Consider the following 115,343-nt stretch of genomic DNA (forward strand, 5'->3'; position numbering starts at 1 on the left):
TGAGCGGATATTCCCGCTGCCCCGGCGCGCGACGCCGCTCACGGATTTCGGCCGCTTCGTCGAGGCGATGGAATCCGTGCTCGACGAAGCGGGGGGCCTGCCCGAAAGGGTGGCGATCTCGATCACCGGGGTGATCGATCCGGAGACGCGCCGGATCAAGTGCGCCAACATTCCCTGCATCGACGGGCGTGAGCTCGTCGCCGAACTCGAAGCGGCACTGCACCTGCCGGTGGTGATCGCCAACGACGCCGATTGTTTCGCGCTTGCCGAAGCCGGTGTCGGCGCCGGGCGCGGCCATCGCATCGTCTTCGGTGCCATCCTCGGCACCGGCGTCGGCGGAGGGCTCGTGATCGACGGCCGGCTGATCAATGCCGATGGCGGCTTTGCCGGCGAATGGGGCCACGGCCCCGCCGTTGCGGCCGCGGCCGGACACCCGCCCATTGCCATACCGGCCTTTCCCTGCGGCTGCGGCCAGAGCCGCTGCGTCGATACGGTCGGCGGTGCCCGCGGGCTGGAACGGCTTCATGAGACGGTCCACGGCAAGGCGCTCTCCAGTCACGACATAATCGAAGGCTGGCAGAACGGAAACGCCGAGGCGGCGCGGACGATCGACGTCTTCGTCGATCTGGTGAGTTCGCCGCTGGCGCTCGTGATCAACATCACCGGGGCGACGATCGTGCCGGTGGGCGGCGGCCTTTCCAATGCCGAAGCGCTGCTCGCCGAGATCGACCGGGCGGTGCGGGCGCGCATCCTCAGGCGTTTCGACCGGCCGCTCGTCGTGCGTGGCGAGTGCCGGGTGGAGCCCGGCCTGATCGGCGCCGCCCTGCTCGGCTTCGGAGGGAGATCGGCATGAGCCGCATATCACTGGAGGTCTGCGTCGACGATCCGGATGGTCTGGAGGCAGCCGTTGCCGGCGGCGCCGATCGCATCGAACTCTGTTCGGCACTTGGCGCCGGAGGGCTGACCCCAAGTCCCGGCCTGATGGCCGTCGCCGCTCCGCCGCCGGTGCCGGTCTATGCGATGATCCGGCCGCGGGCGGGCGATTTCATCTATCACAGGGCAGACCTCGAGGTCATGCGACGCGACATCGATGCGGCGCGGCATGCCGGGCTCGCAGGCGTGGTGCTCGGCGCATCGCTCGCCGACGGCCGCCTGGACGCGCGCATGCTGACGAAACTCGCCGGCCACGCGGCAGGGATGGGGCTCACGCTACACCGCGCCTTCGATCTGGTGCCGGATTTCGCCGAAGCGATGGAGATCGCCGTCGATCTCGGCTTCGAACGCATCCTGACCTCGGGCGGCGCGAAAACGGCACCGGAAGCGGTCGATACGCTGGAACGGCTCATCGAACTGTCGGCGGGACGGATCTCGATCATGCCCGGCTCGGGCATCACCAGCGACACGATCGAAGCGCTCGTGCCTCGGCTCGCCATCACCGAGGTCCATTCGTCCTGCTCAAGTGCTGAGCCGGCTAATGACATGCGCCTCGTCGAGATGGGATTCGCCGCGCCGGAGCGCCGCCGCACGGACGCGGCAAAGATCAGGGCGATGCGGGCGCGGCTCGATGCGCCGGCGGCAAAGGCTTGAGAACAAAGGCTTCCGCCGGCGTCCGCCCCTCATCCCGCTGCCGCGACCTTCTCCCCGCAGGCGGGGAGAAGGGACAAGCGGCGCCGACTGAACCCCGCATTCACCGCCCGCCCGAGGGAGCGAGTGGGCGCGGCATATCCCTTCTCCCCGCCTGCGGGGAGAAGGTGGCGGCAGCCGGTTGAGGGGCAACCCCGACCGAGCGGGGTTGAGGCGGTTGGGTTCCCGAGGGATCCCGCCAGCGTTCCAGGGGCACGTCCTCTCGCCTGCGAGGAGCCAAAACAGCTCAAGCCGCAAAAACCGTCTCCCCGCCGATCCAGGTCGATTTCATTGCGAGTTCCGGCGTGAGCAGCACGAAATCCGCATCCGTACCCGGCAGGAGCCGGCCCTTGTGCGAGGCGATCCCCATGGCGTCGGCGGGATAGGCGGAGGCCATGCGGACCGCCTCCTCGATCGGCAGGCCAAGCTTTTGGTGGACGAAGCGGACAGACGAAAGCATGTCGATATCGGCGCCGGCAAGCGTGCCGTCGGCAAGCGTCAGGCGCCCGCCCTGGCGCAGGATTTCCCGTCCGTTCAGGAAGAAGCTCGTCTGATCGGTGCCGATCGGCGACATGGCGTCGGTGACCAGAAAGATCTGTCCCGGGCCTTTCTTGCCGCGCAGCGCGATGCCCATCGAGGCCGGGTGAACGTGAAAACCGTCGGCGATCATGCCGGCGTGGAGCGTGCCGGTCGAAAGCGCCGCGCCGACCACGCCAGGCTCGCGATGGCCGAGTCCGCTCATGGCGTTGAAGAGATGCGTGACGGTCCGGGCACCCGCTTTGGCATAGGCGCAGGCGGTGTCGTAATCCACGTCGGTATGGCCGAGGCTCACCACGACGCCGGCATCGGCCAGCGCCCGCACCTGCTCCTTGGTGGCGTTTTCCGGGGCCACGGTGAGCATCAGACGGCTGAGCGCCTTTGCGCAGGCGAGTATCTCGGCAAGATCGTCATCGCCCATCGGACGGATCAGCGCCGGATCGTGAGCCCCCTTGCGCGCGACGGAAAGATGCGGGCCTTCGAGATGCAGGCCTAGGAAGCCGGGAACCGCCGCGGCTTTCGCCTCGATGCCTGCGGCGATGGCCGCGGTCCTGACCGCGCGCGTGTCGGTGATCAGCGTCGGCAGCAGCGCCGTCGTGCCGAATTGCGCATGCGCCGCGCAGATCTGCCGGATACTTTCGAGGGACGGCTTTTCGTTCAGAAGCGCGCCGCCGCCGCCGTTCACCTGCAGATCGATGAAGCCGGGCACGAGAAGCAGGCCACGCGCGTCGATGATCTCGCCACCGGCGGGGACGCTTCCCGCCGGCGCAATCGCCTTGACGTGTCCTGCCTCGATCACGAGGGCTGCCCCGTCGTGCCAGTCGATGCCGTCGAAAATCCGCGCTCCGCTGATCGTCTTCTTCGCAGTCATCGTGTCTCCGTCACCTTCTTGAGGTTCTCCGGTGCGTCGGGGTTCAGACCGCGAGAGCGGGACCAGGCCTCGACGAAGCCATAGAACGGCAGGATCAGCGCCAAGGCGTCGGTGAGCGGGTGCCCGGTCTCGACGAAGGGCAGGCGCTTTGCCTTGCCCGCGCGTGCCGAGGTCACGTGCACCACCGCGCCCTTGGCGCTCATGCCGTCCGCGATATCGGCGACCGAGGCCTCGGCAGCATCGCGGGCGGCCAGCACGAGCACCGGGAACCGGTGCCCGACCAGCGCCACCGGTCCGTGCAGCACCTCTGCCGCGGAATAGGCCTCGGCATGCATGCCGGACGTCTCCTTGAACTTCAGCGCCGCTTCGCTGGCGATCGCCAGCGCCGGACCGCGGCCCAGCACATAGAGCGATTCGGCTTCTGCGAGATCGCCGGCGAAATCCTGCCAATCGAGCTTCACGGCCTTGGCAAGCTGGTTCGGCAGATCGGCGACCGCGTGCTTGAGCGTCGCGTCGCCGGTCCACTCGCCGAGCACGGCAAGACCCGCGACGATCGAGTTAACATAGGACTTGGTCGCCGCCACGGCAATTTCGGGTCCGGCGAGAATGTCGAGCGGGTGGGTGCAGGCCTCGGCAATCGGCGACGGCAGCGTGTTCGTCAGCGCGATCGAAACGGCGCCGGCGCGCGTCGCGGCTTCGGCCATGGCCACGATGTCCGGGCTCTTGCCGGACTGCGAGATTGCAATCGCCGCCGCACCGCCGAGTTTCAGATCGGCACCGTATATCGACGCCAGCGAGGGTCCGAGCGAGGCGACCGGACGGCCGGTCGTGAGCTCGATCGCGTATTTCAGGAACAGCGCGGCATGGTCGGAAGAGCCCCTGGCGATCGTTACCAGAAAGGCCGGATCCTTGGCGCGCAGCGCCGCGCCGGCTTGCGCCAGCCTCGTGGCCGAGCGCTCCAGCAACCGGGCTGCGGCCTCGGGAATCTCGTCGATTTCTCGCCGCATGTTGGTCTGCATCGTCATATCCTTTCATCAAATAGGCGAGATGCGGGCGGAGAACCGCTTTACACTATTCCTCATCCCACCCTTCCCTCGACCGGCCACGCCGGCTCAGTTTTCCGGGATCGTCAGCTCCGCAACGAAATCATAGGCATCGCCGCGGTAGAGCGACCGGGTGAATTCGACCACGCGCCCGGAGGCAAGATAGGAGACGCGCTCGATCGAAAGACCGGCGGCGCCGACGGCGACGCCGAGCATGGCCGCGTCCGGTTCCTTGATATTGCAGGCGGAGATCCGCTGCACCGCGCGCACCGGCCGAGCCTGCTTCTTCTCGAGCTCTGAATAGAGCGAGGAGGTGACGGCGAGCGGGTCGGGGACGAATTCCGCCGAAACGCAGGCGCGCTCGATCGCAAGCGGCATGTCGTCGGCAATGCGGAGCCGCCCGAGTCGCGCCACAAGCGCGTCGGCCGCAAGCCCGAGGGTCATCATCTCGTCGGGCGAGGGATGGAAGAGACCGCGCTCCAGCCATTCCGCACGCGTGTTGAGTCCGCGCCGGGCCATGTCCTCGGTGAAGGAGGTCAGGCGCGAGAGCGACTGCTCGACGCGCGAAACCGGGCGGACGACGAAGGTGCCGGAACCGTGGCGGCGCACGAGGAGCCCGTCACGCACGAGATCGTAGACGGCTTTGCGGACGGTGACGCGGCTGACATTGGCGTAATCCGCGAGATCCCGCTCCGGCGGCAGCGCATCTCCGTGATTGAGCTTGCCCGACAGGATCGCCTCCTCGAGCGATTGCCTGAGCTTCAGATAGAGCGGACCGGCGCCCCCGGACTGCAGGGTTTCGAGCGGCAGAATGGCGGCGAGCTGCTGGTTCATGCCGATACCCCGGAATGGGAGCCGAAACGGGCCGCCGCGAGCGCGACGGCGCCGGTCAAAGCATCGGCCCGCGCCTCGACGAAGCGCGGCTGATGCCGGTCGGCGAGCCAGCGGCGATAAAGCGGCGCCAATCCTCCGAGCAGGCACAGCTTCTCGCTCCCCCTCGAAACCACCACGTCGAGCGCCTCGTCCACCGTCGCGGCGGCAGCCTTCAACAGGCTGATCGCCACAGGGTCGCCGCGCTCGGCAAATTCGAAGACGCGCGGCGCATAGCGGCCGAACTCGCCGGGCTTGGCGAGCCGTGCGAAATCGACGATGTCGCGCGGGTCGTCGTTGAACTCGGCAAGAACGGCATCCGTCACGCCCGAGCCTTGATGTATGCCGTCATAGGCAAGCAAGCTCTCCTGCAGCAGCGCGTGACCGATGCGTGCGCCGCTGCCGTGATCTCCGATCGTGAACCCCCAGCCGCCGACATAGCTGACCTCATCGCCCCGGCGCGCGATATAGATCGTGCCCGTCCCGAGTATCGCGACGGCCCCGTCCCCGTCGCCGAGAGCGCCCTGCAGCGCGATCAGCCCATCGGACTCGATATCGGCCTGAGCAAAGGGAAGCCGCCTCTTCACGTAATGAACGGCATCGCCCACATTGTGGCCGGCGACGCCGACGATCGCGCGCGATGCCCCGATTCCGGCCGGGTCGAGGCCCGCATCCCCGAAGGCGTCGCGCGCCGCATCCGTTATGTTCTGCAGCGCCGTTTCCGGATCGGTAAGAATATTCGCGGCGCCCGCTTTGCCGCGGCCGAGAATACGGCCGTCGAGGGCTGCTACAGCCGCACGGCAGCTCGTTCCGCCGCCATCAATTCCGATCAGGTAAAACGTCATGGGCACCTCCGTCGTCACAAGATACCAAAAAAATACCATTAACCAAGCGAGATTTCCGACTACAGATCATTCCCCAGTCTATTTCCTTGAAAAGGCTGAACTTATTTCTGTACGCAGCGGTTTCTTGCGGTAAAAGTTAAATTTCTCCTAGACAAGTGGTATTTTTTTGGCATTAATTTCCAGAAGAGGAGAACGACGCCATGCCGCCAGCCAAGACCGAAGAGCGCCGCGACAATGCCAAGGGCCTGGACGTCATGCGTCCGGAGCTCGCCCTTCGCTTGCTCGCAGCCGGTCAGCAGGAGGCGGCAAAGTCGGTGGAACAGGCGATCGAGCCGATTTCAGCGGCAGCCCGCCTTGCCGCGGACAGCCTCGCCTCGGGCGGCCGGCTTGCCTATGCCGGCGCCGGAAGCTCCGGGTTGATGGCGATGGCGGACGCACTCGAACTGCCTGGCACCTACGGCATAGCTCGGGAGCAGGTCGTCATTCTCATTGCCGGCGGCGCCGCAAGCCTCACCGATCTTGCCGGCGGCTATGAGGACGACATGGAACTTGCGCGCGCCGATGTGCGAAGTGCCGGCATCGGGGCGGGCGACTGCCTGATCTCGGTTTCCGCCAGCGGCTCCACGCCCTATGCCATCGCCGCTGCCGACGAGGCGGGGAAACGCGGCGCCCGCGTCATCGGAATGGCCAACAATGCCGGCGCACCGCTCCTTCTGAACGCCGACGTCTCCATCCTCCTGGAGACGCCTCCGGAAGTCGTGTCCGGGTCGACGCGAATGGGTGCCGGGACGGCTCAGAAGATCGCCTTCAACATGTTCTCGACCATGGTCGGCATCCATCTCGGCCACGTGCTCGATGGTCACATGGTCAATCTGCGTGCCGACAACATCAAACTGCGCGGCCGGGCGATCCGGATCGTCTCGGACATAGCCGGTATCGGCGCCGCCGACGCGGACAGGCTGCTCGGCCTTGCCGGCGGGTCGGTCAAGCTGGCGATCCTGCTCGCATCCGGAGCGAGGGACATCGCCTATGCCGAAGACGCGCTCGAGCGCGCCGATCAAAATTTGCGCCGGGCGATCGCCATCGTCGGGACGTGAGGGATAAACTGGGAATTCAAAACCGCGCGACACGCGCCTAAAGGGGAGAAACTGCATGACCCGCACTACAATGAAAGGCTTGCTGCTCGCATCGAGCATTCTCGGCTCGGCCGGGCTTGCGCAAGCCCAGGACGCAACGCTGACGATCGAAAGCTGGCGCAATGACGACCTGGCGATCTGGCAGGAAAAGCTGATCCCGGCCTTCGAGGCGAAGAACCCGGGCATCAAGGTGGTATTCGCTCCCTCGGCCCCCACCGAGTATAACGCCGCCCTCAACGCCAAGCTCGACGCCGGCTCCGCGGGTGACCTCATCACCTGCCGCCCCTTCGACGCCTCGCTCGAACTCTACAACAAGAAGCATCTTGCCGACCTGACCGGTCTTTCCGGCATGGAGAATTTCTCCGACGTCGCCAAATCCGCCTGGACGACCGACGACGGCAAGGCGACCTTCTGCGTGCCGATGGCTTCCGTCATTCACGGCTTCATCTACAACAAGGATGCCTTCGACCAGCTCGGCCTTTCCGTTCCGGCGACCGAGGAGGAGTTCTTCGCGGTCCTCGAAAAGATCAAGGCGGACGGCAACTACATCCCGATGGCGATGGGCACCAAGGATCTCTGGGAAGCCGCGACGATGGGCTACCAGAACATCGGCCCGAACTACTGGAAGGGCGAGGAAGGCCGTCTGGCTCTTCTGAAAGGCGAGCAGAAACTGACCGACGAGCCGTGGGTCGAGCCTTTCCGCGTACTGGCGAAGTGGAAGGATTATCTCGGCGACGGCTTCGAGGCACAGACCTATCCGGACAGCCAGAACCTCTTCACGCTCGGCCGGGCGGCGATCTATCCGGCCGGCTCCTGGGAAATCTCCGGCTTCAACACGCAGGCCGAATTCAAGATGGGCGCCTTTCCGCCGCCGGTGAAGAAGGCGGGCGATACCTGCTATATCTCCGACCACAACGACATCGGTATCGGACTGAACGCCAAGAGCAAGAATGCGGATGCCGCCAAGACCTTCCTCACCTGGGTGGCCTCGCCGGAGTTCGCGGAAATCTATGCGAACGCCCTGCCCGGCTTCTTCAGCCTGAACTCGACGGCGGTGAAGATGTCCGATCCGCTCGCCCAGGAATTCGTCTCCTGGCGGGAGAAATGCAAGCCGACCATCCGCTCGACCTATCAGATCCTGTCGCGCGGAACCCCTAACCTCGAAAACGAGACCTGGGTCATGTCGGCCAACGTCATCAACGGCACGGACACGCCGGAGGCGGCCGCCAAGAAGCTCCAGGACGGGCTCGACAGCTGGTTCAAGCCGGTAAAATAAGACCGAACCGGGGTGTGTGGACGCTGTCCGCGCACCCTCCCCGACATGTGCAAACGTATCGCATGCGGGACGGCGTCATGGATTGCTCGGGCACCGGCGCTACGGCGCCGCGCGCCCGTAACGGGCGGATCGAAGCGGCTTGCCGGCTCTCCGCTCCCGCGGGACGCCTGACGGAAGCACGGTGCACGGCAGGAAGCCGCGCCGCATTTCGAGCGAAATCGAGGCTGCGCCCTGAAGGCCAGCCGGTTTGAGAACGGGCCAGAGGCCGATGAACCCACGTGAAATCACGACCTACGTCACCGAGATCAAGCGCCCGCGGCGCTGGCACATCCTCGTCTTCCTGCTGCCGGCGCTCGTCGTCTACACGGCGGTGATGATCCTTCCGCTTTTCGAGACGCTGCGCCAGTCCTTCTACAACACGGTCGACGGTCAGTTGACCTTCGTGGGCCTGGGCAATTTCAAGGTTCTGTTCGGCGACCCTCGCTGGGCGGCGGATTTCTGGAACGCGCTCAAGAACAATTTCGTCTTCTTCCTGATCCACATGGCCGTGCAGAACCCGATCGGCATCGCGCTCGCCGCCATGCTGTCCGTCCCGAAGCTGCGCTTCGGCGCCTTCTACCGCACGGCTATCTTTCTGCCGACGCTGCTCTCCTTCGTCATCGTCGGTTTCATCTGGAAGCTGATCCTGTCGCCGATCTGGGGCGTCGCACCCTATCTTCTCGACACGGTCGGCCTGCGATCGCTGTTCGGGCCCTGGCTCGGCAAGCCGGACACCGCGCTCATCGCAGTCTCGCTGATTTCCGTCTGGCAATATATCGGCATCCCGATGATGCTGATCTATGCGGCGCTCCTCAACATTCCCGACGAGGTGACCGAGGCGGCGGAGCTCGACGGCGTCACCGGCTGGAGCCAGTTCTGGAAGATCAAGCTTCCGCTGATCCTGCCTGCCATCGGCATCGTGTCGATCCTCACCTTCGTCGGCAATTTCAACGCCTTCGACCTGATCTATACGGTGCAGGGGGCGCTGGCCGGCCCGGACAAGTCGACCGACATCCTGGGCACCCTGCTCTATCGCACCTTCTTCGGTTTCCAGCTTCAGCTCGGCGACCGTTCGATGGGCGCGACGATCGCCGCGATCATGTTCCTGATCATTCTCGCCGGCGTCGCGCTCTATCTCTTCGGCATACAGCGCCGCATGCGCCGCTATCAGTTCTAAGGAGGATAAAAGATGTCGAAAGCACGCGCCTCCTTCATGCGCACGGGCGCCGTTCACGCGGCTCTGATCGCCTACACGCTTATCGCACTCTTTCCGGTGTTCCTGACGATCGTCAATTCGTTCAAGAGCCGCAACGCGATCTTCCGGGAACCTCTGGCGGTCCCGACACCCGAGACCTTCAGCCTGATCGGCTACGAAACGGTGCTGAAGCAGGGCGACTTCATCGGCTATTTCCAAAACAGCATCATCGTCACCGTCGTCTCGATCGCGCTCGTCCTGCTGTTCGGCGCCATGGCCGCCTTCGCGCTTTCCGAATACCGCTTCCGCGGCAACACGCTGATGGGGCTCTATCTGGCGCTTGGCATCATGATCCCGATCCGGCTCGGAACGGTGGCGATCCTGCAGGGCATGGTGGCGACCGGTCTCGTCAATACGCTGACCGCGCTGATCCTCGTCTATACGGCGCAAGGCCTGCCGCTGGCGGTATTCATCCTGTCCGAGTTCATGCGCACCGTATCCGACGACCTGAAGAATGCCGGACGCATCGACGGCCTGTCGGAATATGCGATCTTCCTGCGGCTGGTGCTGCCGCTCATCCGCCCGGCCATGGCGACGGTCGCCGTCTTCACCATGATCCCCATCTGGAACGATCTCTGGTTCCCGCTGATCCTCGCACCCGCCGAGGCGACCAAGACCGTCACCCTCGGCTCGCAGATCTTCATCGGCCAGTTCGTCACCAACTGGAACGCGGTCCTCTCGGCGCTGTCGCTGGCGATCTTCCCGGTCCTCGTCCTCTACGTCATCTTCTCGCGGCAGCTGATCCGCGGCATCACGGCAGGAGCAGTCAAGTGAATTCATCCGCACCCCCGATCCGCGTGCTCAGCGCCGGGCTCGGCAATATGGGCCGCAGCCACGCGCTCGCCTATCATCAGAACCCCGGTTTCGAAATCGCCGGGCTGGTCAACCGCTCGAAGGTGGCGCTGCCCGAGGCTCTTGCAGGATACGAGATTCTGCCGTCCTTTCCGGAGGCGCTCGCCGAACTGGAGCCGGAGCTCTGCTCGATCAACACCTATTCGGACACGCATGCGGACTACGCCGTGATGGCGATAGAGGCGGGAGCCCATGTCTTCGTGGAGAAGCCGCTGGCAACGACGGTCGCCGATGCCGAGCGCGTCGTCGCCTGTGCGCGGGCCAATGGCCGCAAGCTGGTCGTCGGCTATATCCTGCGCCACCACCCGTCCTGGATGCGGCTGATCGCGGAAGCCCGCAAGCTCGGAGGGCCTTACGTCTTCCGCATGAACCTGAACCAGCAATCGAGCGGCCCGGCCTGGGCGACGCACAAGTCGCTGATGCAGACGACACCGCCGATCGTCGATTGCGGCGTCCACTATGTCGACGTCATGTGCCAGATCACCGATGCCAACCCCGTCGAGGTGCGCGGCATGGGCTTGAGGCTCTCGAACGAGATAGCCGCGGATATGTACAATTACGGGCATCTGCAGGTGATCTTCGAGGACGGCTCGGTGGGCTGGTACGAGGCGGGCTGGGGGCCGATGATCTCCGAGACGGCCTTCTTCGTGAAGGACGTGATGTCTCCGAACGGCTCCGTGTCGATCGTCATGGACCAGAACGCCAAGTCCGACGACATCGACGTGCACACGAAAACCTCCGTCATCCGCGTGCACAGCGCCGCTACGGGACCGGACGGCCGGTTCCTGAAATCCGACGAGGACCTGGTGATGGAGGGCGAGCCCGGCCACCAGGAGCTTTGCGACCGCGAGCAGGCCTTCGTGCTCAAGGCCATCCGAGAAGACATCGATCTTGGCCGGCACATGGACGATGCGGTGCAGTCGCTGAAGATCTGTCTCGCCGCCGACGACAGTGTGCGCACCGGCAAGCCGGTCAAGCTTTAACCCAAGAGGGCGACACGTGGGATCACTTCAACTCAAAACCATCCGCAAGGCCTTCGGCAGTCATGAGGTGCTGAAGGGCATCGACCTGGACGTGAAGGACGGCGAGTTCGTCATCTTCGTCGGTCCGTCCGGTTGCGGAAAGTCGACGCTTCTGCGCACCATCGCCGGCCTCGAGGACGCGACCTCGGGCAGCGTACAGATCGACGGTGTCGAGGTCGGCCATGTGGCGCCGGCCAAGCGCGGCATCGCCATGGTGTTCCAGTCCTATGCGCTCTATCCGCACCTGACCGTCAAGGACAATATGGGCCTCGGGCTGAAGCAGGCGGGTGTGCCGAAGGCCGAGATCGAAGAAAAGGTCGCCAAGGCGGCCGGCATGCTGTCGCTCGAACCCTATCTCGCCCGCCGTCCGGCCGAGCTATCCGGCGGCCAGCGCCAGCGCGTGGCGATCGGCCGCGCGATCGTGCGCGAGCCGAAGCTCTTCCTCTTCGACGAGCCGCTGTCGAACCTCGACGCGGCGCTGCGCGTCAACACACGGCTCGAGATCGCCCGTCTTCACCGCAGCCTCAAGGCGACGATGATCTACGTCACCCACGATCAGGTCGAGGCGATGACGCTTGCCGACAAGATCGTCGTGCTGAATGCCGGCCGGATCGAACAGGTCGGCTCGCCGATGGAGCTCTACAATCGCCCGGCCAACCTTTTCGTCGCCGGCTTCATCGGCTCGCCGCAGATGAATTTCATCGAAGCCGCAAAGCTCGGCGACGGAGAGGCAAAGACGATCGGTATCCGTCCGGAGCATATCGGCCTCTCCCGTGAAAGCGGCGACTGGAAGGGCAAGGTGATCCATGTCGAGCATCTTGGCGCCGACACGATCATCTACATCGAATCGGAGACCGTCGGCCTGCTGACGGTGCGCCTCTTCGGCGAACACCGCTACGCTACCGACGACATCGTCCACGCGACGCCGGTAATCGGCAGCATGCACCGCTTCGATGCGGACGGGCGGGTGATCAAGTCGGGACAATAGCGGACGGAGCGCCTATGATTTGGCCCTCCTCGGGTTTAACCCCGAGGACCAGCCACCTGCCGGCGCGGGGAATTGCCCCTCACCCTGACCCTCTCCCCGCGCGCGGGGAGAGGGGACTTACGACGTGGAACGCCGAGGCATCGGGCCGCGGGCGGGTCCCACCTGCCCCTTCTCCCCGCCTGCGGTAGGGCTTTCGCATATGGCCGATTTCGAGGAATCGAATGGCGAACAGAACGGAATCGCATCGAGAACAAACCCTTCGATGTTCCATGCCTGTTCCGCATATGCGATTCCCCTGCCGCCTGCGGGGAGAAGGTCGCGGCAGCGGGATGAGGGGCCGCTCGCCGAGCGTCCTAATCCAAATCAAATCTGCGTGACCCTGCCAAGCCGCGAGGCCGAACGCCTTGGTGATCTTCACTTTTTTGCCTCCCCTGCCGGCGCGTCGAAACTCTGTTGCACTGCGGCAGAAATTAACATACATTGGCGTCTGTATATTAGCTTTCCGGTATTTTCCACGCCGATACCGGCTCCGCTTCACCTCACTTTGGGACCGCGCAGCGCTTGCGAAACGCCGCGACTGCGGCCGGTCCTTTGACAATATGGACATTGCGATGCGCATGAACCGACCGATATTGGCCGCCGCGCTGGCATCCGTGATTTTTCTCGCGGGCTGCCAGAAGAATGAAGAACAGCAGGCAGCGGCTGCCGCCCCTCCGCCGTCGCCGGTCGCCGTCTTCACGACGAAGGCGGAACCGCTGCCGATCACCAACGAACTGCCGGGCCGCATCACCGCCACCCGCATCGCCGAAGTCCGCCCGCGCATCTCCGGCATCGTCGTCGAGCGGGTGTTCGAGCAGGGCACCATGGTCAAGGAAGGCGACGTGCTCTACCGCATCGACCCGGCACCGTTTCAGGTCAAGGTCGACAGCGCCGAGGCGACGCTGAAGCGCGCTCAGGCGGTGGTCGATCAGGCCAAGCGGACGGCCGACCGCCAGTCGCGGCTGAAGGAGGCGCAGGTCACCGCGGTGCAGCAGTACGACGATGCCATCGCGGCCCTCGCCCAGGCCGAGGCCGATGTCGGCATCGCCGAGGCAGGGCTCGCGGAGGCCAAGCTCAATCTGCAGTATACGAACGTCACGGCTCCGATCAGCGGCCGGATCGGCCGGGCGCTGATCACCGAAGGCGCGCTCGTCAACACCAACGATCCGCAGAACCTTGCGACGATCCAGCAGCTCGACCCGATCTATGCCGACTTCACCCAGTCGGCGACCGACCTGATCCGCCTGCGCAAGGCGCTGAAGGACGGCCAGTGGATGAGTGCCAAGAACGAGGCCGAGGTTCAGTTGATCCTCGACGACGGAACGCCCTACGCGCTCAAGGGCAGGCTGCTCTTCTCCGAAGCCGCCGTCGACGCGACGACGGGCCAGGTGACGCTGCGCGGCGAATTCCCCAACCCGAACAACGATCTGCTGCCGGGCATGTATGTCCGCGTCCAGATCCAGCAGGGTTTGGAAAAGGACGCGATCACCGTGCCGCAGCAGGCCGTGCAGCGCAACAATGCCGGCCAGTCGCAGGTCTATGTGGTGAATGCCGACAACAAGGTTGAATTCCGCAACGTCACGCTCGGACGCACCGTCGGCGAGCGCTGGCAGGTGACCTCCGGCCTCAAGCCCGGCGAAAAGGTCATTGTCGAGGGTTTCCAGAAGGTCGGCCCGGGCGCGCCCGTGCAGCCATCCGACTGGGACCCGAATGCAAAGCCCGCGCCCGAACAGGCCAGCGCTTCGGCAGATGCCGGCGAAAAGCCTGCCACCGAAGTGAAGTGAGACCCATATCATGCCCAGTTTTTTCATAGACAGGCCGATCTTTGCCTGGGTGGTGGCGATCTTCATCATGATCGCCGGCATCATCGCTATCCCGCTCCTGCCGGTTTCGCAGTATCCGGATGTCGCACCGCCGCAGATATCGATCAATACCAACTATCCCGGCGCCTCGTCGCAGGACACCTATCAGAGCGTCACGCGGCTGATCGAGGATGAGTTGAACGGCGTCGAGGGGCTGCTTTACTTCGAATCGTCGACCAGCTCCTCCGGCTCGGTCTCGATCGACGCCACCTTCCAGCCGGGCACCGATCCGAGCCAGGCCTCGGTCGACATCCAGAACCGGGTGCAGCGCGTCGAACCGCGCCTGCCCGATCCCGTCAGGCAGCAAGGCGTACAGGTGGACGAGGCCGGCGCCGGCTTCCTGCTGATCATCTCGCTGACCTCGACCGACGGTTCGATGGACGCGATCGGGCTTGGCGATTATCTCAGCCGCAACGTGCTCAGCGAAATCCAGCGCGTGCCCGGCGTCGGACGCGCCCAGCTCTTCGCGACCGAGCGCTCGATGCGCGTCTGGCTCGATCCCGACAAGATGCTCGGCCTCAACCTGACGGCGGCCGACGTCACGGCGGCGATCCAGGCTCAGAACGCGCAGATCGCCTCCGGCTCGATCGGCGCCCAGCCGAATCCGATCACGCAGCAAGTCACCGCTCCGGTCGTCATCAAGGGTCAGCTTTCGAGCCCGGAGGAATTCGGTGCCATCGTGCTCAGGGCGAATGCCGACGGCTCTGCCGTGCGGCTGCGCGACGTCGCGCGCCTCGAGATCGGCGGCGAAAGCTACACCTTCTCCACCCGCCTCAACGGCAGCCCCTCGGCGGCCATCGCCGTGCAGCTCTCTCCGAGCGGCAACGCGATGTCGACCTCGGCAGCGATCAAGGCCCGCATGGACGAGCTCGCGGAGTTCTTCCCGGAGGGGCTCGAATATTCGATCCCCTACGACACCTCGCCCTTCGTCGCGGTGTCGATCGAGAAGGTGCTGCACACCCTCGTCGAGGCCGTCGGCCTCGTCTTCCTGGTGATGTTCCTGTTCCTGCAGAACGTCCGCTATACGATCATTCCCACCATCGTCGTGCCGGTCGCCCTGCTCGGCACCTGCGCGGTCATGCTGGCGATGGGCTTCTCGATCAACGTGCTCACGATGTTCGGCATGGTGCTGGCGATCGGCATCCTCGTCGACGATGCGATCATCGTCGTCGAGAACGTCGAGCGCATCATGTCGGAAGAGGGCCTGACGCCGAAGGATGCCACCCGCAAGGCGATGAAGCAGATCACCGGTGCGGTGATCGGCATCACGCTGGTGCTGGCTTCTGTGTTCATCCCGATGGCCTTCTTCCCGGGCGCCGTCGGCGTGATCTATCGCCAGTTCAGCCTGACCATGGTCGTTTCGATCCTGTTCTCGGCGCTGCTTGCGCTCTCGCTGACGCCGGCACTCTGCGCGAGCTTCCTCAAACAGGTTCCGAAGGGTCACCATCACGCCAAGCGCGGCTTCTTCGGCTGGTTCAATCGCGGTTTCGACCGGACGTCGCACGGCTACACGCGCGCCGTCGGAGGCATCGTCAGGCGGACCGGCCGCTTCATGGTCATCTATCTGGCGCTGCTTGCCGGTCTCGGCTGGGCCTTTCTCCAGCTTCCTTCGTCCTTTCTGCCGGACGAGGACCAGGGCTTCGTCATCGTCATGATGCAATTGCCTTCGGAAGCGACTGCAAACCGCACCACGGAGGTGATCGAGCAGACCGAGACCATCTTCGGCCAAGAAAAGGCGGTCGACACGATCGTCGCGATCAATGGCTTCTCCTTCTTCGGAAGCGGGCAGAATGCGGGGCTCGCCTTCGTGACGCTCAAGGACTGGAGCGAGCGCGATGCAGACAACTCCGCCCAGTCGATCGCCGGTCGCGCCACCATGGCCATGAGCCAGATCAAGGACGCGATCAGCTTCGCGCTGTCGCCTCCGGCGATCCAGGGCCTCGGAACGACGGGCGGATTCTCCTTCCGCCTCCAGGACCGTGCGGGTCTCGGCCAGGCGGCACTCGCCGAAGCGCGCGACCAGCTTCTCGACCTCGCTTCCCAGAGCAAGGTCCTGACCGGGGTCCGCTTCGAGGGCATGCCCGACGCGGCGCAGGTCAGCGTCAATATCGACCGCGAGAAGGCCAATACCTTCGGCGTGACCTTTGCCGACATCAACTCGACCATCTCGACCAATCTCGGTTCGTCCTATGTCAACGACTTCCCGAATGCCGGCCGCATGCAGCGCGTGACGGTGCAGGCGGACGAGACGAAGCGCATGCAGACCGCTGACCTCCTGAACCTGAACGTCCGCAACTCCAACGGCGGCATGGTTCCGCTCTCGGCCTTCGCGGACGTGGAATGGGTCAAGGCGCCGACGCAGACAGTGGGCTACAACGGTTACCCGGCGGTCCGCATCAGCGGCGAGGCCGCTCCCGGCTACTCCTCCGGCGATGCGATCGCCGAGATGGAGCGTCTGGTGGCTGAGCTTCCCGCGGGCTTCGGCTATGAGTGGACGGGACAGTCGCTGCAGGAAATCCAGTCGGGCTCGCAGGCGCCGCTCCTGATAGCACTCTCCTGCCTGCTCGTCTTCCTCTGCCTGGCGGCACTCTATGAGAGCTGGTCCATTCCGGTCTCGGTCATCATGGTCGTGCCGCTCGGCGTCATCGGCGCCGTGCTCGCCGTGACGATGCGCGACATGCCGAACGACGTCTACTTCAAGGTCGGCCTGATCGCGATCATCGGGCTTTCGGCGAAGAACGCGATCCTCATCATCGAGTTCGCCAAGGAACTCCGCGAACAGGGCAAATCGCTCATCGACTCGACGCTGGAGGCTGCGCATCTGCGCTTCCGGCCGATCCTGATGACCTCGCTCGCCTTCACCCTCGGCGTTCTGCCGCTGGCGATCGCGACGGGCGCAAGTTCCGGCAGCCAGCGCGCCATCGGCACGGGCGTCATGGGCGGCATGATCTCGGCGACGGTGCTGGCGATCTTCTTCGTCCCGGTCTTCTTCGTGTTCGTGATGAAGATCTTCGAACGCGGAAGAGCGGCGCCGGAGGCGGCTAAGCCCGCATCCGAAACCACCAGCCCGGCCGAGTAATATCGAAGACGGCCCGCCCACCTACGGCGGGCGGGCCGTCGCTCAAGGAGAATTTGAATAAATGCGCCGAACCAAGGCCGACGCCGAGGCTACAAGACAGAAGATCCTGTGCGCCGCCGAGCGGATGTTCTACAAGAAGGGCGTTCCCAACACGACGCTCGAGGAAGTGGCGAAGGAGGCTGGCGTCACCCGCGGCGCCATCTACTGGCATTTCGCCAACAAGACGGATCTTTTCCTCGCCCTTTACGAGGCCGTGCCGCTGCCCCACGAAGACATGATCGCACGCGAGATCGAAACGGAAGCCTTCGACACGCTCGCCATCGTCGAGAGCGCGACCAGCGACTGGCTGACGACCCTGGCCGCGGACGAGCAGCGGCAGCGCATTCTCGCGATCATGCTGCGCTGCGACTACGACAATGACATGTCCGCCGTTCTCGTGCGCCAGCGCGAAATCGAGGAGCGCCACGATGCCCTTCTCGAGCTTGCCTTCGCCCGCGCACTGGAAAGGGGTCAGTTGCAGGAGCACTGGGCGCCGCCGACTGCGGCGCGGGCCCTGCGCTGGATGATGATGGGGCTCTGTACCGAATGGCTGCTCTTCGGCCGCCGCTTCGACCTCGTGGCCCAGGGGAGCGAAGCACTCCAGTCTCTCTTTGCGGGCTTCCGGCGGGTGCCGGCTCGCGGCGATACCTCCTCCCGCCTCGGCCCTAACTGAGCACTTTGCGCATCTCGACCGAGGTCGGGCGGGTGAAGCCGGGATGGGCGGTTCGCGCCGTCTCCACGAAGCCCCAGGCCGCGAAAGTGGCTTGGTTTCCGGCGAGCTCGATGCGTGTCTGGAGCCTCAGCGCAGGCAGGCCCAGATCGCGCGCCGTTTCCTCGGCGGCGGCGATGAGCATCCTCCCTACTCCCTTTCCCTGGCGGCCGGGAGCGACGGCGAGTTTGCCGATATAGAGACAATCCGCTTCCGGCTTGCAGAAGATGCAGCCCAGGAGCTCGCGCCCGGCGACGGCCGCGAAGGCGATCTCGTCTCTTGCTTTCCGGTTGAGGGACGCCGCCGTCAGCGCATGGGCCGACGAGGGCGGATCGATACGGCCGTCCATATAGGCGAAGGACGCACGGATCAGCGACAGCAACTCCTCGTAACGGTCGAAGCCCTCGTCGATGCGGACGGTCTCCATGCCGTCCTCAGCGCGTGCCGCGCCGATAGCGGATCGTGTTGAATTGGGCGGCGAGCGCATCGTAGAGCAGCAGACGGCCGATCAGCGGCTCGCCGATGCCGGTGACGAGCTTGATTGCTTCCATCGCCTGCAGCGTGCCGATGACGCCGGTGAGCGCGCCTAAGACGCCCGCTTCGGCGCAGGTCGGTACGGTGCCCGGCGGCGGCGGCTCCGGGAAGAGGTCGCGGTAGGAGGGGTTCGGGTGCCCCTCCGCATCGGTCCCGTAGGGCTTCAGCACGGTGACGGAGCCGTCGAAGCGTCCAACGGCACCGGTGACGAGCGCCACGCCTGCCGCCTCGGCCGTATCGGCGGCGAGATAACGCGTATCGAAATTATCCGACCCGTCGACGACGAGATCGTATTGCCGGAAGAGCGCATCGGCATTTGCGGGGCCGAGCCTGACCGGGTGCGCCACGACCTTCACATGCGGGTTGAGGGCGTCGATCGCCGCTGCGGCGCTCTCGACCTTCGGCCGCCCGATATCGGCGGTGGCATGGATCACCTGACGCTGCAGGTTCGACAACGAGACGACGTCGTCGTCGACGATCCCGAGCGTGCCGACCCCGGCGGCCGCCAGATATTGCAGAGCCGGCGCGCCGAGCCCGCCCGCGCCGATGACGAGCACGCGCGCGGCCTTGAGTTTCTGCTGCCCCGGGCCGCCGATCTCCGGCAGCACGATGTGGCGTGCGTAGCGCGCAATCTCCGAAGGAGCGAGCGTCGCATCGGTCGTCATGTCCGTCTCCATGTAATTTTCGCGCAGGGCGCTGCATGTCACCCCGAAACGCGGCCGTTTGCAACGGCCAGATATTGAGCGCGCTCGCCAAGGGCGTCGAACATCGCCCGGTCGGTGCCCGTCATGAAGGACTGGCCGCCGAGCCCATCGACCAGATCGAAGAGGGCGGCGCGGCGTCCCTGATCGAGATGGGCGGCGATTTCGTCGAGCAGCAGCACCGGGGCGTGGCCGGTCATATCCCCGACGAGCCGTGCATGCGCGAGCACCAGGCCGACGAGCAGCGCCTTCTGCTCGCCGGTCGAGCAACGCTCGGCCTCGATGTCCTTTTCCCGGTGGCGGATCAGGAGATCGCTGCGGTGCGGCCCGTCCAGCGTGCGGCCCGCGGCCGCATCGCGGGCACGGCCCTCGGCGAGCATTGCCAGATATCGCTCTTCGAGTTCAAAGGCGGGAATGCCGGCACAGTCATCGAGAAAGCCGGCGAGCGACAGGCTTGCGGACGGAAAGGTCCCATCGCTCCGGCTCCGCTCGACGAGGGCCGAGAGCAGGCCGAGCATCTCCTGACGGGCAAGCGCCATGGAGATGCCGAGCCCGGCCATTTCGCGCTCGATGGCCGACAGCCAGGCGGGATCGGGCCGGAATTCCGAGAGAAGCCGGTTGCGGCTGCGCATGGCGCGGTCGAACTCGCTGGCGCGGCGGCCGTGTTCGGGATCGAGCGACAGGACCAGCCGGTCGAGAAAGCGCCTGCGGTCGGCGGAAGGGCCGGTGAAGAGGCCATCCATCGCCGGAGTGAGCCACAGCACCCTGAGGTGATCGGTGAGTTCGTCGACCGTGCGGGCCGCAGTGCCGTTGATCCTGAGGCGCCGTGATTGCCCCTCCTCGGTCCCTTGAGTGCCCGTGCCGATCTCCACCGACCCTTCCATGCCGTCGACGGCGGCGAAGACCGAGAAACCATCGGGGGCGCCGACGCGGGCGACATCCGCATAGGCAGCGCGCCTCAAACCGCGCCCGGGCGAAAGAAAGGAGACCCCCTCCATCAGATTGGTCTTGCCCGCACCGTTCTCGCCGGTCAGCACCACATGGCGCTGGTCGAGGTCGAGCGCCAGCGTTGCATAGTTGCGGAAGTCGCTCAGTTTCAGGCGTGTGAGAAAGACCTTGTGGGGCATTGCAAGTCCGATATCGACGTTGCTGTCAGGTAGGATGAAAGCCCGGCCAAGGCAAGGCGGAAAGGGTGTTCTGTCCGCCTCTCCCCCGCCTGCGGCGATTCCGTATCCGGGCTGCGCATTTCCGCCCCAATCGCCTGTGGGAAAGCCGTTTTTTTCGGCCGCATCGGAACTTTCCCCGAGCGCGCAAGTACAATATGACAACTGCGTGACAATCGACAGTTGGATGGATCGCTGATGCTCGGCCTGTTTCGCAAGCTCCTCCCCCGGGAAGACCGTTTCTTCGACCTCTTCGCCGATCATTCGCGCACCGTCATGGGTGCGGCGGAGGCACTGAACGCGTTGCTTGCCGGCGGCCCGGACATCGAAAGCCATTGCGACCGCATCGTCGCGCTCGAGAATGAGGCCGACGAAATCACCCGCGAGGTTCTGCTGGCCGTCCGCCGCAGCTTCATCACCCCCTTCGACCGCGGCGACATCAAGGATCTCATCCAGTCGATGGACGATGCGATCGACATGATGCACAAGACGGTGAAGACCATCCGTCTCTACGAGCAGAAGAGCTTCGATCCCGGCATGCAGGCCATGGGTGCGGCGGTCGTCGAGGCCGCCCATCTCGTCGCCGAGGCCATTCCGCTCCTCAGCCGGATCGGTGCCAATGCTCATCGCCTCAGCGCCATCGCCGAGGAGGTGACGCATGTCGAGGATAGATCCGACCAGCTGCACGAGCAGGGCCTGAAGGATCTCTTCCAGCGCCATGGCGCTTCCAACCCCATGGCCTATATCATCGGCAGCGAGATCTACGGCGAACTGGAAAAGGTCGTCGACCGCTTCGAGGATGTGGCAAACGAAATCAGCGGCATCGTGATCGAGAACGTCTGATGGATGCGACGCTCGCCTTCCCGCTGCTCGTGGGGCTCATCGCCGTCGCGCTTTTCTTCGACTTCCTCAACGGGTTGCACGACGCGGCCAATTCCATCGCAACCATCGTATCGACCCGCGTGCTCCGGCCGCAATATGCGGTCTTCTGGGCGGCGTTCTTCAACTTCATCGCCTTCCTCTTCTTCGGGCTGCACGTCGCCGAAACGCTCGGAACCGGCATCATCGATCCGGGTATCGTCACGCCGCAGGTGATCTTCGCGGCGCTGATGGGCGCCATCACCTGGAACATCGTTACCTGGGTCTTCGGCATCCCGTCGAGTTCCTCGCACGCGCTCATCGGCGGTCTCGTCGGCGCCGGCCTGGCCAAGACCGGTTTCAGTTCCATCGTCTGGCAAGGCCTGCTGAAGACGGCCGGCGCCATCGTCATGTCGCCGGGCATCGGCTTCGTTCTGGCGCTGCTGTTGGTGCTGATCGTCTCCTGGCTGTTCGTTCGCCAGACACCCTTTGCCGTCGACAGCACCTTCCGGGTGCTGCAATTCGTTTCGGCTTCCCTCTATTCGCTCGGCCATGGCGGCAACGATGCGCAGAAGACCATGGGCATCATTGCCGTGCTTCTCTTCTCGCAGGGCTATCTCGGCTCGGAATTCTACGTGCCCTTCTGGGTGGTCATCACCTGCCAGGCGGCGATCGCGCTCGGCACGCTCTTCGGCGGCTGGAGAATCGTCCACACGATGGGCTCGAAGATCACCAAGCTCAACCCGATGCAGGGATTCTGCGCCGAGACGGGCGGCGCCATCACGCTGTTCGCCGCGACCTGGCTCGGCATTCCGGTTTCGACCACCCACACAATCACCGGCGCGATCATCGGCGTCGGCGCGGCGCGGCGCGTATCGGCGGTGCGGTGGGGGCTTGCCGGCAACATCGTCGTTGCCTGGGTGATCACCATGCCGGCGGCAGCGTTGATCTCGGCGCTCTGCTATTTCGCCGCGGACCTCGTCGCCTGACGCTTTCGCCGGGCACCCCGTTGGCATTGCCGGCGGCGGGGAGTATATTTCCGCGATCTAATGGAATTGCATCCGGAGAAGAGTGAACTTCCATCGTATCTGGGGAGGAAACGATGACGGACGTCGAGTGGACGATCAAGGGCCGCGAATTCATCCATTGCAATTGCGCCTATGGCTGCCCGTGGCTGCCCGTGCCAGTTCAACGCACTGCCCACCGAGGGGCATTGCCGCGCGATCGGGATCGTCGACATCGACGAGGGGCACCATGGCGATACCCGGCTCGACGGCCTGAGGTGCGGCATGATCGTATCCTGGCCCGGTGCCATTCACGAGGGCAGGGGCGCGGTGGTTCCGATCATCGACGAGCGTGCCTCCGACGAGCAGCGGGAGGCGCTGCTGCGGATCATGAGCGGCCAGGACACCGAGCCCGGCGCCACCTTCTTCCAGGTGTTCGCGACGACTTTCGAGACCTTCCACGATCCGGTTTTCGCGCCGATCGATTTCGAGATCGACGTCGAAAGACGCTCGGCGCGGGTCAATATTCCGGGATGGATGGAGGCTCGCGGCGAGCCCATCGTCAATCCGGTGACCGGTGAGGAGCATCACGCGCGCATCAACCTTCCGCACGGGTTCGAATATGACCGCTGCGAGGTGGGGCGCGGCTGGGCCGAGACGAGCGGGCCGCTGGCAGTTTCGCTCGCCGATTCGCACGCCCACTTCGCCAGACTGCACATGACCGGAAGCGGCGTGGTTCACTGACGCCATGCCGCCCGACACCGCGCTTGAAAGCTTGCTGCGACGGGATCGGGCAATCGTGGCAGCGTCGCTCGTCGCATTGACGGTGGTCGCCTGGACATACACGCTCTGGCTGGCGGCAGCCATGAACATCGACGGCATGAGCATGTCTGCCCCCGGCATGGAAGCGGACATGAAGATGGACCCTGCCATGGATATGGATGGCATGGAGATGGGATCCCGTGGCGCCCTGTCGCTCGGCACCGTCCTCGGCATCTCGCCGCGTCCCTGGAGTTCCGTGGAAGCCGGCGTCACCCTGACCATGTGGATCGTGATGATGGTCGGCATGATGCTGCCTTCGGCAACGCCGATGATCCTGCTCTACGCCCGGGTCGGCCGGCAAAGCCGGATAGCGGGCAAGCCCTTCGCCGCGACCGGTTTCTTCGCCGGCGGCTATCTCCTTGCCTGGGCGGGATTCGCGCTCGTCGCGACGCTTGGACAATGGCTCATGGAGGGAACCCTGCTGACGCCGGCGCTGGCAAGCGCCAGTCGCATCTTCAGCGGTGTCGTGCTGGTGATCGCGGGTCTCTACCAATGGACGTCGCTCAAGGATGCCTGCCTCAGCCAATGTCAGACGCCGATCGTCTTCCTGCAGCGGCACGGCGGTTTTCGCCGCGATCCCGCGGGAGCCGTCGGACTGGGCCTGCGCCACGGGGTCTATTGCATCGGCTGCTGCTGGGCGCTGATGACGCTTCTTTTCGTCGGCGGCATCATGAATGTGCTCTGGATTGCGGCAATCGCCATCTTCGTGCTCGCGGAGAAGGTGATACCGACCGGCCGCGTTCTCTCACGCGTCGCCGGATCTCTGCTCGCGGCGTTCGGCCTTTGGCAGCTCATTTCGGCTTCGATTTAAGTGATGGCGCCGCGGCTTGGCCCCTCATCCGCCTGCCGGCACCTTCTCCCCGCAAGCGGGGCGAAGGGGACTGGTAGCGCCGCCGCTTGTCCCTTCTCCACGTCAGAACGGGGAGAAGTTCGCGGCAGCGGGATGAGGGGCTGCGCGCGGCGTAATCGCCCAGAGCATTGGCTCACTCGCTCAACGTGTCGAAGAAATCCTTCATCCGGGAGAAGAAGCCCGTCGATTCGGGATTGTTCTCCTTGGACGAGATCTGCTCAAATTCCTGCAGCAACTCGCGTTGGCGCTTGGTGAGCTTCTGCGGCGTCTCGATTTGAATCTGGATATAGAGATCGCCGGTCTGGCTGGAGCGCAGCACCGGCATGCCCTTGCCCTTGAGGCGGAACTGCTTGCCGGCCTGCGTGCCTTCCGGCACGGTGACGCGCGATTTGGTGCCGTCGAGGGTGGTGACGTCGAACTTGCCGCCGAGCGCCGCCGTCGTCATAGAGATCGGCACGGCGCAATAGAGATCAGCGCCGTCGCGCTGATAGAATTCGTGCGGCTTCACTGAGAGGAAGATGTAGAGGTCGCCCGCCGGGCCGCCGCGAAGGCCGGCCTCACCCTCGCCGGAAAGCCGGATGCGCGTGCCGTCCTCGATACCGGCCGGAATGTTGACCGAGAGCGTCCGCTCCTCCACGACGCGGCCCTGGCCGTGGCATTTGGTGCAGGGGTCGGCGATCGTCTGGCCGCGGCCGCCGCAGGTCGGGCAGGTCCGCTCGATCGAGAAGAAGCCCTGGGCCGCGCGGACGCGGCCGGTGCCCTGACAGGTGCCGCAGGTCTTCGGGCTGGTACCGGGCTTGGCGCCCGTGCCGGTGCAGACGTCGCAGGTGATGGACGTCGGCACGCGGATCTGCGCCGTCTTGCCGGAATAGGCCTCCTCGAGCGAAATCTCCATGTTATAGCGCAGGTCCGCGCCGCGCTCGCGTCCGCCTGACGAGCGGCGCTGACGGCCACCCATCATCTCGCCGAAGATGTCCTCGAAAATATCGGAGAAGCCGTGCGCTCCGCCGCCGGCGAAGCCGTTGCCGAAGCCTGCGCCCATGCCGCCCTGCTCGAAGGCCGCATGGCCGTAGCGGTCATAGGCCGCGCGTTTCTGCGGATCCTTCAGCGTCTCATAGGCTTCGTTGATTTCCTTGAAGGACTTTTCCGACTCCTGGTCGCCGGGATTCCTGTCCGGGTGATATTTCATCGCGAGTTTGCGAAAGGCGCTCTTCAGCTCCTTTTCGTCCGCGTTTTTTTGAACGCCAAGCGTTTCGTAAAGATCACGTTTCATGCTTCAAAGATCGTCCTGTTATCAGCGACAGGGCTTGCCAGCGCGAAGGATCCGACGGCTGCCTGATTATCTTGCCACAGGATTTAGTAAACCTTTAAGCGCGATACCATAGCCAAGTCGGGGCGGAAGCGGTTTTTTGTCGGAAAACGGCGGTTTCGCAGCCACTTTCCTCCGCAGGGTCGGTTCGCTTCCACGCCTTGGGACTGCAGCCGGTGAACCATCCATGAAAAAGCCCGGGATTGCTCCCGGGCCCGTTCATCGAAAGGCGAAGCCGTCAGGCCGACCGCTTACGGTCGTCTTCGTCCTTGACTTCCTCGTAGTCGGCGTCGACCACGTCATCGCCGGAGCGCTTGGCGTCGGCGGCGGCATCCGCATGGGCGGCGTCCGTCTGCTGAGCCTCATAGATCGCCTGACCGAGCTTCATGGAGACTTCCATGAGGGTATTGGTCTTGGCCTTGATGTCCTCGGCGTCCGGCTCGGAAACTTCGACGGCGCTCTTGAGCGCTGCGATTGCATCCTCGATCGCCTTACGGTCCGTCTCGGAAACCTTGTCGCCATGTTCCTGGAGCGACTTCTCCGAAGAATGGACCAGGCTTTCGGCCTGGTTCTTGGCCTCTACGCCTTCGCGGCGCTTCTTGTCGGCTTCCGCATTGGCTTCGGCATCCTTGACCATCTTCTCGATCTCGGCGTCGGAAAGACCACCGGAGGCCTGGATGCGGATCTGGTGCTCCTTGCCTGTGCCCTTGTCCTTGGCGGACACCTGCACGATGCCGTTCGCATCGATGTCGAACGTGACCTCGATCTGCGGCACGCCGCGCGGTGCCGGCGGAATGCCGACGAGATCGAACTGGCCGAGCAGCTTGTTGTCGGCCGCCATTTCACGCTCGCCCTGCGAGACGCGGATCGTCACGGCGGACTGGTTGTCGTCGGCCGTCGAGAAGACCTGGCTCTTCTTCGTCGGGATCGTGGTGTTGCGCTCGATCAGGCGGGTGAAGACGCCGCCAAGCGTTTCGATGCCGAGCGATAGCGGGGTGACGTCCAGCAGCAACACGTCCTTGACGTCGCCCTGCAGAACGCCGGCCTGGATCGCGGCGCCCATGGCAACCACTTCATCCGGGTTGACACCCTTGTGCGGCTCCTTGCCGAAGAGCTGCTTCACCGTCTCCTGAACCTTCGGCATGCGGGTCATGCCGCCGACGAGAACGACTTCGTCGATCTCGGCAGCCGAAACGCCGGCATCCTTGAGCGCGGCTTTGCAGGGCGCGATGGTCTTCTGGATCAGGTCTTCGACCAGGCTCTCGAATTTGGCGCGGGACAGCTTCATCGTCAGGTGCTTCGGACCGGAAGCGTCCGCCGTGATGAACGGCAGGTTGATTTCGGTCTGCTGCGAGGACGAGAGCTCGATCTTCGCCTTTTCGGCAGCTTCCTTCAGGCGCTGCAGCGCGAGCTTGTCGTTCTTGAGGTCGATGCCCTGCTCCTTCTTGAACTCGGAGGCAAGATATTCGACGAGGCGCATGTCGAAGTCTTCACCGCCAAGGAAGGTGTCGCCGTTGGTCGACTTCACTTCGAAGACGCCGTCGCCGATTTCCAGAACCGAGATGTCGAACGTGCCGCCGCCAAGATCGTAGACGGCGATCGTCTTGCCTTCCTTCTTGTCGAGGCCGTAGGCAAGTGCCGCTGCGGTCGGCTCGTTGATGATGCGCAGCACGTCGAGACCGGCGATCTTGCCGGCATCCTTCGTGGCCTGGCGCTGTGCGTCGTTGAAGTAGGCCGGAACGGTGATGACGGCCTTTTCGACCTTTTCACCGAGATAGGACTCGGCCGTTTCCTTCATCTTCTGAAGGATCATCGCGGAGATCTGCGACGGAGAGTAGCTGGTGCCGTGGGCTTCGACCCAGGCGTCGCCATTGTCGGCCTTGACGATCTTGTAGGGGACCATCCCCTTGTCCTTCTGGGTCGTGGGATCCTCGAAGGTGCGGCCGATCAGGCGCTTGATCGCAAAAAGCGTGTTTTCTGGATTGGTCACCGCCTGGCGCTTGGCCGGCTGGCCGACGAGACGTTCGCCGTCTTCGGTGAATGCCACCATGGAGGGGGTCGTGCGCGCGCCCTCCGCGTTCTCGATCACCTTCGCGTCCTTGCCGTCCATGACGGAGACGCAGGAGTTGGTCGTTCCCAGGTCAATACCAATAACTTTAGCCATGTCGTTCTCTCCTTGCAGCGGACTGTCGGAACCCGGTCAGGCATTCGTGGGACAGCCCCTAACGGGATGGTCTTTGTGTCTCATCGCAGCCGCGGCTGCATCGATGCGGCGTATATAAGGACCGGCGTTTCGGACTGCAAGGCATTCTGCGGGGGGATCGACGGCAAATGCAAGCCGTCTTCCACAAACACCCGGCGGCGGCCCGCTGCCGCTGGTTCAGCCGCCGGTCAGCAGGTCGAACAGCGTCGTTCGGCGGGTTCCACCGGTGGTCTCTCCGACGCCGGCCGGCGGGATTGGCCCTCCGGCCTGTTCTGCAGGCCGGACCTGATCGACGGCGGCCATGCCGTCCATGCTTTCGACGCCGTCCATGCCTGCCGGACGCTCGGGGAAGACATCGGGACTACCCGCGTCGAAGCCATCGGCCGGCATTTCGCCGGCAGCAGCGATGCCGCCCTCGTCAAAGACCGGCTGCACGCCCGTCGTGCCGAAGAGCGGCGAGGGCGAAAGGCCCTCATGCGCCGCAACCATGAAATCGTGCCAGGCCCTGGCGGGAAGGCCGCCGCCGGTGACCTTTTTCATAAATTTTCCGTCGTCGTTGCCGAACCAGATGCCGGTCGCGAGGTTGGAGGTGTAGCCGACGAACAGCGCGTCGCGGAAGGACTGCGTCGTTCCGGTCTTCCCTGCCGCCTCCCAGCCCGGCAGGCGCGCATTTTTGCCGGTGCCGTCCGTCAGCACGCGCACCATCATACGGTTCATCTCGCTGACGATCGCCGGATCGAGCACCCGCGGCGGGTTGTCGTAGGTGTTTTCGTAAAGCACGGTGCCATCGGCGGTGGAGATGCGCCGGATGACGTGCGGCGTCGCCTTGAAGCCGCCATTCATGAAGGGCGCATAGGAGGACGTCAGCTCCACCAGCGTCACTTCCGACGTGCCGAGCGCGATCGATGCATTGGCCTGCATGTCGGAATCTATGCCCAGCCGGTGCGCGAGCTTGACCACGTTCTGCGGCCCGACCTCCATCACGAGCTGGGCGGCGATGGTGTTCAGCGAATTGGCGAGCGCATCGGCGAGCGTCACCTCGCCGCGGTACTTCTGATCGTAGTTCTCAGGTGTCCAGTTGCCGATCCGGACCGGCGCGTCGTTGCGCACGGACATCGGCGTGCGGCCGATCTCGAGCGCCGCCGCATACACGAAGGGCTTGAAGGCCGAGCCCGGCTGGCGCTTCGCCTTGGAGGCGCGGTCGAACTGGCTTTCGGCATAGTCCCTGCCGCCGACGAGCGCCCGGATGGCGCCTGTGCCGTCGATCGAGACGAGCGCCGCCTGGGAGGCGTTGAGCTTGCCGCCTTCGGTCTCGAGCCTCTCGGCGAGCACCTCCTCCGCCTTCTTCTCGAGCGTAAGGTCGATGGTCGTATCGATGACGAGATCTTGCGTGACTTCGCCGATCATGCCGGGGACCTGGTCCATCACCATGTCGGCGACATAGTGCTCGGCGCCGGACCAGAAGCTCTTTGCCCGTGTCGGTGCCTGCGACATGGCCGTCTTGATCTCGGAATCGCTGATGAAGCCTTCCTCGCGCATTGCGCCGAGCACGAGCTGTGCGCGCTCCTCCGCCGCTTCGGGGTCTCGGGCCGGCGACAGCCGTGAAGGAGCCTTCAGAAGGCCCGCGAGCAGCGCCGCTTCGCCGAGATTGACGTCGCGCGCCGACTTGTTGAAGTAGCGCCGCGAGGCCGCCTCGACGCCATAGGCGTTCGACCCGAAGAAGACGCGGTTGAGATACATCGCCAGGATCTGGTCCTTGGTGTATTTCTGCTCCAGCCAAAAGGCGAGCAGCACCTCCTGCACCTTGCGCTCCAGCGTCCGCTCCGGCGAGAGAAACAGGTTCTTGGCAAGCTGCTGGGTGAGCGTGGAGCCGCCCTGGACCATGCGGCCGCTCATGACGTTCGTGAGCATGGCGCGCGCCAGCCCCAGCGGATCGACTCCGAAGTGCGAATAGAAGCGGCGATCCTCGATGGCGATCACCGCCTGCGGGATATAGGGCGACATGTCTTCGAGAGCGACCGCCTCGCCGCCGGTCGCGCCCCTGTTGGCGATTATGTCGCCATTCGCCGCGAGAATCTTGACGTTGGGCGGCCGTTCGGGGATCGACCAGCTCGTCGCGCTCGGCATGCGCGCGCCGTAATAGAGCACGAGCCCGCCGACGCCGATCGCACCCCATATGCCGAGCACGACGCACCAATAGGCGAGCCGCCGGACGAGGCCGAAGAACCCGCCGCCGGAACCACTTCTCCCGGAGCCGCGGCCGCCGGCGCGCCTGCCGCGCTTTTCTCGCTTGGCGCCGCGTTCGGGCGACTTGGCGCGCCTCGGCTTGCTGCCGCCGCCCGCGACGCGATCGCTCGCATCGACGCGCAGGTCGCCGCCGTCGCCGTCGTTACCGCCGAAGGAAGGCTCGATCCGCTGTCCTGATTTGCCGCTCGCCATGCCGGAAGGAAATATCCCTTTGGGGCCGGACCGGGTGCCCATCGCCCGCAAGCGATCCCGGCCGTGCCGTTGTCGTGCGGGAGGCTCCACCCCCTCCGCTGGTGCCGATCCGTTGTACTTTAAATGCGGCAATTTAAGGGGGAGTTAAGAGCTCTCTTGCGAAAAAGGCAGATTGTTCAAAACCTTGCATCGGCGCTGGCTTCCCGGGTCCGGACCTTTGGAAGGCTGAACGCCGTCTTGCATCTGGTGCAATGCTGCAATGCAACATTCGCACTATTACCTCAGCGAGAATGATCTATCCTCCTCCTTGTCGAAGCGCTGTACCTCCTCCCACGGCGCCCGGCATTCGGTCGGTTCACTCCTCCTCCCAGAACCGATCAAGTTTAAGACCCCGAGCCACCTCCTCCCGGCTCGGGGTCTTTCTGTATCTGGCGATGCCTAAAACGCGTGGCGTTCGCGCGACGCGCTTCGGGTCAGGCGAGATGCATAGGGCGAAAAACTCGTGGCTGCGGCCGCAAAGCGCGTGTATCACCACCCCATGAGATCCAAGACAAACGGTTACGTCTTCGCGCTTCTGGCGATCGTCATCTTCTCGATCCAGGACGGCATCTCGAAGCATCTGGGCGCCATCTACCCGCCGGTCTTCGTGGCAATGATCCGCTACTGGGCCTTTGCCGGGTTCGCTGCGGCCATCGCGGCGCGGGCGCCAGGCGGTTTTGCCGCGACCGCGGTGACGAGAAAGCCGCTCATTCAGCTCCTGCGGGGCGTCCTGTTGCCCGTGCAGATCGTCGTGGTGATCACGTCCTTCACCATCGTCGGGCTGGCGCATTCGCAGGCGATCCTCGCCGCCACCCCGCTCTTCGTGGCGCTCCTGTCGATGCCGCTGCTCGGCGAACGGGTCGGATGGCGGCGCTGGTCGGCGATTGCCGTCGGACTCCTCGGCGTTCTTCTGATCCTGAGGCCGGAAGACGGCTCGTTCGACCTGAACTTTCTGCTGCCGCTGGCCGCAGCCGTGATGTTCGCCTTCTATGTCATCACCACCAGGCTTGCCAGCCGTGAGGACTCGGCGATGACCAGCTTCTTCTACACCGGCATCGTCGGTGCCTTCGCGATCAGTCTCGTCGGGCCCTTCTTCTGGGCGACGCTTTCGGGGGCGGACTGGGTCTGGATGGTGCTGCTCTGCATCACCGGCACGTCGAGCCATTATTTTCTGATCCGCGCCTACGACATGCTCGATGCCGCCGCGGTTCAGCCGCTTACCTACCTGCAGCTCGTCTTCGCCTCCATCATGGGGGTGACCATCTTCGGCGAGACGCTGACGACTGGCATGATCATCGGCTCGGTGCTGGTGGTCGCCGCCGGCATCTTCACCCTCTGGCGCGAGCATGTCGTCGGCCGGCAGAAATCCCGCCTGCCGCCGCGGTAAGGTCTTCTCCTTCGACTCAAAATCGTCGGGTTCGTGCCGGACACTCGCGATCGCGCCGGCTTCTCGGCCGGCGGGCTCGTCGTTCGAAAGGAGAGAGTATGAGGATTCGCTGCACCGCGCTGATTGCCCTTGCCGCCCTTGCCGCGCAGGGTATCGAGGCCAGGGCACAGGAAGAATTCCCCTATGTCGACGACCGCTCCGACGGCGCGGCGCTCGTCCGCTCGCTCTACAACGCGATCAATCGGAAGGAATATGCCAGAGCCTACGGCTACTTCGGCGCGTCGAGGCCCGTCGGCGAATTCAAAGCCTTCGCGGACGGTTACGCGAAGACGGTGTCAGTGGAAGCGAAGTTCGGCAAGGTCCTCACGGAGGGCGCTGCCGGCAGCATCTATTCTGCCGTTCCGGTCGCGATCAAATCCATCGAAGAAGGCGGAAAGGCCCGCTTCTTCTCCGGCTGTTACGTGACGAGGATCATCAATCCGTCGCTGCAGGTGCCGCCCTTCACGCCCTATCAGATCGAGACGGCGCGGCTCGACGAAGCCGAAGGCCCCATCGAGGAGGCGATCCCCGCCACCTGCAACGTCCCCTGATGCCTCGAGCAATTCCGGGAAAAGTGCGTAGCGGTTTGCTGGAGGCGCTCTAGCACAATCGAAACCCTACGGCTCCTTCGCGCCACGCTCGGCCAGAAAGCGGGAATGCTCGAAGACGAGGATGACGACGAGCGCCATCACGAAAGGCACGAGGAGGTAGAGCAGCCGGAAAATGGCAAGCGCGGCCAGAACGTCGGCCGGATCCATTTCCGGCAGCGCCGCGATGAAGACGAACTCAAGCACACCGATTCCGCCCGGCGCATGGGAGAGCAGCGCAGCGGAGAAGGATGCGAGGAAGATGCCCAGAATGACCACATAGCCGGGATTGCCGGCTTCCGGCAGCGCGAAATAGATGATGCCGGCAGCGCCCAGGAGCTCGACGGGGGCTATGATCAATTGCCTAAGCACGATGGAGGGCCGCGGGTAATGTAGCTGAAACCAGCGCGTGCGCAGCGGCCGCATGCCGACCAGGCTGCCGAGGACGTAGAGCGCGATGAGCGCGAGAATGAGGCAGCCCGTCGTCAACGACATTTCGATCGGCAGGAACTCCGAAAATCTCTCGATGATATTCGGCCTCAGGAGCAGCACGATGGCCGAGAGCATCAGCGTGCCGAGCGTGAAGGTGAAGGAGCAGAAGGCGACGAGCACGCCCACCTCTCCGGGCGTCAGGCCCTTCGACCGATAGGCGCGGTAGCGCACCACCGCGCCGGAAAAAACGGAGGCGCCGAGATTGTGCGAAAGCGCATAGGTGGTGAACGAGCAGAGGGTGATGAACCACAGCGAGATGCGGTGGCCGAGATGATCGAGCGCCAGCCGGTCATAGGCGGCAAGCGCCGCATAGGCGACAAGCGTCGAACCGATCGCGAGCAGCCAGCTTTCGAGCGATATGGCCTGGAAGCTCGCCAGGAATTCGTTGAGAGACAGGCCGCGCAGTTCATCGACGAGCGCGCGCACCGAAATCAAAATCGCCGCCAGCCCGACGACGGGCCAGAAATATGCCTTGAGCCGTTTCATACCGGGGCTTCTGCGCGATTCCCCGGCGGAAATCGATTTACAAGCGAAGTGTCGCGGCGATGCGCGTGTCCATCAGCAGCGGCCGGTTGGAGGCACGCCAAGCGCATCGCGGTTCTGCCGAGGTGGCGATGCCCATTCTGCGTATTGAAAGAAACATGCTCGGGACGACGCGTCCCGATCCTTGCACTTGCCAACAGCCCATTTCCCACTTTGATTTGTTTTCAAAAAGGGAAGCATCCCAAGGCAGGCAGGTCAAGCAAAGTCGACTTGATATCCGTCGAGCGGGTGCGATTTGTCATTCAGGGCTGACGGCGGTGGACAATGGCCGAACGGTGTTCACCATAGCCCCCCGCCTGCAATGCCTTACCGCGTGCCGAGTGCGTCGAGAATGCGGACCCACGAGCGGATGCCCTTGTGGAAGGACGTGAGCTCGTATTTCTCATTGGGCGAGTGGATGCGGTCGTCGGAAAGACCGAACCCGACGAGCAGCGATTCCATGCCGAGCATCCGCTGGAAATCGCCGACGATCGGTATGGAGCCGCCCATGCCGATCACGACGGCGGGCTTCGGCCATTCATCCGAAAGTGCCGCCTTCGCCGTGGTCAGCAGCGCCGAATCATAGGGCAGATGAATAGCCGGCGAACCGCCATGCGCATGAAATTCGATGGAGCAGTCCGCCGGGATTTTCGAGCGCACATAGGCGCGGAAGCTTTCGCGGATCCTGGCCGGGTCCTGCTTGCCGACGAGGCGGAACGAAACCTTGGCGGAGGCTTCCGCGGCGATCACCGTCTTGAATCCTTCGCCGGTATACCCGCCGGTGATGCCGTTGATCTCCGCGGTCGGCCGCGCCCAGGTGAGTTCGAGCACGGAGCGGCCCCTTTCGCCGGAAGGGATCGAGAGGCCGATCTCGCCGAGGAATTTCTCGGCGGTCTGGCCGAGCGTTTCCCACGTAGCCTTGATCTCCGCCGGCGTCTCCTCGACGCCTTCGTAGAAATCGTCGAGCGTCACGCGGCCGGTCTCGTCGTGAAGGCCGGCGAGAATCTCGGCCAGGATGTGGATCGGGTTCGCCGCCGCGCCACCGAAATAACCGGAGTGCAGGTCGCGGTCCGCCGCCTTGACGACGACCTCCTCGCCGACGAGGCCCCGCAAGCCTGCCGAAATCGCGGGCGTCTCCCGGTCCCACATGCTGGTGTCGCAGACAAGCGCGTAGTCGGCCTTGAGTTCCCCGGCATTGGCTTCGAGGAAGGGCTTGAGCGACGGAGAGCCGGATTCCTCTTCACCCTCGAAGAGAATGGTGATGCGGCAGGGCAAGACACCACGGGCTTCCTTATAGGCGCGCACTGCCTCGACGAAGGTCATCAACTGGCCCTTGTCGTCGGCCGTACCCCGGCCGGTAATGATCTTGCGGCCGGGCTCGACCTCCCTGAGGGAGGGCTCGAAAGGCGGCGTCTCCCAGAGGTTCAGGGGATCGACCGGCTGCACATCGTAATGGCCGTAGAAGAGCAGGTGCGGAGCGTCCGCCTTCCCGGCAGCGTGATGGGCGACGACCATCGGATGGCCGGGCGTGTCGCGCACCGAGGCTTCGAATCCAAGCGTTCCGAGTTCCGCCACCAGCCACTCCGCAGCCTTGCGGCACTCCGCCTTGAAGGCGGGGTCGGTGGAAATGGACTTGATGCGGACGAGGTCGAAGAGCCGCTCGAGGCTCTGCGGGAGATTTGCGTCGGCGCGCTCGAGAACCGGGGTGATATCTGCCATCATGCGAATCCTTTTTGGTTTTCGCGGCAAAACTAGAATCGAAACCCGGCGGCTTTAAGCGAAAACTTTTGATGCAACGATAAATTGTCAGATGAAGAGAATCAGGAGGCGTCGCCGTGGCGCGCCGTATTCGCGAGCGCCATGCGCATATATTGGAGCATGAGTTCTTTCTCGAAGCGGCGAAAGCCGGAAAGCAGCGACTGCTCCGCTGCTGCGGCAGCCTCCTTCGCGGCCGCCTCCATCTTACGGGCTCGTTCCGTCAGGAATATCTGCTGCGAACGCTTGTCGTTCGGATGCTTGCGGCGGACGATAAGGCCGTCGCGCTCCATTCGGGCGAGCGTATTGGCCATGGTTGCCTGCTCGATGTCGAGCCGGTCGAGAAGTTGTCTCTGCGTCAGCCCTTCCTCGGACCATAATTCCAGGAGGACCGGGAACTGCCCGGGGGCAAAGCCGAGTTTCTGACCGCGCTCCTGTAGGGCGCGCGAGAAACCCCTCGCCAACAAGCTGGCCAGGTAAGTCGCAGATTCCATACGATTGAAGGCCATGCCTATGCCTACGCGGGAAGGAGCGCGAAGACAAGTTACAATGCCTGCAATGAAGCCGAACTGCGCCGACTTCACGGGGATTTGAGACTGCGTGGCGAAACGCTTTCGACCGTCGGGCAAAGGCAACAAAAAACCGCCACGGCGCGGAGGCTGCGCCGTGGCGGCTCTTTGAAAGCGGGACAAAGGCCCGGAGAGGGGGATGAGGCCTTTGTCCTCATCTGGTGCGGGCGGGGGACAGGCCAATCACCAGACTCACGGCATTGTATGAGTGCCGCTCGACATGATTTGTGGATTGAAATGTGGCATTTCAAGGATAGGCCGACCGAATCGCGCATTACAAATGCGTAACGTTTGCGTGAGTGTTCGGCGCCGAACTTCAGGGCTCCGGCAATGCCTTTGCCGCTCGACTTAATAGGGTAGTGCGGGAAAAGCGCAATGGACCTTTCCCCTGCCTCGCGCTATCCATGGCCGCATGAAAAACGGTGATCATCTCTTCCTCGTCGACGGCTCGGGCTTCATCTTCCGGGCGTTCCACGCCATCCCGCCGCTCAACCGCAAGTCGGACGGACTTCCCGTCAATGCGGTCGCGGGATTCTGCAACATGCTCTGGAAGCTTTTGACCGACGCGCGCGACACCTCCGTGGGCGTGACGCCGACACATCTGGCCGTGATCTTCGACTATTCCTCGAAGACCTTCCGCAACGGGCTCTACGATCAGTACAAGGCCAACCGGACAGCGCCGCCGGAGGATCTGATCCCGCAGTTCGGGCTCATCCGCCACGCCACCCGCGCCTTCAACCTGCCCTGCATCGAGAAGGAAGGCTACGAGGCCGACGACCTCATCGCGACCTATGCACGGCTTGCCGAGGAGGCGGGCGCCGACGTGACCATCGTTTCCTCCGACAAGGACCTCATGCAGCTCGTCACGCCGAAGGTGTCGATGTACGACAGCATGAAGGACAAGCAGATCACCGTTCCGGACGTGATCGAAAAGTGGGGCGTGCCGCCGGAAAAGATGATCGATCTCCAGGCCATGACCGGCGATTCGACCGACAACGTGCCGGGCATCCCCGGGATAGGGCCGAAGACGGCAGCCCAGCTCCTCGAAGAGTATGGCGATCTGGACACGCTGCTTGCGCGGGCCGGCGAGATCAAACAGCAGAAGCGGCGCGAGTCCATCATCGCCAATGCCGATCTGGCGCGCCTTTCGCGTGAGCTCGTGACGCTGAAGAAAGACACGCCGCTCGACGTTCCGCCCGAGGACTTCAGGCTCGATTCGCAGGACGGCCCGAAGCTCATCGCATTCCTGAAGGCGATGGAATTCACCACGCTCACGCGCCGCGTCGCAGCGGCGACGGATACGGATGCAGAAGCGATCGAACCGGCTCATGTGCCGGTCGAATGGGGCGCGCAAGCGCATGGGCCGGATCTAGACGTCGGAGAGGCCGGCGGCCCGCCGCCGTCGCCGCAATCATCGAGCGCGACGCCGCCTAGGGGAAATGCGGCCAGGGCGGCTGTCTCGTTCCTCTCCTCCGGCCAGGATGCCGATACGACCGGCGCGACGCCCACCGGCCTCGCCGAGGCGCGTGCGGCCTATTTCGGCAAAGCCCCGTTCGACCATCCCGGATATCGCACCATCCGCGATATCGATACGCTCGAGCGTTGGATCGCAGACGCCCGCGAGGCGGGGCTCGTCGGCTTCGATACCCAGGCGACGTCGCCCGACGCCATGCGCGCCGACCTCGTCGGCTTTTCGCTCGCGGTCGCCGATTACGCGAACGACCCGTCGGGCTCGAGGATCAGGGCGGCCTACGTGCCGCTCGCCCATAAGAGCGGCGTCAGCGACCTCCTGGGGGGTGGACCTGTCGACAGCCAGGTTCCGGTCCGGGAGACCTTAAGCCGGCTAAAGGAGCTGTTGGAGGACCCGTCCGTCCTGAAGGTGGGGCAGAACCTGAAATACGGCTACCTCGTGATGAAGCGGCATGGCATCGCCATGCGAAGCTTCGACGACACGATGCTGATGTCCTATGTGCTCGATGCCGGCAACGGCGCCCACGGCATGGATTCGCTTGCCGAGCGGTGGCTTGGCCACACGCCGATCGCCTATAAGGACGTCACCGGCACCGGCCGGTCTTCGCTCACCTTCGACTTCGTCGACATCGACAAGGCGACGGCCTATGCGGCGGAGGATGCGGATATCGCGCTGAGGCTTTGGCATGTGCTGAAGCCCCGGCTCGCCGCCAAGGGGTTGACGCGCGTCTACGAGCGGCTGGAGCGGCCGCTGATCTCCGTCCTTGCCGGGATGGAGGAACGCGGCATAACCGTCGACCGGCAGATTCTGTCACGCCTCTCCGGCGAGCTGGCGCAGGGGGCGGCGGCGCTCGAAGACGAGATCTATCGCCTCGCCGGCGAGACATTCACCATCGGCTCGCCGAAGCAGCTCGGCGACATTCTCTTCGGCAAGATGGGTCTTCCGGGCGGCTCCAAGACCAAGACCGGGCAATGGTCGACCTCCGCGCAGGTGCTCGAGGACCTCGCGGCCGCCGGACACGACTTGCCCCGCAAGATCGTCGACTGGCGGCAGCTGACCAAGTTGAAATCGACCTATACCGACGCCCTGCCCGGCTTCGTGCACCCGGAGACGAAGCGCGTCCACACCTGCTTTGCAATGGCTGCGACGACGACGGGGCGGCTTTCCTCCTCCGATCCGAACCTGCAGAACATTCCGATCAGGACCGGCGAAGGCCGCAAGATCCGCACGGCCTTCGTGGCGACGCCGGGACACAAGCTTGTCTCGGCGGACTATAGCCAGATCGAGCTGAGAGTGCTCGCCCATGTGGCCGACATCCCGCAGCTGCGCCAGGCTTTCGCCGATGGCGTCGACATCCATGCGATGACAGCTTCCGAAATGTTCGGCGTGCCGGTGGACGGCATGCCGAGCGAAATTCGCCGCCGCGCCAAGGCGATCAATTTCGGCATCATCTACGGCATCTCCGCCTTTGGGCTCGCCAACCAGCTTTCGATCGAGCGTTCGGAGGCGGGGGATTACATCAAACGCTATTTCGAGCGCTTCCCCGGCATCCGGGACTATATGGAGAACACCAAGGCCTTTGCCCGCGAGAACGGCTATGTCGAGACGATTTTCGGCCGCCGGGCCCACTACCCGGACATCCGCTCGTCCAATCCGTCGATGCGCGCCTTCAACGAGCGCGCTTCGATCAACGCCCCCATCCAGGGCTCGGCCGCCGACATCATCCGCCGTGCCATGGTCAAGATGGAACCGGCACTCGAAGCGGCGAAGCTCTCCGCGCGAATGCTGCTTCAGGTCCATGACGAGCTGATCTTCGAGGTGGAGGATGGCGAGATCGAGCGGACCATTCCGGTGATCATCTCGGTGATGGAGAACGCCGCGATGCCCGCGCTCGACATGAGGGTGCCGCTCAAGGTCGATGCGCGCGCGGCACACAACTGGGACGAGGCGCATTAAGGCCTGTCGAGATTCGGGGTACCCGCAGCGGCTTGTTCGATTACCTCATCCTGTGCTCGTCACAGGGATGAGGTAAGAGGAGACTGCAGTTCTCCGATGCGTTTCCTACAGCGCCGCGCGTCCTATCGGACGCGCAAAGGTTCAGTCCCGCCCCGGCAGGACCCTGTCCGGCGGGCGATGGCCGTCGAAGAAGGTGCGGATGTTGATCACCACCTTCTCGCCCATGTCGATACGGCCTTCGAGCGTCGCGGAACTCATATGCGGCAGGAGCACGACCTTTCCCTCGCCGGCAAGTTTGATGAGCTTCGGATTGACGGACGGCTCGTTCTCGAAGACGTCGAGCCCGGCGCCGGCGATCTTGCCCTCGCGGAGGCTCTTGATCAGCGCCGCCTCATCGATGATGCCGCCGCGCGCGGTGTTGACGATGTAGCTGTCGGGCCGCATCAGCGCCAGCCGCCGGGCCGAGAGCAGATGATAGGTCGCCGGAGTCGACGGGCAGTTGACGGAGACGATGTCGACGCGGGCAAGCATCTGGTCGAGGCTGTCCCAATAGGTCGCTTCCAGCATCTCCTCGGTTTCCGGTTTGACGCGGTGGCGATTGTGATAGTGGATCGAAAGCCCGAAGGCCTTGGCACGGCGGGCGACGGCGGTGCCGATTCTCCCCATGCCGACGATGCCTATGCGTTTGCCGGCAATGCGCCGGCCCAGCATCCAGGTGGGAGACCAGCCTGCCCACTCCCCCTTGCGGTCGGTCAGCACCTGCGCACCTTCGGCGAGCCGGCGCGGCACCGCGAGGATCAGCGCCATGGTCATGTCGGCCGTGTCCTCGGTCAGGACGTTCGGCGTGTTGGTGACGGTTATGCCCTTGCGTGCGGCCGCATCCACATCGATGTTGTCGACGCCGTTCGAGAAGGCGGCAATCAGCTTCAGCTGCGGCCCGGCCTGCTCGATCAGCGCCGCATCGATCCGGTCCGTCACCGTCGGCACGAGCACGTCGGCCCGCTTGACCGCGGCGACCAGCTCCGGCTGGCTGCGCGGCGTGTCATCGATGTTCAGCTCCGCGTCGAAGAGCTCACGCATCCTGGTTTCGACGACATCCGGCAGTTTGCGGGTGATGTAGACCGTTGGCTTTTTCTTGCTTGTCATTGCTGTGAGCGGCGCCCTCGTTGACGGGTCCTTAACCAAGTCGGGTGATAGTTCTCCCCATAGCCGCAATTTCTACCAGACCCGGTGGGGAACACAATTGAAAGTCGCCGCCCCGTGCGGGGATTTGAAAAGTGCGGGGATTTGCGAGCGCCTGGCCGGTCAGCACCGCAAGGGCTTTCGCCAAGCCCTGCTTACGTTCGGAAGATGAGCTTCGTCATGCGTCACTTCATTTCACGAGTTTCCACCCTCACGATGGCAGCCTTGCTCGGAGTGGTCTTGACGGCCGGCACCGCCCAGGCGCAGGCGGCGAAGGGGCCGAGCGGCCTTCCCCTCCCCCGCTTCGTCAGCCTGAAGGCGAAAAGCGTGAACTTGAGAATCGGTCCGAGCGTCGACTATGCCGTCGCCTTCCGCTATCTCAAATCCGGCGTGCCTGTCGAGATCATCCAGGAATATGACAATTGGCGCCGTATCCGCGACGCCGACGGAACCGAGGGCTGGGTCAACCAGGCGCTTCTGTCCGGCGACCGCACGGCGCTGGCGGCCCCGTGGATGCGCAGCAAGGGAGAGGGTGTGTTCGTCAACATGCGGCGCGATCCGCAGGGGACGGCGTCGATCGTCGCGCGCGTCGAACCAGGCGTCATGCTGCACATCGGCGAATGCAACGGCGACTGGTGCCACGCCGAAACTCAAGGGGTCGAAGGCTGGATTGCCCAGAGCGAGATCTGGGGAGCCTATCCCGGCGAGGCCTTCAAGTAAGCGTTTCGGGCGGGACGGCGTCAGCTCCCTGGTTTTTGGCGTTCGAGCTTGGAAATAAGATCGGCGACGAGCTCGTCGGGGTTCTTCTTCGCGGTGTCGATGACGAGGGGTCGCGATCCCCAATCTTCGTAAACGCGATCGGTGATCTCTTCCCAGGTCGGTTTCGTCAGACCCGGTACGTCGGAAAGCCGGGTTTCCGCGCGGCGGCGATGTTCCGCCTTGTCCGAGCAGACGACCTCCAACTCGACGGCCGGCGCCGCCGACCGGTCTGCTACCGCGAGCCAGGCGGCTCGCGTCACACCCAGGCCATTGACGGAATCCGCGATGACGGTGTGGCCGAGCGTGAGGTTGTCTTCAGCCACCCCGTAGGCCGTTACATATCCTGCGGCGCCGACGACGGAACCCGGTACGCCCGAAGCCCGAATGCATTGCTCGATCGTATCGACGCGCACATGCACCGCGCGTAATCGCTTCGCCAAAGCGCGAGCAATCGTCGTCTTCCCGGATCCGGGCAAGCCTCCCAAGATGATGAGCATCAACGCGTGCTTTCCATTCGTCGCTCGGACGAGAGCCTCAGACGAGAGCTGCCTGGCGGGCGGCGGTTGCAAGCGAGACCAGCGGCCGCGGGCCGATCTGGCCAATGACGATACCGGCGGCCAGATTGCCGAGCTTGCTGCACTCCTCGAGCGAGCGGCCGCTGGTATACCCGAAGAGGAAACCGGCGGCATAGAGATCGCCGGCGCCGGTGGTGTCGACCACCTGCTCCAGAACGCTCGCACCGACGCGTACGCGCTCAGCGCCGCGCACGACGACGGAGCCTTCCTCGCTCAGCGTGACCGCCGCAAGCTTGCAGTCCCTGGCCAGCAGCTCGAGCGCGCGATCGAAGTCCTCGGTCTCGTAAAGCGCGAGCGCCTCCTGACGGTTGGCGAAGACGATATCGACCGTGCCCGAGCGCATGAGCTCGAGAAACTCGCTCCGGTAGCGATGCACGCAGAAACTGTCGGACAGCGTCATCGCCGTTTCCCGCCCATGGGCATGGGCGATGCGCGCCGCTTCGCGGATCGCATCCTTGGCGCGTGGCGGGTCCCAAAGATAGCCTTCGAAATAGGTAACCTTCGACTGGGCGACGACGTCGTCCTCGACATCCTCCGGGCCGAGCTCGACGCAGGCGCCGAGATAGGTGTTCATCGAGCGCTCGCCGTCCTCGGTCACGAAGATCATCGAGCGGGCCGTCGGGGGATGGCCGTCGAGCGGCTTCGTCTGGAAATGGACGCCCTGTGCGCGGATGTCATGGGTGAAGATTTCGCCGAGCTGGTCGTCGGCGACCTTGCCGAAATAGGCGGCGCGGCCGCCGAGGCTCGCGACGCCTGCCGCCGTATTGCCGGCGCTGCCGCCGGAGGCTTCGACTGCCGGTCCCATTCTCGAATAGAGCAACTCGGCGCGATCGGCATTGATGAGGTTCATCGCGCCCTTGATGATGCCGTTTTCTTCGAGAAAGCTGTCATCGCAGCGCGCAATGATATCGACGATCGCGTTGCCGATCGTCAGAACGTCGTATTTTGCCATGAACTCCGTCCGGGTTTCCTTAGTGACCGGTGTTCGTTAATAGCGGTTTTCCGGCCATTTGGAAGACGCAACAGCGTTATGCGTCTTTTCAAATGCAGTAAGGCTCCCGCATGCAGCGGAAATTCCGGGGATGCCGACGATCACGTCGGCAACGCCTTTGCGTCATAGGCGGCGGCGAACTCGGCGCTCGGCGGGATCGGCTTGATGATGTCGATCATCACGCCGTTCGGATCGGCCGTGATGAAATGACGCTGGCCGAAGTCTTCGTCGCAGATCGGCTTGAGGATGGGCAGGCCCGCTTCACGCATCTGGGTATAGAGCCGATCGGGATCTTCCACCTCGAAATTCAGGAGCAGGCCCTGCACCGGCGCCCGGTGCCGTTCGGGCACCGTCTCATGACGGTAATCGAGGACCGCGAGCGTCACATGTTCGTTCTCGGTCGACTGGAGGTGCATGTACCAATCGCTTACGAAAAGCGCCTCGAAGCTTAGATGCCTGACGTAGAAGTCCGCCGTCTGCCGAACGTCCTGCGTCATGATCACCGGATAATAGCTTGTGGATTTCATCCTTTCCCTCCGTTGTTCGATCACATACAATCTGCATGTATCCTTCAATAACATACAGGCTGCATGTATGCAACAGAGAGAAACAAGACGCTCCAACCGGGAGCGCTCCGATGCAACCCGCACGGCGATCCTCGATGCCGCACGCACGCTCTTCGTCTCCAGGGGCTACGCCGAAACCGCGACGCCGGACATCGTTGCCGCAGCCGGGCTCACGCGCGGCGCGCTCTATCATCACTTCGAGGACAAGAAGGCGCTGTTTCGGGCGATCGTAGAAAGGGAAGCACGCGAGGTCGCGGCGATGATCGAGCAATTGGCCGGTGCTCCCCTCCCACCCCGCGAGGCACTGCTTGCAGGAGCGGCGGCCTATTTCGACGCCATGGCCGTTCCGGGCAGGGTACGCCTGCTGTTGCTCGACGGGCCGGCCGTGCTGGGCGTCACCGAAATGGCGGCTCTCGACGCCGCCCATGGCGGCAGAACGCTGGAGGAAGGCCTCGCCGCCGCCATGGCTCCGCACCGCCTGGAGGAGAAGACGGTCAAGGCGATGGCATTCCTGTTGTCCGCCGCCTTCGACCGCGCTGCGCTCGAGATCGATGCGGGCGCTGCACGGGCCGACTATGCTTACGCCATCGACAGGCTGATCGACCGCCTGATCGCTCAATGAGGAAAGTGATTGCGAGCGGATGAGGAAAAGTGTGTGCGGTTTTCCGCCCGTGATTTTAGGTCGACCCGACCTGAAATCATCGTGATCTGGCGGCGACGGAGATCGCCTGCGGCGGCAATTCCACGAGCGGGGCCGGGATATCGCAGGTCTTTTCCGGCGATTTGCAGAGGTCCGCTATCACGCAGCGCTCGCATTCCGGCCGGCGCGCCTTGCAGACATAGCGGCCGTGCAGGATCAGCCAGTGATGGGCATGGAACAGATAGTGCTCGGGGATCACCCGCAGGAGGTGCGCCTCCACCTCGTCCGGCGTCTTGCCCGGCGCAAGACGGATACGGTTGGCGATGCGGAAGATATGGGTGTCGACGGCCATTGTCGGCTGGCCGAAGGCCATCGAGAGCACGACGTTCGCGGTCTTTCGCCCGACGCCGGGCAGCGTCACGAGCTCCTCGCGCGTGCGCGGCACCTCGCCGCCGAAGTCGGCGATCAGCTTCTCGGAGAGGGCGATCACGTTTTTCGCCTTGTTGCGGTAGAGGCCGATCGTCTTGATATAGTCGCGGACCCGTTCCTCGCCGAGCGCGAGCATCTTCTCCGGCGTATCGGCGACAGCGAAGAGCTGCCGGGTCGCCTTGTTGACGCCGGCATCCGTCGCCTGCGCCGAGAGGGCCACCGCCACGACGAGCGTGAACGGATTGACGTGCTCGAGCTCGCCCTTCGGCTCCGGACGCTGCACCGAAAAGCGGCGGAAGATTTCCTCGACTTCCGCCGTGCGGTAGGCACTGCGTGGCCCCGTGCGGCCTCCCGTGCGGCGCGTTGTCGCTTTCGCAGGCTTTGGCTCTTGTGGTGGCGATTTGAGCTTCACGTTTTTCATGCTGCATCTATAGTCAAGGGTCATGATCAAAGGCAACGCCGCGCCAAACATCGATGACGAGCCGATCTTTGCGGCCGAACTCACCCCCTACCGCTCGCTGGGATACAGGGGCTTCAAGATTTTACTGATGATCGCCGGCATCATGAGCCTGATGCACATCGTCGTGTTTCTGGTCATCGGCGCCTGGCCGATCGTCTTTTTCTTCGGCCTCGATTTGATCCTGCTCTTCGGTGCCTTCTGGCTCAACTACCACGCTGCGCGGGCCCGCGAGGAGATCAGCGTTTCGCGCACCGACGTTTCGGTCAGGAAGTTCGCGCCGTCGGGGAGGATGATCGAACACCGCTTCAACACCTTCTGGGCGCGCTTCAGCATCAAGCGCCATCAGGAGATCGGCATCGTGTCGATGAAGATCAGTGGCGGCGGCCGGCAGACCGATATCGGCTCCTTCCTCAACCGCGACGACCGCGAAACCTTCGCCGCCGCCTTCGCACGGGCGCTGGCGACCGCCAGGTCGCGCTGAGCCGGCCGGCCGACCGACAAGAATCGGGTGGTTATAGGATCGCCCGCATGATTATCTGTGGCACAAGGAGATGATCATGAACGTCGTTACATCCATTCCCACCGACATCACCCCGGAAGGCACCGACTACGACACGGTCCGGCGTGTGATCGCGATGCTGACCGAAGATTATCGCGAGCAGCCGTCGCTCGAGTCGCTCGCCCGGCGCCTCGGCCAGTCGCCGACGCAGCTCCAGAAGGTCTTCACCCGTTGGGCCGGGCTTTCGCCGAAGGCCTTCCTGCAGGCGGTCACCCTCGATCACGCCAAGCGCCTCCTGCGCCAGGAGGACATGCCGTTGCTCGAGACCAGCATCGAGGTCGGTCTTTCAGGTCCGAGCCGGCTGCACGATCTCTTCGTCACCCATGAGGCCATGTCGCCCGGCGAGTGGAAGGCGCGCGGCGCCGGCCTCACCATCCGCTACGGCTTTCACCCCTCGCCCTTCGGTACGGCCCTGGTGATGGTGACCGATCGCGGCCTCGCCGGCCTTGCCTTCGCCGATTCGGGCGAGGAGCGCGCGAGCTTCGAAGACATGGCCGCCCGTTGGCCGAACGCCACCTATGTCGAGGACAGCGCGGCGACGGCGCGCTATGCGGCACGCATTTTCGACCCCGACCGCTGGTGCGCGGAAGAGCCGCTCCGGATTTTCCTGATCGGTTCGGATTTTCAGATCCGCGTATGGCAGACCCTGCTGCAGATTCCGCTCGGCAAGGCCACGACCTATTCCAGGATCGCCGAAAACCTCGGCCAGCCGACGGCCTCGCGTGCGGTCGGCGCCGCGGTCGGGCGCAACCCGATCTCCTTCGTCGTGCCCTGCCATCGTGCACTCGGCAAGACCGGCGATCTCACCGGCTATCACTGGGGATTGACGCGCAAGCGCGCGATCCTCGGCTGGGAGGCGGGGAAGGCTTGAGGGGTTGCCCTACAGCGCCGCGCGTCTTATCAGACGCGCAAGGGTCGCTGTAGCACTTTGATCTGCTGCATGTTTCCTTTAATCGTATACGATTAAAGGAAACATGCAGTAGATTGCCCCTCATCCGCCTGCCGGCACCTTCTCCCCGCAAGCGGGGCGAAGGGACAAGCGGCGCCGACTGAACCTCGCATTCACCGCCGGCTCAAGGGAGCGAGCGGGCGCGGCATATCCCTTCTCCCCGCCTGCGGGGAGAAGGTGGCGGCAGCCGGTTGAGGGGCAATCCCTTCCCTCGAACCCACCAGGTCTGCAAACGGCAAATCTCGAGGATGACGACCGAGGGAGGTTGAGGCGGTTGGGTTCCCGAGGGATCCCGGGATCCATTCATCAGCAGTATCCGCCGCACCAGCCCGCAAGAGGTGTGTGCCTCAATGCGCCCCGGACATATCCCCTAGCACTTCCTTCGAAGCGACGGTCGAATCCGCGTTCAGCTTGTAGACCATCGGCACTCCGGTCGCGAGGTTGAGCTTGAGGATCTGCTCCTTGGTCAGCTTGTCCAGCACCATGACGAGGGAGCGCAGCGAGTTGCCATGGGCGGCGGCGAGCACCTTCTCGCCCGAAAGCACGCGCGGCAGGATGTCGGTCAGGTAATAGGGCCAGACGCGCGCGCCGGTGTCGCGCAGGCTCTCGCCGCCGGGCGGCGGCACGTCGTAGGAGCGGCGCCAGATATGGACCTGCTCTTCGCCCCATTTCGCCCGCGCATCGTCCTTGTTGAGACCGGAGAGGTCGCCGTAGTCGCGCTCGTTCAGGGCCTGATCGCGGATCGTTTCGAGCGACGACTGGCCGACGGCGTCGAGGACGAGCTGGCAGGTACGCTGGGCCCGGATGAGGACGGAGGTGAAGGCGATGTCGAATTTGATGCCGTAATCGGCAAGCGCCTTGCCGCCGGCCTTTGCCTCCTCGATGCCGAGTTCGGTGAGGTCGGGATCGCGCCAGCCGGTGAAGAGGTTCTTCAGGTTCCAGTCGCTCTGGCCGTGCCGGACAAGGACGAGGGTGCCGCTCATTTCGATTTCCTCTTTGTGAATTATCGGATGTCAGTCGAGCCCGAGAACGTCGAGCATGGAGTAGAAGCCTGGCTTCCGGCTCCGCCCCCAGAGGGCGGCAGCGACGGCGCCGCGGGCGAAGATGGAGCGGTCGGTCGCACTGTGCGAAAGGGTGACCATTTCACCCTCTCCGGCAATCACAACCGAGTGCTCGCCGATGACGGAGCCGCCGCGGAGCGTCGCAAAGCCGATTGACCCTTCGGGCCGCGCACCGGTGTGGCCGTCGCGGACCCGCACGGAGTGATCCGCAAGATCGATGCCGCGCCCCCTGGCCGCCGCTTCGCCGAGAAGCAGCGCCGTGCCCGAGGGCGCATCGACCTTGTGTTTGTGGTGCATTTCGAGGATCTCTATGTCCCACCCCCCGGCCGGAAGCGCACGCGCCGCCTTTTCCGTGAGCACGCCGAGCAGGTTGACGCCAAGGCTCATATTGCCCGACTTGATGACGCGGGCGTGACGGGCGGCGGCGCGGATCCTCGCCTCGTCATCCGCCGAGCAGCCGGTCGTGCCGACGACGTGCACGATGCGCGCCTGCGCCGCAAGGCCGGCGAATTCCACCGTGGCGGCGGGCGCCGTGAAATCGAGGACGCCTTCGGCCTCGACGAAGGCTTCGAGCGGCTTGTCGGTAACGGCGACCCCCATCGGGCCGGCACCGGCAAGCTCGCCGGCATCGCGGCCGATAAACGGCGAGCCGGTCCGCTCGATCGCGGCATGAAGGCGCACGCCGGCGGTCTCGTGAATGATCCGGATCAATGTCTGGCCCATACGGCCGGCCGCGCCGACCACAACGAGCTTCATGTCCGTTTCGTTCATCGTGCAATTCCCTTGTGCTACAGGATCTGTGCCTCGGCGACCGTATCCGCTCCGCTGCCCTGGAGATTGTGGAGGCGAGCGTAAAGACCGTCCGGACGCCGCGCAAGCTCCTCATGGGAGCCTTCCTCGACGACGATGCCTTCCTTCATGACGACGATCTTGTCGGCATTCACGACGGTGGAGAGCCTGTGCGCGATGACGATCACGGTGCGGCCGCTCATCGCCTCTTCGAGTGCCTTCTGAACGGCGGCTTCCGACTCGGTGTCGAGCGCCGAAGTCGCCTCGTCCAGAAGCAGGACGGGCGCGTTGCGGACGAGTGCGCGGGCAATCGACAGGCGCTGACGCTGGCCGCCGGAAAGCGTCACGCCATGCTCGCCGACGGGCGTGTCATAGCCCTGCGGCTGCGCCAGGATGAAATCATGCGCGTAGGCCAGCCGCGCCGCTTCCTCGATCTCGGCATCGGTCGCATCGGGCCGGCCGTAGCGGATGTTGTCGCGGATCGAGCCTTCGAAGAGATAGGGCTGCTGCGAGACATAGGCGAGGCCGGCACGAAGCGATTGCTTGGTGACGCCGGCGATATTCTGGCCGTCGATCAGTATCTCGCCGGACAGCGGATCGTAGAAGCGCGGGATCAGGCTGATGATCGTCGACTTGCCGGCGCCCGAGGGGCCGACGAGCGCGGTGGTCTTGCCGCCCTCCGCGCGGAAGCTGACGCCTTTGAGGATCTCCTCGCCGGTGCCATAGGCGAAGCGCACGTCGCGCAATTCGACGGTCGCCTCGCCGAGCCTCAGCTCGGTGGCGTCCGGACGGTCGCGCTGGTGCGGCACCGTGTCGAGAATCTCGTAGATCATGCGGGCATTGACGGCCGCGCGCTCCATCGAAACCTGCAGGCGCGCGAGACGCCGAGCCGGATCATAGGCCATGAGCAGGGCGGTAACGAAGGCGAAGAACGCCCCGGGCGGCACGTTGTGATAGATCGTGCGGAAGGCCGCATAGGCAAGCACGCTCGAGATCGCCAGTCCCGCGAAGGTCTCGGTCATCGGCGCCGTGCGCTCGCTGAGGCGCGCGATGCGGTTTGCCCGGTTCTCGGCACGATCGATGATAGACTCAACCTTGCGCCGCAATTCGTTCTCCATCGTGAAGGCCTTGACGATGGTGATGCCCTGGATCGTCTCCTGCATGGCGCCGAGAACCCGGCTGTTGACCTCGACGGCCTCGCGCGTCGCCAGGCGCAGGCGCCTCGAAATGTAGCGGAGCCCGAGGAGCAATGGCGGTGCGACGAAGAAGACGATCAACGACAGGAGCCAGTCCTTGCTGAACATGACCACGACCAGGCCGATCAGTGTCAGGAGGTCGCGGGCGATAGACGTGACCGTCATGTTGAGCACGTCGCGGATGCCGCTGACGTTCTGGCTGACTTTGGCGGCGAGCTGGGCCGAGCGGTGCTCGTGGAAATAGCCGACGCTGAGCGCCATCAGATGCGCATAAAGCCGGCGCTGATAGCGCGCCACGATGTTGTTGCCGATCTTGGAAAGGGCGACCGCCTGCCCGTAGGTCGCAAGCCCCCTGAGGACGAAGGCGGCGAAGATCGCACCGCAGATCAGGAGCACGATGTCGGCGCGCCTGTTGGCGAAAGCCTCGTTGACGACCGCCTCCATGATCCAGGCGGTGAAGCCGGTCGTCGCCGCCACCACGACAAGGCATGCGATTGCGAAAGCATAGCCGCGGATGTGGTCGCGGCCGTTTTCGGCGATGACGCGCTTGAGGATTCCCGTGATCGTCTCGGAATCGACTGCGCGCTTGTTTCTATCCTTGGCGTTCAATAAGCCCGTCTTCCCTGAGCCCGCTCGCGTACCGCACCCCGGCATCGCTTTCGGGGGCTCTATAGTGCTTTGCTGCCGTTTTGGCGAGTCTCTGCGCCGGCCGCAGCGTCACCTTCTCCAACGGCGTCCCTCCATTGCAACACCGAAGTCCCTCGGCGTGCGGGCAAAGGCCGCGAGGCCGGAGAGCGCCGCCATGGGGTGAATGACGGCGAAGGTCGGAATCGTCCGCATCAATGCCGAATGAGGCGCCTTGTCCTCGAAGGCCGCGCGAAATTCGGGCTTCGTCAGTGCCGGCAGTATCTTCTGCGAAATGCCGCCGGCAAGGAATACGCCGCCGCGCGCCATGAAGATCAGCGCCATGTCGCCGGCAACGCGCCCGAGATAGGTCGCAAAGAGCGACACGGTTTCGACCGCCGCCGCATCGGCGCCGGAGAGCGCGCTCGTCGTCACTGCCGCCTGATCCGCAAGAACCGCTTCCTCGCCATTGGCGGCGCAGACAGCGCGATAGAGATTCATGATGCCGCGGCCGCACAGGATCTGCTCGCCGGCCATGCGTCCCTCGATCGGTTCGAGGAAGGGCCAGATCCGGAAGTCGCGCTCCGTCCGGGGACCTATATCGACATGACCGCCCTCGCCGGGCACGGGTATCCAGGTATGCTGCGCATAGACCAGTCCGGCGACGCCCAGACCGGTTCCCGGGCCGAGCACGACGCGCGAATGGAAGGGCCGGACGGCTCCGCCGCCGATCTGAACGACATCCTGATCGGCCGGCGCGGCGATGGCGAGCGCCTGGGCCTCGAAGTCGTTGATGACCAGCACATCCTCCAGCCCGAGGCTCGCCAGCATGTCCTTCGGACGAATCACCCAGCCGGCATTCGTCAGCGGTATCTCGTCGCCCTTGATCGGCCCGGCCACGGCGAGGATCGCCGAGCGCGGCTGGACGGAGGTCTTGTCGAGGATGCCTTTCTGCATCGCCTCCTCGATCGTGGCGAAATCGCCCGTTCTGATCGGGGCCAACTGCTTCGGTTCGCCGTAGGCGTCGGTGAGCAGTGCGAAGCGGGCATTGGTGCCGCCGATGTCGCCGATCAGGATCGGAAAGGGAAAGCTGTGTTCACTCGCATTGGGCATGGAAGAAGTCCGTCCTGGTCGCGGTGTGAGTGTCGCGGCGTGAAGGTCCCGGGATTATGTATCAGTTGCGCCTGAAGTCGATCAACTGCTCGGCAGTCGCGCGGTTGAGCGCCATCGGGATGTCATAGACGATCGCCAGGCGCATCAGTGCCTTGACATCGACGTCGTGCGGCATGGCCGTCAACGGATCGACGAAGAAGATCAGGCAGTCCACGTCGCCCGTGGCGATCAGCGCGCCTATCTGCTGGTCGCCGCCGAGCGGACCGCTCTTCAACCGGACGATGTCGAGCGCCGGACACACGTCGAGAACACGGCCGCCGGTGGTCCCCGTGGCGACGATCTTCCACTTGGACAGGACCGCCTCGTTCGCCTTTGCAAAAGCCGCGAGGTCATCCTTCTTCTGATCATGGGCGATCAGGGCGAGACATTTCCGATCTGCCATGCGAGAGCCCCCTCGGCGAAAGTACATGGAGCGGTTGGGCGGCTCGATTGGCGCGCGCAAACGAACCGTTTAAATCGATTTGAAGGGCCTATACATGAGCACCGTGAATTTGCAAAGGCGCTATTGCAGCCCGGGCCGCGGCGAGGGTACCGGAATGTTTGCGAGCGGCGCTTCGCCGGCCGCCTCGATCACGGCCTCTATGCTGGTCGCGGCAGCGGGAATTGCGGCAGGGGCGCGATAGGCGGTGCCGTAGGTAGCCTCCTGTTCGGAAGCGGGTGCGGGGCCGTTCAGCACCAGCGCGCAGGCCTTCGGCAGATCGGCAAGCTTCGCGAATTTCGGCTTCGGCGGCTTCGCTCCGGGTTTCTGCTTCGGCTTTGCCCAGGGCTCGTCCGTGAACCACCAGGCGAGCGACTTGTCGCAGCCGTCACCCGCCGGAACCACGGCCTGGTCCTTGCAGCCCTTGGAACCTGGAGGGCATTTGATCCGGATGTGGAAATGATAGTCGTGGCCGTAGATCGGCCGGACCTTGCCGAGTGCGGCGCGGTCGCCGCGCCAGGTGTCGCAGAGCTTCTTCTTGATGGCGGGATTGACGAAGACCCGTTCGACCTGCGGATAGCTCGCCGCCATCATGATCAGCCGGGCGTGAGAGGGTGTCCAGATGGAGGGATCGACCGTCAGGAACTTGCTCTTGTCGAGCATGGACGTCGCGGAAATCGTCTCGCGTTCCTGGTAGCTCAGCGTTCTTTGCGGCATCGGCGTCAGCCAGATATCGGCATCGAGCCCGATCTGATGCGAAGCGTGACCCGAAAGCATCGGACCGCCGCGCGGCTGCGAGATATCGCCGAGCAGAAGGCCGGGCCAGCCGATCTTCTCGACGGCATCGTGGGAGAAGCGCTCGATCAGCGCGATCATCGCGGGATGCCCCCAGCGGCGGTTTCGCGAGAGGCGCATCGCCTGCCATGTCGGGCCGTCGGTGGGGATGGCGACCCCACCGGCAAGGCAGCCCTTGGAGTAGAACCCGAACGAAGCCGGCGCCGCCTGCATCGGCAAGTCCTTGGCGCCGAAGAGCTCCTTGGCCGGGGGAGCGTCGTTCGCAGCCGCCTCGGCGGAGACGAGGCTCACCCCCATGATCAGAGCCAGGACGGTCGAACCGCAGCGCCGAAGCGCAGCACGCGCATCAAATTTCATTCCATTCCCCATGACCTTGCTTGCTGCATGTTTTCTTGCTCGTCCCGATCAAAGGACAAAACATGCAGCAACCTGAAGCGTTGCAGCGACCTCTGCGCGTCTGACGGGACGCGCGGCGCCCTCAGTCCGCTGCCCTCTCCTATCCTGATTCGCCGCGGTTGCAGCAGCCTTGCGACTCACCGGGATGTGACCGAAGAATTTCGCCTGATTTTGGGCAAGTCCTGTCAATTGCCCTGATTTCGCCTATGTTCGTTAAAAAGAACATTGAGACAAAAAAGGGGTACCGGCCGGATGCCAAACTTCTGCAGGACCGTGAAGCCTGGCCTCGCGGCCTCGCTTCTGACAGCAGCGCTTCTCCTCCTTCCTCCTGCGTCCAATGCCGAGGAACAACCCGTCTGGCACCACGCTACGTCGTCGATCGGAGAACCCAAATACAAGGACGGCTTCGCGCGCTTCGATTACGTCAACCCGGATGCTCCAAAGGGCGGAGAACTGCGGCTCTCGGAGAGCGGGACGTTCGACTCGTTCAACCCGATCCTCGCCAAGGGCGAGGTGGCGACGGGCGTTTCTTCGCTGGTCTTCGAAACACTCCTGAAATCCGCCGAGGACGAGATCACCACCTCCTACGGCCTGCTCGCAGAGGGCATCTCATATCCGGACGATATTTCCTCCGCCACTTTTCGCCTGCGGGCAGAGGCCAAGTGGGCAGACGGCAAACCGGTGACGCCGGAGGATGTCGTCTTCTCCTTCGATATGGTGAAAGAGCACAATCCGCTTTTTTCCAACTACTACCGCCACGTGATTTCGGCGGAAAAGACAGGCGAGCGCGACGTCACCTTCCGTTTCGACGAGAAGAATAACCACGAACTGCCGAACATTCTCGGCCAGTTTCCGATCCTGCCGAAGCACTGGTGGGAAGGGCAGGACGCCAAGGGCAGCAAGCGCGATATCAGCCGCACGACGCTGGAGCCGGTCATGGGCTCCGGCCCCTATAAGATCGCCTCGTTCCAAGCGGGCGGCTCGATCCGCTTCGAATTGCGGGACGACTATTGGGGCAAGGATCTCAACGTGAATGTCGGCCGATATAATTTCCGCACCATCAATTACGCCTTCTTCAGCGACAGGAGCGTGCAGTTCGAGGCCTTCCGTGCCGGCAATGTCGATTTCTATCAGGACAACAGCGCAAGCCATTGGGCCACGGCCTACGACTTTCCGGCAATGAAGGACGGCCGGGTTATCCGAGAGGAAATCGAAAACCCGCTGCGTGCTACCGGCATAATGCAGGCCTTCGTGCCCAATATGCGCCGCGAAAAATTCAAGGACCAGCGGGTGCGCCAGGCGTTGAACTATGCCTTCGACTTCGAGGATCTGAATCGCAGCCTCGCACACAATGCGTTTCAGCGCGTCGACAGTTATTTCTGGGGCACGGAGCTTGCCTCCTCCGGCTTGCCCGAAGGGCGCGAGAAAGAAATCCTTGAAGAACTGAAAGACAAGGTTCCTGCCGCCGTTTTCACCACGCCCTACAAGAACCCTGTCAACGGCGATCCGCAAAAGGTGCGCGACAACTTGCGCAAGGCGCTCGCACTCTTCAAGGAGGCGGGTTACGAACTGAAGGGCAGCCGATTGGTGAACGCGAAGACCGGCGAGCCGTTCAGCTTCGAGATCCTTCTGTCCAATCCTACCTTCGAGCGTACGGTCACACCGTTCGTGAACAGCGTGAGGAAGATCGGGATAGATGCTCGCATCCGCACCGTCGACGACTCGCAATACACCAACCGCGTCAGAAGTTATGACTATGACATGATCTACGGCATCTGGGCGCAAACGCTCGTGCCCGGCAACGAACAGAGCGACTATTGGGGTTCGGCCTCAGTCAACCAGCCGGGATCAAGGAACTATGCCGGCATCGCTGATCCGGCGATCGACGAACTTATCCGGAGAATTGTCTTCGCGCCGAACCGCGAAGAGCTGGTCGCGACGACACGGGCTCTCGACCGCGTCCTTCTCGCGCATCACTACGTCGTGCCGCTCTTCTACTCGAAGGCCTTGCGCGTTGCCTACTGGAACCACCTGGCCCGCCCGAAGGAGCTTCCCTATTACGGGATGGATTTCCCGGATGCGTGGTGGTCGAAAAACACGGCTGCAAAATGAAGCTCTTGCGCTCAGGCGCTCTCTCGATTCCAAATGCGGGAAACGAATCACGAAACACGAACGGCTCCGCAGAGGCCGCAGCCGCTGGGAGATGCAGGATTTGAGGCACATTAGAGCAATTCCAGTCGACGCTGCGCCGGTCTGCTTCGCCAGCAATTCGTCGATCCAGAGGTTCGCCTGATGGGTGCCTATATCCTGCGCCGGCTCCTGCTGATGATCCCGACGATCGTCGGCATCATGGCGATCTCCTTCGCCGTCGTGCAGTTTGCGCCGGGCGGGCCGGTGGAACAGGTGATCTCCGACCTCACCAACGCGGCAGGCTCTGACAGGCTTTCCGGCAATGCCGGCGACCTCATGCCTGTCGGCGGTGGCGACGGCGGGCAGTATCGCGGGGCGCAAGGGCTCGATCCCGATTTCATCGCCAAGCTCGAGAAACAGTTCGGCTTCGACAAGCCGCCGCTCGAGCGCTTCGTCACCATGATGTGGGACTATATGCGCTTCGACTTCGGCGAGAGCTTCTTCCGCAATACGCCGGTCATCGACCTCATCATCCAGAAAATGCCGGTTTCGATCTCGCTCGGGGTCTGGATCCTCATATTTTCCTATGCCATCTCGATCCCGCTCGGCATCAAGAAAGCGGTCTCCGACGGTTCGACCTTCGACGTCTGGACCTCGGGCGTCATCATCGTCGGCTATGCGGTGCCGAGTTTCCTCTTCGGCATTCTCCTGATCGTGCTTTTTGCCGGCGGATCCTTCTTCGACTGGTTCCCCTTGCGCGGCCTGGTCTCGGACAATTTCGACCAGCTTTCCTGGTACGAGAAGATAATCGATTATTTCTGGCACATGACGCTGCCGCTGATCACGCTTCTGCTCTCCGCCTTCGCGACCACCACGCTGCTCACGAAGAATTCCTTCATCGACGAGATCAAGAAGCAATATGTGACGACGGCGCGGGCCAAGGGTCTGACCGAGCGGCGCGTTCTCTACGGACACGTGTTCCGCAACGCGATGCTGATCATCATTGCGGGCTTTCCCGGCGCCTTCATCTCCGCCTTCTTCACCGGGTCGCTGCTCATCGAATACATCTTCTCGCTCGATGGGCTGGGGCGGCTCGGCTACGACGCGGTCGTCAAGCGCGACTATCCGATCGTCTTCGCGACCCTCTTCATCTACTCGCTGATGGGGCTTGTCGTGAGCCTCGTCTCCGACCTCATCTATACCTGGGTCGACCCGCGCATCGATTTCGAGCGGAGGGACGTCTGATGAGCACCGCTACCGCCTATGCCGGCGCGCCGGAAAAGGGCTGGCTCACGCCGATCGGGCGCCGCCGCTGGCAGAACTTCAAGGCCAACCGCCGCGGCTACTGGTCCCTCTGGCTCTTCCTCCTCCTCTTCGGCCTCAGCCTGTTTGCCGAGTTCATCGCCAACGACAAGCCGATCCTCGCCTCCTATAAGGGCGAGATCCTGGTCCCGGTGCTGTTCGATTATCCGGAAGAGAAATTCGGCGGCTTCCTCGCCGAAACCGACTATCGCTCCGACTTCATCCGCGACGAGATCGGGGCGAACGGCTGGATGATCTGGCCGCCGATCCGCTATTCCTACCAGACGGTCAACTCCAGCATCCCCCATTCGGCGCCCACGCCTCCCTTCTGGCTGATGAGCGAGGAGGAGCGCTGCTCCGCCTACCCGCAAGGGGCCGACGACCCCGGATGCATAGCCGGCAACCTGAACTGGCTCGGTACCGACGACCAGGCGCGCGACGTGATGGCGCGGATGATCTACGGGTTTCGCATCTCGGTCCTTTTCGGTCTCGCGCTGACAATCGCCTCGGCGGTCATCGGCGTTTCGGCCGGTGCCGTGCAGGGCTATTTCGGCGGCTGGACGGATCTGCTCATGCAGCGTTTCATCGAGATCTGGTCGTCGATGCCGGTGCTCTACATCCTGCTCATCATCGCCGCCATCCTGCCGCCGGGCTTCTTCATCCTGCTCGGCATCATGCTGCTCTTTTCCTGGGTCGGCTTCGTCGGCGTCGTCAGGGCCGAATTCCTGCGCGCCCGCAATTTCGAATATGTCAACGCGGCGCGCGCGCTCGGCGTCGGCAACGGCACCATCATGTACCGGCACCTGCTGCCGAACGCGATGGTGGCGACGCTCACCTTCCTGCCCTTCATTCTTTCGGGCTCGATCACCACGCTGACCTCGCTCGACTTTCTCGGCTTCGGCATGCCTCCTGGTTCCCCGTCGCTCGGCGAGATGATCGCGCAGGGCAAGTCCAACCTGCAGGCGCCCTGGCTGGGGCTGACCGCCTTCTTCGCCATGTCGATCATGCTGTCGCTTTTGATCTTCGTCGGCGAAGCGACGCGCGACGCCTTCGACCCGAGAAAGACGTTCCGGTGAGCGCGACGATGACAGATACCCTCCTCTCCGTGCGCGACCTCTCCGTCGCCTTTCACCAGGGCGGCGAAACGTCGCTTGCGGTCGACCGCATCTCCTTCGACATCAAGCGCGGCGAGACCGTGGCGCTAGTCGGGGAGTCCGGTTCGGGCAAATCGGTCTCCGCCAACTCGATCCTGAAGCTCCTGCCCTACCCCGCCGCAAGCCATCCGAGCGGCGAAATCCTCTTCAACGGGAAGGACCTCCTGAAGGCGAGCGACGACGAGCTCAGGCATGTTCGCGGCAACGACGTCACGATGATTTTCCAGGAGCCGATGACGTCGCTCAATCCGTTGCACACGATCGAGCAGCAGATCGGCGAAATCCTGGAGATCCATCAGGACCTCAAGGGTGCGGCCGCCCGCGCGAGAACGCTGGAGCTCCTGGAACAGGTCGGCATCCGCGAGGCGGAAAAGCGCCTCGGGGCCTACCCGCATCAGCTCTCGGGCGGCCAGCGCCAGCGCGTAATGATAGCCATGGCGCTTGCCAACCGTCCGGAGCTCCTGATCGCCGACGAGCCGACCACGGCGCTCGACGTCACGGTGCAGGCGCAGATCCTCGAGCTTTTGAAGTCGCTCAAGGACGAGCACGGCATGTCCATGCTGTTCATCACCCACGACCTCGGCATCGTCCGCAAGATCGCCGATCGGGTCTGCGTGATGACAAAGGGCAAGATCGTCGAGACCGGGCCGACCGCCGAGATCTTCGCCAATCCGCAGCACGCCTATACCCGCCACCTGCTTGCCTCCGAGCCGCGGGGCGAACCGCCGCCCTCGGATGCCTCGAGGCCGATCGTGATCGAAGCCAAGGACATGAAGGTCTGGTTTCCCATCAAGGCGGGCTTCCTGCGCCGGGTGGTCGACCACGTCAAGGCGGTGGACGGCATCGACCTGACGCTCCGCGCCGGTCAGACGCTGGGCGTGGTCGGCGAGTCCGGTTCCGGCAAGACGACGCTTGGCCTTGCGCTGACGCGGCTGATCTCGTCCAAGGGCCGCATCGCCTTCGTCGGGGAAGACATCGACGCCTACAGTTTCCGCGAGATGCGGCCGCTCAGAAACCGGATGCAGGTGGTCTTCCAGGATCCTTACGGATCGCTGAGCCCGCGCATGTCGATCGCCGACATTATCGGCGAGGGTTTGAAGATCCACGAGAAGGCGCTGACGGACGGCGAGCGCGACCAGCGCGTCGCCGCAGCACTGGAAGAGGTCGGCCTCGATCCCGCCACGCGCTGGCGCTATCCGCACGAATTTTCCGGCGGTCAGCGCCAGCGCATCGCGATCGCCCGGGCGATGGTGCTGAAGCCCCAGTTCGTCATGCTCGACGAGCCGACCTCCGCCCTCGACATGAGCGTGCAGGCCCAGGTGGTCGATCTCCTGCGCGATCTCCAGCGCAAGCACAATCTCGCCTATCTCTTTATCAGCCATGATCTCAGGGTCGTGCGCGCGCTCGCCAACGAGGTGATCGTCATGCGGCTCGGCAAGGTCGTGGAACAGGGACCCGCCGAGCGCATCTTCGAGGCACCGACGGAAGACTATACCAAGGCGCTGATGGCCGCCGCTTTCAACCTCGAAGCGGTCAATCTCGCCGCCGTTCATCAGTAGAGTTTCTCCCATGCCCGCCAAGAGCCCCGTGATCGTCGACCTGAAATTCATTCCCGAGGAGGTCGAAGCCGCGCTTGCGGGCGCCTTTCCCGGCCGCGAGGTGATCGATCTCGCCGACCCGGCGCATCAGGAGCGTGACCTATCCGGCATCGACTATGCGGTGGTCTGGAAATCCGCGCCCGACCTCTTCTCCCGCGCACCCGACCTCAAGGTGGTCTTTTCCGGCGGCGCCGGCGTCGACCACGTGCTGACGCTGCCGGGCCTGCCCGACGTGCCGCTGGTGCGCTTCGTCGACCGGACCCTGACGACAAGGATGAGCGAGTGGGTGATGATGCAGTGCCTCCTGCATCTTCGCCAGCACCGCGCCTACGAGGCGCTGGCAAAGAAGCACGAATGGCGCGACCTCAGCCAGCCGGAAGCAGCCGACGTGACCGTCGGCATCATGGGCATGGGCGTGCTTGGCCAGGACGCCGCCCGTAAGCTCGCCGCGATGGGCTTCAAGGTGATCGGCTGGTCGCGAAGCAAGCGGGTGATCGAGGGTGTTGAGACCTACGACGCCGCCGGACTGGATGCATTTCTCGGCAGGACGGATTTTCTCGTCGGCCTGCTGCCGCTGACGCCGGATACCAGGGGTATCTTCAACGCCGCTCTCTTCGCCAAGCTCAGCCGGAACGGGCCGTTCGGCGCGCCCGTTTTCATCAATGCCGGTCGAGGCGGCAGCCAGGTCGAGGCCGACATCCTGGAGTGCCTCGATTCGGGTGTCCTGGGAGGCGCCTCGCTCGATGTCTTCGAACGGGAGCCGCTCTCCCCGGAAAGCCGCTTCTGGGACATGCCGAACGTCTATGTGACGCCGCATGTCGCCGCCTCGTCCGACGTCAGGGCGCTCTTCGTGCATGTGGAGCACCAGATCGCGCGCTTCGAGAGCGGGCTGCCCCTGGAGCATGTAGTGGATAAGGTAGCCGGCTATTGATTAGGCGCGCAGCGATCGCCGCTCACCCTAACCTTCTCCCCGCGCGCGGGGACGACCGCCCCTCACCCTAACCCTCTCCCCGCATGCGGGGAGAGGGGACGTACGCCACGGCGCGCCTGCGTGTGGAGATGGTGCGAAGGCGAACCCGCGATTCCCTTCTCCCCGCATGCGGGGAGAAGGTGCCGGCAGGCGGATGAGGGGCGGCTGCGGCTCAAGAAAGCCGCAAAATCCGGGGATCAAGGCCGCCGGTACCCCGTCGGCTGCGCATACAGCCAGCCGATGCGCCGGATGGCGTCTTCTAGGCCTTCGCGCGCCACCGTCATCGTGTGTCCGTTGGCATGCAGCAGGGTCTTCTCGTCCTCCATGATCGCCACATGGCCCTTCCAGAAGACGAGGTCGCCGCGCGTGAGTTCCTCGCGCTCGATGGCGCGGCCGAGGCCGCTTGCCTGCATGTCGGAATCGCGCGGCGCGTTGCGTCCGGCCATCTGCATCGCGAGCTGCACGAGGCCGGAACAGTCTATGCCGAAGCCGGAGCGGCCGCCCCAGAGATAAGGCGTTTCAAGAAAGCGGGCCGCGATTGCGACATAGTCTTCCGTGAGCGCGCCGGCTGCGGGAATGCAATGATCGGCGACGATCGCCAGCCCGCCATCCAGCAGAAAATAGCGCGTGCCGCGCGTCTCGGCCTCGCCGACGACGGCAATCCGGCTTCCCATGGAAAGGGCAAAGGCCTGGGGAAAGCGCAGATCCGCGCCGCGATAGACGAATGTCCGCGGCACCGCCACGAGGTGCGTCGCCGGCGCTTGCGGGGGCTGCACGACATTCTCCGGTACGTAGCCGACATAGCCGTCGAGGTCGGACCTGACCCACGCCCATCCGTCGGCGACGTCGAGCACGCGCACCGTCTCGCCATAGAGAAGCTCCGTATCCGTGCCGCAGCCGGCCTCCGGCCTCGCCCGCAGCGGCGTCACCGGAACGGATACGGCCGCCGGCGTTCCTTCAACGAAGCGCTTTGCCTCGACGAGACCGCGCAGACGTGCCTCGGCGATATCCTCGCGATAGGCATTGAGTCGGCGGTCGAGGACTTCTGGCATGGATAAGCTCACATTTTCCGGCCCTGATTGATGATCAAATCGCCGAATTTTTCAAGATAAAGCGCGCCTTCGACGGTGCGCTTTATGATGACGTTGCGCCTGTCGCGCTCGTCGCGGATCCGGTCGACCAGGCCGAGCGCACCCATGGTGTCGAGCGCGCGCGTGATCACCGGCTTCGTCACGCCGAGCGACGCTGCGAGGCCGCGCACCGTATGGGGCGGCGGCACGAGGTAGATCTGTAACAGGATCGCCATCTGGCGCAAGGTCAGATCGCGGCTGTCGACGCGCACCTGTTCGAGCGACACGGCATGCCAGAGCCCCAGCGCCTGAGAAGGGGTAAGTTCGACCGGCAAAGGAAACTCCTGCGTGGATCACTGGTCCGGGAGCATAGCCGGCGACCGTTACGCAAGCGTTTCTTTGCAGCTCGATTGCGCGAATAGCTACCCCGCGATCCTCCCGATGTGATGATAAAGCGCCCGGATCGCCTGAGCTTCACCGCCGATCGGCGAATGCGGGCGCTCGGACTGCGCCCAGCCGAAGATGTCGAAATGGACCCAGCTTTTCGCGTTCGTGACGAAACGCTTGAGGAACAGCGCCGCCGTGATCGAACCGGCCATGCCGCCGGACGGGGCGTTGGTGAGATCGGCGATGCGGGCGGAAACATCCTTGTCGTAGCCCCTGTAGAGCGGCATCCGCCAGACCGGATCGTCCACCGTCAGGCTCGCCTCGGCGAGATCGCGGGCGAGGTCATCGTCATCGGTGAAGAAGGGCGGCAGGTCCGGGCCCAGCGCCACACGGGCGGCGCCCGTCAGGGTCGCCATGTCGACGACGAGGTCCGTCTTCTCCTCGTCCGCATAGGCGAGCGCATCGGCGAGGATCAGCCGTCCCTCCGCGTCGGTGTTGTCGATCTGAACCGTCAGGCCCTTGCGGCTCTTGTAGATGTCGCCGGGACGGAAGGCATTCGCCGAGATCGAGTTCTCGACCACAGGAACGATGACGCGCAGGTCCACCTTGAGCTTCGCATCCATGATCATCAGCGCGAGCCCCATGACGTTGGCAGCGCCGCCCATGTCCTTCTTCATGAGCAGCATCGACGCGGCCGGCTTGATGTCCAGCCCTCCGGTATCGAAGCAGACGCCCTTGCCGACGAGCGTCACCTTGCGGTGACCCTTCCTGCCCCAGCGCATTTCAAGAAGCCGCGGCGCTTCGGCGCTGGCGCGGCCGACCGTGTGAACGAGCGGGAAGTTCTCGGTCAGCAGCGCTTCGCCGGAGATGACCGATACGTCGGCCTTGTAATGGGCGGCCAGCGCCCGGAATGCGGCCTCCAGCGCTTCCGGTCCCATATCGTTGGTCGGCGTGTTGATGAGGTCGCGCGCCAGGAACACGCCGGCGAGCTGCCGCTTGATATCGGTCGCATCCGAATCGGCCGGAATGAGCAGCGTCGGCGCGTCCGTCTTCGCCGATTTGTAGCGCTCGAAACGGTAGGAACCGAGGCCGTAGCCGAGAGCCAGCCGATTGGCGGTGAGCGGCGCCGTCTCGATATGCCATTTGCCGGCCGGAAGCGCCCGGGCGAGCTTGCCGGTCAGGAAAGGCGCGTCGGACGGATTGGCACCGAGCCCGAAAAGCGCGCCGCCGAGATGACCATCGGCCGAGGGGATGAGCAGCACCGCGCCGGATTCCGCCTTGAAGCCGGCTTTCTTCGCCCAATCGAGCGCGATCGGATCGATGCTCCCCGTTTCGATATGCGCCGGCGTCACCGCAAAGATAGGCAGCGTCTTGCCGTTGCTGGTGTTGAACGGCGATTGCCGCTCGATGAATTGAAAGGGGGCCATGGGAATCCTCGACTGGCGGATACGAACAGGTGCGATTAACGCTCCGTTAGGGTTAACAGATTATTGCTGGAGTGAAAGTTGCGCCGCTTTTGTCTGGAGTTCCGGTGCAGGACTGGATGCTGGGGCTTCGATGACGATGCAAGACAATTTCTCCTTCTCTTTGCGCCGGCTCGCAACGGGGGTTGCCGTTGCGATGGTGGCGCTGTCGCTCTCCGCCTGCGCCGGACAACAGGGCAGGAAGGAACTGACGACCGGATCCATCCCGAAGCTCACGAGGCCGGTGCAGTCGATGAACGCGACTGAACTGGCGGCCGCCGCCGAACGCATCGGCCAGGCCTATGAGCGCAATCCGAAGGATCGGGAAGCCGGCCTCAACTACGCCAATCTCCTGCGCATGACGGGCCGCAACGAACAGGCGCTTGCCGTCATGCAGCAGGTGGCGATCTACCATCCGGCGGACCGCGAGGTGCTCGGAGCCTACGGCAAGGCCCAGGCCGCAGCCGGTCAGCTGGAACAGGCGCTCGCAACGATCAGCCGCGCACAGACGCCGGACCGGCCCGACTGGAAGCTGAAATCCGCGGAAGGCGCCATTCTCGACCAGCTCGGCCGTTCCGCCGAGGCACGGCTGCGCTATCGCGAGGCTCTGGACCTCAAGCCCAACGAGCCTTCGGTCCTCTCCAATCTCGGCATGTCCTATCTGCTGACGAAGGATTTGCGGACCGCCGAGACCTACCTCAAATCCGCGGCGAGCCAACCGGATGCCGGCAGCAGCGTGCGCCAGAACCTCGCGCTTGCCGTCGGCCTGCAGGGCCGCTTCCAGGAAGCGGAAACCATCGCCGGCCAGGAACTGACATCCGAGCAGGCCGAGGCCAATGTCGCCTATCTGCGCTCCGTGCTGTCGCAGCAGGGCGCGTGGAAGCAGCTGGCGAAGGCGGATTGAAGGTTGATCGCCCGGCACTGCCACCCCGCGCCGGGCGGCGGCACCCGCCCCTCATCCCGCTGCCGCGACCTTCTCCCTGCAGGCGGGGAGAAGGGATATGCCGCCCTCTCTACAGCGCCGCGCGTCTTATCAGACGCGCAAAGGTCGCTGTAGCACTTTGATCTGCTGCATGTTTTTGTCCTTTAATCGGATAGGATTAAAGGAAACATGCGGTAGGTCCCCTCTCCCCGCCTGCGCAGGGCTGTCCGGGGAAAATTCATGCATAGCGGAAGACCATTTGGTTTGGGATGGTCCGGGGTTTTGGTCGGCTTGGATTGACCTGCGGCGGCTTGTGGATTTCGGCGATGCTTTTGCGCTGGAACAGGCACTGGGTGACGAGGTCGGTGAAGCGCAGGATCGGTAGAGGGACGCGGGCGAGGCGGGCGGCGATGCGCAACAGTGCATAGGCGATCATCGCCGCGAAGATCTGCAGGCGGATGGCGTTGTCGTTGTTGCCGAGGAACTTGCGGATCTTGAGGTGCTGTTTGATCCAGCGGAACAGAAGCTCGATCTGCCAGCGATCCTTATAGAGCTGGCCGATCTCGACGGCGGAGCGCTCGAGGTCGTTGGTCAGAAGCGTGATCGTATCGCCGTCCTGGCGCTTGACGATTACCCGGCGCAAGCCGATCGGCAGCTTGGAATCGCCCTTGCTGGCGAGGCTGACCTGGCTGTCTTCGAGGACCAGGAAGCCATCGCCTTGAGGTTGCTCAACGGGGCGTTCAGCGACCAAAGCCAGTCCCATGTTGGTCTTCGGCCGGGTGACGAAACTGGCGCCGGCTTCGGCGATCGCCGTCCACCAGCCGTAATGGCAGTAGCCCTTGTCGAAGACATAGGTTGCGCCCTTTTCGATGGTGATCGTGCGGCCGATCTGGGCGTCGTTGACGTTGGCGTCGGTGATGTCGAGGATGCCTGGACAATCGGCCTTGGGATCATAGACGACATGCAGCTTCATGCCGCGGATGCGGCCGTTCGACTTGGCCCAATCGTACAGCTTACCCAGCGGGATCGGGGTCGAATCGATCAGCCGCAGCATCTTGGTGCCCTCCCGGCGCGTCTGCCGGTCGAGCTGACCGGCCAGAAGCGCGAAGGTCTCGGCGAAGACGGCGACCGGGCGGCGGCGGTTGGCGTCCGACAGCGTCGAGCGCATCAGCCGGCCACTGCCGAGATGGTAATGATGCTGACTGTTGGCGTTGAAGCTCGCCTCCAACCCGCGCAGGCTGGTCGTGGCGCTCAACTGGGCATAGATCAGTGCCACCAGATGATCCCAGCTGGTAAAGCACTTGTCGTAGGCATCCCCGGCATGACGATCCACAATCGCCTGAAAGCTGCGGCGATCAATCGCTTTCAGCAGCTGGGCGAAAATGCTAGGGGTGAACCGCATGCTCCGTCTCCTTTTCTGAGTCTCGACAACCAGAAAATAGACGGAAAAACGCCGTCTGACGGGGCATGCGCCTGCGACATTTCGATTCACCCGGAACTTTCCCCGGACAGCCCTGCCGCTCGCGGGGAGAGGGCTAGTCCTCGGGTTAAACCCGAGGAGAGGGGCCAGCACAGCCGGCAAGAGGCGGCAATACCTTCAAGGGCGGGTAAACCACCCTCGCCTTTCACCCTAAAACTTGTCCGCCACCTGTATCCCCGCGGGGCCGAGGATGACGGCGACGAGGACCGGCAGGAAGAACAGGATCATCGGTACCGTCAGCTTCGGCGGCAGTGCGGCCGCCTTTTTCTCTGCGGCGGTCATCCGCTGGTCGCGGCTTTCCTGCGCCAGCACGCGCAGCGCCTGGGCGACGGGCGTGCCGTAGCGGTCGGCCTGGATCAGCGCCTGCGTCACCGATTTCACCTCGTCGAGGCCGGTGCGCAGGCCGAGATTTTCGAGCGCGATGCGCCTTTCGGGCAGGAAGGAGAGTTCCGCGGTCGTCAGCACCAGTTCCTCCGCCAGCGGCGGCGACTGCACGGCTATCTCGTCGGCGACGCGGCGCATGGCGAGCTCCATCGAGACGCCCGATTCGACGCAGATGAGCAGGAGATCGAGCGCATCCGGCCAGGCGCGGCGAATGGACTGCTGGCGCTTGGAGATCGCATTGGCGATGAAGATGTTCGGCGCGTAGAAGCCGACATAGGCAAATCCGATGGCGAAGGACACCCTGACCATGATCGGCTTGTCGGCGAAATTCCCGAGCACGAAAATATAGAGAACCGCAACGGTCAGAAACAGGAACGGCAGACAGAAGCGGGCGAAGAGGAAGGTGTTGAGCGCGTTTTGCGAGCGGTAGCCGGCCGTCTTCAGGCGGTTGACGGTGTTGTCGTCCACCAGAGCCTTTCTGAGGTTCAGCCGCTCGACGATCTCCCGGACGGAGGTGTTGTGCTGTGCCCTGAGGCTCGCCCTGCCGGTCGTCGCCTCGGCATTGAGCCGGGCGCGCTCGCGGGCGCGAATCTGCTCCCGTTCGGTGGCGACCGATTTCATCCGCTTCGCGAGATCTCCCCGCTCGAGCAAGGGCGCCACGAGCGAATAGAACGTGGCGAGCACGGCCATCGAGACGAGCGCCGCGACGAGGATGTTCGGATCGGTAAGCGTCTCTATCCAGCCGGCCACGGGATCCTCAGATGTCGAAGTTGATCATGTTGCGCATCACCCAGATGCCGATGCTCATCCAGACGGCGGAAGCGCCCATGATGATGTGGCCGCGCGGGTCGGTGAAGAGAACCATCATGTAATCGGGCGAAGTCAGATAGACGAGGGTTGCGACGATGAACGGCAGCGCGCCGATGATACAGGCGGACGCCTTGGCCTCCATCGACAGCGCGCTGACCTTCGCCTTCATCTTCCTGCGTTCGCGCAGCACCTTGGAGAGATTGCCGAGCGCTTCGGACAGATTGCCGCCCGCCTGCGCCTGAATGGCGATGACGATCGCGAAGAAGTTCACTTCCGGCAGCGGGATGCTGTGAATCATGCGGGCGCAGGCTTCGGGAACGTTGAGGCCCACCTGCTGGGACTCGACGACACGGCGGAATTCCGTCCTGACCGGCTCCTGCCCGTCGCTGGCGATCAGCCGCAAGGCGTCGTTCAGCGGCAGCCCCGACTTGATCGAACGGACCATGACATCGAGCGAATTCGGAAACTCGTCGAGAAACTTTCTGCAACGGCGTTTGACCATGGAGCCGACGATCCATCGCGGCAGGCCGGCCGCGCCTATCAGGGCAACGCCCGCGGCAATGAGCAGCCCCGCCCCTGCCAGGAGGACGACAAGGAAGGCGAACAGTCCGAAAAGCGCGCTGAACAGGTAGAACTGCGCGAGCGATATCGAAAGACCGGCCTGCAGCAGGCGCTTCTTCATCGAAGGCGCCGTATTGGCGGATTTTTCCTGCTGCTTTTTCTCGAGTTCCTTCAGCGAATCCTGAACGGATTTGCGTCGCTTCGACATCTCGTTGACGCGGTCGCGCGCCGCCTTGATCTTGGTGCGGTCCGTCTCGGAGGCGCTGACCCGGCGCAGGCGGCCCTCCGCCTTCTTCTCGGTCTCGATCTGGGGGTAGAGCACACCATAGGCGAGTGCTGCCGCCGCCAGGGCGACGAGGCCGGCCAATCCCAGGACGGTGATGTCTATGCCGAACATCGCTCGGTCTGTCCCTTCGCGTCGAAGGCATGCGGAACCGCAGCCTGCCTGTACCGCTCTATTGTTGCTTTTCCATCGCGTCGAGGGTCGCAGCGAGCCGCTTGTCCTCGTTGAAATAACGGGCCCGGTCCCAGAAATGCGGCCGGCCGATGCCGGTCGAGACGTGGCGGCCGACGATCCGGCCATTGGCGTCCTCGCCGTCGATCTCGTAGCGCATCAGGTCCTGGGTGATGATCACGTCGCCTTCCATGCCGGTGACCTCGGTGATGTGGGTGATCCGGCGCGATCCGTCACGCAGGCGCGAGGCCTGGATGATCACGTCCACCGAGCCGGAGATGATCTCGCGAACGGTCCTGGCCGGCAGGGTATAGCCGCCCATGGCGATCATCGATTCCATGCGGCTCAGGCATTCGCGCGGGGTGTTTGCGTGGATCGTTCCCATTGAGCCGTCATGGCCGGTGTTCATCGCCTGCAGCAGGTCGAAGACTTCCGGGCCGCGCACTTCGCCGACGATGATTCGCTCCGGGCGCATGCGCAGGCAGTTCTTCACGAGGTCGCGCATGGTGATCTCGCCCTCGCCCTCGATGTTCGGCGGGCGCGTCTCGAGCCGGACGACATGCGGCTGCTGCAGTTGCAATTCGGCCGAGTCCTCGCAGGTAATGATCCGCTCGGTGCTGTCGATATAGCGCGTCAGGCAGTTGAGCAGCGTCGTCTTGCCGGAGCCGGTGCCGCCGGAAATCACGATGTTGCAGCGGACGCGGCCGATGATCTGCAGCAGGACGGCGGCCTCGGGCGTGATCGAGCCGAAGCGCACCAGCTGCTCCAGCGTCAGCTTGTCCTTCTTGAACTTGCGGATGGTGAGCGCCGTACCGTCGATCGCGAGCGGCGGCGCGATGACGTTGACGCGTGACCCGTCCGGCAGACGCGCATCGCAGATCGGGCTCGATTCGTCGACGCGCCGGCCTACCTGGCTGACGATGCGCTGGCAGATCGACAGCAGTTGCCCGTTGTCGCGGAACCGGATCTCCGATTCCTCGACCTTGCCGCCCACTTCGATGAAGATTTGCCCGGCGCCGTTGACCATGATGTCGGCGATGTCGTCGCGCGCGAGCAATGGCTCCAGCGGTCCGTAACCGAGCACGTCGTTGCAGATGTCGTCGAGCAGTTCCTCCTGCTCGGAGATCGACATCGCGAAGTTCTTGATGGTGATGATATCGTTGACGATATCGCGGATTTCCTCGCGCGCGCTCTCGATATCGAGCTTGGAGAGCTGCGACAGGTCGATCGTGTCGATCAGCGCGGAGAAGACCTGCGATTTCGTGTCGTAATAATCTTCCGCCCTCGGCGCGCGGCGCCGCTGGGGCGGCGCTGCCGCCTGCGGGCGGGATGGCGCAGCGACCGTCTCGCCGAGGACGGGCGCGGCGGAACGCTCCACCGGTACCGGCTGGACGGCGGGCATCGGGGGCGCAGGCGAGAAGCCGCGCGCACCACCCTTGCCAGGACCTTCATTTCCGCGTTTGCCAAACATCACTTCATTCCAGTTGCTTCATCGATCCCCGCCCTGCGGGTGCAGGATCGGAAATATTCCGCTACCGCCTGCCGAGCTTCGCCAGAACCTTTCCGAGCCCCCCCCGGCGCGCCTTCTTTATGGCGGTGCGCCCGGTCAAGAGGTGGGACAGCTGCGCGAAGGTCTCGGCGGCCGGCGACTTCCGGTCGATCTCCGCGATCATGCGGCCGCTGTTGGAGGCATTGCCGAAGAGGACCGCATCGAACGGAATGATCGCGGCGGCCTCGATCTCCAGCGACGCGCAGAACTCGTCGGGAGCGATCTCCGGACGCTTGGGCACGCCCACCTGGTTGAGCACGAGATGCGGCACCTTGTCGTTCGGCCTCAGTTTCTTCAAGGCATCGAGCAGGTTCTTCGCGTTCCTGAGGCTTGCCAGATCCGGGGCGGCGGTGATGACCACCTCGTCGGCCGCCGAAAGCACCGAGCGGGTCCAGTCGGTCCAGCCATGCGGCAGGTCCAGGACGGATACCGGCGCACTGCGCTGGAGGATTTCCAGGATCGGCTGAAAGGCACCCGTCTCGAAATCATAGGCGCGGTCGAGCATGGAGGGCGCCGCCAGCAGCGACAGATGCTCCGAGCACCTGGTCAGGAGCCGGTCGAGAAAGACCTCGTCCAGCCGCTCCGGCGCGAATACGGCCTCGGCGATCCCCTGTGGCGGGTCCTGGTCGAAGTCGATATTGGCTGTTCCGTAAGGCAGATCGAGATCGGCAAGGATCGTCTCGGTCGAGAAAAGATTGGAAATGCCCCAGGCGCAATTATGGGCGATGACCGACGAGCCACAGCCGCCCTTTGCGCCGATGAAGGCAAGGCTGCGTCCGAGCGGCTCCGCCTCCGGATCCACGAAGATCGCCGAGACGGCGCTCAGCATATCGGCCATTCCGACCGGCGCGACCATATATTCGGAAATGCCGTTGCGGATCAGCTCGCGATAGAGCGCGATGTCGTTGTGACGCCCGATGACGATGACCCTGGTGCTCGGATCGCAGACCTCGGCGAGCGGCGCCAGCTCCGAAAGCAGCGCGCCGGGCTCGGTGGCGGTTTCGAGGATGATCAGATTGGGCGTCGAGGCGCCGGCGAAGGTATTCGCGGCGGCTGCGATGCCGCCGCCGGTAACCCGCAGGCTCACCTTCGCCATGCGGCGATCCTGGCCGCAGCGCTCCATGAGCCGCTGCACGGCTTCGCTTTCGCAGAAGGCATGGATCGAGATGCGCGGCAGAGGCCGGAGCTGCTCGAGGTCGCCGGGGCGCGTTCCGTCCGCGGGCCAATCGCCGGTTCCGCCGCTGTCGATCGTGTATTCAATGGCGTTCATCGTTTTTCCTCGAAGGCCCGTATCAGTTGAAGACGATCGTCGTTCCGCCGTCGCCCTTATCCGTGCCGCGCCAGCTGTCGATCACCTGGCCCCGCTGCTCGGCATCGATCGGCGACATCTGGCGCGGGCCGACGAGATCCGTCGGGTTGGCGATCTGTGCCGCGAGATTGGACTGGGTGGCGCAGCCGAAATTGTAGTAGTTGCGGTTTTCCAGCGTGTTCAGCGCCAGATCTTCCGGCCACGCGCCGCAGGGCGCGGTCTGCGCAGTTATCGCGACATAGCTCAGGCGGATCGGTGCGGCGTCGCCCGTCACGGAGGCGTCATAGGTGGTTTCGATCATCTTCTTCGGCGATACGCCGCTGGCCGCCAGCAAGCGGCGGATGTCCTTGCGGACGATCTGCGCGGCATGGCCGTTCACCGATCCGCGCGGCAGCATGATCTGAATGACGCTGCTGGACGCATTGCGATATTCGGCGGCAAAGCCGCGAATGACGTCGCGCGTCCCCTGGGTGAGCCGCGTATCGCCGGAGGCAATGGGAATGTCGATCGTCCGCTCGCCCTCCGTCAGCACGATCGGATGCCGGGTGCGGTAATCGTCCGGAAGAGCACCGGTCGCGAGCTTGTCCTTGCTGGCGCAGCCTGCCAGGAGGGCGGCGACGATCGCATACAGGACCACACGATGCGGCAAGCGGTTCAGGGCCATCGGGGGCTGCCTTTCAAGACTGGTTCGAGCTGCGCTTCGCTTCTGCATGGCCCGGCCTATTTGTAGATGAAGCCGACATTGCCGTGGTAGCGGCCGGCGGGCGGCTGCGCCTCGGGGCGTCCATAGATCCGGTTGACCCGGCCGAGGAAAAAGCTTTCGAGATCGTTCGCCGGGTTGAAGTTGTCGTCCGGACGCGAGATCGCGCTGCGGGCAACCGGCCTTACGAGATAGGGCGTTGCGATGATGACGAGTTCCGTTTCGCTGCGCTGGAAATCCTTGCTGCGGAAGAGCGTGCCGAGGATCGGGATCTTCGAGGCGCCGGGCAGGCCCGACATCGCCTGGCGGATATTGTCCTGGACGAGGCCGGCGATCACGATCGAGCCGCCGGACGGCAGTTCGACGCTGGTCGAGGCTTCGCGCCGGCGGATGCCGAGGAAGGTGTTGCCGGGAATGGCGGTCATGCTGTTGCCCGTGACCACCGAGCCCTCATAGGTCGGCTCCGAGACATCGGTTTCGATCTGCAGGCTGATGCGGCCGGGGCCGAGAACGACCGGCTTGAAATTCAGCCGGATGCCGTATTCCACGTCGTTGACCTCACGCTCTACCGTGGTTTGGCCGGTCTCGTCGTCCGTCGAGACCTCCTGCACGCCGGCAAGCCGGAACTCGCCGCCGACGTAGAACTTCGCCTCCTGGCCGGAAATCGCCGTCAGGCTCGGCTCGGCGAGCGTGCGCATGACGCCGGCCTGTTCCATTGCGTTGATATAGCTCGAAATGGTTGTGGGGCCGATCGAACCCTTGATGAGGGCATTCGTGCCGACGGCGATCGCGTCGCCGAGATTGGCCGGGTTACGGAAGCTGATGCCGCTTTCGCCATCGGAGACGCGGCCGTTGAAGCCGAGCTGCTTCAGTACCTGGCGGCTGACCTCGGCCACGGTGACTTTCAGCGTCACCTGATCGTCGCCCTCGATCGTCAGCAGATTGACGATCTGCGAGTTCTGCCGGTCCTCGGCGAAAATATCGGCATCGCCGTTATTGCCCTGGGCGGTGATGTTGCGCGTGGTCGCCTCGCCGCCCTTCAGGAAGGCGCGTGCGAGATCGACGGCCCTGGTCGAGTCGAGGGGCGTGCGGACCGTGCCTGTCAGCACCACGTTGTCCGAGATGATTTCGACATTGATATCCGCATCGGGAATGAAGCGACGGAGGTTCGCCTCCAGACCGGCAACGTCGCGCTCGACGGCGACCTCCAGGCTGACGATCTCCTCGCCGCCAGGTCCGAAGACGAAGATGTTCGTTTGGCCGACGGACTTGCCGAAGAGATAGATGCGGCGCGAGGTGCGGGTGATCGCGTCGGCGAGCGAGGGATCGGCGACGAGAATGTCGTGAGCGTCGCTCGGCAGATCCACGACGACCGCCTTGTTGAGACCGAGATTGATGGTCTTCCGGGCGCCCGGGCCGCTATCGACGATCCTCACGACAGAGGAGGATGCGGCCTCTGCGGCCGGGAGGGTCGGCAGCGCCATGCCCGAAAAGGTCAGACAGAAGGAGAGGCCGGCTGCGAGAGACGCCCGAAACTTTTTTGCGATCGGTTTCACCTTGCGCCCGTCCTACTTCTGGTTCTGGAGGGCCACACCGTCGCCCTTGACGATGGAGCCCGACTTGATGACCTGAATGCTCGGCCGGCCGTCGCCGTTGAGAAGGTAGTCGGCAGCCGTGGTGTCCGGCTCCTGCGCATCGGCGACGCTGCGCAGCGCCAGCGAGATGCGGTCCGCCATCTGCTGCGCCACGGTCATGACCTTCGATTGATCCGGCGTCAGCTCCAGCGTCGCGGTCGTACCGACGACCGCTTTCGAGCCGTCTTCCTTCTCCTCGATCTGCTGATCGATCGCGAGCACGCGGACATTGCTCAGGACGGTTTCGGTCAGATAGAGATCGCCGTCGGACTTGCGCACCATGATCACGTCGACGCGATCGTTCGGCAGGATGAAGCCGCCGGCGCCGGTCGCGACCGTGATCTCCGTGGCGACGGCGCGCTTTCCGGCCGGCAGCAGCGACGACATGATCCGGTTCGATGCGTCGGCGATCTTTTCCTGGCGGACCGGCTCCCCGGTGAAGATCGGCAGACGGACCACTGCGCCGGCAAGATCTTCGACGGCTGCGGGACGGTTTTCCTCGGTGATCATGCCTTCGGCGACACCGTCCTTCGGCCAGGCCTTCCAATGGATGGAATCGGCGCCGAGACGGGAGCCGACCGGCAGGCTCTTGCCGGCGACGAGCACATTGATGGTCGGCGCCTGCTCGATGACGGGTTCCGCCGTCTGCGGGGCGGGCGCCCGGGTGAGCTTCATCGCCAGCAGCCCGGCCATGGCAGCCGAGCCGATGGCCACCGCCAGAATGATAATGCGCACCGGTCTCATGATCGCCCCAAATCCCCGAGAATTGCCCAGGATCAGGTTGATCAGGAATTGGTGTAATTATGGTTAACGGTTTGCTTATGGAGAAGGTTAGCGGGGGCTGCGCCGGGGCCGCTGAGCGAAATCCGCATCAGGAGAGCTGCGCGAAGGCTAGCTGCATCAGCGGGGAAGAGGGATAGGCTGCGAACCCGCCGAGAGCGATGGCGATGCCGTAGGGGATTTTCTTGGCGGTCAGCAAGAGACGCGGAACTGGGATGCGAGCGGCAAGAATTAGGTTCTCCTTGCTGCGCAAGAGCAGAACGATCAGAGTCAGGAATCCGCCGAAGAACGAAACGTATACGAGGAATGTCACGAGTGACTCGTTGAAACCGAACCAAGCGGCGCTTGCCGTTAACAGCTTTGCATCTCCGCCACCCATCACGTTTGCCGCGAATAGGGCGAAGGAGACCGCAAAGATGAGCCCCGCGGCTACGGTGTGCAAGCCAAGCTGCGCGAGATCAAGACCAGCAAGCGGCGCGACGAAGAAAAACGACACGAGCAAAACCAGGGAAACGCGGTTCGGAATTGTCATTGTGAGCAGATCGGACAACGCGGCTAGTGCAAGGGAAAAGGGAAAGACAACCAGAATAGTCGCATTGATCATCTCGAGCTCCATCCGGCTGTCCCCGGCGAAAAGACAAGATTAGAAAAAGTAAGCCGCCCCTAAGGGCGGCCCCCTGTTAGGTAATCAGTCGGCCGTTACGGGGCGTTCGGTTCAACGTTCAGATATCCGCCCAAATTGGTGAACTGAGTGCTAAGTGCCCCGCCGAGCGTCTGCGCGCCGCCAATCAGCGCCACAGAGATCAGAGCTGCGATCAGCCCGTATTCGATTGCGGTTGCGCCGGACTCGTCCTTCATCAGGCGTGCAAAAATGGTCTTCATGACTATTCTCCTCAAACTTCACTTGTTGTTCAGCACGTCCGTCAAACTGTTGCCGTTGATCGGATACCCTGAATTTAGCGGGGGCTAATTGCTTTCCGCTTAAGGAAACCGGTTACCGTCACGTTAAGGGAAACTCGCTTTTTCCTGGGTAAATGTCCGGAAAATGGATGCCTTAAATTGCGCCGCATCGACGTAACCATTCGTTCACCAAAAGGCGCCAAGATGCGGCAGATAGACCGTCAGGACGCGCCATGAACATGCCCTCAGCGGCCCCGCGGGCCGCACTGCTTGCAACCACTGCACTTCTGGCGATCGCCGCACCGGGCGGAGCCCGCGCGGCCGAAGAAATGATGCGCGTCTATATGGACCACGCCCGCGTGCTGAAGCTCGACCGGCCGGTCAGCAAGGTGATCATCGGCAATGCGGAGGTTGCCGACGCGACCGTGGCGGATGCGAAGACCATCGTGCTGACCGGGCGCAATTTCGGCACCACCAATCTCGTCATCCTCGACCAGGACGGCAACGCCATGGTCGACGAGCGCATCCTGGTATCGATCGACGAGGGCAACACCGTACGCGTGTACAAGCAGACCGTCCGCACCGTTCTCTCCTGCACGCCCAATTGCGAGCGTGCGGAACGACAGGCTTCCGCCTCAAGCGGCAATTAAGACCGGGAAATTCGCCCTGCCCCTCACCCTAACCCTCTCCCCGCAAGCGGGGAGAGGGGACTTAAGCCGCAAAGCGAGCCGCTTATCCCTTCTCCCCGCTTGCGGGGAGAAGGTCGCGGCAGCGGGATGAGGGGCCCTTCCGGCCTCTGCTTCAGAACCACTAAAATTCTCCGGGTCCTCGAAAACGAATCTTCAACAGTCGCCGTGTATTTTTGCGCCAACCAGTTGACATGATGGAACGGCGCGATGTCGATCGACGAGAAAGCATCCACTCCCCGGGCGCCCTTGCCGCGCGGCCTGTTTCGGCGCCTCATCGGCGACCGGAAAGGTGCGACGGCGATCGAATTCGCGATCCTTGCGCTGCCCTTCTTCATCGTCGTCTTCGCCTCGATCGAGACATTCATCGCTTTTGCCGGCGAGCAATTGCTGGCCAATGCGACGGATACGCTGGCGCGGAAAATCCGCACGGGTGAAATCACCACCGATATCGGCAAGCCCGGCTTCACGACAGAAACCCAGTTCCGTCAGGCTTTCTGCGACGAAATCGCGATCATGATGACCTGTTCGGCGACCGAGGCGGAGCAAGCCTCGAAACTCCATCTCGATGTCCGCAAGCTTCCCGCCGATCTCAGCGCGTTTCCGAAAGCGGTGCCGCGGAACGGCTCCGATCTCGACACCAGCGGCTTCACTTTCGCGCCCGGCGGGCCAAACGACTACACCATGGTACGGGCCTATTACCGCTGGACCGTGATCACCGATCTCGTTCGTCCCCTGGTGACCAAGCTCAGACCCGCCGGCGACAGCATGCCGCGCGACTATCTGATGGTCTCCACCGCCACCTTCCGCAACGAAAACTATTGAGGCTGCCATGGACCGCCTTCACACGCGCAAACAGCACCTGTGGGGAGCCTTCCACGGCCTGTTACGGGACCGCCGCGGCGCCGGTGCCGTCGAATTCGCCATTGTCGCGCCGCTTCTGATCGCGGCCTATGTCGGCGCTTTCGAGCTTTCTCTGGGGTTCACGGTCGCGCGCAAGGTCGGGCGGGCGTCGAGTGCGGTGAGCGATATCGTCACCCAGGAGCAGCAGGTGAGCAAGGCCTTCCTGGACGGCATGCGCAACGTCGCGAGAAACATGCTCGTCCCCTATGACGGCTCCGACTACGACCTCAAGATCACCGGTATCCAGGTGAACGGCACGACGGAAGGCAAGGTCGCCTGGTCCCGGGGCTGGTCGGACGCGAGCGACGGCGCCACGGTTCCCTACGCGGTCAATTCCGTCGTCAGCGTTCCGGCCGATCTAGACGCGGTGAATGCCTTCGTCGTGCGCACCGAACTCGTCGTCAACCACCAGCTTTCCCTGTTCGGCTCGGACGCCGGCGGCACGATCCCGCTCTCCAGGACCTCCTATTACCGCCAGCGCTTCGGCACGACCATCAACTGCACGGATTGCTGACCGGTCTGGAGCGGGATGAGGAAAGTGTGCGCGGTCTTCCGCCCGCCTACCCCCTCTGGCCGGCAGGCCAGAGGGGGTGCGCCTCCGACGACATGCATCAATTGCAATGGACAAGGCGGCGCGCTATTTCTGCCGGATTGTGCGGCGACGGCCGCGAAAGTCTTAATGGCACCGGCTCGCCGCTTATCGCGCTCGCGCCCGGGATCAGTCAGGGTGTTTCATGGCGCGTGCGTTCCTTTTCGTCCTCGATTCCTTCGGCATCGGCAATGCGCCGGACGCAGAGGCTTTCGGCGATCTCGGCGCCGATACGCTCGGACACATCGCGGAGTTCTGCGCGGCGGGAGCCGCCGACCGGGCGGGCCTCCGGGAAGGGCCGCTCCATCTGCCCAACATGTCGGCGCTCGGTCTCATGCATGCGGCGCGGCTTGCAACCGGGCGGCTTCCCGCCGGCATGGCGCTGCCGGAACGCGTCTATGGGATCTACGGCGCGGCAAGCGAAGTCTCGCGCGGCAAGGACACGCCGTCCGGCCATTGGGAAATCGCCGGCACGCCGGTGACCTTCGACTGGGGCTATTTTCCGGCCGAAGGCGACGCCTTCCCTCCCGAACTCGTCGAAGCGATCTGTCGCGAGGGCGACGTGCCCGGCATTCTCGGCAATTGCCATGCTTCGGGTACCGACATCATCGCCCGCCACGGCGAAGAGCATATGCGGAGCGGCAAGCCGATCTGCTACACCTCGTCCGATTCCGTCTTTCAGATCGCCGCGCATGAACAGACCTTCGGGCTGGAGCGCCTGCTGAACCTCTGCGAGGTCGTCCGCCGGCTCGTCGACGACTACAATATCGGCCGCGTGATCGCACGGCCCTTCGTCGGCAGCGACCCGGGCAGCTTCACGCGCACCGGCAACCGTCGTGACTATTCGGTGCTGCCGCCGGAGCCGACCGTTCTCGACCGGCTGCAGGAGGCCGGGCGCACGGTGCACGCGATCGGGAAGATCGGCGATATCTTCGCGCATCAGGGTGTGACCAGGCTCACCAAGGCCAACGGCAACATGGCGCTGTTCGACGCCAGTCTGGAAGCCATCGAAGAGGCCGAAGACGGGGCGCTCGTCTTCACCAATTTCGTGGATTTCGACATGCTTTACGGCCATCGCCGCGACGTGTCCGGCTATGCCGCCGCGCTCGAAGCCTTCGACGCACGCCTGCCCGATCTCGACCGCCGGCTGAAACCGGGCGACATGGTGATCCTGACCGCCGACCATGGCTGCGATCCGACCTGGCGCGGCACCGACCACACGCGCGAGCGCGTGCCGGTCCTGATGTTCGGCCCGACGCTTCGCAGCCGCTCCTTCGGCATCGCCGACAGCTTCGCCCATATCGGCGAAACCGTCGCAAGACATCTCGGCATTGGCGTCGGCCCACATGGGAGAAGCCTCATTTGACCGCTCATCTGAAGAAAGCCGAACTGCATTGCCATATCGAAGGCGCGACGCCGCCGGAACTGGCGCTGAGACAGGCCCGCAAATACGGCGTCGACACCAGCGCGATCATCCGCGACAGGGCCTATGTCTGGGAGGATTTCACCAGTTTCGTAAGGTGTTACGACGCCGTCGCCTCGCTTTTTCGCACCGAGGGTGATTATGCGCTTCTCGCCGAGACCTATCTGACGGAGCTTGCCAAAGCGGGTACGATCTACAGCGAGATCATCGTCTCGCCCGACCACGGCGTAACGATCGGACTCGGCGCCGATGCCTATATCGAGGGCCTCGCCGCCGGCATGGAGGCGGCGAGGGTGAAGACCGGCATCGAATCCCGCATGCTGATCACCGGCATCCGCCATCTCGGTCCCGACTCGGTCATCAGGACCGCCGAATATGCAGCGATGCGCCGGCATCCGCTCGTGACCGGCTTCAATCTGGCCGGCGAGGAGCGCATGCACAGCGTCGCGGAATTCTCCCGCGCCTTCGACATCGTCCGCGATGCCGGCCTCGGCCTGACCATCCACGCCGGCGAGCTTTCCGGCGCATTCAGCGTGCGCGATGCGCTGGACCATGTCCGCCCGGCCCGCATCAGCCACGGGGTCCGGGCGATCGAGGACGGCGATCTCGTGAAGCGCCTTGCCGACGAGGGCGTCGTGCTCGAAGTCTGCCCGGGCTCGAATGTCGCGCTTCAGGTGTTCCCGGACTTCGCCTCGCATCCGCTGCGGCGGCTTTACGAAGCCGGCGTCCGCGTGACGCTCAATTCCGACGATCCTCCCTTCTTCCACACGTCGCTCGCGCAGGAATACGAGATCGCCTTCCACGCGATGGGCTTCTCGGACAGCGAGATCGACCGGATGACGAAGACCGCGATTGAAGCCGCCTTCGTGGACGAGCCGACGCGAGAGAAGTTGCTGGCTGCGTTACATGTCTAGTTGCGCGGATGAGAGGGCGCAACTGCACAAGTTCCGCCTACACCCTTGCGGCCCCCGCCCTTTCCATGGAAAAGAGGGTGGATAGCCAATTTTCGCGGGGAAGATGAGCCATGGACGGCGTAACGGTGATCGGTCATCCGCTGGTGCAGCACAAGCTGACCATCATGCGCAAGAAGGAAACGTCGACTGCGGGCTTCCGCCGGCTGCTCAAGGAAATCTCGACGCTGCTCTGCTATGAGGTCACGCGCGACCTGGAGCTGACGACCGAACGGATCGAGACGCCTCTCGTGGAAACCGACGCGCCGGTGCTCGAGGGCAAGAAGCTCGTCTTCGCTTCCATCCTGCGCGCCGGCAACGGCCTGCTCGAGGGCATGCTCGAACTGGTACCCTCGGCGCGCGTTGCGCATATCGGCGTCTACCGGGACCACGAGACTCTGCAGGCGGTCGAATATTTCTTCAAGGCTCCGGACAACATCAACGAACGCCTCGTCATCGTCGTCGACCCGATGCTCGCCACCGGCAATTCCGCGATCGCGGCCATCGAGAAGCTCAAGGAGCGCGGTGCGCGGAACATCCGCTTCCTCTGCCTGCTTGCCGCTCCGGAGGGTATCCGCAACTTCCAGGGCGCCCATCCGGACGTGCCGATCTTCACGGCCTCGATCGACAGCCATCTCAACGAGAAGGGCTATATCGTGCCGGGCCTCGGCGATGCGGGCGACCGCATGTACGGAACGAAGTAGGGCTGTCGGCCTACCGTCCTGTCGCCTCGGAAAACGGCGCTGCATCTCGTCAACGAGTCTGATAAGTTGCGGGATGCGGGCGTAAAACCGCACACGCTTTTCCTCATCCCGCTCTGAGCTTCGAAACGATCACCGGCCGTCGCGCCGGCTCCTCGTCTGCGATCGCATAGAGCGTTACGACCCGTTTTGCGATCGCCTCGGCCTGGCTTTGGTCGGCAGCATGGACGAAGGCGATCGGCTCGCCCTTTTCGACTTTCGTCCCGAGCGGCCTCAGGCCGGTAAGACCGACGCGGTGATCGATCCGGTCATCCGGGCGGATGCGCCCGCCGCCGAGCTCGATGACTGCCATTCCCAGTTCGCGCGTCTTGCAGGACGTGAGATAACCATGCCGGCCCGCCGGCACGGCAAGGATCGCGGGTGCCTTGGCAAGATAGGCGCCCGGGCGATCGACAAAATCGGCAGGGCCGCCGAGCCGATGCACCATGAGGCCGAAGCGCTCCATCGCCTCCCCGCTCCCCAAAACGCGCCGCGCCATGGCTTCGGCTTCGGCTTCGTGAGCCGCAATACCCGCTGCAACGAGCATCTCCGCAGCCAAGGCCATCACGACCTGATCGAGGCGGGTTCCCGCTTTCTCGCCGCGCAGATAGGCCAGGCAGTTCTCGATTTCGAGCGCGTTGCCGGCCGCGTCCGCCAGCGGCTCGTTCATGTCGGTGATCAGCGCAGAGGTGCGCACGCCCGCACCATTGGCGACCTCGACAAGCGAACGCGCCAGGACTTCGGTTTCGGCAGGATCGGTCATGAAGGAGCCGTTGCCGAGCTTGACGTCGAGCACCAGCGACCGTAGCCCTGCGGCGAGCTTTTTCGACAGGATCGATGCGGTGATCAGCGGCACCGAATCGACCGTCGCCGTCACGTCGCGGATCGCATAGAGGCGCTTGTCGGCCGGCGCCAGATCGGCCGTCTGGCCGATGATCGCGCAGCCGACCTCGTCGGCCACGCGGCGGAACAGTTCCGGCGAAGGCTGGATGTCATAGCCGGGGATCGATTCGAGCTTGTCGAGCGTCCCGCCGGTGTGGCCGAGCCCCCGGCCCGAAATCATCGGCACGGCCGCACCGCAGGCGGCGACGATCGGCGCCAACATGAGCGAGACATTGTCGCCGACTCCGCCCGTCGAGTGCTTGTCGACAATGGGGCGTGCGAGATCGCTCCAGTCGAGCGTTTCCCCGGAATCGCGCATCGCCAGCGTCAGCGCCACGCATTCGTCGCGATTCATGCCGGAGAACCAGACCGCCATGGCGAAGGCAGCCGCCTGCCCTTCCGAGACCGAGCCATCGGTCACGCCCGCGATGAAACCGGCGATCTCCGCCGGATCGAGCCGATCGCCGTCCCTTTTCTTTCGTATGATTTCCTGCGGAAGCATGGCCATTCAGCCTTCGCTCGAGATCATCTCTTTCAGGATTGCCGCCAGCCGCGTGCCGCCGAGCGGCGCCATTTGCTTGGTTTCTTCATGGCTGAGTTCCGACCCGGTCATGCCGGCGGCGAAATTGGTGACGACGGAGGCGGCGGCGACCTTGAGCCCGAAGAACCGGGCGAGAATGACCTCCGGCACCGTGGACATGCCGACCGCATCGGCACCGAGGATACGGGCCATGCGGATTTCGGCCGGCGTCTCGAAACTCGGCCCGGAGAACCACATATAGACGCCGCGCGCGAGCGGGATGCCGAGGCGTTCGGCGGCCTCCTCCATCCCTATGGCCAGCGCCGCGTCATAGGCATTTGTCATGCCGACGAAACGCTCATCGCTTTCGAGGCCGATCAGCGGATTGGCGCCGGCAAAGGCGATGTGATCGGCAATGCGCATGACCGAGCCCGGCGGCATGTCTTCGCGCAGCGACCCGGCGGAATTGGTGAGGATCAGGTTCTCGACGCCGATCCGCTTCAGCGTTTCGATCGGCACGCGCATGGCTTTGGCGTCGCCGCGTTCGTAATAATGGGCACGGCCGGAAAGCACGGCGACGGGAGTGTCGCCGATCCTGCCCGCCACGAACTCGCCGGCATGGCCGGAAACGCTGCTCACCGGAAAGCCCGGTATCTCCGCATAGGGGATGCGCAGCGGCTCCGCCACCGCGTCGACGAGAGAGCCGAGGCCGGAACCGAGTACGATTCCGTAGCGGGGCGCATGCGCTCCGAGCCTGCCCTTGAGGAAGTCCGCCGCCCCCGTCATCCGAGAATCTCCGTCTCGAAGCTGTGCGGCAGCAGGTCGGAGAGCGCCAGCGTCTTCCTGATCCCCGTTTCGTCGCAAAGATAGATGCGGGTGCTCGCACCGGAAAATTCCGCCAGTCGCTGGCGGCAGCCGCCGCAGGGCGGGCAGAGCGCGAGTTTCTCGGCCACCACCGCGACTTCCGTGATCTTGCGCTGGCCGGCCATCACCATATGGCTGATCGCCGTCGTCTCGGCGCACCAGCCCTCAGGAAAGGACAGGTTCTCGATGTTTGCGCCCGTATAGATCCTGCCGTCCTCGGCGCGAATGGCGGCGCCGACCGGAAACTTGGAATAGGGCGCATGCGCCTTTGCCATGGCTTCACGCGCCGCGACAAAGAGTTCGTCCTTGGACATGGGTTTTTCCTTATAGTTATGCATATCGTTATCCCGAAACCGCTGCGCACTTTCGGGCGGCATGCATTAGCGCTCCTTCACATAGGGTACGCCGCCCGCCTTCGGCGGAATGGCCTTGCCGATGAAGCCGGCAAGCAGGATGACGGTGAGGATATAGGGCAGCGCCTGCATGAGCTGCACCGGAACCTGGCCGACAAGCGGCAAGGGCGTGCCCTGCAGACGGATGGCGAGCGCGTCGAGGAAGCCGAAGAGCAGGCAGGCAAACATGATATTGAGCGGGCGCCATTTGGCGAAGATGAGCGCCGCGAGCGCGATATAGCCCTTGCCCGCCGTCATGCCCTTGACGAAGCCCGCCGTCATCGCCAGCGACAGATAGGCGCCGGCAAAGCCGCAGAGAATGCCGCAGCAGATGACCGCGCGATATCTGAGCCAGATCACCGAGATGCCGGCGGTATCGACCGCGCCCGGATTCTCGCCGACGGCGCGCAGCCTCAGGCCGAAACGGGTGCGGTAGAGAATCCACCAGCTGATCGGCACCATCGCGAAGGCGAGATAGGTGAGCAGGAAATGGCCGGACAGGAGGTCCGCATAGACCGGCCCGAGGACGGGGATCTCGCGGATCATGTCCGCGTCGGGGAAGTTGATCGTCTGGAACCGCGCGCCTTCGGCAAGCGCCGGCGTGCGGCCGCCCTGCCGGAACCAGGCCTCCCCCAGGATCACGGTGGAACCGGCGACGATGAAGTTGATCGCCACACCCGAGACGATCTGGTTGCCGCGCTGGGTGATCGAAGCATAGCCGTGGACGAGCGACAGGGCCACGGAAACGAGGATCGCCGCACCGAGCCCCACCCAGACGGACTGCGTGACGGCTGCCGCCGCACCGGCGGCAAAGGCCGCACCGAGCATCTTGCCCTCGAGGCCGATGTCGAAGACGCCGGCGCGCTCGGTGAAGAGGCCGGCAAGGGCTGCGAAGACCAGCGGCACGGAGACGCGGATCGTCGATTCCAGGAGCACGACGAGAACGTGGAAGAAATCCATGGTTTCAGGCTTCCTTGGTCTGCACGACGGCGGCCGCGCGCTGACCCCGCGCCGAAAAGGCGCGCGTGATCGCCGGCCGGAACATGTTCTCGAGCGCCCCGGCAAAAAGGATCACGAGACCCTGGATGATGACGATCATGTCCCGGGAGATCGAAGGCATCTCGAAGGCGATCTCGGCGCCGCCCTGATAGAGCACGCCGAAAAGGATCGCGGCGGGAATGATGCCGCCCGGATGCGAGCGCCCCATCAGCGCGACCGCGATGCCGACGAAGCCGGCGCCTTGCACGAAATCGAGCTGCATGCGGAACTGCTCGCCCATGATCGGGTTCAGCGCCATCATGCCGGCAAGACCGCCTGATATCATCATGGCGACGACGGTGATGCGGCTTTCGCTGATACCGGCATAGCGCGCGGCAGACGGGCTATGGCCCATGGTGCGCATCTCGTAGCCGAGCCTGGTGCGCCAGATCAGCACCCAGACCGCGAAGGCGGCCGCCAGCGCCAGCAGGAACGAGATGTTGAACGGCGCCGTACCGATATTGAGGCCGAAGATCGACAGCAGCCAGTCGAGCTTCGGCAATTGCCCGCCCTCGGCGAAGGTCCGCGTCTGCGGCGCCATGGAGCCGAGCGGCTTCAGCACGCGGGTCAGCAGATAGACCATCAGGCTCGACGCGATGAAATTGAACATGATGGTGGTGATGACGATATGGCTGCCGCGTTTGGCCTGCAGCCAGCCGGGCAGGAACGCCCAGAGCGCGCCGAAGAAGGCAGAGCCGACGATGGCGAGCGGGAAGACCACGTACCAGGGCATCGTCTGGTCGAGCCAGAGGCAGGCGAGCGCCACGCCGATGCCGCCGACATAGGCCTGGCCCTCGCCGCCGATGTTGAAAAGACCGGCATGAAAGGCGACCGCCACCGCGAGTCCGGTGAAGATGAAGGTCGTCGCGTAATAGAGCGTGAAGCCGATATATTCGCCGCGGCCGAAGGCACCGTTGATGAGATGATAGGCGGCTTCGAGCGGGTTTTCGCCGACGAGGAGAACGACGAGGCCGGCGACGAGGAAGGCGACGGCAAGATTGATCAGCGGGATGAGGCCATATTCCACCCATCCCGGCAGTTTCGCATAGGGCGTACTCATTCTGCGGCCTCCTTGCGGCCTTCGACGCCGGCCATCAGCAGGCCGAGCTCGCCTTCGGTCGCCTCGGGGCTGCGTTCGCCGACGACGCGTCCGGCGAACATCACGAGGATGCGGTCGGAAAGGGAACGGATCTCGTCGAGTTCGACCGAGACCAGCAGAACGGCCTTGCCCTGATCGCGCATCTCGATGATCCGCTTGTGGATGAATTCGATTGCGCCGACATCTACGCCGCGGGTCGGCTGGCCGATGATGAGGACGTCCGGATCCCGCTCCATCTCGCGCGCAAGCACGACCTTCTGCTGGTTGCCGCCGGAGAAGTTGGCCGTCCTCAGCCGCGCATTCGGCGGGCGAATATCATATTTGGCAATCTTCTCCTCGGCATCCTTGCGGATCGCATCGATGTTCAGGAACATGCCGTTGGCGAAGCGCGGGTCATGGTGGTAACCGAGGATCGCGTTTTCGCACTCCTCGAATTTGAGCACGAGCCCGACGTGATGCCGGTCTTCCGGCACATGCGCCAGTCCGCGACCCCTGAGTTCGGCCGCGTCTGCGTTGCCCGTCACGTCCACCGGCCTGCCGTTGAGGAGAACCGTCCCGGAGGCGGCCTTGCGGATGCCGGCGATCGCTTCGAGCAGTTCCGACTGACCGTTGCCGGCCACGCCGGCGATGCCGACGATCTCGCCTGCACGAACATCGAAGGAGACGTTGTCGACCATGGTCACGCCGCGGCTGTCCTTGACCGTCAGCCCCTGGACGGCGAGCTTCACGTCACCGGGATTGCTCTCGCCCTTCTCGACACGAAGCAGCACGCGCCGGCCGACCATCAGCTCGGCCAGCTCCTCGACCGAGGTTTCACGCGTCGTGCGCGTCGCCACCATCTCGCCGCGGCGCATGACCGAGACCTCGTCGGTGATCGCCATGATCTCGCGCAGCTTATGGGTGATGAGGATGATCGTCTTTCCCTGAGCCTTGAGCTGGCCGAGGATGCGGAACAGGTGGTCCGCCTCGGCCGGCGTCAGGACGCCGGTCGGCTCGTCGAGGATCAGGATATCGGCCCGGCGATAAAGCGCCTTCAGGATCTCCACGCGCTGCTGCAGGCCGACCGGCAGCTCCTCGATCAGGGCGTCCGGATTGACCTCGAGGGCATATTCCTTCTCGAGCCGTTTCAGCTCCTGCCGCGCCTTGGCGATGCCCTTGTTGAGGATCTGGCTGTCCTCGGCGCCGAGCATGACGTTTTCGAGCACGGTGAAGTTCTCGACCAGCATGAAGTGCTGGTGGACCATGCCGATCCCAACGGAGATCGCCGCATTCGCATCGCGAATGGAAACAGGCTTGCCGTCGACCAGGATCTCACCGTTGTCGGCCTGATAGAAGCCATAAAGGATCGACATCAGCGTCGACTTGCCGGCACCGTTTTCCCCGATGATGCCGTGGATCGTGCCCTTGCGAACCCTAAGATTGATGTTCCTGTTGGCGTGGACCAGCCCGAAGCTCTTGTCTATTCCACGCAATTCGATGGCAATATTGTTCATATTGGCCTGCGATCCCCTTTTTGCCCGCTTCGGCTCATCGCAGAAACCGTGCCGACAATTTTTTTACCATTTGGTATAAGTTTATCATCGATTTTCAGGCGCGAAAGCCTGGGCGACGAGATCTCCTTATACTTTCATAGGATCGCTGGTGAGAGTCCAGCGCGAATATACACAGCTGCGTTGGTGCGGCCGGATAAGCCCCTCCCCCTTGTGGGGGGCTAGGGCATACACATCTGACCCTCCCGCGGGACCATTGCCTTGGGGCAGACGACAATGGTTTGACCTTCGCATGCCCAAAACGAACGCCACGGGCAGAACGCAGAAGCGGAAGTGAGGGCCGCCGCAGGTATTCTCCCCCCTTGTGGGCAGGGCTATCGCATATGAGCGATAAGAGAAGTGAGGAATTGGTCATCCCAGCCCGCCTTTTTGATTTTCCGGCGGATGGAGGCCTTGTCGGGGTGAGATCGCAAGAGGTTGAGAGCGATCTTGCGCAAGAAGGCAATGTTCTGAGGGCCGTTGTCCTTGCGGTTTCTGGCGGCGTCCTCGCGGAAGTGGACATCCAGAACCCAATGCAGTTTGTTTTCGATTTGCCAATGGGTTCTTACAACCTCGATCAGCGCGCTCGGCGACATGGTGGTGGAGAGCAGGAAGTAGCGGACATGGCTGGTCAAATGGCCGTTGGTATGACGGCTTGTGGTCTCGACGCAGCCGATGGCCTGCAGGCCCGGAAAGTTGATATCGTCGACAGCCACAACGCTGGCGCGGCGTGTCTCGGTGCGGTCATGGGCAGTCTCGGCTGCAATCTGGATGCTCTCGACGTGGTCGGCGTCCTCGATGCGGGCGAGCGCCTGGGCCAAGAGGCCGGGCTGGTTGGCCTTCAGTGCCAGAGCATAATCGCCGCCGGCAGCGAGGATGGCGCGGGCGGTGTCGGGCCGGCAATGCAGGGCATCGGCGGTGACGATAGAGCCCTCCAGTGCCAGCAGCGCGAGCGCATCGAGAGCCCCTTGCACCTCATTGCGGCCCGGCGCGAGCTTTTGGCCGATGACCAGACCGGGACCGGCAGCCCAGACATTGACGAAGTGGAGTGGCGTGGCCTTGGCGGCGCGCCGGTAGGCACCGCGCACCGCCTTGCCATCGATCGCTACCACCCCTTCGAGACCCTGCGCAAAGCTCGCCGTGAGACGGCGAAAGGCCGCGTCAAAGGCATCCGGATCGAGATGGCGGAAGACGGTGGAGAAGGTGTCATGGCTGGGAATGCCATAGGGCAGCGGCACGATTGTCTTCAGCCATTTCTTCTTGGCAACGCCGAAATCGGCCATATCGGTACAGCTTTCCGCACCGCAGACAATCGCCGCAACGGCAATGAACAGGATCGACGTCAACGGATGGCGCGCATTGCGACCGCGCGGATCGGGCAAATCTTCAAAGCAAGCGGCAAATCTACTCATCGAGACCTCCAAGTCAGCGGAGAACTCCAAGAATCGATTTGCCGCAACAAAACAACCGCTTATTTGCTAAATGCGATTCCCCTGCCCTTGTGGGGGAGATGGCCGGCAGGCCAGAGGGGGTCTGCTCTCCTGCTCGCCCATCAGGACTACATGACGCAGTCGTATGACCGCATCTTCGGAAATGCCGCAGGGTATCCTCGCGGCAAATTCATCTTCGGCGGCATCTAGAGTTTGGCGTTCAACCCCCTCTGGCCTGCCGGCCATCTCCCCACAAGGGGGGAGACGACAAGCGGCTTGACCTCACCTCCCGAACGATGCCGCATAATTGGAAGCGAGAGCCAGCCGGTTTCTCTCCGTGGCAACGGCTCCCGCCAGAGGAGCAGATATGTATATGCCTTAGCTTGTGGGGAGGGGTCCTGCGGAAGGCCGCGGTAAATCTCGGCCAACTAGCGCAGCAGCCTCAATGCGTTGATCGTCACCAGGACAGTCGCGCCGGTATCGGCGAGGATCGCCGGCCAGAGACCCGTCACGCCGGCGATCGTCGTCGCCAGGAACACGGCCTTGAGGCCGAGCGCGATCGCGATGTTCTGGTGAATGTTGCGCATCGTCACCCGCGACAGCTTCACCATCGCCGCGACATCCGAAACGCGGGCATGGAGGCTGGCGGCATCGGCCGTTTCCAGCGCCACATCGGTGCCGCCGCCAACAGCGATGCCGACATCCGCCGCCGCCAGAGCCGGCGCGTCGTTGATGCCGTCGCCGACCTTCGCCACCACGAGACCCTCGGCCCTGAGCCTGCTTACGATGCGCTGTTTGTCCTCCGGCAGAAGACCGGCATGCGCCTCGATGCCTCCGAGCCGGCCGGCGATCGCCTCGGCCGTCGCCCGGTTGTCGCCGGTGAGCATCACCACGCGCAAACCCTGATCGGCGAGCGCCCTCAGGCCCGCCGCGGCATCCGCACGCGGCTCGTCGCGCATGGCAAGCGCTCCGGCTGCCCTCCCGCCGACGACGAGCACGGAGACGGTCTTCCCCTCACCCTGCAGGGTTTCGATCCGAGCCAGGTCTTCCGCGGCCAGCGGCGCGCGCTCCCGGGCCGCCTCGGGCGAGCCGAGGAAAAGCTCGACGCCGTCTGCGGAGGCGGCAACACCCTTGCCGCCGATGGCCCTGGCGCCTTCGACGGGAAGTAGCGCCAAGCCATCGGCTTCGGCACGCGACAGGACGGCATGGGCCAGCGGATGGCTGGATCCCTGTTCGAGCGCAGCGGCGTAGCCGAGGATCTCCGCCTCCGATCTGCCGAAGCCGACGATGTCGGTCAGCTTCGGCCTGCCTTCGGTGAGCGTTCCGGTCTTGTCGAAGGCGACGGCTGTGATCCTGCCGAGATTTTCGAGGACGGCGCCGCCCTTGATCAGAAGACCGCGGCGTGCACCTGCCGAAAGGCTCGCGGCGATCGCGGCCGGCGTGGAGATGACGAGGGCGCAGGGGCAACCGATCAGGAGAAGCGCGAGCCCTTTATAAATCCAATCCTGCCACAGGCCGCCGAAGAAGAGCGGCGGGATGACCGCGACCAATGCCGCGACGAGCACCACGCCCGGCGTGTAATAGCGGGAGAAGCGATCGATGAAACGCTCCGTCGGCGCCTTCTTCTCCTGCGCCTCTTCGACAAGCCTGATGACGCGCGCGATGGTATTGTCGGCCGCCGCGGCGGTGACGCGCACCCGCAGCGCGCCGTCACCATTGACGGTTCCGGCAAAGACATTCGCGCCGGCTTCCTTCAGGACGGGCGTGCTCTCGCCGGTCACCGGCGCCTCGTCGACGCTGCTCTCGCCGGAGACGATGATGCCATCGGCCGGGAGCCGGTCGCCGGGACGGACGAGGACGATGGCGCCAGGGGCCAGGCTTTCGGCGGGAACCTCCACAGTCCTGCCGTTTTCTTCGAGGAGCGCCGATTTCGGCACGAGCGCCGTCAGCGCCTGTATGCTCGCCCGCGCCTTGCCCGCGGCAACGCCCTCCAGCAGTTCCCCGATCAGGAAGAGGAAGACGACCATGGCCGCTTCCTCGCCGGCGCCGATGAAGACGGCACCGGCGGCCGCAATGGTCATCAGCATCTCGATCGAGAAAAGTGTGCCGGAAAGTGCTGCCATGAGCGCACGTCTTGCGATCGGCAACAGGCCGACGAGCATGGCGAGGGTGAAAATCCAGGGCTCGGTGGCGGGAACGAACTGGCCGATCGCATAGGCTGAGGCAAGGGCAACGCCACAGGCGAGCGTGAGCTTGCCTTTTGCCGTTCGCCACCATGGCAACGGCGCCGTGAAACGGGAGGACGGCTTCGTGCTTGCCGGAAGGGCGGTTGAATGCCCGTGATCGTGACTCGCTTCGCCATGCGCAGAGCCCGCGGCATGGTCGTGGCCGCAGCAGGCGTGCTCGCTCTGAGCCGGCTGCCGTTCCGCCGCAACGTCAAGCGGCGAAAGACCGTAGCCGAGGACACCGACCTTCCGCATCACCTGCGCGCCGATATCGTCGCGCGCCGCATGCCGGACGGTCATGGTGCCGGCGGCCACCGAGACATTGACGTCCTCGACCCCTGCAACCCGCCTTACGGCCGTGTCGATCTTGGCAGCGCAGGATGCGCAATCCATCCCATCGACGCGAAATCTCGTTTCCCGAAATATGCCTGTCATTCCATGCTCCTTACGAAACCGGAAGCAGGCTAAGTCCTCTAGCGGCTAGAGGTTCAAGAGGGAAAATGTGCAGGTCAGACTTCCGACTTTGACGCGGTTAGCGCCTACTGCATGTTTCCTTTAATCGCTCGCGCATCGGCTGCGCCCCGTCGGTGAACAATTCCGGCATCAGATCAGCCAGGCGGACGATCTTGCCGGTACGCGAACTCTGAAGCGCCGCAATGCCGCAAAGGACCGACATGGCACCGGCCCGCGCGCCGGCGCGCTGTCCCAGCGGATCCTTCGCATCCGGCTCGAAGAGCGTATTCCGCAGCCGGTCGTCGCCGCCATAGTGCCCGCCGGGAAAATGCGGCACCGTGATCCGTTCCATCGCCGGCTTGCCCTTCGGAAAGTTGCGGACGAGCAGGATCTCGTCCTCGGGCGGCGTCTCCCAGGGCTGGTCCTCGTACTGGCGAAGCTCGATCCTGCCCTTCGTACCGTTGAAGGCGATGTGATGGCCTTCGATCGGCTGGAAGGTATTGAGCGAATAGGAGACGTGGACGTCGTTGCGGTAGCGGATATTCGCGACCATCGTGTCGGGGATGTCGATGTCCTCGCGGAAGACGCAGCCGTCGCGGAAATAGCTGTCGATTTCGGAAGGTTCCTCATAGAGCGAGTCGAGAAACGGATCGGCTTCGAGATCGAGGTAGAAGTCGCACTCGCTCTTGTGAGGACAGAGCTTGCAGCGCGGCCCGCGAAACGGTCCCCTGCGGCCGTACATCTGCAGGTCGGCAAAGGCGCTGACCGCCTCCGGATCGCTGTCGAGATACCAGTTCAGGAGATCGAAATGGTGTGTCGCCTTATGCACGAAGAGGCTGCCCGAGTGTTCCGCATAGGCGTGCCAGCGGCGGAAATAATCGGCGCCGTGGCGCGTATCGAGATACCAGTGGAAGTCGACCGAGGTGACGCGGCCGATCTCGCCGGCATTGAGGAGTTCCTTGATGCGCGCTGCGGTCGGCGCGAAGCGGTAGTTGAAGGAAACGTCCACCCGCCGCCCGGTCCGCTTCTCCGCGTCGAGAATGCGGCGGATCTTCTCGACCGTGGTCGACATCGGCTTTTCGGTGATGACGTCGGCGCCGGACTCCAATGCGCGCACGACGATATCGTCATGCGTGTCGTCCGGCGTGCAGACGATGACGAGATCGGGGCGCGTTTCGGCAAGCATCGCATCGACATTGCCGTAAACAGGCGCATTGGTGGCGATCATCGTGCGGGCGCGCTCGGCCCGCAGCGCGTTCGTATCGGCAATGGCGACGAGATCGACGAGGCCGCGCCAGCCGGCCAGCAGATCCCTGCCCCACATGGTTGTTCCGCGGTTGCCGGTGCCGACCAGCGCAAAGCGACGCTTGTTGTCCATCATACCCTCACGCAATCCCTGTCATATCTTGTAGGAGAAACATCCTGCCCCAGCATATCAGCAGCAATTCCGGTAGCGTTCCACGCAGGTCGCGATCACCTCGTCGGCCGGGCGCTTCCACCAGTTGTCTGCGGAGAATATCTCGACCTCCTGCGCCCCGTGGAAGCCGGCCGCCTCGATCCGGCGCCGGATGCCCTTGAGATCGATGACGCCGTCGCCCATCATGCCGCGATCCGTCAGCATGTCCTTCGTGGGCACGAGCCAATCGCAGATGTGGTGAGCGAGGATCGCCTTCATTTTGCCGGCCCGCGCGATCTGATTGGCCAGATCGGGGTCCCACCAGACGTGATAGACGTCGATCGCCACGCCGACGCCCGGACCAAGGGTCTCGCAGATGTCGAGAGCCTGGCCGAGCGTGTTCACGCAGGCGCGGTCGGCGGCATACATCGGATGCAGCGGCTCGATCGCAAGCGGCACGCCGGCCGCGCGCGCATGCGGCAGCACTGCCGCGATCCCTTCCACAACCATCCGGCGGGCCGCGTCGATGTTCTTCGAGCCGCCTGGCAGGCCGCCGGCGACCAGCACCAGACAGTCGGCGCCGAGCTCCGCTGCCTCGTCCACCGCGCGCCTGTTGTCATCGATCGCCTTCTCCCTGCCTGACGCGTCCGGCGCCGGAAAGAAGCCGCCGCGGCAGAGCCCGGTCAGCTTCAGCCCGTTGGCCCGGACGATACGCCCGGCCTCGCCGAGGCCGATCGCCGCCACCTGGTCGCGCCAGGGCGCGATCGCCGTGATGCCGTGCTTCAGACAGATATCCACGGCTTCGGCGAAGCCGCATTGCTCCCGGATCGTCGCCAGATTGATGGAAAGCCCCTCGACCTGCATATGTTCTCCTCCCGATTTCAGGATACCATCGCCACCCAGTCCGGCTCGACGGATGAGCCGAGGCCGACGGACCGCAAGACGGTGGAAAAAGTGATTTCGCCGCCCCGGATCGCCAGCCGCGCCCGCCCGGAACCGCTTTCGTAGAGATCGCCATGATGGGCGAGATAGGCGGCCTGCTCCGCCGCCGGGGCGCCGGCCATGCCGTCGACATAGTGGTGGCCGTTGCGTTCGACGTGGCCGGCGCCGACAAGCGCTGCCAGCACGAGGTCCTGCTGGAGCGCCAGGCCCGACTGCGTCGTCAGGTCCTCGGCGGACATGAAAGAGCGTGCGGCCCCGGCCTCGGCGTTCCACATCTCCACGCGAGCGCGGTTGACGAGTGCCCGGTAGAAGCCTTTGCAGGACTTCGAGGAGATGCCGGCATAACCGAGCGCGCGGGCACGGAGAAATGCGCCGATATCGCCATCGGACTCGTCGATTTCGAGCGGCATCCGCCCGGCGACCTCCGTGACCGGCCTCGACAGCGCCTCGGCGCGAACGATCGGCTGCTCGAAGAAGAGCGCCGAGGCGCGCAATTTTTCGAGACGCGGCTCTTCGGCGATCCGGTCGAGAAGATCGGCAACGGCATCGGCATTTTCGAACTGCTCGTTGCCGTCGAGCGTCACCCTATACGCATCGACGCGCTGGTCGAGGACCGCGGCGATGGCGAGCAGACGCCGGGTGTCCTCGGCCGGGCGGCCCGAAACCTTGATCTTGAAATAACGATGGCCATAGGCGGCGATCACCTCTTCCAGAGTCTGCGGCAGTCCGTCCTCCAGCCGCTGCCCGGGCGCTAGATCGGCCGCCGTCAACGCGTCGGCAAGGCCGATCGTGTGGCGAACGGCCAGCCTCGGGCCAGGTTCGAGGCGCGAAAGGAACCGCGCAAGGTCGAAGCCTTCCAGATCGGGCGCGGTGGCGCCGGTGATGCCCGGCAGGTTGGCTCTGACCGCCCCGGCGGCGCTTGCTCCGGTCATGCGGCACAGCGCATCGAGGATAGCGCGGTCAAGAAGCGCCAGGCCGTAGGAGGCGACAAGGGCTGGCAGACCATGCCCGGCTGCCGCCCGGTGGTGATCACCCTCGGCAGCCGCATGCAGGCCAAAGGGGGTCTGCGCCTGCAGCGATGTCAGTCCTTCGATCGCCAGCCGCAGGGAGGCACGAAGCTGCTCGACATTATCCTCCGGCGAAAGGCCCGGGTTCTTGTCGAACCATTTCGGCATCATCATCTCGGCCGACCAGCCGATGGCGGACCGGCCGCGCGCATCCTCGACCCGCACCCGGACGAAGGCCTGCGGCGCGGTCGCAACGCGCGCCGATCCGAAGCGGAAGGGGAAACGGAATTCGACCGGCCGCTCGAAAACCTCCGCTTCGGCCAGCCTGACGCGCGGGGCTTCCGTCATCGCAAAGGCCTCACTCGACGCCGTGCATGGCGAGCACGCGCCGCATGCGCGCGGTCGCAAGCTCCGGATCGGCGAGGGCCCCGGCCTTGTCCGCCAGGCGGAAAAGCTCGGCGAGATGGACGAGCGATCGGGCGCTCTGCTGCCCTCCGATCATGACGAAATGGTCCTGTAGACCGTTCAGATAGGCGAGGAAGACGACGCCGGTCTTGTAGAAACGCGTCGGGGCCTTGAAGATGTGGCGCGACAGCGGCACCGTCGGCTCCAGCAATTCGAAGAATTCGCCGTTCCGCCCGCTACCCAGCGCTTCCAGCGCCGCCGAAGCCACCGGCGCGATAGCGTCGAAGATGCCGAGCAGCGCGTCCGAATGCCCTTCCTCGTCGCCGGCGATGAGCTCGGCATAATTGAAGTCGTCGCCGGTATACATGCGCACGCCTTTCGGCAGTTGCCGCCGCATCACGATCTCCTTCTCCTTGGAAAGGAGCGAAATCTTGATGCCGTCGACCTTGGCGGCGTGCGCCTCGAGGACGTCGAGGCAGGTCTTCATCGCCGCCATGTGGTCGGCATTGCCCCAATAGCCTTCGAGCGCCGGATCGAACATCTCGCCGAGCCAATGGATGATCACCGGCTCCTTCACCTGGGAGAGAACGCGGTCGTAGACGCGGATATAGTCCTCCGGGCCCTTTGCCGCGGCGGCAAGCGCCCGGCTCGCCATCAGGATGATCCGGCCTCCTTCTGCCTCGATCGCCTCGATCTGGCTCTCATAGGCCGCGAGAATATCGTCGATCGACACGTCCGGCCCCGGCGCCAGATGGTCGGTGCCGGCGCCGCAGGCGATCAGCGCGTCCGGGCGGCCGCGCGCTTCGGCAAGCGAGCGGCGGATGAGTTCGCGCGCTTCCGGCCAGCCGAGGCCCATGCCGCGCTGGGCTGTATCCATCGACTCGGCGACGCCGAGACCGAGATCCCAGAGGCGGTGACGAAAGGCGAGCGTGCGCTCCCAGTCGATCGCCGGCGCCAGCCAGGGATCGTTGTCGGCGAGCGGGTCGGCGACCACATGGGCGGCGGCGAAGGCGACCCTGGAAAAGGCCTTGGCATCGCGGCTGTTGAACGGCACCGGCCGGCCCGTAAGGTCGTAGCGGGCAAGCCTGCCTTCGATTGGAAGATCGATGCTGACCATGGCTCAGAGCTCCAATTCCGGAACGTCGAGCCAGCGGCGCTCCGCCCAGGATTTGAGGCCGAGTTCCGCAAGCTGCACGCCCTTGGCGCCGGCCTCGAGCCCGTGGGGCCAGGGACCGTCCTCCGCCACGTGGCGCAGGAACATTTCCCACTGCGCCTTGAAGCCGTTGTCGAAGGCCTGCGTATCCGGCACCTCGTCCCAGGTCCTGTAGAAATCGATCGTCTGCGGCTGATCGGGATTCCAGACCGGTTTCGGGGTATTGACGCGGTGCTGCGTCCAGCACTTCGTGAGCCCGGCGACAGCGGAACCATGGGTTCCGTCGACCTGAAACGTCACCAGATCGTCGCGCCGCACGCGCACCGCCCAGGAGGAATTGATATGCGCGACGATGCCGCCCTCGAGTTCGAAGGTGGCGTAGGCCGCGTCGTCGGTGTCGCAGTCGTAGGCGCGACCCTGTTCGTCGATGCGGCTTGGGATATGGGTCGCGCCGAGGCAGGAGACCGCCTTCACTTCCCCGAAGAGATTGTCGAGCACGTAGCGCCAGTGGCAGAGCATGTCGAGGATGATGCCGCCGCCGTCCTTTTTCCGGTAGTTCCATGAGGGCCGCTGGGCCGGAACGCCCCAATCGCCTTCGAACACCCAGTAGCCGAACTCGCCACGCACCGAGAGGATCTTGCCGAAGAAGCCTGAATCCCTCAGCAGGGCCAGTTTGCGAAGGCCGGGCAGGAACAGCTTGTCCTGAACGACCCCATGCTTGAGCCCGGAGGCGCGCGCCTTCCGCGCCAGTTTGACCGCCGTCCTCAGATCATCGGAGATCGGCTTCTCGCAATAGACGTGCTTGCCGGCGTCGAGCGCGCGGCCGATGAGCTCGGCACGCATCAGCGTCGTGCCGGCATCGAAGAAGATCTGGTCGTTCGGATCGGCAAGCGCCGCGTCGAGATCGGTCGACCAGCGGGCAATATCATGGCGCTTGGCCAATTGCTCCATCTTGTCGCGATTGCGGCCGACGATGATCGGATCGATCTCCAGCCTTTCGCCCGACTGGAGCGTGATCCCGCCCCGATCACGGATGGCCAGGATCGAACGCACCAGGTGCTGGTTGTATCCCATGCGGCCGGTGACACCGTGCAATATTATACCCAAACGCGGCATGCCGTTCCTCCCTGAGAGGCCCGTGAGGGGAAGAACCAGCCCTCCCAAGCCAGTAACTAATCGGTTACTTTGTGGCAGAGGAGAATCACACTTGTCAACAAAAAAAACGACATGTGCCTGGATCAGCGCCGGATCGATGCCAGCGTGACATGGACGATATGGCGCTGCCAGACGTCGAGATTGCTCTTGTCCATGAGGTCGCGGCCGAAGATCGTCGAGAGCGTGTATTGGTTGGAAAGGTAGAAATAGCCGAGGGCGGCGATCGTCAGATAGAGGTTCAGCGGGTCGACATCGGGCCGAAAGAGGCCGCCGGCCTTGCCGCGCTGGAGAAGGTCGGAGAGCTTGTCTATGAAGCTCGAATGCAGTTCCTTTAGACGCGTCGACTGACGCAGCCAGCGGGCCCGGTGCAGGTTTTCGGTGCCGAGGAGACTGAGGAACTCCGGATGCTCCAGGAAGTAGCCCCAGGTGAACATGGCGAGCTCGGCAATTCCCTGTTCAGGTTCCAAGTCGCTGAGGTTTAAGGATTTTTCCGCCGTTCTTATGCCGACATAGGCCTCTTCCAGGACCGCGAGATAAAGCTGCTCCTTGTCGCCGAAGTAGTGGTAGAGCATGCGCTTGTTGATGCCCGCCCTCTCGGCGATGGCATCGACGCGGGCGCCGCCTATGCCGTTTTCGGCGAACTCCCGGGTCGCAGCGGCGAGGATCGATGCGCGCGTGCGCTCGGGGTCGCGCTGCAGCGTCCGTTCCGCCCGCCCCCCGGACCCGTTCCTCCCCTTCGCTCCGTCTCGCATCTTCTCCATCACACGCAACCTCCGCATCCTCTTGCCTTTAGCGGCATTCGGGTGCAACTTTGTCATAATAATTTACAAGTCAATGATAGTTCCGCACACAACTGCTTGACAGGATCATTGCTTGTCCATAACTTGTAACCAAATAGTTATTTGTTGCAAGAGGCCGGAACGTTGTGGAGGCGTTCCGAAGGGAGGAGGAACAGATGACGCATAAGATCAGCAGGCGAAATGTACTCGCGGGAGGGGCGGCACTTCTTTCGATGTCCGCACTGGCGCCCGCCTTTGCGCAGGAGGCGCGGCTGCGGGTGCTCTGGTGGGGTTCGCAGGCCCGTGCCGACCGCACGAACAAGGTCAATCAGCTCTTTCAGGAGCAGAACGCGGGCGTCGCCATCAATGGCGAATTCCTCGGCTGGAGCGACTACTGGCCACGGCTTGCGACCCAGGTCGCCGGGCGCAATGCGCCCGACATCATCCAGATGGACTATCGCTACATCGTCGAATATGCCCGGCGCGGCGCGCTCGCGCCCCTCGACGACTATCTCGGCTCCGTGCTCAAGGTCGAGGATTTCGACCAGGTGCAGATCAAGGGCGGCAGCGTCGAAGGCAAGCTCTACGGCATCAGCCTCGGCGCCAACTCGGCAGCGATGATGGTCAATGCCGCCGCTTTCGAGGAAGCCGGCATTGAACTTCCGACGCCGTCAACGACCTGGGATGAGATGGCGCGAATCGGCGCCGAGATCACCAAGGCAGGCAAGCGCAAGGGCTTCTATGGCCTCTCCGACGGCAGCGCGGTCGAGCCGCTTTTCGAAAACTGGCTGCGCCAGCGCGGCAAGGCACTGTTCACCGCGGACGGCAAGATCGCCTATGATGCGAACGATGCGGCCGAATGGTTCGCCATGTGGCAGAAGATGCGAGAGGACAAGGCCTGCGTCCCGCCGGACATCCAGGCGCTCGACCAGTACAATGTGGAGACGAGCCCGCTGTCGCTCGGCAAGGCCGCCGCTTCCTTCGCGCACTCCAACCAGTTCGTCGCCTATCAGGGCATAAACAAGGACAAGCTGGCGTTGAGAAGCCATCCGCTGATCGGCAAGGATGCGAAGGGCGGCCATTACCGCAAGCCGTCGATGTTCTTCTCGGTCTCGGCCCAGACCAAGGACCCGGAACTCGGCGCCAAATACGTCAACTTCTTCGTCAAGGATCCGAAAGCCGCCGAAATCCTGGGCGTCGAGCGCGGCGTACCGGAATCGGCAGCCGTGCGCGAAAAACTGGCGTCGACGCTCGACGAGCTCGGCCGCGCCATGCTCGACTATGTCTCCGGCCTCGGAGCGCTTGCCGGCGATCTGCCGCCGCCGCCGCCCAGCGGTGCCGGCGAGGCGGAATTCGCTCTGCGCAACGTCGCCGAACAGGTCGGCTTCGGTCAGCTCGACGCCAAGCAAGGGGGCGAGACGCTGGTGAACGAGGTCAGCCAGATCCTCGCGCGGGGTTAAGGAGGATGGCGGCCGTGCAGGACACCGCTGTCGCAGTCGGCACGGGCGCGTCTTCGCGCCCGGCCGCACAGGGTCGCCTGGCCAGGATATGGGCAAGCCATGGAGCCGGCTACATGTTCCTGTTGCCATGGCTCATCGGCTTCTTCGGCCTGACGCTCGGGCCCGCCATCGCGTCACTCTATCTCTCCTTCACGAACTTCGACCTGATCCGCGCGCCGGAATGGATCGGCACCGCCAACTACGCGCGCATCGCGACGGCCGACCCGAAGTTCGCCGCTGCCGTCAAGGTGACGTTTCTCTATGTCGTGCTCTCGGTGCCCTTCAAGCTCGCCTTCGCGCTGCTCGTCGCGATCCTTCTCGACCGCGGCGTCCGGGGGCTCACCGTCTATCGGGCGATCTTCTACCTGCCGTCGCTGCTTGGCGGCAGCGTCGCTATCGCCGTGCTCTGGCGGCAGCTCTTTGCCGGCGACGGCCTGATCAACAGCCTGCTGGCCCAGTTCGGCATCGAGGGGCCGAGCTGGATCTCGCATCCGGACTATTCGATATGGACGCTCGTGGTCTTGAGCGTCTGGCAGTTCGGATCGCCGATGATCATCTTCCTCGCGGGCCTTCGGCAGATCCCGACGGACATGTACGAGGCGGCAAGCCTCGACGGGGCGTCCAAGTTCCGTCAGTTCTACAAGATCACGCTGCCGCTGCTGACGCCGGTCATCTTCTTCAACGCGGTCGTGCAGACGATCGACGCCTTCAAGGCCTTCACCCCCGCCTTCATCATTTCCGGCGGCACCGGCGGCCCGATCAACTCGACGCTGTTCTACACTCTTTACCTCTACCAGGAGGCCTTCGGTAATTTCCGCATGGGCTACGCCTCGGCGCTTGCCTGGATTCTCGTGCTGATCATCGGGCTGTTCACGGCCTTCTCGTTCCTCACCTCTCGCTACTGGGTGCACTACGATGACTGACGCGACCATGAGCTCGGTAACCGCCCCGCCGCCGGTCCCGACGGGCCGCCGCGGCCCTGTCGGATCGTTCCTCGTTCACGCCGCCCTGATCGCCGCCTCGATCGCCATGATCTATCCGCTCCTGTGGATGATCTCGGCCTCGGTCAGGCCGGAGGACGAGATCTTCGCCTCGACGTCGCTTTGGCCCTCCTCGGTGGACTTTTCCTCCTATGTGCGCGGCTGGTTCGGGCTCGACGTCAGCTTCGGGCGGTTCTTCTGGAACTCGCTGGTCATTGCGGTCCTCACCGTCGTCGGCAATGTCGTCGCCTGCTCGCTCGCGGCCTATGCCTTCGCGAGGCTGCGCTTCGCGGGGCGGAATTTCTGGTTCGCGGTCATGCTCGGCACGATGATGATCCCCTATCACGTGACGCTCATTCCCCAATATGTGCTCTTCCTCGATCTCGGCTGGGTGAACACCTTCCTGCCGCTGGTGGTCCCGAAGTTCCTCGCCAGCGATGCCTTCTTCATCTTCCTGATGGTGCAGTTCTTCCGCGGAATACCGCGCGAACTGGACGAAGCGGCGATGATGGACGGCTGCGGCGCCTGGCGCATCTACTGGAAGATCATGCTGCCGCTATCGCTTCCCGTTCTGGCGACGGCCGCCATCTTCTCCTTCATCTGGACCTGGGACGATTTCTTCGGGCCGCTGATCTACCTCAACGACATGAACAGCTACACGATCCAGCTCGGCTTGAGGACCTTCGTCGACTCCAGCAGCACCTCCGACTGGGGCGGGCTCTTCGCCATGTCGACGCTCTCGCTCGTGCCGGTGTTCTTCTTCTTCCTCTTCTTCCAGCGCCTTCTGATCGAGGGCATCGCCACAACCGGCATGAAGCGCTGAGCGACGGAGCTTGAAAATCATCATGGACGAACTGCGTTTCGCTGCCGTCGGGCTCAACCACAACCACATCTACGGCCAGGTCAACTGCCTGCTTCGGGCCGGCGCCCGCCTCGCCGGCTTCCACGAGAAGGACGATGCGCTGGCCGCGGAATTTTCCGCCGTCTACGCGGACGCCCGGCGCATCGCGACGGCAGAGGAAATCCTCGAGGACGAGAACATCGGCCTCATCGTCTCGGCCGCCGTTTCGAGCGAGCGCGCGGAACTGGCGATCCGTGCCATGCAGCACGGCAAGGACGTGCTCGTCGACAAGCCGGGCATGACGAGCTTCGACCAGCTCGCCAAGCTGCGCCGGGTCCAGGCCGAGACGGGCCGCATCTTCTCGATCCTCTATTCGGAGCATTTCGAGAGCCCGGCCACGGTCAAGGCCGGCGAGCTCGTCGCCGCCGGCGCGATCGGCGAGGTGGTGCACATCGTCGGCCTCGGCCCGCACAGGCTGCGCCGCGAGACGCGGCCCGACTGGTTCTTCCGCCGCGCGGACTATGGCGGCATCCTGACCGACATCGCATCGCACCAGTGCGAGCAGTTCCTGTTCTTCACCGGCGTCAACGACGCGACCGTGCTATCGGCAAGCGTCGGCAACCGAAGCGTTCCCGACGCTCCGGAACTGCAGGATACGGGCAGTATCCACCTCTCGACGGGGCGGACCACCGGCATGATTCATGTGAACTGGCTGACCCCGGAGGGAATGCCGACCTGGGGTGACGGCCGGCTCTTCATCGTCGGCACCTCCGGAACGATCGAGGTCCGCAAGACGGTCGATCTCGCCGGCCGCGAAGGCGGCAACCACCTGTTTCTCGCGGACCGCAACGGCGTCGAACATATCGACTGCTCTCGCGTCGACCTGCCCTTCGGGCGCCAGTTCCTCGCCGACATCCGCGACAGGACCGAAACCGCAATGCCGCAGGAGCGCTGCTTCAAGGCCATGGAGCTTGCGCTTCAGGCGCAGGCGATCGCCGAACAGAACGGGGACAGGAACTGACATGAGCGTGAAGACAGTTGCCATCATCGGCTGCGGCATCGGGCGTTCGCACATCGTCGAAGGCTATCAGCCGCACCCGGACAAGTTCCGGGTCCAGGCTCTCTGCGACCTCAACGAGGAGCGGCTGAACGAGGTCGGCGACGAATTCGGCATCGAGCAGCGGACCCGCTCCTTCAACGAACTGCTCGACGACGACAGCATCGACATCATCGACATCTGCACCCCGCCAGGCATCCATCTCGAACAGGTGCTCGCAGCACTTGCCGCCGGCAAGCATGTGATCTGCGAAAAGCCGCTGACCGGATCGCTCGAGGGCGTCGATGCGATCATGGAAGCCGAGAAAGAGGCCCGCGGCGTGCTGATGCCGATCTTCCAGTACCGCTATGGCGACGGCATCGAGAAAGCCAAGCGCATCATCGAGGCGGGCATCGCGGGCAAGCCCTATGTCGGCTCGGTCGAGACGTTCTGGCTGCGCACGCCCGAATATTATTCCGTCCCCTGGCGCGGCAAGTGGGCGACGGAGCTCGGCGGCGTGCTCGTCACCCACGCGCTGCATCTGCACGATATGATGCTGCATCTTCTCGGCCCGGTGGCGCGCGTATTCGGCCGCGTCGCGACCCGGGTCAACGACATCGAGGTCGAGGATTGCGCCTCGGCGAGCCTGCTCATGAAGAACGGCGCCTTCGTTTCGCTTTCCTGTACGCTCGGCTCGCAGGAGCAGATCAGCCGGCTCAGGCTGCATTTCGAGAACGTCACCTTCGAAAGCAGCCACGAACCCTATGCGCCGGGTAAGGATCCGTGGAAGATCATCGCGGCAAATGACGAAGTGCAGGCGCGGATAGACGAAGTGACCGGCGACTGGCGCCCGGTCTCGCCACGCTTTACCACCCAGATGGCGCATTTCCACGATTTCCTGAGCGGCAGGGGACCCCTGCCCGTGACGACGCAGGACGCGCGCCGCGCACTGGAACTGGTCACCGCGATCTATCAATCCGCCGATACCGGCCGCGAAATTGAGTTACCGCTTGGGCCGGACAGCCCGAAATATGCCGATTGGCGTGCGAATACCCGATAAAGGCCGCAGGGAGGGACTTTGACATGGCGACGAGCGTCGTTCTTCAGAAGGTCGAGAAGCGCTACGGCGCGCTCGACGTGATCCACGGCATCGACCTGACCATAGACCCCGGCGAGTTCGCCGTCTTCGTGGGTCCGTCCGGTTGCGGCAAGTCGACGCTGCTCAGAATGATCGCCGGACTGGAGGAGATTTCCGGCGGCACGCTGATGCTCGACAGCGACCGGATGAACGAAGTGGCACCCGCCAGACGCGGCATTGCCATGGTGTTCCAGTCCTATGCGCTCTATCCGCACATGTCGGTCTACAAGAATCTCGCTTTCGGCCTCGAAACGGCCGGCTTCAAGAAGGCCGAAATCGAGCCGAAGGTGCGCCGGGCGGCCGAGATCCTGCAGATCGAAAAGCTGCTCGACCGCAAGCCGAAGGCGCTCTCCGGCGGTCAGCGGCAGCGCGTGGCGATCGGCCGGGCGATCGTGCGCGAGCCGCGCATCTTCCTCTTCGACGAGCCGCTTTCCAACCTCGACGCCGAACTCCGCGTGCAGATGCGCGTCGAGATCTCGAGGCTTCATCGGGACCTCGGCAACACCATGATCTATGTGACGCACGATCAGGTGGAGGCCATGACCATGGCCGACAAGATCGTCGTCCTGAATTCCGGCCGAATCGAGCAGGTGGGCGCACCGCTCGATCTCTACAACAATCCCGTCAACCGCTTCGTCGCCGGCTTCATCGGCAGCCCCAAGATGAATTTCCTCAAGGCGCGGATCGCGGACGTCACCGGAAGCGAGACGGCGATCGAGGTCTGCGGCGGAACGATCCGCCTTCCCCGTCGCCTGAACGGTGCGACACAGGGACAGGACGTCACGTTCGGCATCCGGCCGGAGCATCTTTCCGCGCGCGAGGGCGGTATCGAGCTCGCTACCGTCAATGTCGAGATTGTCGAGAATCTCGGCGGCGAAACCATGCTCTACGGGATCACGCCGGATCGCCAGCAGCTGACCGTCGCGCTGGAGGGGCAGCAGAAGGTCGAGCGCGGCTCCAATCTCGCCGTCCACTTCGACCCGTCGCGCTGCCATGTCTTCGGCGCCGACGGCAGGGCCATGCGATGAAACTGTTCTACAGCCGCAATCCCAATCCGCGTCTTGCCGTCGCGGTGGCACGCCATCTCGCAGCCGAGGTCGAGTTCGAGTTCGCCTCGCCCTTCGCGCCGGGGCAGGCGGAACGGTTTCGGCCGCTCAACCCGAACCTTTCGCTGCCGATACTCGTGGAGGCCGGAAAAAGCCTTTGGGAGGCCGACGCGATCGCCTGCCGGCTTTCACGCGCGATGCAATCGGATTTCTGGCGCATCGGCGACGACGAACCCGACATGGTCCGATGGATCAGCTGGGGCAAGGAAAACTTCGTACGAGCTTGCGACATGGTGCAGTTCGAGCGCGGCACGAAGCAGCGCTATGGGCTCGGCCCGATCGACCAGCAGCTGGTCGAGGAGGGGCTGAGCATGTTCCGTACGGCAGCGGCGATACTCGATATGGAGCTTTCCGGGCGGAACTGGCTGGTCGGAGGCGCCGTGTCCCATGCGGATTTCCGAATGGCGACCTTTCTGCCCTTCAACGATGCCGCCGGGCTGCCGCTTGGCGATTATCCCAACATCTGCCGCTGGATTGACCGGCTCGAGGAGATCGATGCCTGGCGCGATCCCTTCAGGGGACTGGATGCGCCCGAACTGCCGCCTGTCCCGGAGCGCTGATCGGACCGCAGACGCCAGCCTCAAATCCAACGATCGTCGAAGCGGTGGACGGCCACACCCGCCACGGGGCTTCTTGCGACAAAAATGCCGCCGGAGCGGTTTTCCTTGCCGATGCCCGCGGGCCGCAGCGACGTGACGAGAAGCGTCTTCAAGTCCGGTCCGGCGAAGCAGGGCATGGTCGGCGCCGGCACCGGAAAGCGGTGCGTCCCGACAAGGCGGCCTTCGGGCGAGAAGCGATTGACGATGCCCGCCGACACGCCGGCGCTCCAGTAATGGGCTTCCGCGTCGGTGGCGGCTCCGTCCGGCCGGCCGCTCGCCTCGTCCAGGCTTGCCAGCCGCCTGCGCCCGGAAAGCGCGCCCGTTGCGGGATCGAACTGCCAGCGGTCGATCCAGGCCCCGCGCGAATCCGAGTGAAACAGAAGGGAACCGTCGCCGCTCCAGGCGAGGCCGTTGGAGCAGACCACGCCTTCCACCTTGCGTTCCACCGCGCCCTCGGGCGAGACGCGGTAGAGCGACGCGACGGGGCGGCGGTCGGGCACATCGTGCATCGTCCCCACCCAGAAGGCGCCGTCCGGTCCCACCTTGCCGTCGTTGAGACGCGTATCCGCAATGTCCGGCTCGATCGCGGCGATTTCCCTGGTGACCGCGCCGGCGTCGGGATCGAACAGAACCACGCGATCGCGCTGCGCCAGAACGAGGCGTCCGGAGCGCGCAAGGCCGGTGCTGCAGGCGCCGCCCTCGATGGTCCATTCGACGTGGCCGGCGCCTGAAAGATCGACGCGATGAAGGGCGCTGCGGCCGATATCGACGAAGAACAGGCAGTTCCGGCGCTCATCGAAAACCGGGCTTTCGGCGACGTCGCAGCGCGAATCCAGAAGACACTCAAATGTTAAATCGAAAGACATGTTTCACACCATGGGCCCGGGCCGCTGCCAGGAGAAATGCGTACAGAGGCGCTTAAAGTCCATATTTGAATTCGTTGCCGCAGGTGTTTGCTCTATCATTGCTCTTGCCCTCGCTCAACTTGTAAAATAAAAATACAAGAAACCGGCCGGGAGATTTGCATGAAGACGCCCCTTGAAACCGCGATTCTGAAGGCCTGCCGCTCCGCGCGGTGCGCCGCGGCAGCGTGAGCCGGGCTATCGGCGAGCGCTTGAAGTGGATCGGAGCATGACCGGATCAGAGATCGCCATGGGAGCCGGTGATACGGGCGCGCGATTCCGTCAGATGGTAGCGCATGTAAAGGCGGGCGAGGTCCCGGTTCTGGCCCGAAATGGCAGAGTAGATCTTGCGGTGTTCTTCGAGGACACGGCGGCGGCGATCATCGGAGCCCTGCCGCGTCAGGCCGAGCGCCATGCGCATCGAGCCGCTGAGAATGTCACGCAGTTCTTCCAGAAGCCGAGGGAAAAGCTCGTTTCCCGCGGCTTCTGCCACGGCGTGGTGAAAGGCGAAATCCTCTTCCCAACCGGTTTCGCCGCGCGCGAAGGCGCCTTCCAGCGCCGCCAGCGCCTCGCCGATCTGATTGAGCTGAGCCTTTGTCCGGCGCATCGCGGCAAGCCCCGCGCATTCCGTCTCCAGCGCGAGCCGGGGCTCGAAAGCCCTCAGATAGCTCGCGATCTCGGCCGAAGCGGCGAGACTGGTGAGCTTGTCGGACGGACGCGATTTCACGAAGGTGCCGATACCCTGGCGCGAAACCACCAGGCCGTCGGCCTGCAGCCGCATCAGCGCCTCCCGCACGACCGGACGGGAAACCTGAAAGTCGCGGCAGATATGCGCTTCGGACGGCAGCTTCGCCCCCTCGGCCATCTGGCCGCTGGCGATCTGCTCGAGAATTTGCCCGTAGAGAACATCGGCAAGCCGCTCCCGCCGCGCCGGTTTCAGTTTCAACGTTACGTCGTTCAAGGGTCTGCCTTCACCTGTCATTTTTCTGTACAGGCGCAATCTAGCCGACCCGCCCGCAAATGCAAAGGAGCGTGCCGATGACCAGGCGCAAGAAGCCGGAGGAATTTCGAAGCTTTCGCTGGTTCGGCGTCAAGGACCTGCGCGCCTTCGGTCACAGGTCCCGCCTCTATCAGATGGGCTACGACCATGCGGAACTCGCAAACAAGCCCGTCATCGCGATCATCAATACCTGGAGCGACATCAATCCGTGCCACGCACATCTCAGGGCTCGGGCAGAGGAGGTCAAGCGCGGCGTCTGGCAGGCGGGCGGCTTTCCGATCGAGCTGCCGGCCATGTCGCTGGCCGAGACCTATGTGAAGCCGACGACGATGCTCTACCGCAATTTCCTGGCCATGGAGGTGGAGGAGCTCATCCGCTCGCATCCGGTCGACGGCGTCGTCCTGCTTGCCGGCTGCGACAAGACCACGCCGGGAACGATCATGGGAGCGATCCAGGTCGACCTGCCGACGATCTTCGTGCCGGCCGGGCCGATGCTGCGCGGCAATTATCGCGGCCGGATGCTGGGTTCGGGATCGGACGTCTGGAAATACTGGGCGGAAAAGGAAGCCGGCCGCGTCACCGAGAACGAATGGAGCGAAATGGAGCGCGGAATCGCCCGCTCCTTCGGCACCTGCATGACCATGGGCACGGCCTCGACCATGACGGCGCTTGCCGACACGCTGGGGCTTTCGCTGCCCGGCGCCTCCGCCATCCCCGCGGCGGATGCCGGTCATGCGCGCATGGCCGCGCTTTCCGGCGCGCGCATCGTCGAGATGGTCTTCGAGGATCTGAAGCCGTCCGACATTCTGACGGCGAAGGCATTCGAGAATGCGCTCGCGGTGCACATGGCGATGGCCGGCTCGACCAATGCGATGATCCATCTTATCGCGATCGCGCGCCGTTGCGGCGTTCCTCTGACGCTCGATGATTTCGACCGCGTATCGGCCGAAGTCCCTGTTCTCTGCAACATCCGGCCGACCGGTGAATTCCTGATGGAGGACTTCTACTATGCCGGCGGCCTGATCGCGCTCTGGAAACAATTGAAGCCGCTCCTGCATACCGGGGAACGCAATGTGATCGGCACGATCGGCGGCGCCCTCGATGAGGCCGAGGTCCATCTGCCGGAGGTGATCCGCCCGCTCGACAGGCCGGTGGCCGCGCGCGGCGGCACGGCCATTCTCAAAGGCAACCTTGCGCCGCAGGGCTGCGTCATGAAACCAGCGGCGGCCGACCCTGCCCTGCTCCAACACCGCGGTCCGGCGCTCGTCTTCGACGATTACGACGCTATGATGAAAGCGGTGAACGACGATGATCTCGACGTCACAGCCGACACGGTGATGATCCTGCGCAATGCCGGGCCGGTCGGCGGACCGGGCATGCCGGAATGGGGCATGCTGCCGATCCCGAGGAAGCTCCTCAAAGAAGGCGTGCGCGACATGGTGCGCATTTCCGACGCCCGCATGAGCGGCACCAGCTACGGCGCCTGCATCCTCCACGTAGCACCGGAGGCCTATGTCGGCGGCCCGCTGGCAGCGGTCCGCAACGGCGACATCATCGCGCTCGACGTTGCCCGCCGCACGATCACGCTCGAGGTCGATCAGGCGGAGATCGAGCGCCGGCTCGCCGAATGGAGGCCGCCGGAGCGCGATTATTCGAGGGGCTATCTGAAGATGCATGCGGAGCATATCCAGCAGGCGCCGGAAGGCTGCGACTTCACCTTCCTGCAATCGCCCCATAAGCTGCCCGAACCCGAGATTCATTGATCCCGACGACGACTGGTCATTAGACCCGAAATCATCGCGATCCGTGCCAAGCAGGTTGTACGCATGACGACGCGACTATTGATAACCGGGGCCGCGGGCGGCCTCGGCCGCTATGCCCGCGAGGGGCTGAAGGGCTGCGCCGATGTTTTGCGCCTTTCGGATGTCGCCACGCTTTCTCCCGCCGGAGAGGGCGAGGAGATCGTGCGATGCGACCTCGCCGAGCGCGAGGCGGTCGACCAACTCGTGCGCGGTTGCGATGCGATCCTGCATCTCGGTGCGATCTCGGTGGAGTCAGACTTCGACGCTCTTCTTCAGGCCAACATCCTCGGCACCTACAATCTGTACGAGGCGGCGCGAAAAGCCGGCGTGAACCGCATCCTCTTTGCGAGCACCAACCATGTGACCGGCTTCCATCCCATCGGCGAGACGCTCGACCACCTGTCGCCGCGGCGGCCGGACAGCCTTTACGGCGTCAGCAAGTGCTTCGGCGAGGACCTTTCCCGGCTCTATTTCGACAAATACGGCATGGAAACCGCCTGCCTCAGGATCGGCAGCTGCTTCGCCGAACCCACCAACCGGCGCATGCTCTCCACCTGGCTGAGCCCGCGTGATTTCCTGGCGCTTGTGCGCCGGCTTCTCGATGCCCCGAAAATCGGCCATCTGGTGCTCTACGGCGTCTCCGCCAACCGCGACGTCTGGTGGTCTAACGGGCATGCGGACTTCCTCGGCTGGCGCCCGCAGGACAGCAGCGAGCCTTACCGGCACGAGATTGAGAAGCGTGAGGAGGAGCCTTCGGACGGCGTGCGCTATCAGGGCGGGCGTCATGCGGCGGCGAAGTTGCCGGGTTGAGGCGACCGGCTCCGCAAGACCACGGTTTTCCGTCCCTGCCGCTACGCTCGGCATTGCCCTGGCGCCGCACCGCCATAGATTCTGCAGCGGCAGCTTCGGCGGCTCGTTGCACCGTCGCTATCCGAGCTCTCGCTTCAGGAGGAATACATGACTTCCCCCAGGACGGCACGTGACGTTTCCAGCCAAGAGCCATTATCCGCCGGTCCGCTGTCTGCAGATGAACTTCAGCGGATGGACGCCTACTGGCGGGCGTCGAACTATCTCTCCGTCGGCCAGATCTACCTCCTCGACAACCCGCTTCTCAGCGAGCCGCTGAAGCGGGAGCACATCAAACCGCGGCTTCTCGGCCATTGGGGTACGTCGCCCGGCCTGAACATGCTCTATGTGCACCTGAACCGGGTGATCAAGCGCGACGATCTGGAGATGATGTATGTCATCGGCCCCGGGCATGGCGGGCCCTCGCTTGTCGCCCACGCCTATCTGGAGGGCACCTATAGCGAGGTCTATCCGGACATCAGCCAGGACGCCGAAGGCCTGCGGAAGCTGTTCAAGCAGTTCAGCTTCCCCGGCGGCATCCCGAGCCATGTCGCGCCGGAAACGCCGGGCAGCATTCACGAGGGCGGCGAGCTCGGCTATGCGTTGAGCCATGCCTACGGTGCCGCCTTCGACAATCCGGAGCTGATCGTCGCCTGCGTGGTGGGCGACGGGGAAGCCGAAACGGGCCCGCTCGCGACCGGCTGGCACGGCAACAAGTTCCTGAACCCGGCGCGCGACGGCTGCGTCCTGCCTATCCTGCACCTCAATGGATACAAGATCGCCAATCCCTGCTTTCTCGCACGTATTCCCAGAGAGGAGCTGCAGAAGTTTTTCGAGGGCATGGGCTATGCGCCGCTTTTCGTCGAGGGTCATGATCCCGCAGACGTGCATCAGCAGCTGGCGGCCGCGCTCGATACCGCGCTCGCGGATATCAGGCGCATTCAGACCGACGCCCGGGTCAACGGCAATCTGAAACGCCCTGCATGGCCTATGATCGTCTTCCGCACACCCAAGGGCTGGACCTGCCCGGCCGAGATCGACGGCAAGAAATGCGAGGATTACTGGCGATCGCATCAGGTCCCGATGGGAGACATGGACAAGCCGGAGCATATCCGCATCCTCGAAGGCTGGATGAAGAGCTATCGGCCGGAGGAGCTCTTCGACGGTGACGGGCGGCTGACGGCGGAACTGGCGGCGCTTGCCCCAACAGGACGGCGCCGGATGAGCGACAATCCGCATGCCAATGGCGGGCTGTTGCTGCGCGACCTGAAGATGCCCGACTTCCGCGATTATGCGGTTGCGGTTCAGAGCCCCGGAGCGGCCACGGCCGAGTCGGCCCGCGTGATGGGCAGCTATCTGCGCGACGTGATGAAGCTCAACCTGAAGTCCGGGAACTTCCGCCTGTTCAGTCCGGACGAAAACAACTCGAACCGCTGGCAGGACGTGCTCGAGGTCACGGATCGCTGTTTCATGGCGGACATCTATCCGGAAGACGACCACTTGTCGCCCGACGGACGGCTGATGGAGGTCCTGAGCGAGCATCAAAGCCAGGGCTGGCTCGAAGGTTATCTCCTGACCGGACGCCACGGCTTCTTTTCCTGCTACGAAGCCTTCATTCACATCATCGATTCGATGTTCAACCAGCACGCCAAATGGCTGAAGGTCTGCAACGAGATCCCGTGGCGGCGCCCGATCGCTTCCCTGAACTATTTCCTGAGCTCGCATGTCTGGCGCCAGGACCATAACGGCTTCAGCCATCAGGACCCCGGCTTCATCGATCACGTGGTCAACAAGAAGGCGGACATCATCCGCGTCTATCTGCCGCCGGACGCCAATACGCTGCTGTCGGTGACGGACCATTGCCTGAGGAGCCGCAACTACATCAACGTCGTCGTTGCCGGCAAGCAGCCTTCTCCGCAATGGCTGACCATGGACCAGGCGGTGAAGCATTGCACCGAGGGCCTCGGCATCTGGGAATGGGCAAGCAACGACAAAGGCTGCGAGCCGGATGTGGTCATGGCATGTTGCGGCGATGTTCCGACGCTGGAGACGCTCGCCGCGGTGCAATTGCTGCGCGAACACCTGCCGGAATTGAAGGTGCGGGTGATCAACGTCGTCAATCTGATGAAGCTGCAGCCATCGGGAGAGCACCCGCACGGCCTGCCGGACCGCGACTTCGACGCCCTGTTCACCAAGGACAAGCCGATCATCTTCGCCTTTCATGGCTATCCCTGGCTGATCCACCGCCTCACCTATCGCCGAACGAACCATGCCAATCTGCATGTCCGCGGCTACAAGGAAGAGGGGACGACGACGACACCCTTCGACATGGTGGTGCTCAACCATCTGGACCGGTTCCATCTGGTCGAGGACGTCATCGACCGGCTGCCGCAACTCGGCGCCCGCGCGGCCTATTTCAAGCAGGCGATTCACGAGCGGCTGATCGACCACAGGCACCATATCGAGAAATACGGCGAGGACATGCCGGTGATCAGCGGCTGGAAATGGGGCGCCGGCAGCGCCGGCAAGGCACAGGGAACATCGACCAAAGGCGACAATGTCTGAGAGGACGCACTTCCGCGACCGGACATACCATCACAAAAGGCCCGCCGAAGCGGGCCTTTTTCTGTGTATCGATCGCAGGGTCTGATGCAGAACGTGCCACTGCCCCCGAGTTCAGGCCGGCAGCTGGAAGAACCAGTTGGCAAACAGCACGATGGCGAGGCCTCCGCCGAGCGCCAGATAGGGTAACATGCCCGCCTTCCTGACGCCGAGGTTCTGCCCGGAGAGGCCGAGATCCTCCATGGCTTCGAGCGGGAACCTGCCGCGATCCTGAAAGTAGTGGCGATAGGCGAAGACCGGCAGGATGAGCGCGGCGAAGATGAAGCCGACCCACAACGCATTGGAGTAGCCCCAGACCTTGGCGCCGGCGCCCAGGAAGAGCGCGTTCACGAAGGCCAGCACGGTGTTCAGGCCGATCAGCCAGGTCGGCGCCTTCCAGGGCCGCTCGATATGGCCGGAGTCGATACGGTGGATCCAGCCGGAGTTGAGGTTCAGGAAGTTGAAGATGATGTAGCCGACATTGGAGACGGCGAGCACGAAGAAGTAGCCGCCGACGTCCGAGGCGATGGCAAGCAGGAACAGATTGAAAGCGAAGTCGGTCCACATGGCCCGGGTCGGCGCGCCGTTCTCGTTCACATGGTTGAGATATTTCGGCAGCCAGCCGTCCTTCGAGCCCTGGTAAAGCGTGCGCGAGGAACCGGCCATCGCCGTCATGATGGCGAGGAAGAGCGCGAGAATCATCAGAACGACGAGAAGCTGGGTGACGATACGGCCGGCGCCGATCAGGCCCCCGAGCGCCTCGGCCACACCCGTGCCGTCGATGATGCCGGGCGCCAGCATGCCGGCATGACCAAGCACCCCCTGGAAGGCGAAGGGTACGAGGAAGAAGAACAGGCAGCAGACGAGGCCGGAATAGAAGATCGCCTTGAAGGTGTCGGTCCGCGGGTTCTTCAGTTCGCGCGTATAGCAGACCGCCGTCTCGAACCCGTAAGTCGACCAGGCGGCGATATAGAGGCCGCCGAGAAAGAGCGTCCAGCCGCCATTGCTCCAGGTGCCGTCCTCGCCGGAATAGGCGGCCGTCGGTGGCACGAGGCCGGTGACGTTGGAGGCAACGATATGGCCGCTGACGATCGGATAGATGCCGATGATCAGCAAGGGAATGAGGACGAGCATAGCGAGCCACTTCTGAACGCTGGCGGTCCCGGCGATGCCGCGATGCTGGATCGCGAAGATGATCAGCATCAGGATGCCGCCGATCAGGAATGTGGCGTTGATATTGGCCGTGGCGAGGAAGGGTATGCTGAAGCTGACCAACGACCAGTTGCGGATCATGGGCGTCAGCGCCGCTACGCCGTCGGCTGCGAGAACCGCCTTGACGGCATCCTCCGGCGGGGTGCCGGCATGGGCCGCGATATACTCGGCGACACGGGGGCTATCGGCGGTGACGGAGGCGGCATGGGCGCCGATCCAGTCGAGCACCGCCTGCGAGTCCGCCGCCGGAATCGGGAAGAGGGCATTGAGGATATAGCCCGCGGCGATCACGCAGCCGAGCGAGAGCACCGGCGACCAGGCGAACCAGTTGCACCAGACGGAAAGCGGCGCGATGAATTTCGAATAGCGCAGCCATGCGGTCGCTCCATAGATCGAGGCGCCGCCGGACTTGTTGGCGAACATCCCGGCGATTTCCGCATAGGTGAAGGATTGCAGGAAGCCCATGACCATCGAAATGATCCAGACCGCGAAGGCCAGCTTGCCGGTCGTGCCGGCAATGCCGCCGATGGAGAAGAGCACGAGCGGCGGCACGCCAGCTGCCACCCAGAAAGCGCCCTTCCAGTCGAGCGCGCGTATAAGCTTCCCCTCGGTGCCGGCAGCAATGCCGGCGTTCACCACATCTGTCATCGCTGAATTCCCCTTTTATTTGTTCCGGACGTGTTCTTCGATACGTCTCCCTGAACGTGCCTCCCACGGCAGCCGGCCCGATGTCTTGGTGCCCCATTTATGCATTGAATTCAGATCCGGCCGTTTATGCATAGTGAAGAAAGTTTCTTCATAGTCAATATATCTCCTTTACTTCAGTTCGGTATTTTGCCAGCATGATCCGGGCAGGGGCCAACATTCGGCCGCGAGGGTGCTATGGAAAATCGCCATCCTGGGATGCTTGGGGGGAGGCCCGTTTCGGCGAGCATTATCCGCTATCCGGGCGTTCCGGCGCTGCCGAAGGACACTGAACGATACCGATGCAAGGGTGGCGGCTCGCTGGTCGTACGCGTCGAAGCGGGAGACCTGGTGACGGTCACCGATGCGGAGGGCGGCCAGGCATGCGAGCTTTCCTTCGTTGACGAAAGCGGCCGCTTCCAGGCGGCAGGCCTCGGCGCGGCGTTCACCAATGCCGCCGAGGGCCTCAAGACCATTCTCTCCCGCGAAGAAGCGGGCACGCTGCGCATTCGAAGCGCGCTTCGGCGCCGCGGTGCGGATCTGGCTACGGCCGGCGCGCTCCGCATCTTCGGGGAACGGTCCACGCCGGGCAGCAGGGTCGAATTCACGATCGCGCTGAAGGGGCTGCTGATCGTTGCCGCGCCTGCAGAGGCGATGTCGCCCGAGGCACAGGACACGGCAACGCCCATCGAGGTCAGGGTCCGCCGCAGCAGGGTGGTCCGCGACTATTCCTCCGCCTTGCCGGAGCCGCTTGCCGATCCGATCGAAGACATCCGCATCAAGGCTGCAACCGCTTCGGCGTATTTCGTGCGGGCCGGAGAATTCATACAGATCATCGACGTCTATGGCCGCCAGTGCACGGACTTTCAGGCCTTTGCCGCCCGCAAGGTCGACAAGGGCCTCGACCTGGCTCTCGACTCAACCGTCACCCGTACCCTGCTCGGGCGCAGCTACCCGGCGCCGGGCCTGCCCTCCAAGGCTTTCGATCGCGATTTCGAGCCGCTGGTGGAGATCGTGCAGGACACGGTTGGCCGTCACGACGCTTTCGCCACCGCCTGCAATTCGCGCTATTACGATGACATGGGCTATCCCGGCCACGTCAACTGTACCGACAATTTCAACGCGGCGCTTGCGCCTTATGGCATTCCCGGCCGCAAGGGCTGGGAGGCGCTCAACTATTTCTACAACACCGATATCGACCACAACAATCAGCTCTATCTCGATGAGCCCTGGTCGCGTCCGGGCGACTACGTGCTGATGCGGGCCCTGACCGACCTCGTCTGCGTCTCCTCCTCCTGCCCCGACGATATCGACGCGGCAAACGGCTGGGATCCGACCGACATCCACGTCCGGACCTTTTCCGGAAAAGAGCAATTCTCACGAGCGGTAGCCTATCGCATGACACCCGATGCCGATCCCGAACTGACGCGTGAAACCGCCTTTCACCCCCGTTTCTCGGCGCTGACGCGAGACTACGCTGAATATCGCGGCTATTGGCTGCCGAACCGGTTTTCGTCGGCGGGGCCGGTCGAGGAATACTGGGCCTGCCGGGAAAGGGCGGCAGTGATCGATCTCTCGCCTTTGCGCAAGTTCGAGGTCACCGGTCCGGATGCCGAGGAATTGCTGCAATATTGCCTGACGCGCGACGTGCGCAAGCTTTCGACCGGGCAGGTCGTCTATTCCGCGATGTGCTACGAGCATGGCGGCATGATCGACGACGGCACCCTTTTCCGCCTCGGCGACAAGAACTTCCGCTGGATCGGCGGGGACGATTACAGCGGCATCTGGCTGCGCGAGCAGGCGGAGAAGAAAGGCTTCAGGGCCTGGGTACGTTCCTCGACCGATCAGATGCACAATATTGCCGTTCAGGGCCCGAAGAGCCGCGACATCCTCAAGGAGATCGTCTGGACGGCACCGCGTCAGCCCACGATCGGCGAGCTCGAATGGTTCCGTTTCGCGGTCGGTCGCATCGGAGGCTTCGAGGGGGCGCCCATCGTCGTCTCGCGCACCGGCTATACCGGCGAGCTCGGCTACGAGATATTCTGTCACCCAAAAGACGCCCTGACCGTTTTCGACGCGGTCTGGCGGGCCGGCGAGCCGCATGGGCTGAGGCCGATGGGGCTGGAAGCGCTCGACATGGTCCGCATCGAGGCGGGCCTGATCTTCGCTCATTACGACTTCGACGATCAGACCGACCCGTTCGAGGCCGGTATCGGCTTCACGGTGCCACTGAAGTCCAAGCATGACGATTTCATCGGCCGCGAAGCGCTGATCCGCCGCAAGGAAAACCCGCGCCACTTGATGGTCGGCCTCGACATACAGGCGAACGAGGCGGTCGGCCACGGCGACTGCGTGCATGTCGGACGCGCGCAGATCGGCGTCATCACCAGTGCCACCCGCTCACCGGTCCTCGGCAAGACGATCGCGCTTGCCCGGATCGACGTTACGCATGCGACGGTCGGTACGCAGGTGGAGATCGGCAAGCTCGACGGCCAGCAGAAGCGCCTGCCCGCAATCGTCGTGCCGCTGTCGCACTACGATCCGCAGAAGAAGCGGCCGCGCTCCTGAACCGATTTGGGAAATCCTCTCTACGCCTTGCCGGCCGCGCAAGTGGAATTTAGCCCCTCCCACAG

Annotated in this window: 98 protein-coding genes and 1 pseudogene (1 of these 99 only partly in view); 45 read left to right on the forward strand and 54 right to left on the reverse strand. The window is 64.0% G+C overall.

Annotated features, from left to right (window positions below):
• Positions 1–853, forward strand: partial view of an ROK family protein gene (locus JOH52_RS05425; RefSeq protein ID WP_010968421.1) — the 3' portion only. Its footprint begins 59 nt before the window's first position; the window shows 853 of its 912 coding nt (coding positions 60–912); the start codon falls outside the window, past its left edge; its stop codon occupies positions 851–853.
• Positions 850–1,587 carry a copper homeostasis protein CutC gene (locus JOH52_RS05430; RefSeq protein WP_010968420.1) on the forward strand — a complete coding sequence of 246 codons (738 nt, stop codon included), beginning with the start codon at positions 850–852 and terminating at the stop codon, positions 1,585–1,587. The genes JOH52_RS05425 and JOH52_RS05430 overlap by 4 nt, the downstream gene beginning before the upstream one ends.
• Before the next feature lie 283 nt (positions 1,588–1,870).
• On the opposite strand, the gene nagA is transcribed toward JOH52_RS05430, so the two are convergent.
• The 4 genes from nagA to JOH52_RS05450 form a co-directional block, all read right to left on the reverse strand.
• A complete protein-coding gene (nagA, locus tag JOH52_RS05435) occupies positions 1,871–3,031 on the reverse strand; it encodes an N-acetylglucosamine-6-phosphate deacetylase (RefSeq protein ID WP_107010389.1) in 1,161 nt (386 codons plus the stop codon).
• A complete protein-coding gene (locus tag JOH52_RS05440) occupies positions 3,028–4,050 on the reverse strand; it encodes an SIS domain-containing protein (RefSeq protein ID WP_010968418.1) in 1,023 nt (340 codons plus the stop codon). The genes nagA and JOH52_RS05440 overlap by 4 nt, the downstream gene beginning before the upstream one ends.
• A gap of 93 nt (positions 4,051–4,143) precedes the next feature.
• Entirely contained in the window at positions 4,144–4,908 is a 765-nt protein-coding gene (locus JOH52_RS05445) for a GntR family transcriptional regulator (protein WP_014530005.1), read from the reverse strand.
• Entirely contained in the window at positions 4,905–5,789 is an 885-nt protein-coding gene (locus tag JOH52_RS05450) for a glucosamine kinase nucleotide-binding domain-containing protein (RefSeq protein WP_010968417.1), read from the reverse strand. Before JOH52_RS05450 ends, JOH52_RS05445 begins: the two co-directional genes overlap by 4 nt.
• A 200-nt stretch (positions 5,790–5,989) precedes the next feature.
• Between JOH52_RS05450 and JOH52_RS05455 the strand changes: the two genes are divergently transcribed.
• The 9 genes from JOH52_RS05455 (at position 5,990) to JOH52_RS05495 (ending at position 18,049) form a co-directional block, all read left to right on the forward strand.
• The gene (locus tag JOH52_RS05455) at positions 5,990–6,886 is read left to right on the forward strand and encodes an N-acetylmuramic acid 6-phosphate etherase (RefSeq protein ID WP_003533457.1); all 897 of its coding nucleotides are present in this window, start codon (positions 5,990–5,992) and stop codon (positions 6,884–6,886) included.
• Between the two features lie 55 nt (positions 6,887–6,941).
• Positions 6,942–8,201 carry an ABC transporter substrate-binding protein gene (locus JOH52_RS05460; RefSeq protein ID WP_010968416.1) on the forward strand — a complete coding sequence of 420 codons (1,260 nt, stop codon included), beginning with the start codon at positions 6,942–6,944 and terminating at the stop codon, positions 8,199–8,201.
• 268 nt (positions 8,202–8,469) lie between these two features.
• The gene (locus JOH52_RS05465) at positions 8,470–9,417 is read left to right on the forward strand and encodes a carbohydrate ABC transporter permease (protein ID WP_003533462.1); all 948 of its coding nucleotides are present in this window, start codon (positions 8,470–8,472) and stop codon (positions 9,415–9,417) included.
• A gap of 12 nt (positions 9,418–9,429) precedes the next feature.
• Positions 9,430–10,269 carry a carbohydrate ABC transporter permease gene (locus JOH52_RS05470; RefSeq protein ID WP_003533465.1) on the forward strand — a complete coding sequence of 280 codons (840 nt, stop codon included), beginning with the start codon at positions 9,430–9,432 and terminating at the stop codon, positions 10,267–10,269.
• The gene (locus JOH52_RS05475; RefSeq protein ID WP_014530002.1) at positions 10,266–11,330 is read left to right on the forward strand and encodes a Gfo/Idh/MocA family protein; all 1,065 of its coding nucleotides are present in this window, start codon (positions 10,266–10,268) and stop codon (positions 11,328–11,330) included. The genes JOH52_RS05470 and JOH52_RS05475 overlap by 4 nt, the downstream gene beginning before the upstream one ends.
• A 16-nt stretch (positions 11,331–11,346) precedes the next feature.
• The gene (locus JOH52_RS05480) at positions 11,347–12,357 is read left to right on the forward strand and encodes an ABC transporter ATP-binding protein (RefSeq protein WP_013844988.1); all 1,011 of its coding nucleotides are present in this window, start codon (positions 11,347–11,349) and stop codon (positions 12,355–12,357) included.
• 404 nt (positions 12,358–12,761) lie between these two features.
• Positions 12,762–14,180 carry an efflux RND transporter periplasmic adaptor subunit gene (locus JOH52_RS05485; RefSeq protein WP_013844987.1) on the forward strand — a complete coding sequence of 473 codons (1,419 nt, stop codon included), beginning with the start codon at positions 12,762–12,764 and terminating at the stop codon, positions 14,178–14,180.
• A gap of 10 nt (positions 14,181–14,190) precedes the next feature.
• Positions 14,191–17,337 (forward strand): efflux RND transporter permease subunit, encoded by a 3,147-nt coding sequence (locus tag JOH52_RS05490; RefSeq protein ID WP_010968414.1) that lies wholly within the window; start codon positions 14,191–14,193, stop codon positions 17,335–17,337.
• 61 nt (positions 17,338–17,398) lie between these two features.
• A complete protein-coding gene (locus tag JOH52_RS05495; protein ID WP_003531892.1) occupies positions 17,399–18,049 on the forward strand; it encodes a TetR family transcriptional regulator in 651 nt (216 codons plus the stop codon).
• Here JOH52_RS05495 and JOH52_RS05500 read toward each other — a convergent pair.
• From JOH52_RS05500 to recF, 3 genes are read right to left on the reverse strand one after another with little or no spacing between them, the layout of a single operon-like run.
• Positions 18,042–18,512 carry a GNAT family N-acetyltransferase gene (locus JOH52_RS05500; protein ID WP_010968413.1) on the reverse strand — a complete coding sequence of 157 codons (471 nt, stop codon included), beginning with the start codon at positions 18,510–18,512 and terminating at the stop codon, positions 18,042–18,044. The two genes, JOH52_RS05495 and JOH52_RS05500, sit on opposite strands and share 8 nt — an antisense overlap.
• A 7-nt stretch (positions 18,513–18,519) precedes the next feature.
• The gene (locus JOH52_RS05505) at positions 18,520–19,296 is read right to left on the reverse strand and encodes a molybdopterin-synthase adenylyltransferase MoeB (protein WP_017267487.1); all 777 of its coding nucleotides are present in this window, start codon (positions 19,294–19,296) and stop codon (positions 18,520–18,522) included.
• A gap of 26 nt (positions 19,297–19,322) precedes the next feature.
• On the reverse strand, positions 19,323–20,447 hold the full coding sequence (gene recF, locus JOH52_RS05510; RefSeq protein ID WP_003531898.1) for a DNA replication/repair protein RecF: 1,125 nt from the start codon (positions 20,445–20,447) through the stop codon (positions 19,323–19,325).
• A gap of 234 nt (positions 20,448–20,681) precedes the next feature.
• Between recF and JOH52_RS05515 the strand changes: the two genes are divergently transcribed.
• The 4 genes and pseudogenes from JOH52_RS05515 to JOH52_RS05530 all read left to right on the forward strand — a co-directional run bounded on the left by JOH52_RS05515 (position 20,682) and on the right by JOH52_RS05530 (position 23,978).
• Positions 20,682–21,326, forward strand: coding sequence for a DUF47 domain-containing protein (locus JOH52_RS05515; protein ID WP_010968411.1), 645 nt, complete (start codon positions 20,682–20,684; stop codon positions 21,324–21,326).
• Positions 21,326–22,330, forward strand: coding sequence for an inorganic phosphate transporter (locus JOH52_RS05520; RefSeq protein ID WP_003531901.1), 1,005 nt, complete (start codon positions 21,326–21,328; stop codon positions 22,328–22,330). The genes JOH52_RS05515 and JOH52_RS05520 overlap by 1 nt, the downstream gene beginning before the upstream one ends.
• A gap of 113 nt (positions 22,331–22,443) precedes the next feature.
• Positions 22,444–23,089 (forward strand): annotated as a pseudogene (locus JOH52_RS05525) (DUF1326 domain-containing protein).
• Between the two features lie 4 nt (positions 23,090–23,093).
• Positions 23,094–23,978 (forward strand): DUF2182 domain-containing protein, encoded by an 885-nt coding sequence (locus JOH52_RS05530; protein WP_010968410.1) that lies wholly within the window; start codon positions 23,094–23,096, stop codon positions 23,976–23,978.
• A gap of 172 nt (positions 23,979–24,150) precedes the next feature.
• Here JOH52_RS05530 and dnaJ read toward each other — a convergent pair whose 3' ends face one another.
• From dnaJ to JOH52_RS05545, 3 genes are all read right to left on the reverse strand, one after another.
• Positions 24,151–25,290 (reverse strand): molecular chaperone DnaJ, encoded by a 1,140-nt coding sequence (gene dnaJ, locus JOH52_RS05535; RefSeq protein WP_003531907.1) that lies wholly within the window; start codon positions 25,288–25,290, stop codon positions 24,151–24,153.
• A 274-nt stretch (positions 25,291–25,564) separates the two neighbouring features.
• Complete coding sequence (gene dnaK / locus JOH52_RS05540) at positions 25,565–27,490, reverse strand: molecular chaperone DnaK (RefSeq protein ID WP_003531910.1); 1,926 nt, start codon at positions 27,488–27,490, stop codon at positions 25,565–25,567.
• 216 nt (positions 27,491–27,706) lie between these two features.
• A complete protein-coding gene (locus JOH52_RS05545) occupies positions 27,707–29,968 on the reverse strand; it encodes a transglycosylase domain-containing protein (protein ID WP_003531912.1) in 2,262 nt (753 codons plus the stop codon).
• Positions 29,969–30,470: 502 nt separating this feature from the next.
• Between JOH52_RS05545 and JOH52_RS05550 the strand changes: the two genes are divergently transcribed.
• Positions 30,471–31,394 (forward strand): DMT family transporter, encoded by a 924-nt coding sequence (locus JOH52_RS05550; RefSeq protein ID WP_010968408.1) that lies wholly within the window; start codon positions 30,471–30,473, stop codon positions 31,392–31,394.
• 98 nt (positions 31,395–31,492) lie between these two features.
• Positions 31,493–31,984: a hypothetical protein gene (locus tag JOH52_RS05555; RefSeq protein ID WP_003531916.1), complete on the forward strand. Its 492-nt coding sequence runs from the start codon at positions 31,493–31,495 to the stop codon at positions 31,982–31,984.
• Positions 31,985–32,050: 66 nt separating this feature from the next.
• Here JOH52_RS05555 and JOH52_RS05560 read toward each other — a convergent pair whose 3' ends face one another.
• The 3 genes from JOH52_RS05560 to JOH52_RS05570 form a co-directional block, all read right to left on the reverse strand.
• Positions 32,051–32,998, reverse strand: a complete 948-nt coding sequence (locus tag JOH52_RS05560) for a lysylphosphatidylglycerol synthase transmembrane domain-containing protein (RefSeq protein WP_003531919.1) — start codon at positions 32,996–32,998, stop codon at positions 32,051–32,053.
• A 363-nt stretch (positions 32,999–33,361) separates the two neighbouring features.
• Positions 33,362–34,756 (reverse strand): M20/M25/M40 family metallo-hydrolase, encoded by a 1,395-nt coding sequence (locus JOH52_RS05565; protein ID WP_010968407.1) that lies wholly within the window; start codon positions 34,754–34,756, stop codon positions 33,362–33,364.
• Positions 34,757–34,854: 98 nt separating this feature from the next.
• Positions 34,855–35,298, reverse strand: coding sequence for a MarR family winged helix-turn-helix transcriptional regulator (locus tag JOH52_RS05570; protein WP_003531925.1), 444 nt, complete (start codon positions 35,296–35,298; stop codon positions 34,855–34,857).
• Positions 35,299–35,770: 472 nt separating this feature from the next.
• On the opposite strand from JOH52_RS05570, the gene polA reads away from it, so the two are divergent.
• On the forward strand, positions 35,771–38,785 hold the full coding sequence (gene polA / locus JOH52_RS05575; RefSeq protein WP_107010388.1) for a DNA polymerase I: 3,015 nt from the start codon (positions 35,771–35,773) through the stop codon (positions 38,783–38,785).
• Positions 38,786–38,926: 141 nt separating this feature from the next.
• Here the strand turns inward: polA and JOH52_RS05580 are convergent, their stop codons facing one another.
• On the reverse strand, positions 38,927–39,931 hold the full coding sequence (locus JOH52_RS05580; protein WP_003531928.1) for a 2-hydroxyacid dehydrogenase: 1,005 nt from the start codon (positions 39,929–39,931) through the stop codon (positions 38,927–38,929).
• Between the two features lie 252 nt (positions 39,932–40,183).
• Between JOH52_RS05580 and JOH52_RS05585 the strand changes: the two genes are divergently transcribed.
• A complete protein-coding gene (locus JOH52_RS05585) occupies positions 40,184–40,687 on the forward strand; it encodes an SH3 domain-containing protein (RefSeq protein WP_227692134.1) in 504 nt (167 codons plus the stop codon).
• A 20-nt stretch (positions 40,688–40,707) separates the two neighbouring features.
• Here the strand turns inward: JOH52_RS05585 and JOH52_RS05590 are convergent, their stop codons facing one another.
• The 3 genes from JOH52_RS05590 to JOH52_RS05600 form a co-directional block, all read right to left on the reverse strand.
• Positions 40,708–41,223, reverse strand: a complete 516-nt coding sequence (locus tag JOH52_RS05590) for a P-loop nucleotide/nucleoside kinase family protein (RefSeq protein WP_013844982.1) — start codon at positions 41,221–41,223, stop codon at positions 40,708–40,710.
• A gap of 37 nt (positions 41,224–41,260) precedes the next feature.
• Positions 41,261–42,253 (reverse strand): adenosine kinase, encoded by a 993-nt coding sequence (locus tag JOH52_RS05595; RefSeq protein WP_010968402.1) that lies wholly within the window; start codon positions 42,251–42,253, stop codon positions 41,261–41,263.
• A gap of 140 nt (positions 42,254–42,393) precedes the next feature.
• Complete coding sequence (locus JOH52_RS05600; protein WP_010968401.1) at positions 42,394–42,819, reverse strand: VOC family protein; 426 nt, start codon at positions 42,817–42,819, stop codon at positions 42,394–42,396.
• A gap of 67 nt (positions 42,820–42,886) precedes the next feature.
• Here JOH52_RS05600 and JOH52_RS05605 point away from each other — a divergent pair, with 67 nt between their 5' ends.
• Entirely contained in the window at positions 42,887–43,480 is a 594-nt protein-coding gene (locus JOH52_RS05605) for a TetR/AcrR family transcriptional regulator (RefSeq protein ID WP_010968400.1), read from the forward strand.
• 76 nt (positions 43,481–43,556) lie between these two features.
• Here JOH52_RS05605 and nth read toward each other — a convergent pair whose 3' ends face one another.
• Entirely contained in the window at positions 43,557–44,348 is a 792-nt protein-coding gene (gene nth, locus JOH52_RS05610; protein ID WP_010968399.1) for an endonuclease III, read from the reverse strand.
• Positions 44,349–44,370: 22 nt separating this feature from the next.
• On the opposite strand from nth, the gene JOH52_RS05615 reads away from it, so the two are divergent.
• Both JOH52_RS05615 and JOH52_RS05620 read left to right on the forward strand, forming a co-directional pair.
• The gene (locus tag JOH52_RS05615) at positions 44,371–44,868 is read left to right on the forward strand and encodes a DUF2244 domain-containing protein (RefSeq protein ID WP_010968398.1); all 498 of its coding nucleotides are present in this window, start codon (positions 44,371–44,373) and stop codon (positions 44,866–44,868) included.
• 76 nt (positions 44,869–44,944) lie between these two features.
• Positions 44,945–45,817, forward strand: a complete 873-nt coding sequence (locus JOH52_RS05620) for a methylated-DNA--[protein]-cysteine S-methyltransferase (protein WP_003531939.1) — start codon at positions 44,945–44,947, stop codon at positions 45,815–45,817.
• 425 nt (positions 45,818–46,242) lie between these two features.
• Here the strand turns inward: JOH52_RS05620 and JOH52_RS05625 are convergent, their stop codons facing one another.
• The 6 genes from JOH52_RS05625 to mepA all read right to left on the reverse strand — a co-directional run bounded on the left by JOH52_RS05625 (position 46,243) and on the right by mepA (position 52,308).
• Positions 46,243–46,878, reverse strand: coding sequence for a 2,3-bisphosphoglycerate-dependent phosphoglycerate mutase (locus JOH52_RS05625; RefSeq protein WP_017266295.1), 636 nt, complete (start codon positions 46,876–46,878; stop codon positions 46,243–46,245).
• Between the two features lie 30 nt (positions 46,879–46,908).
• Positions 46,909–47,727, reverse strand: a complete 819-nt coding sequence (dapB, locus tag JOH52_RS05630; protein WP_010968395.1) for a 4-hydroxy-tetrahydrodipicolinate reductase — start codon at positions 47,725–47,727, stop codon at positions 46,909–46,911.
• A 17-nt stretch (positions 47,728–47,744) separates the two neighbouring features.
• Positions 47,745–49,550 carry an ABC transporter ATP-binding protein gene (locus JOH52_RS05635; RefSeq protein ID WP_010968394.1) on the reverse strand — a complete coding sequence of 602 codons (1,806 nt, stop codon included), beginning with the start codon at positions 49,548–49,550 and terminating at the stop codon, positions 47,745–47,747.
• Positions 49,551–49,658: 108 nt separating this feature from the next.
• Positions 49,659–50,678 (reverse strand): glucokinase, encoded by a 1,020-nt coding sequence (locus JOH52_RS05640; protein ID WP_013844980.1) that lies wholly within the window; start codon positions 50,676–50,678, stop codon positions 49,659–49,661.
• A 61-nt stretch (positions 50,679–50,739) separates the two neighbouring features.
• A complete protein-coding gene (locus JOH52_RS05645) occupies positions 50,740–51,120 on the reverse strand; it encodes a methylglyoxal synthase (RefSeq protein ID WP_003531955.1) in 381 nt (126 codons plus the stop codon).
• Positions 51,121–51,240: 120 nt separating this feature from the next.
• On the reverse strand, positions 51,241–52,308 hold the full coding sequence (mepA, locus tag JOH52_RS05650; RefSeq protein WP_010968392.1) for a penicillin-insensitive murein endopeptidase: 1,068 nt from the start codon (positions 52,306–52,308) through the stop codon (positions 51,241–51,243).
• Between the two features lie 291 nt (positions 52,309–52,599).
• Between mepA and JOH52_RS05655 the strand changes: the two genes are divergently transcribed.
• The 5 genes from JOH52_RS05655 (at position 52,600) to JOH52_RS05675 (ending at position 59,462) form a co-directional block, all read left to right on the forward strand.
• Positions 52,600–54,459, forward strand: coding sequence for an extracellular solute-binding protein (locus tag JOH52_RS05655; protein ID WP_003531957.1), 1,860 nt, complete (start codon positions 52,600–52,602; stop codon positions 54,457–54,459).
• Positions 54,460–54,639: 180 nt separating this feature from the next.
• The gene (locus JOH52_RS05660; protein ID WP_003531958.1) at positions 54,640–55,722 is read left to right on the forward strand and encodes a microcin C ABC transporter permease YejB; all 1,083 of its coding nucleotides are present in this window, start codon (positions 54,640–54,642) and stop codon (positions 55,720–55,722) included.
• Positions 55,722–56,855: an ABC transporter permease gene (locus tag JOH52_RS05665; protein ID WP_003531959.1), complete on the forward strand. Its 1,134-nt coding sequence runs from the start codon at positions 55,722–55,724 to the stop codon at positions 56,853–56,855. The genes JOH52_RS05660 and JOH52_RS05665 overlap by 1 nt, the downstream gene beginning before the upstream one ends.
• Before the next feature lie 8 nt (positions 56,856–56,863).
• Positions 56,864–58,492, forward strand: coding sequence for an ABC transporter ATP-binding protein (locus JOH52_RS05670; RefSeq protein WP_010968391.1), 1,629 nt, complete (start codon positions 56,864–56,866; stop codon positions 58,490–58,492).
• 10 nt (positions 58,493–58,502) lie between these two features.
• The gene (locus JOH52_RS05675; RefSeq protein WP_010968390.1) at positions 58,503–59,462 is read left to right on the forward strand and encodes a 2-hydroxyacid dehydrogenase; all 960 of its coding nucleotides are present in this window, start codon (positions 58,503–58,505) and stop codon (positions 59,460–59,462) included.
• 236 nt (positions 59,463–59,698) lie between these two features.
• Here the strand turns inward: JOH52_RS05675 and JOH52_RS05680 are convergent, their stop codons facing one another.
• The 3 genes from JOH52_RS05680 to JOH52_RS05690 form a co-directional block, all read right to left on the reverse strand.
• Complete coding sequence (locus tag JOH52_RS05680; RefSeq protein ID WP_010968389.1) at positions 59,699–60,553, reverse strand: C40 family peptidase; 855 nt, start codon at positions 60,551–60,553, stop codon at positions 59,699–59,701.
• Between the two features lie 8 nt (positions 60,554–60,561).
• Complete coding sequence (locus tag JOH52_RS05685; protein ID WP_003537743.1) at positions 60,562–60,906, reverse strand: MarR family transcriptional regulator; 345 nt, start codon at positions 60,904–60,906, stop codon at positions 60,562–60,564.
• 87 nt (positions 60,907–60,993) lie between these two features.
• Entirely contained in the window at positions 60,994–62,385 is a 1,392-nt protein-coding gene (locus tag JOH52_RS05690; RefSeq protein WP_013844979.1) for a leucyl aminopeptidase, read from the reverse strand.
• Between the two features lie 130 nt (positions 62,386–62,515).
• On the opposite strand from JOH52_RS05690, the gene JOH52_RS05695 reads away from it, so the two are divergent.
• On the forward strand, positions 62,516–63,325 hold the full coding sequence (locus JOH52_RS05695; RefSeq protein ID WP_010968387.1) for a tetratricopeptide repeat protein: 810 nt from the start codon (positions 62,516–62,518) through the stop codon (positions 63,323–63,325).
• A gap of 256 nt (positions 63,326–63,581) precedes the next feature.
• Here the strand turns inward: JOH52_RS05695 and JOH52_RS05700 are convergent, their stop codons facing one another.
• The 10 genes from JOH52_RS05700 to JOH52_RS05745 form a co-directional block, all read right to left on the reverse strand.
• Complete coding sequence (locus JOH52_RS05700) at positions 63,582–64,745, reverse strand: IS4-like element ISRm16 family transposase (RefSeq protein ID WP_003537933.1); 1,164 nt, start codon at positions 64,743–64,745, stop codon at positions 63,582–63,584.
• A gap of 228 nt (positions 64,746–64,973) precedes the next feature.
• Positions 64,974–65,957, reverse strand: coding sequence for a type II secretion system F family protein (locus JOH52_RS05705; protein ID WP_010968386.1), 984 nt, complete (start codon positions 65,955–65,957; stop codon positions 64,974–64,976).
• Positions 65,958–65,964: 7 nt separating this feature from the next.
• Positions 65,965–66,975, reverse strand: a complete 1,011-nt coding sequence (locus JOH52_RS05710; RefSeq protein WP_010968385.1) for a type II secretion system F family protein — start codon at positions 66,973–66,975, stop codon at positions 65,965–65,967.
• Between the two features lie 58 nt (positions 66,976–67,033).
• Positions 67,034–68,503 carry a TadA family conjugal transfer-associated ATPase gene (locus JOH52_RS05715; protein ID WP_013844977.1) on the reverse strand — a complete coding sequence of 490 codons (1,470 nt, stop codon included), beginning with the start codon at positions 68,501–68,503 and terminating at the stop codon, positions 67,034–67,036.
• A gap of 61 nt (positions 68,504–68,564) precedes the next feature.
• Positions 68,565–69,851, reverse strand: a complete 1,287-nt coding sequence (locus tag JOH52_RS05720) for a CpaE/TadZ family protein (protein WP_010968383.1) — start codon at positions 69,849–69,851, stop codon at positions 68,565–68,567.
• 22 nt (positions 69,852–69,873) lie between these two features.
• Complete coding sequence (locus JOH52_RS05725) at positions 69,874–70,554, reverse strand: CpaD family pilus assembly protein (RefSeq protein WP_010968382.1); 681 nt, start codon at positions 70,552–70,554, stop codon at positions 69,874–69,876.
• A gap of 56 nt (positions 70,555–70,610) precedes the next feature.
• A complete protein-coding gene (locus JOH52_RS05730; protein WP_010968381.1) occupies positions 70,611–72,146 on the reverse strand; it encodes a type II and III secretion system protein family protein in 1,536 nt (511 codons plus the stop codon).
• A 12-nt stretch (positions 72,147–72,158) separates the two neighbouring features.
• Complete coding sequence (gene cpaB, locus JOH52_RS05735; RefSeq protein WP_010968380.1) at positions 72,159–72,968, reverse strand: Flp pilus assembly protein CpaB; 810 nt, start codon at positions 72,966–72,968, stop codon at positions 72,159–72,161.
• A gap of 127 nt (positions 72,969–73,095) precedes the next feature.
• On the reverse strand, positions 73,096–73,620 hold the full coding sequence (locus JOH52_RS05740; RefSeq protein ID WP_010968379.1) for an A24 family peptidase: 525 nt from the start codon (positions 73,618–73,620) through the stop codon (positions 73,096–73,098).
• A gap of 83 nt (positions 73,621–73,703) precedes the next feature.
• Complete coding sequence (locus JOH52_RS05745; protein WP_010968378.1) at positions 73,704–73,886, reverse strand: Flp family type IVb pilin; 183 nt, start codon at positions 73,884–73,886, stop codon at positions 73,704–73,706.
• A 251-nt stretch (positions 73,887–74,137) separates the two neighbouring features.
• Between JOH52_RS05745 and JOH52_RS05750 the strand changes: the two genes are divergently transcribed.
• The 6 genes from JOH52_RS05750 (at position 74,138) to upp (ending at position 79,159) form a co-directional block, all read left to right on the forward strand.
• Entirely contained in the window at positions 74,138–74,554 is a 417-nt protein-coding gene (locus tag JOH52_RS05750) for a pilus assembly protein N-terminal domain-containing protein (protein WP_003536154.1), read from the forward strand.
• 246 nt (positions 74,555–74,800) lie between these two features.
• Positions 74,801–75,415: a TadE/TadG family type IV pilus assembly protein gene (locus tag JOH52_RS05755; protein WP_010968377.1), complete on the forward strand. Its 615-nt coding sequence runs from the start codon at positions 74,801–74,803 to the stop codon at positions 75,413–75,415.
• A gap of 7 nt (positions 75,416–75,422) precedes the next feature.
• A complete protein-coding gene (locus JOH52_RS05760; RefSeq protein WP_010968376.1) occupies positions 75,423–76,007 on the forward strand; it encodes a TadE/TadG family type IV pilus assembly protein in 585 nt (194 codons plus the stop codon).
• Between the two features lie 220 nt (positions 76,008–76,227).
• Entirely contained in the window at positions 76,228–77,448 is a 1,221-nt protein-coding gene (locus JOH52_RS05765; RefSeq protein ID WP_010968375.1) for a phosphopentomutase, read from the forward strand.
• On the forward strand, positions 77,445–78,419 hold the full coding sequence (locus tag JOH52_RS05770; RefSeq protein WP_010968374.1) for an adenosine deaminase: 975 nt from the start codon (positions 77,445–77,447) through the stop codon (positions 78,417–78,419). Before JOH52_RS05765 ends, JOH52_RS05770 begins: the two co-directional genes overlap by 4 nt.
• Positions 78,420–78,529: 110 nt before the next feature.
• On the forward strand, positions 78,530–79,159 hold the full coding sequence (gene upp / locus JOH52_RS05775) for a uracil phosphoribosyltransferase (protein WP_003536149.1): 630 nt from the start codon (positions 78,530–78,532) through the stop codon (positions 79,157–79,159).
• Between the two features lie 103 nt (positions 79,160–79,262).
• On the opposite strand, the gene deoA is transcribed toward upp, so the two are convergent.
• From deoA to JOH52_RS05845, 14 genes are all read right to left on the reverse strand, one after another.
• A complete protein-coding gene (gene deoA, locus JOH52_RS05780) occupies positions 79,263–80,585 on the reverse strand; it encodes a thymidine phosphorylase (protein ID WP_010968373.1) in 1,323 nt (440 codons plus the stop codon).
• Entirely contained in the window at positions 80,586–81,383 is a 798-nt protein-coding gene (locus JOH52_RS05785) for a purine-nucleoside phosphorylase (protein WP_010968372.1), read from the reverse strand.
• A complete protein-coding gene (locus JOH52_RS05790) occupies positions 81,380–81,799 on the reverse strand; it encodes a cytidine deaminase (protein ID WP_153318859.1) in 420 nt (139 codons plus the stop codon). Before JOH52_RS05790 ends, JOH52_RS05785 begins: the two co-directional genes overlap by 4 nt.
• 42 nt (positions 81,800–81,841) lie before the next feature.
• A complete protein-coding gene (locus tag JOH52_RS05795) occupies positions 81,842–82,813 on the reverse strand; it encodes an ABC transporter permease (protein ID WP_003536145.1) in 972 nt (323 codons plus the stop codon).
• Positions 82,814–82,817: 4 nt separating this feature from the next.
• Entirely contained in the window at positions 82,818–83,951 is a 1,134-nt protein-coding gene (locus tag JOH52_RS05800; RefSeq protein ID WP_017272649.1) for an ABC transporter permease, read from the reverse strand.
• Positions 83,948–85,483: an ABC transporter ATP-binding protein gene (locus JOH52_RS05805; RefSeq protein WP_014529985.1), complete on the reverse strand. Its 1,536-nt coding sequence runs from the start codon at positions 85,481–85,483 to the stop codon at positions 83,948–83,950. Before JOH52_RS05805 ends, JOH52_RS05800 begins: the two co-directional genes overlap by 4 nt.
• A gap of 371 nt (positions 85,484–85,854) precedes the next feature.
• Complete coding sequence (locus JOH52_RS05810; RefSeq protein ID WP_010969728.1) at positions 85,855–86,931, reverse strand: ISAs1-like element ISRm21 family transposase; 1,077 nt, start codon at positions 86,929–86,931, stop codon at positions 85,855–85,857.
• Between the two features lie 446 nt (positions 86,932–87,377).
• On the reverse strand, positions 87,378–89,609 hold the full coding sequence (locus JOH52_RS05815) for a heavy metal translocating P-type ATPase (RefSeq protein ID WP_010968368.1): 2,232 nt from the start codon (positions 89,607–89,609) through the stop codon (positions 87,378–87,380).
• Positions 89,610–89,706: 97 nt separating this feature from the next.
• On the reverse strand, positions 89,707–91,005 hold the full coding sequence (locus JOH52_RS05820; protein ID WP_013844973.1) for a Gfo/Idh/MocA family protein: 1,299 nt from the start codon (positions 91,003–91,005) through the stop codon (positions 89,707–89,709).
• Positions 91,006–91,062: 57 nt separating this feature from the next.
• Complete coding sequence (locus JOH52_RS05825) at positions 91,063–91,887, reverse strand: sugar phosphate isomerase/epimerase family protein (protein WP_003532465.1); 825 nt, start codon at positions 91,885–91,887, stop codon at positions 91,063–91,065.
• A gap of 17 nt (positions 91,888–91,904) precedes the next feature.
• The gene (locus JOH52_RS05830) at positions 91,905–93,320 is read right to left on the reverse strand and encodes an enolase-like domain-containing protein (RefSeq protein WP_010968366.1); all 1,416 of its coding nucleotides are present in this window, start codon (positions 93,318–93,320) and stop codon (positions 91,905–91,907) included.
• Between the two features lie 10 nt (positions 93,321–93,330).
• Positions 93,331–94,494 (reverse strand): dihydrodipicolinate synthase family protein, encoded by a 1,164-nt coding sequence (locus JOH52_RS05835; RefSeq protein WP_010968365.1) that lies wholly within the window; start codon positions 94,492–94,494, stop codon positions 93,331–93,333.
• 3 nt (positions 94,495–94,497) lie between these two features.
• On the reverse strand, positions 94,498–95,646 hold the full coding sequence (locus JOH52_RS05840; protein WP_010968364.1) for a Gfo/Idh/MocA family protein: 1,149 nt from the start codon (positions 95,644–95,646) through the stop codon (positions 94,498–94,500).
• Between the two features lie 122 nt (positions 95,647–95,768).
• A complete protein-coding gene (locus JOH52_RS05845) occupies positions 95,769–96,446 on the reverse strand; it encodes a TetR/AcrR family transcriptional regulator (RefSeq protein ID WP_003532480.1) in 678 nt (225 codons plus the stop codon).
• 194 nt (positions 96,447–96,640) lie between these two features.
• Between JOH52_RS05845 and JOH52_RS05850 the strand changes: the two genes are divergently transcribed.
• Genes JOH52_RS05850 through JOH52_RS05880 form a run of 7 tightly spaced genes read left to right on the forward strand, consistent with a single transcriptional unit; the run spans position 96,641 to position 103,624 of the window.
• Complete coding sequence (locus JOH52_RS05850) at positions 96,641–97,924, forward strand: ABC transporter substrate-binding protein (protein ID WP_003532482.1); 1,284 nt, start codon at positions 96,641–96,643, stop codon at positions 97,922–97,924.
• Positions 97,925–97,929: 5 nt separating this feature from the next.
• Positions 97,930–98,886 carry a carbohydrate ABC transporter permease gene (locus JOH52_RS05855; protein WP_014529984.1) on the forward strand — a complete coding sequence of 319 codons (957 nt, stop codon included), beginning with the start codon at positions 97,930–97,932 and terminating at the stop codon, positions 98,884–98,886.
• Entirely contained in the window at positions 98,879–99,766 is an 888-nt protein-coding gene (locus JOH52_RS05860) for a carbohydrate ABC transporter permease (protein WP_014529983.1), read from the forward strand. Before JOH52_RS05855 ends, JOH52_RS05860 begins: the two co-directional genes overlap by 8 nt.
• A gap of 22 nt (positions 99,767–99,788) precedes the next feature.
• Positions 99,789–100,805, forward strand: a complete 1,017-nt coding sequence (locus JOH52_RS05865; RefSeq protein ID WP_013844972.1) for a Gfo/Idh/MocA family protein — start codon at positions 99,789–99,791, stop codon at positions 100,803–100,805.
• 1 nt (position 100,806) lies between these two features.
• Positions 100,807–101,880, forward strand: coding sequence for a Gfo/Idh/MocA family protein (locus JOH52_RS05870; protein WP_003532489.1), 1,074 nt, complete (start codon positions 100,807–100,809; stop codon positions 101,878–101,880).
• A gap of 23 nt (positions 101,881–101,903) precedes the next feature.
• Positions 101,904–102,986, forward strand: coding sequence for an ABC transporter ATP-binding protein (locus JOH52_RS05875; protein ID WP_003532490.1), 1,083 nt, complete (start codon positions 101,904–101,906; stop codon positions 102,984–102,986).
• Entirely contained in the window at positions 102,983–103,624 is a 642-nt protein-coding gene (locus JOH52_RS05880) for a glutathione S-transferase family protein (RefSeq protein ID WP_010968360.1), read from the forward strand. The genes JOH52_RS05875 and JOH52_RS05880 overlap by 4 nt, the downstream gene beginning before the upstream one ends.
• Positions 103,625–103,644: 20 nt before the next feature.
• Here JOH52_RS05880 and JOH52_RS05885 read toward each other — a convergent pair whose 3' ends face one another.
• Both JOH52_RS05885 and JOH52_RS05890 read right to left on the reverse strand, forming a co-directional pair.
• Positions 103,645–104,529, reverse strand: a complete 885-nt coding sequence (locus JOH52_RS05885; protein ID WP_010968359.1) for an SMP-30/gluconolactonase/LRE family protein — start codon at positions 104,527–104,529, stop codon at positions 103,645–103,647.
• A 274-nt stretch (positions 104,530–104,803) separates the two neighbouring features.
• Positions 104,804–105,526: a FadR/GntR family transcriptional regulator gene (locus JOH52_RS05890; RefSeq protein ID WP_003532493.1), complete on the reverse strand. Its 723-nt coding sequence runs from the start codon at positions 105,524–105,526 to the stop codon at positions 104,804–104,806.
• Between the two features lie 77 nt (positions 105,527–105,603).
• Between JOH52_RS05890 and araD the strand changes: the two genes are divergently transcribed.
• The 3 genes from araD to JOH52_RS05905 all read left to right on the forward strand — a co-directional run bounded on the left by araD (position 105,604) and on the right by JOH52_RS05905 (position 110,778).
• On the forward strand, positions 105,604–107,328 hold the full coding sequence (gene araD, locus JOH52_RS05895) for an L-arabinonate dehydratase (protein WP_010968358.1): 1,725 nt from the start codon (positions 105,604–105,606) through the stop codon (positions 107,326–107,328).
• Positions 107,329–107,391: 63 nt separating this feature from the next.
• A complete protein-coding gene (locus tag JOH52_RS05900) occupies positions 107,392–108,177 on the forward strand; it encodes an NAD-dependent epimerase/dehydratase family protein (RefSeq protein ID WP_003532495.1) in 786 nt (261 codons plus the stop codon).
• Positions 108,178–108,324: 147 nt separating this feature from the next.
• Entirely contained in the window at positions 108,325–110,778 is a 2,454-nt protein-coding gene (locus tag JOH52_RS05905; protein ID WP_010968357.1) for a phosphoketolase family protein, read from the forward strand.
• Positions 110,779–110,889: 111 nt separating this feature from the next.
• Here JOH52_RS05905 and JOH52_RS05910 read toward each other — a convergent pair whose 3' ends face one another.
• Positions 110,890–112,674, reverse strand: a complete 1,785-nt coding sequence (locus JOH52_RS05910; protein ID WP_010968356.1) for a trimethylamine N-oxide permease — start codon at positions 112,672–112,674, stop codon at positions 110,890–110,892.
• 234 nt (positions 112,675–112,908) lie between these two features.
• On the opposite strand from JOH52_RS05910, the gene JOH52_RS05915 reads away from it, so the two are divergent.
• A complete protein-coding gene (locus JOH52_RS05915) occupies positions 112,909–115,278 on the forward strand; it encodes a trimethylamine N-oxide demethylase (protein ID WP_010968355.1) in 2,370 nt (789 codons plus the stop codon).
• Positions 115,279–115,343 lie beyond the last annotated feature (65 nt).

The organism is Sinorhizobium meliloti (assembly GCF_017876815.1).
In the GTDB taxonomy this organism is placed as follows: Bacteria; Pseudomonadota; Alphaproteobacteria; order Rhizobiales; family Rhizobiaceae; genus Sinorhizobium; species Sinorhizobium meliloti.

What these genes read in the sequence shown, in the direction of transcription:
- JOH52_RS05430 (WP_010968420.1), top strand. Translation starts at nt 850, where the DNA reads ATGAGCCGCATATCACTGGAGGTCTGCGTCGACGATCCGGATGGTCTG.
- nagA (WP_107010389.1), bottom strand. Translation starts at nt 3,031, where the DNA reads ATGACTGCGAAGAAGACGATCAGCGGAGCGCGGATTTTCGACGGCATC.
- JOH52_RS05440 (WP_010968418.1), bottom strand. Translation starts at nt 4,050, where the DNA reads ATGCAGACCAACATGCGGCGAGAAATCGACGAGATTCCCGAGGCCGCA.
- JOH52_RS05445 (WP_014530005.1), bottom strand. Translation starts at nt 4,908, where the DNA reads ATGAACCAGCAGCTCGCCGCCATTCTGCCGCTCGAAACCCTGCAGTCC.
- JOH52_RS05450 (WP_010968417.1), bottom strand. Translation starts at nt 5,789, where the DNA reads ATGACGTTTTACCTGATCGGAATTGATGGCGGCGGAACGAGCTGCCGT.
- JOH52_RS05455 (WP_003533457.1), top strand. Translation starts at nt 5,990, where the DNA reads ATGCCGCCAGCCAAGACCGAAGAGCGCCGCGACAATGCCAAGGGCCTG.
- JOH52_RS05460 (WP_010968416.1), top strand. Translation starts at nt 6,942, where the DNA reads ATGACCCGCACTACAATGAAAGGCTTGCTGCTCGCATCGAGCATTCTC.
- JOH52_RS05465 (WP_003533462.1), top strand. Translation starts at nt 8,470, where the DNA reads ATGAACCCACGTGAAATCACGACCTACGTCACCGAGATCAAGCGCCCG.
- JOH52_RS05470 (WP_003533465.1), top strand. Translation starts at nt 9,430, where the DNA reads ATGTCGAAAGCACGCGCCTCCTTCATGCGCACGGGCGCCGTTCACGCG.
- JOH52_RS05490 (WP_010968414.1), top strand. Translation starts at nt 14,191, where the DNA reads ATGCCCAGTTTTTTCATAGACAGGCCGATCTTTGCCTGGGTGGTGGCG.
- JOH52_RS05495 (WP_003531892.1), top strand. Translation starts at nt 17,399, where the DNA reads ATGCGCCGAACCAAGGCCGACGCCGAGGCTACAAGACAGAAGATCCTG.
- JOH52_RS05500 (WP_010968413.1), bottom strand. Translation starts at nt 18,512, where the DNA reads ATGGAGACCGTCCGCATCGACGAGGGCTTCGACCGTTACGAGGAGTTG.
- JOH52_RS05505 (WP_017267487.1), bottom strand. Translation starts at nt 19,296, where the DNA reads ATGGAGACGGACATGACGACCGATGCGACGCTCGCTCCTTCGGAGATT.
- recF (WP_003531898.1), bottom strand. Translation starts at nt 20,447, where the DNA reads ATGCCCCACAAGGTCTTTCTCACACGCCTGAAACTGAGCGACTTCCGC.
- JOH52_RS05515 (WP_010968411.1), top strand. Translation starts at nt 20,682, where the DNA reads ATGCTCGGCCTGTTTCGCAAGCTCCTCCCCCGGGAAGACCGTTTCTTC.
- JOH52_RS05520 (WP_003531901.1), top strand. Translation starts at nt 21,326, where the DNA reads ATGGATGCGACGCTCGCCTTCCCGCTGCTCGTGGGGCTCATCGCCGTC.
- JOH52_RS05530 (WP_010968410.1), top strand. Translation starts at nt 23,094, where the DNA reads ATGCCGCCCGACACCGCGCTTGAAAGCTTGCTGCGACGGGATCGGGCA.
- dnaJ (WP_003531907.1), bottom strand. Translation starts at nt 25,290, where the DNA reads ATGAAACGTGATCTTTACGAAACGCTTGGCGTTCAAAAAAACGCGGAC.
- dnaK (WP_003531910.1), bottom strand. Translation starts at nt 27,490, where the DNA reads ATGGCTAAAGTTATTGGTATTGACCTGGGAACGACCAACTCCTGCGTC.
- JOH52_RS05545 (WP_003531912.1), bottom strand. Translation starts at nt 29,968, where the DNA reads ATGGCGAGCGGCAAATCAGGACAGCGGATCGAGCCTTCCTTCGGCGGT.
- JOH52_RS05555 (WP_003531916.1), top strand. Translation starts at nt 31,493, where the DNA reads ATGAGGATTCGCTGCACCGCGCTGATTGCCCTTGCCGCCCTTGCCGCG.
- JOH52_RS05560 (WP_003531919.1), bottom strand. Translation starts at nt 32,998, where the DNA reads ATGAAACGGCTCAAGGCATATTTCTGGCCCGTCGTCGGGCTGGCGGCG.
- JOH52_RS05565 (WP_010968407.1), bottom strand. Translation starts at nt 34,756, where the DNA reads ATGATGGCAGATATCACCCCGGTTCTCGAGCGCGCCGACGCAAATCTC.
- JOH52_RS05570 (WP_003531925.1), bottom strand. Translation starts at nt 35,298, where the DNA reads ATGGCCTTCAATCGTATGGAATCTGCGACTTACCTGGCCAGCTTGTTG.
- polA (WP_107010388.1), top strand. Translation starts at nt 35,771, where the DNA reads ATGAAAAACGGTGATCATCTCTTCCTCGTCGACGGCTCGGGCTTCATC.
- JOH52_RS05580 (WP_003531928.1), bottom strand. Translation starts at nt 39,931, where the DNA reads ATGACAAGCAAGAAAAAGCCAACGGTCTACATCACCCGCAAACTGCCG.
- JOH52_RS05585 (WP_227692134.1), top strand. Translation starts at nt 40,184, where the DNA reads ATGGCAGCCTTGCTCGGAGTGGTCTTGACGGCCGGCACCGCCCAGGCG.
- JOH52_RS05590 (WP_013844982.1), bottom strand. Translation starts at nt 41,223, where the DNA reads ATGCTCATCATCTTGGGAGGCTTGCCCGGATCCGGGAAGACGACGATT.
- JOH52_RS05595 (WP_010968402.1), bottom strand. Translation starts at nt 42,253, where the DNA reads ATGGCAAAATACGACGTTCTGACGATCGGCAACGCGATCGTCGATATC.
- JOH52_RS05600 (WP_010968401.1), bottom strand. Translation starts at nt 42,819, where the DNA reads ATGAAATCCACAAGCTATTATCCGGTGATCATGACGCAGGACGTTCGG.
- JOH52_RS05605 (WP_010968400.1), top strand. Translation starts at nt 42,887, where the DNA reads ATGCAACAGAGAGAAACAAGACGCTCCAACCGGGAGCGCTCCGATGCA.
- nth (WP_010968399.1), bottom strand. Translation starts at nt 44,348, where the DNA reads ATGAAAAACGTGAAGCTCAAATCGCCACCACAAGAGCCAAAGCCTGCG.
- JOH52_RS05615 (WP_010968398.1), top strand. Translation starts at nt 44,371, where the DNA reads ATGATCAAAGGCAACGCCGCGCCAAACATCGATGACGAGCCGATCTTT.
- JOH52_RS05620 (WP_003531939.1), top strand. Translation starts at nt 44,945, where the DNA reads ATGAACGTCGTTACATCCATTCCCACCGACATCACCCCGGAAGGCACC.
- JOH52_RS05625 (WP_017266295.1), bottom strand. Translation starts at nt 46,878, where the DNA reads ATGAGCGGCACCCTCGTCCTTGTCCGGCACGGCCAGAGCGACTGGAAC.
- dapB (WP_010968395.1), bottom strand. Translation starts at nt 47,727, where the DNA reads ATGAACGAAACGGACATGAAGCTCGTTGTGGTCGGCGCGGCCGGCCGT.
- JOH52_RS05640 (WP_013844980.1), bottom strand. Translation starts at nt 50,678, where the DNA reads ATGCCCAATGCGAGTGAACACAGCTTTCCCTTTCCGATCCTGATCGGC.
- JOH52_RS05645 (WP_003531955.1), bottom strand. Translation starts at nt 51,120, where the DNA reads ATGGCAGATCGGAAATGTCTCGCCCTGATCGCCCATGATCAGAAGAAG.
- mepA (WP_010968392.1), bottom strand. Translation starts at nt 52,308, where the DNA reads ATGAAATTTGATGCGCGTGCTGCGCTTCGGCGCTGCGGTTCGACCGTC.
- JOH52_RS05655 (WP_003531957.1), top strand. Translation starts at nt 52,600, where the DNA reads ATGCCAAACTTCTGCAGGACCGTGAAGCCTGGCCTCGCGGCCTCGCTT.
- JOH52_RS05660 (WP_003531958.1), top strand. Translation starts at nt 54,640, where the DNA reads ATGGGTGCCTATATCCTGCGCCGGCTCCTGCTGATGATCCCGACGATC.
- JOH52_RS05665 (WP_003531959.1), top strand. Translation starts at nt 55,722, where the DNA reads ATGAGCACCGCTACCGCCTATGCCGGCGCGCCGGAAAAGGGCTGGCTC.
- JOH52_RS05670 (WP_010968391.1), top strand. Translation starts at nt 56,864, where the DNA reads ATGACAGATACCCTCCTCTCCGTGCGCGACCTCTCCGTCGCCTTTCAC.
- JOH52_RS05675 (WP_010968390.1), top strand. Translation starts at nt 58,503, where the DNA reads ATGCCCGCCAAGAGCCCCGTGATCGTCGACCTGAAATTCATTCCCGAG.
- JOH52_RS05680 (WP_010968389.1), bottom strand. Translation starts at nt 60,553, where the DNA reads ATGCCAGAAGTCCTCGACCGCCGACTCAATGCCTATCGCGAGGATATC.
- JOH52_RS05690 (WP_013844979.1), bottom strand. Translation starts at nt 62,385, where the DNA reads ATGGCCCCCTTTCAATTCATCGAGCGGCAATCGCCGTTCAACACCAGC.
- JOH52_RS05695 (WP_010968387.1), top strand. Translation starts at nt 62,516, where the DNA reads ATGACGATGCAAGACAATTTCTCCTTCTCTTTGCGCCGGCTCGCAACG.
- JOH52_RS05700 (WP_003537933.1), bottom strand. Translation starts at nt 64,745, where the DNA reads ATGCGGTTCACCCCTAGCATTTTCGCCCAGCTGCTGAAAGCGATTGAT.
- JOH52_RS05710 (WP_010968385.1), bottom strand. Translation starts at nt 66,975, where the DNA reads ATGTTCGGCATAGACATCACCGTCCTGGGATTGGCCGGCCTCGTCGCC.
- JOH52_RS05715 (WP_013844977.1), bottom strand. Translation starts at nt 68,503, where the DNA reads ATGTTTGGCAAACGCGGAAATGAAGGTCCTGGCAAGGGTGGTGCGCGC.
- JOH52_RS05720 (WP_010968383.1), bottom strand. Translation starts at nt 69,851, where the DNA reads ATGAACGCCATTGAATACACGATCGACAGCGGCGGAACCGGCGATTGG.
- JOH52_RS05725 (WP_010968382.1), bottom strand. Translation starts at nt 70,554, where the DNA reads ATGGCCCTGAACCGCTTGCCGCATCGTGTGGTCCTGTATGCGATCGTC.
- cpaB (WP_010968380.1), bottom strand. Translation starts at nt 72,968, where the DNA reads ATGAGACCGGTGCGCATTATCATTCTGGCGGTGGCCATCGGCTCGGCT.
- JOH52_RS05740 (WP_010968379.1), bottom strand. Translation starts at nt 73,620, where the DNA reads ATGGAGCTCGAGATGATCAATGCGACTATTCTGGTTGTCTTTCCCTTT.
- JOH52_RS05745 (WP_010968378.1), bottom strand. Translation starts at nt 73,886, where the DNA reads ATGAAGACCATTTTTGCACGCCTGATGAAGGACGAGTCCGGCGCAACC.
- JOH52_RS05750 (WP_003536154.1), top strand. Translation starts at nt 74,138, where the DNA reads ATGAACATGCCCTCAGCGGCCCCGCGGGCCGCACTGCTTGCAACCACT.
- JOH52_RS05755 (WP_010968377.1), top strand. Translation starts at nt 74,801, where the DNA reads ATGTCGATCGACGAGAAAGCATCCACTCCCCGGGCGCCCTTGCCGCGC.
- JOH52_RS05760 (WP_010968376.1), top strand. Translation starts at nt 75,423, where the DNA reads ATGGACCGCCTTCACACGCGCAAACAGCACCTGTGGGGAGCCTTCCAC.
- JOH52_RS05765 (WP_010968375.1), top strand. Translation starts at nt 76,228, where the DNA reads ATGGCGCGTGCGTTCCTTTTCGTCCTCGATTCCTTCGGCATCGGCAAT.
- upp (WP_003536149.1), top strand. Translation starts at nt 78,530, where the DNA reads ATGGACGGCGTAACGGTGATCGGTCATCCGCTGGTGCAGCACAAGCTG.
- deoA (WP_010968373.1), bottom strand. Translation starts at nt 80,585, where the DNA reads ATGGCCATGCTTCCGCAGGAAATCATACGAAAGAAAAGGGACGGCGAT.
- JOH52_RS05785 (WP_010968372.1), bottom strand. Translation starts at nt 81,383, where the DNA reads ATGACGGGGGCGGCGGACTTCCTCAAGGGCAGGCTCGGAGCGCATGCG.
- JOH52_RS05790 (WP_153318859.1), bottom strand. Translation starts at nt 81,799, where the DNA reads ATGCATAACTATAAGGAAAAACCCATGTCCAAGGACGAACTCTTTGTC.
- JOH52_RS05795 (WP_003536145.1), bottom strand. Translation starts at nt 82,813, where the DNA reads ATGGATTTCTTCCACGTTCTCGTCGTGCTCCTGGAATCGACGATCCGC.
- JOH52_RS05800 (WP_017272649.1), bottom strand. Translation starts at nt 83,951, where the DNA reads ATGAGTACGCCCTATGCGAAACTGCCGGGATGGGTGGAATATGGCCTC.
- JOH52_RS05805 (WP_014529985.1), bottom strand. Translation starts at nt 85,483, where the DNA reads ATGAACAATATTGCCATCGAATTGCGTGGAATAGACAAGAGCTTCGGG.
- JOH52_RS05810 (WP_010969728.1), bottom strand. Translation starts at nt 86,931, where the DNA reads ATGAGTAGATTTGCCGCTTGCTTTGAAGATTTGCCCGATCCGCGCGGT.
- JOH52_RS05815 (WP_010968368.1), bottom strand. Translation starts at nt 89,609, where the DNA reads ATGACAGGCATATTTCGGGAAACGAGATTTCGCGTCGATGGGATGGAT.
- JOH52_RS05820 (WP_013844973.1), bottom strand. Translation starts at nt 91,005, where the DNA reads ATGGACAACAAGCGTCGCTTTGCGCTGGTCGGCACCGGCAACCGCGGA.
- JOH52_RS05825 (WP_003532465.1), bottom strand. Translation starts at nt 91,887, where the DNA reads ATGCAGGTCGAGGGGCTTTCCATCAATCTGGCGACGATCCGGGAGCAA.
- JOH52_RS05830 (WP_010968366.1), bottom strand. Translation starts at nt 93,320, where the DNA reads ATGACGGAAGCCCCGCGCGTCAGGCTGGCCGAAGCGGAGGTTTTCGAG.
- JOH52_RS05835 (WP_010968365.1), bottom strand. Translation starts at nt 94,494, where the DNA reads ATGGTCAGCATCGATCTTCCAATCGAAGGCAGGCTTGCCCGCTACGAC.
- JOH52_RS05840 (WP_010968364.1), bottom strand. Translation starts at nt 95,646, where the DNA reads ATGCCGCGTTTGGGTATAATATTGCACGGTGTCACCGGCCGCATGGGA.
- JOH52_RS05845 (WP_003532480.1), bottom strand. Translation starts at nt 96,446, where the DNA reads ATGGAGAAGATGCGAGACGGAGCGAAGGGGAGGAACGGGTCCGGGGGG.
- JOH52_RS05850 (WP_003532482.1), top strand. Translation starts at nt 96,641, where the DNA reads ATGACGCATAAGATCAGCAGGCGAAATGTACTCGCGGGAGGGGCGGCA.
- JOH52_RS05855 (WP_014529984.1), top strand. Translation starts at nt 97,930, where the DNA reads ATGGCGGCCGTGCAGGACACCGCTGTCGCAGTCGGCACGGGCGCGTCT.
- JOH52_RS05860 (WP_014529983.1), top strand. Translation starts at nt 98,879, where the DNA reads ATGACTGACGCGACCATGAGCTCGGTAACCGCCCCGCCGCCGGTCCCG.
- JOH52_RS05865 (WP_013844972.1), top strand. Translation starts at nt 99,789, where the DNA reads ATGGACGAACTGCGTTTCGCTGCCGTCGGGCTCAACCACAACCACATC.
- JOH52_RS05870 (WP_003532489.1), top strand. Translation starts at nt 100,807, where the DNA reads ATGAGCGTGAAGACAGTTGCCATCATCGGCTGCGGCATCGGGCGTTCG.
- JOH52_RS05875 (WP_003532490.1), top strand. Translation starts at nt 101,904, where the DNA reads ATGGCGACGAGCGTCGTTCTTCAGAAGGTCGAGAAGCGCTACGGCGCG.
- JOH52_RS05880 (WP_010968360.1), top strand. Translation starts at nt 102,983, where the DNA reads ATGAAACTGTTCTACAGCCGCAATCCCAATCCGCGTCTTGCCGTCGCG.
- JOH52_RS05885 (WP_010968359.1), bottom strand. Translation starts at nt 104,529, where the DNA reads ATGTCTTTCGATTTAACATTTGAGTGTCTTCTGGATTCGCGCTGCGAC.
- araD (WP_010968358.1), top strand. Translation starts at nt 105,604, where the DNA reads ATGACCAGGCGCAAGAAGCCGGAGGAATTTCGAAGCTTTCGCTGGTTC.
- JOH52_RS05900 (WP_003532495.1), top strand. Translation starts at nt 107,392, where the DNA reads ATGACGACGCGACTATTGATAACCGGGGCCGCGGGCGGCCTCGGCCGC.
- JOH52_RS05905 (WP_010968357.1), top strand. Translation starts at nt 108,325, where the DNA reads ATGACTTCCCCCAGGACGGCACGTGACGTTTCCAGCCAAGAGCCATTA.
- JOH52_RS05910 (WP_010968356.1), bottom strand. Translation starts at nt 112,674, where the DNA reads ATGACAGATGTGGTGAACGCCGGCATTGCTGCCGGCACCGAGGGGAAG.
- JOH52_RS05915 (WP_010968355.1), top strand. Translation starts at nt 112,909, where the DNA reads ATGGAAAATCGCCATCCTGGGATGCTTGGGGGGAGGCCCGTTTCGGCG.